This window comes from Streptomyces sp. DF42 (genome assembly GCF_058267695.1).
In genome coordinates this window covers 3,481,360-3,592,611 of sequence record NZ_CM177859.1, presented here as the reverse complement: position 1 = coordinate 3,592,611, position 111,252 = coordinate 3,481,360, and the positions used below count along the sequence as shown (strand labels likewise).

Genomic DNA, 111,252 nt, shown 5'->3' with positions numbered 1-111,252 from the left:
CGGACTGGATCGCGTACCCGACCTTGCGGCGCAGCTTCACCGGGTCCATGTCGGTGACGTCCTCGCCGCCGATGCGGATGCGGCCGCCGGTCGGTTCGATCAGCCGGTTGATCATCTTGAGCGTCGTGGACTTCCCGCAGCCGGACGGGCCGACGAAGATGACGAGCTCGCCCGCCTTGATCTCCATGCTGACGTTGCCGACGGCGGGGGTGGGGCTGCCGGGATAGAGCTTGGAGAGGTTGTCCAGTTCGATGGCCGCGCCGGTGGTCGCGCCGGTCGTCGTCGCGGTGATGGAAGCCTCAGGCACGGATCCCCCTCGGAATGGTCAGCCGTCCGATCAGGACGTACGCGGCGTCGAACAGCAGCGCCAGCACGATGATCCCCAGCGTGCCCGCGAGGACCTGGTTGAGAGCGTTCTTGCTGCCCAGCGAGCCGATGCCGCGGAAGATCTCGTTGCCGAGGCCGGGCCCGGAGGCGTAGGCGGCGATCGCGGCGATGCCCATCAGCATCTGGGTCGAGACGCGGATCCCGGTCAGGATCGGTGGCCAGGCCAGCGGCAGTTCGATCCGTACCAGCCGCATCAGCCGGGACATGCCGATACCCGTCGCCGCGTCGATGAGCGAGGGGTCGACCCCGCGCAGCCCGACGATCGAGTTCCGCACGATCGGCAGCAGCCCGTACAGCGTCAGCGCGATCACCGTGGGCGGCACGCCCAGGCCCACGATCGGGATGAGCAGACCGATCATGGCGAGCGAGGGCACGGTCAGGATGGTCGAGGTGGTCGTCGTCGCGAGGCTTCCGGCCCACTCGCTGCCGTAGGCGATGACCCCGATCACCACGCCGATCACGGTCGCCACGACCATGCACTGGAAGACGACGCTCGCGTGCTGGTAGGCGTCCGTGAGCAGCTGCTGGTGGCGGCTGCTCAGGTAGTCCCAGAAGTTCACCCGTGCTCACCCCCGGGGCCGGCCGCCCTCCTGCGCGGTGCGGCCGCACGCATCAGGCTCCGCTCACCCACGCTCATGAGGCACCGTCACTCTCCTCCGGGCCGATCCGCCCAACTGGCCCTGGCCGCCTGCTCCACCAGCGGGATGATCCGCAGCGGAACGGGGTTCTCCATCACGATCGCGGTGGCGGCCCGGACGATGCCATCAAAACCGACAACCCGGTCGATGACCCGCTGGAGATCGGCGTTGGAGCGGGCCACCAGCCGGCACAGCATGTCTCCGCTGCCGGTGGTGGTGTGCAGCTCCAGCACCTCCGGGACGGTCGCCAAGTGCGCCCGTACGTCGGCTCCTTGGCCCTGCCGGATCTGGAGGGTGGCGAAGGCGGTGACGGGGTATCCGAGGGCGGCCGGGTCCACCTGCGGGCCGAATCCCCGGATGACGCCATTCGACTGAAGCCGGTCCAGCCGCGCCTGCACCGTCCCGCGGGCCACCCCGAGCCGCCGCGACATCTCCAGCACCCCGATCCGCGGCTCCCGTGCCAGCAGCACGATGATCCCGCCGTCCAGCTGGTCGATCGCCACATCAGCCTCCTCAGTAAGGTGGTCATCCTGTACAGAAAGCCCGTATGTGCGGCCTTATGACTGCACATATTGCACAGCGGAAATCCAAACTATTGCGCACCTTGCGGTGCGGGACCAGGCTGGCCGCCATGACGCAGACCACACACCACACTCCCGACACCGCCCGGCAGGCCGACCCCTTCCCGGTCAAGGGAATGGACGCGGTCGTCTTCGCCGTGGGCAACGCCAAGCAGGCGGCGCACTACTACTCCACGGCCTTCGGCATGCAGCTGGTCGCCTATTCCGGGCCGGAGAACGGCAGCCGCGAGACCGCCAGCTACGTCCTGGAGAACGGCTCGGCCCGCTTCGTCCTGACCTCCGTCATCAAGCCCGCCACCACCTGGGGCCACTTCCTGGCCCAGCACGTGGCCGAGCACGGCGACGGCGTCGTCGACCTCGCCATCGAGGTCCCGGACGCCCGTGCCGCGTACGCCTACGCGATCGAGCACGGCGCCCGCTCGGTCGCCGAGCCGTACGAGCTGAAGGACGAGCACGGCACGGTCGTCCTCGCCGCGATCGCCACCTACGGCGAGACACGCCACACCCTCGTCGACCGCTCCGGCTACGACGGCCCCTACCTGCCCGGCTTCGCCGCCGCCGAGCCGATCGTCGAGCCGCCCGCCCACCGCACCTTCCAGGCCGTCGACCACTGCGTCGGCAACGTGGAACTCGGCCGGATGAACGAGTGGGTCGGCTTCTACAACAAGGTCATGGGCTTCACGAACATGAAGGAGTTCGTGGGCGACGACATCGCGACCGAGTACAGCGCGCTGATGTCGAAGGTCGTGGCCGACGGCACGCTCAAGGTCAAGTTCCCGATCAACGAGCCCGCCATCGCCAAGAAGAAGTCCCAGATCGACGAGTACCTGGAGTTCTACGGCGGAGCGGGCGTCCAGCACATCGCGCTCAACACGGGCGACATCGTCGAGACGGTACGGACGATGCGCGCGGCCGGCGTGCAGTTCCTGAACACCCCGGACTCGTACTACGACACTCTCGGCGAGTGGGTCGGCGACACCCGCGTGCCGGTGGACACCCTGCGCGAACTGAAGATCCTCGCCGACCGCGACGAGGACGGCTACCTCCTGCAGATCTTCACCAAGCCGGTCCAGGACCGCCCGACCGTCTTCTTCGAGATCATCGAGCGGCACGGCTCGATGGGCTTCGGAAAGGGCAACTTCAAGGCCCTGTTCGAGGCGATCGAGCGGGAGCAGGAGAAGCGCGGAAACCTGTGAGGCCTGTGCGACGCCTGTGAATTCGTAGAACGTGCAACCAAAGAACGGCAGTTGACGCTCTCATGTCCTGTGGGTGCCACGAGGGCATCCACAGGACTCGGGGGAGAGCGTGACCACTCCGATTGACCTTGCCCTACCGTCCGAGCGCTGGCTGTGGCAGAAGGCCACGCTCAGGGAGCCGACGGTGCTGCAGTCGTTCGCCTTCGACGAGCCGAACAAGCACCTGTACGTCCTTCAGGTCACCGCCACCGGTCACGCGGCCGGCGATCTGTGCCTCAACAGGCTGGACTACCAGGGCAAGTTGCTGGGCCACATGTATCTGAAGGGCTTCGGCCACGGCGTCAGCATGGGCATCCAGCGCGACGCCAAGGACGGCAGCACCTGGATCTGGACCGAGGCCGCCGCCGAGAACGGCTACGGACAGGGCGTCACCCGTTTCCACTTCGCGAACGGCGCCGTGCGCACCGGCGCACAGGTCAGGATCCGCCGTCCCATCGCGGACTCCACCAACAACCAGCCGTCGGTGTGCATGGCCTCGGGGCGCATCGCCGTCCGCTACCGCGACAAGGCCGACAAACCCCGCTACCGCGTCTGGGGCCTGGACGCCTTCGTGGCCCGCGACTACGACAACCCGATCGCGGACGTCGCCCAGGCCGGCGCCCACCCCGACCCGAAGATCCCCTTCCAGGGATACGCCCTGCACGGCGACGTCATCTACCAGCTCGCGGGCACGGCCTACGACACGAAGACCAACCCGCCGGCGGGGCGGGGCAACGCCTACGTCTCCAGCCTCGCCATCACCACAGGCAAGCTGCTCCGGCGGCAGCGCACCGAGGCCGGCTACTCGCTCAGCCACCGCGAGCCGGAGGGCGTCGCCGTGCGCGAGGGCCCGGATCCGAAGGTGTACCTCGGCTTCGCCTCGGGAGAGCTGGGCGCACGCCGCTTCTCGATCTTCGTCAAGGAGGCGGGGAAGTCGTAGAACGGCGTCGAGGAGTCGCCGGAGTTCCGCGAACCCCGGGCCGTGCTGGCCGAGTTCGGCCTCGAACTGCCCGACTCGACGGAGATCACCGTGTGGGACTCCAGCGCGGAGACGCGCTACATGGTGCTGCCGCGCCGCCCGGAGGGCACGGACGGCCTGGGGGAGGAACAGCCGGCCGCACTCGTCACCCGTAACGCGCTGATCGGAACCGCGGCGGTGTGACCCGGCGCGCGTTCTGACCGGCCTTGTTGTCCTCGTCGTCCGTGGACACCGGGGCCGGCGTGGGCACCGGCTCGTCCGGCGGCTCACCCAGCGCCGCGAGCGCCTGCTTCGCGAGCGGCACCGCGAGCGGCGAGAAGTACGGATTGATCCGCATCGCCTCCTGCAGATGCCGGCGCGCGGGCCCGGCCAGCCCCGACTCCTGCTCGATCATGCCCCGGTGATACGCGTACAGGGCACTGCGGACACCGCCCCCGTGCGCCTGGTCCGTCGCCGCCGCCGCGAACTTCAGCGCCTCCTTGTCGTCCCCGGCCCGGTGCAGCGCCCAGCCCAGCGCGTCGGCCACCGGGATGCCGGGCTGCCGCTGCCACTCGGCGCGCAGCCGGCGTACGGCCGCCTGCGGATCCCCGTGGTCCGCCTCGAAGACACCGAGCACCAGGTCGTCGTCCACACCGCCCGCAGTCTCGTCCGTCACCCGGGTCCGCAGCAGGTCGTACTCCACCCGGGCGGCCTGCCCCAGCCCCAGTGACTCGTACAACTCGCCCAGTTCCAGGGCGTATTGAGGGCACGGCTGCTTGTCGAGTGCCACCCGGTAGGCGTTCAGGGCCTCCGTCGTGCGGCCCAGCGCCGCCAGCGTGCGCCCCTGCCCGGCCTGCGCGGCCCGCTGGTCGGGATCGAGCCGCACCGCCTCCTGGAAGCGACGCAGAGCCTCCTCCAGGTCCCCGCGCTCCCAGGCCAGCTGCCCGGCCCGCTCCAGATACGCCGCCTGCTCGGCAGGCCGGCCCGCGCCCGCCGCCGCGTCGGTCAGGGCGGCCGCCGCGTCCTCGCGCCGGCCCCGGTCGCGGTAGACGCCCGCGGCCCGCGCCCGCACGGCCGCCCCGGAACGCAACTTCAGCAGTCGGTCCAGGGTCCGCTTGGTCGCCTTGTAGTCGCCGAGCCCGGTGTAGGCGTCGATCAGCAGCGGATACGTGGTCCACCGCTTCGGTTCGAGCTTCAGCGCCGCCTCGCCCCAGGTCCGCGCCGCCCGGAAGTCCCGGCGGGCGTTCGCCAGCGCCGCCATGCCGTCCAGCGCCGCGGTGTTTTTCTTCGGCCGCACCGTCATGGACGTACGCAGCGCCGTGTCGGCCCGCGGATAGTTCGTCGCGTCGGCCGTGCGCCGCCCCTGCTCGACGTAGGCCGTGCCGAGCACCGCCCACGTCAGCGCGTCCTTGGGGTGCGTCCGCAGCCGGGCCTCACGTTCGTCGATCAGCATCGCCAGGTCGGGCAGCGCGGCCGGCACCCCCGAGGTGACCGCCGTCAGCGCCTGCGCTCCCGCGGCCGCCACCGGCGCCGGCGGCCGCGGCGCGGTCCGCTCCCAGGGCCACAGCGCCACCGCCCCGCCGAGCACGGCACACCCCGCGACGGCGGCGACCAGCACCCGCCGTCCGCCGAGGCCTGCCCCCGTGCCCCCGCGCGCCCGCCCGCCGCCCTCCGCTTGCTTCTCCATGGCGATCACTGTGCGTCAATACGACGAGCACATCCCGGCATACGTCCAGTGCCGTGGACGGGGTTCACACCGATGGCCCCGGGTGCGACGCTGTGATCATGAGCCGTATCGAAGCGCGTCGCGAGGAGGACACCGCAGTGACCAGTAACCTCGTCGACCGTCTGCTGGGCGGTCTGCCCGCCGAGGCCGTCCTGACCGACCCGGACGTCACGGCCTCGTACGCCAACGACATGGCGAGCTTCTGCCCGGCCGGTGCCCCGGCGGTGGTCGTGCTGCCGCGCACGGTCGAGGAAGTCCGGCACGTCATGCGCATCGCCACCGAGCTGCGCGTCCCGGTCGTCCCGCAGGGCGCCCGCACCGGCCTGTCCGGCGGCGCCAACACGTCGGAGGGCTGCATCGCGCTCTCCCTCACGAAGATGGACCGGATCCTCGAGATCAACCCTGTCGACCGCATCGCCGTGGTCGAACCCGGCGTCATCAACGCGACCCTCTCCCGCGCGGTCGGCGAGCACGGCCTGTACTACCCGCCGGACCCCTCCAGCTGGGAGATGTGCACGATCGGCGGCAACATCGGGACGGCCTCGGGCGGCCTGTGCTGCGTGAAGTACGGGGTCACCGCCGAGTACGTGCTCGGACTGGAGGTGGTGCTGGCCGACGGCCGGCTCATGTCCACCGGCCGCCGTACGGCCAAGGGCGTCGCCGGGTACGACCTCACGCGCCTGTTCGTCGGCTCCGAGGGCTCGCTCGGCATCGTCGTACGGGCGATCCTGGCCCTGAGGCCGCAGCCGCCGCAGCAGCTCGTGCTGGCGGCCGAGTTCGCCTCCGGCGCCGCCGCCTGCGACGCGGTGTGCCGGATCATGGCGGGCGGCCATGTGCCCTCGCTCCTGGAGCTGATGGACCGCACGACGGTGAAAGCGGTCAACGACCTGGCGCACATGGGGCTCCCGGAGACCACGGAGGCCCTGCTCCTGGCGGCCTTCGACACCCCGGACCCCGCCTCGGACCTCGCCGCCCTCGGCGCGCTGTGCGAGGCGGCGGGCGCCACCCAGGTCGTTCCCGCCGACGACTTCGCCGAGTCCGAACTCCTGCTCCAGGCACGGCGGTTGTCACTCACCGCACTCGAAGCCGTCAGCGGCACCACGATGATCGACGACGTGTGCGTGCCCCGCTCCAGGCTCGGCGAGATGCTCGAAGGCACCGAGCGGATCGCCGAGAAGTACCAGCTCACCATCGGGGTCGTCGCACACGCCGGCGACGGCAACACCCATCCGACGGTCTGCTTCGACGCCGCCGACCCCGACGAGTCCCGGCGCGCCCGCGAGTCCTTCGACGAGATCATGGCCCTCGGCCTGGAGCTCGGCGGCACGATCACCGGCGAGCACGGCGTCGGGGTCCTGAAGAAGGAGTGGCTGGCGCGCGAGATCGGCCCGGTGGGGGTGGAGATGCAGCGGGCCGTCAAGCAGGTCTTCGACCCGCTGGGCATCCTGAACCCGGGCAAGCTGTTCTGATCCGGCCCCGGTGGGGTCACTGGGCGAGCAGCTGGTGGAGCGCGTCGTCGATCCCCAGCTGGTCGCCCTCGGCCCCCGGGGGCACCACCCGCAGCGTCCGCTCCAGCCAGGCGGACACCTGGGCGGCCGGTGCCTCCAGCAGGGCGTCACCGCCGGGTGAACTCAGCGCCATCAGGACGACGCTGCGCCCCTCCGACTTCGAGGGCCACACCCGTACGTCCCCGGTCCCGCACGGCCGGAACACCCCCTCCACCAGCAGATCGCGGGAGAACGTCCAGTACACGGGGTTCTCGGAGTTGGTGTGGAAGGTGACGTGCACGGCGTACGGGTCGTCGGTGTGGTAGCTCAGCCGGGCCGGGACCGGGACGCTGCGTTCCGGCGACAGGATCAGCCTGAGTTCCAGTTCTCGTTCCACCACGGTGTAGTGCATGGCGTGCGGTTCCTCTCTCGGGCAGGTGTACGGGGCCCAGCGGCGGGTCCGTACGAGTGGAGAGAGCGGGGGGTGCCCGATCATTACGCGGGTTGGGAGAACTTTTTTTCCGAAGGTGTGAAGCCGGTGCGCGAGGTTGCCCGGAAAGGGGCGGGTAGTAAGGGACTGGCGGTGGGGGTTGCGCCGGTCTGATAGATGTGGAGCCCCCTCTATTGACCCCCGAGCAGATACGGGACGACGGACATGAGCGCCCCAACCCCGGCCCCCGGTGACCACAGGCCCCGCGAAGGGTATTACCCGGACCCGTCCATTCCTGGATATGTCCGGTACTGGAACGGCGCGTCCTGGGTCCCCGGCACCAGCCGCCCGGCGCCTACGGACGGTGTGCCGCTCGCCCCGCCGTCCGGCTCCGCCCCGGCTCCGGTCGAGGAGACGGGACCGCACTTCTTCGACGAGGACCCCGAGCCCCGGCCGTCTCCGTCCGACGCCCAGCACGGCAGCCGCCCCGAACCCGCGTCCGCCTGGAGCGCCGACCGCTCCCGGCAGTCCGGCTTCGGCGGCGACCAGGACCGCCGTGTGTCCTGGGGTTCCCCGCCGGCCGTGGACCCGCGTCTCCCCGCCGACCCGCCGTCCCAGCCGGCCGGCCAGGCGTCCCGCACGGACGGCACGGCGACGATCCCGCCCGACCACACGGGCGCGGACGACGTGGTCTCCGGCGGCACCTTCGTGTTCCGCAGGCCGACGAACCCCGCGGGAGCGGACGCGGCGGGTGCAGCCGGCTCCTCGGGCACGGGCACGGGCACAGGCGCCGGCACTCCCGGCATCCCCGGCCCCGGTGGTCCCGTGGGTGACGAGGGGACCATGATGTTCCGCGCGCTCTCCCCGCGCACGGGCGGGCAGGGCGGGGCGCACACGGGGGACACGGACAGGCCCGGCTTCGGCGCGGGCAAGGCGGCCGCCGATCGTGCCGCCGCGACGCAGGCACCGCCCCCCGCCGCCGCTCCCGCGCCGACCCCGCTCTCGGGCCCCCAGCAGGCCTCTGGGACGGTCCCTCCGCAGACCGGCGGCGCCCGGCCCGCCGCGGTCGGCCAGAGCCCCGTAGGCCGGTCTCCCGGCGGGCAGCCACCCGTCTCCGCCCCCGCCCCCATGGCCAGCGGCGCCGGCGGCGGTCAGCCCTCCTGGGCGCAGCAGGTGCACCGGCTCGCGGGCGCCGACGAGGACCAGCCCGTCGTCCCCTGGAAGCCGCCCGTCGAGGACGTCTTCCAGGCGGCCGCACGGCGTCAGTCCGAGGCGCGCCCCGCGGGTCTCGGCAGGCGACTGGCCGCCCGGCTGCTGGACACGGTCGTCCTCACGGGCGTCACCGCGGTGGCCGCCGTACCGCTCGGCACCAAGGCGCTCGACCACGTCAACGAGAAGATCGACGCGGCCAGGCTCTCCGGCGAGACCGTGACGGTCTGGCTGCTGGACGGCACCACGGCGGTGTACCTGGGCGTCATCCTGGCCGTACTGCTCGTCTTCGGCGTCCTCTACGAGGCGCTGCCCACCGCGAGGTGGGGCCGCACCCTGGGCAAGAAGCTGATGGGTCTGGAGGTGCGGGACATCCAGGCACACGAACCTCCGTCCTTCGGCGGAGCCCTGCGCCGCTGGCTCGTGTACAGCGTGCCCGGTCTGCTCGTCGTAGGTGTCGTCGGGGTCGCGTGGTGCCTGTTCGACCGCCCGTGGCGCCAGTGCTGGCACGACAAGGCCGCGGGTACGTTCGTGGCGGGCTGACCGCATACGTCGTACGCACCGGCTGATTCGGTACTCCGGACGGCCGTCCGCCGGATGCGGCGCCGTCAGGAAAGCGGTCCACTCGGGCCATGAGCACCGAACCGCCCCCCGGTTCCGGCCGGCCGCCGGAAGACGACCCGTTCAGGAAGCAGCCGCCGCCTGGCCAGGGGTCGGGCTCACCGTACGACGCCCCCGGAGGCGGTCAGCAGCCTCCTGGCGGTCAGCAGCCGCCGCCCTACGGCGGCGCTCCCCACGGCGGCGGTGACCCCTATGGCGGCGCTCCCCACGGCGGCGGCTCGTACCCCACCGACCCGCTCGCCGGGATGCCTCCGCTCGCGATGAGCGGCAGGCGCACACTGGCCCGGATCATCGACATGATCCTCGTGGGCATCGTCGTCTGGCTGATCACCTGGCCGCTCGATGTGCACGAGTACAGCGTGAACGGCAACCACATCGAGTACGGCAAGTCGTTCGCGCAGTCGCTCGTCGCCGCCGTGCTCTACATCGGCTACGACACGATCATGATGAGCAAGTCGGGACAGACGCTCGGCAAGAAGTGGCTGAACATGCGCGTGGCCAATCTCGACAACGGCTCCACCCCCTCCGTGCAGACCAACCTGGCCCGCGCGGCGGTGCTGTGGATCCCGTTCGCGTTCTGCTGCGCGTGCATCTGGACCGCGATCGCGGGCGGCTGGAGCTACTTCGACCGGCCCTACAAGCAGGGCCTGCACGACAAGGCCGCCAAGACGGTGGTCGTCAGCACCCGTTGACGCGAGCGCGCGTCAGCGACAACGACCGAGGTGGCTCAGGAAGCCGCCCGCTCATGCACCGGCTCGGACGCCACCGCGGCGACCGTGGCCGGTACGGGCGTTTCCTGTTCCGCCGGCTGCTGCACGGCGGCGATCCTGGGCCTGGGCTGCGGGGCCGTCATGGCGACCAGGAGTCCGAGGGCGAGTGCAGCGAAGGCGATGACCGCGATCCCCACGCCCGAACTCGTCTGTGACAGCAGCAACATGGCGAGCGTCGAGAAGATCACGGTGCAGGAACCGTAGACGAGCTGGGCGGGCGTCGGACGAGGCATGGCAATCGTGTCCTCGGAAGTGGGGGTCCACTGGGGGCGTCGGCCTGGCTTTCCGCCGATCTCGGGGCAGTCCGCCAATCGACTCTAATCGCGTGCATGCCCGACTGGAACGAACAGTAAGCGTGACCTAACCAACAGTGCCGGTGCACAGGGGGCGCACGGAGTCATGGCGTCCAACACGTGGACGCGTGAACGCGCCGGTGAGGGGTGTCCGCAAACCGGATCCCGCTTCCGCATAGTGCACTTGTTCTGCACAAGTCAAGGTCTGTTTTTTCTTACTGCCCTCTAGTCAAATTGCGTCACTTGACATGTCACCTTGACCAAGAGGATCTCAAGTGACCTTTAGACCTTGGACGTTCAGAGCGACCGCGGTCGGTGTCGCCCTCGCGGCGGCCACCGCCACGTTCTCGACGTTCGCCGTGGCCCAGGCCGCAGACCCGGCCAAGTCCGCCACCATCGACCGCCACGACCCGGCGGCGATCGAGAGCACGCAGAAGCACGACCTCGACGGTCCGCTCTCCAAGACCCAGGAGGCCCAGCGCCAGGAGGCCCTGAACCAGGTCATATCCGGCAAGGCCCAGGTCAAGGACCGTCACGGTTCGCGGGTCGTCCAGCTCAAGAGCAAAAAGGGCGACAGCAAGTACGTGGAGCTGGGCCGGGAGAAGACCGACAAGATCTTCACGATCCTGGTCGAGTTCGGCGACAAGACGGACCCCGCCTACGGCGGCACGGCCGGCCCCGCGCACAACCAGATAGCCAAGCCCGACCGCAAGAAGGACAACTCGACGGCCTGGCAGGCGGACTACAACCAGAAGCACTTCCAGGACCTCTACTTCGGCACCGGCAAGAACACCGAGTCGATGAAGAAGTTCTACGAGAAGCAGTCCTCGGGCCGCTACTCGGTGGACGGCGCGGTCGCCGACTGGGTCAAGGTCCCCTACAACGAGGCCCGTTACGGCAACAACGCCTGCGGCTCCACCAACTGCCCGAGCGTGTGGAACGTCGTCAGCGACGGCGTCACCGCCTGGGTCGCCGGGCAGAAGGCGGCCGGCAGGTCCGACGCCGACATCAAGACGGAGCTGGCGAAGTTCGACCAGTGGGACCGCTACGACTACGACGGCGACGGCAACTTCAACGAGCCCGACGGTTACATCGACCACTTCCAGATCGTGCACGCAGGTGAGGACGAGTCCGCGGGCGGCGGCGCCCAGGGCAAGGACGCGATCTGGGCGCACCGCTGGTACGCGTTCGGCACCGACGCGGGTGCCACCGGCCCGACGGGCAACAAGCTGGGCGGCGCGCAGATCGGCGACACCGGCATCTGGGTCGGCGACTACACCATCCAGCCGGAGAACGGCGGACTCGGCGTCTTCGCCCACGAGTACGGCCACGACCTGGGCCTGCCGGACCACTACGACACCACCGGCGGCGGCGACAACTCCACCGGTTTCTGGACGCTGATGTCCTCCGGCTCGTGGCTCGGCCGGGGCAAGGACGCCATCGGCGATCTGCCCGGCGGCTTCAGCGCCTGGGACAAGCTGCAGCTGGGCTGGCTGAACTACGGCACGGCGAAGGCCGGGACGAAGTCGAAGCACACGCTGGGCGTCTCCGCCTACAACACCAAGAACAAGCAGGCCCTGGTGGTTTCGCTGCCCGACAAGGCGGTCTCCACCGAGGTCGTCACCCCGGCGCAGGGCTCGACCCAGTGGTGGAGCGGCAGCGGCAACGACCTGAAGAACACCCTGACCCGGTCGGTCGACCTCACCGGTAAGTCGTCGGCGACGCTGACCCTCGACGGCTACTACGACATCGAGGCGAACTACGACTACCTCTACGCCGAGGTGTCGACCGACGGCGGCGCCAACTGGACCGCGCTCGACGGCACGGTGGACGGCCAGGCCATCCCGCGCGACGGCAGCGACAAGCCCGCGCTGACGGGCACGGTCGACGGCTACAAGAAGCTGTCGTACTCGCTCGACGCCTACGCCGGCAAGAAGATCGGCCTGCGCTTCCGCTACCAGACCGACAGCGGTGTGGCCCAGAAGGGCTTCGCGGCCGACGAGATCACGGTGACCGCGGACGGCACGGCGCTCTTCTCCGACAACGCCGAGGCCGCCGACGCCGCGTGGACCGCCACCGGCTTCTCCCGCATCGGCGCGTCCTTCACCAAGGACTACAAGCAGTACTACCTCGCCGAGAACCGCCAGTACGTGTCGTACGACCACACCCTCAAGGTCGGCCCGTACAACTTCGGCTTCTCGACGACCCGTCCGGGCTGGGTGGAGCACTACCCGTACCAGAACGGCCTGTTGATCTGGAAGTGGGACACCTCGCAGCAGGACAACAACACCAGCCAGCACCACGGTGCCGGCCTGGTCCTGCCGATCGACTCCCACCCGGCCGCGCTGAAGTGGTCCGACGGCACGCTGATGCGCGGCCGCATCCAGTCGTACGACTCGCCGTTCAGCCTGTACGGCACGGACGGCATCACGCTGCACAACGCGGACGTCGCGACCCGGATCAAGTCGTCGAAGGGTGTGCCGGTCTTCAACGACCACACGAGCACCTACTACGACGAGTCGGACCCGCTGGCAGGCGTCCGCGTCACTGACACCAACACCAAGATCAAGATCGTCCGCGAGGCCAAGGACGGCTCGACGATCAAGGTCGAGGTGGGCCCCGCAGTGAAGTAGTCGGCATTTCTGCAGGTCAGAAGCGTATCGGCGGTGACCCCCTGGCGGGTCGCCGCCGATCGTGTTTAGGTGCGTCCTGTGCTTTTCTTATTGACACCGACTCGCACGGGGGTGTGACTGCATGGCCGCAGGAGGTTTCTGCAAGCTGCCGACCGGCAGCGTGGTGGTGGCGCTGAACCTGCCGAGCCCGACCGCCGACGGCACGGGCTGCGTGCGCGTTCTCGTCCACGCCCGCAACCGGGCGCGCGCTTTGACCAGGCTGCGCAACGTCGGCATGCGGGCCGTGTATCTGCGCGGCAACGGCGCCCCGCCGACTCCGGACGAGATCACCGCGGTCCTGCACCATCCCGACGGCCTCATATGGCGTACGGCACCTGACATCGGTGTCGTCCCCGGCCCGGAGCTGCCCCAGGAGCTGTGGCACCCCATCAGGGCCCTGCTGAGGCGCCCCACGGCTCCGGCATGACCGGACGCGCACGGCCGCGCCCCTGAAGGGGCGCGGACCCGCGCGACGGGCCACGACGAACCCGTGGACGCCCGACAGCTCATCGCGGCCCCCCGGAGCGCGCAGGCTCAGGCGACCACGGGCTTTCCGGACAGCTCCACGCCTGCCGAGCGCAGCTCCTCCAGCGCCCGCTCCGTGGTCTCCGCCGCCACCCCGGCCGTCAGGTCCAGCAGAACCTGGGTCCGAAAGCCTTCCCGCGCGGCATCCACGGCAGTGGCCCGCACGCAGTGGTCGGTGGCGATCCCCACGACGTCCACCTCGCCGACCTCCCTGGCGCGCAGCCAGTCGGCCAGTTTCACGCCGTTCTCGTCGGCGCCCTCGAAGCCGCTGTACGCCGCCGCGTACGCCCCCTTGTCGAAGACGGCGTCGATCGCCCCGGAGGCGACGACGGGCGCGAAGTTCGGGTGGAAGCCGACGCCCTCCGTGCCCGCGACACAGTGCGCGGGCCAGGAGCGGACGAAGTCGGGGTTGTCGGCGAAGTGGCCGCCGGGTGCGATGTGGTGGTCGCGGGTGGCCACCACGTGCTGGTAGCCGGAGCCGCCCGCCTGTCCGATCAGCTCGGTGATGGCGGCGGCGACGTCGGCCGCGCCGGACACCGCGAGACTGCCCCCCTCACAGAAGTCGTTCTGCACGTCGACGACGATCAAGGCGCGGCGCATGGTGGGTGTCCTTCGACTAAGAGTGAACTTACGAGCCTAGAGACTTCGGGGGCCGTGCGGGAGGGGGCGTCGGGGGGTGTCCGGCCGGGCAGTCGCCTCAGCTGCCCGTGCGCCCCACGGCGTACTCCGTCGGAATGACCGGTTCCCCTCGCGAGAGCTGGGTCGCCGACAGCGGCAGGTTGGCGCGTGCGGCCGCGTGCCTCTCGCGTACGACGTCCAGCGGTTCGCGCGCGACCACGGTGCCGCTCTTGACCAGCTCGACCAGCAGCTGCCGGTCCGCCAGCTCGCCCGGCACGGCTCCCGTGCCGACGACCTCGGCCTCCGCGACCCCGTCCGCGTCCAGCCGCCGCGCGGCCCACTTGCGGCCACCGACGGACGTCTTGCCGCCGCTGGACTTCTTCGCCACCGGCACCAGCGGCGCCTTCGGGTCGGCGGACTCGGCGCGGGCGACCAGCTTGTACACCATCGAGCAGGTCGGGTGCCCCGAGCCGGTCACCAGCTGCGTCCCGACGCCGTACGCGTCCACGGGCGCCGCCGCCAGCGAGGCGATGGCGTACTCGTCGAGGTCCGAGGTCACGATGATCTTCGTGTCGGTGGCGCCCAGCTCGTCCAGCTGCTGCCGCACCCGGTGCGCGACCAGCAGCAGGTCGCCGGAGTCGATGCGCACGGCGCCCAGCTCGGGCCCGGCGACCTCCACGGCCATCCGGACGGCCTCGGTGACGTCGTACGTGTCGACGAGCAGGGTGGTGCCCCGGCCCAGCGAGTTCACCTGCGCCTGGAAGGCGTCCCGCTCCCGGTCGTGGAGCAGGGTGAAGGCGTGGGCGGAGGTGCCGACGGTGGGGATGTTGTAGCGGAAGCCCGCCGCGAGGTCGGAGGTGGAGGCGAAACCGCCGAGGTAGGCGGCCCGGGATGCGGCGACCGCGGCGAGTTCGTGCGTGCGCCGGGCGCCCATCTCGATCAGCGGGCGGGTGCCCGCGGCCGAGGACATCCGGGAGGCCGCCGCCGCGATCGCGGAGTCGTGGTTGAGGATGGACAGGATCACGGTCTCCAGCAGCACGCACTCGGCGAACGACCCCTCGACCCGCATGATCGGCGAGCCCGGGAAGTACACCTCGCCCTCCGGATAGCCCCACACGTCACCGCTGAAGCGGTAGGAGGCGAGCCACTGCAGGGTCGCCTCGTCCACGATGCCGCGCTCCCGCAGGAAGGTCAGGACGTCCGCGTCGAAACGGAAGTTCTCGACGGCGTCCAGGACTCGCCCGGTGCCCGCCACGACGCCGTAGCGCCGCCCGTCCGGCAGCCGCCGGGTGAAGACCTCGAAGACGCTCCGCCGCTCGGCGGTACCGGCCTTGAGGGCGGCCTGCAGCATCGTGAACTCGTACTGATCAGTGAAGAGCGCCGTCGACGGAACATCCACCGGCAGCCCAAGGTCCGCTACGTCCACCACAGCTCTCCTAGCCATGACTCTTCGGGTGCCCCCAGGTCGGCCGGGGGTTCGGGGGTTGTCCCCCGATGTGTGCAGCATGGCAGGTGATGCTACACCCCTTCGCGTCAGTGTGACGATTTGTGTGGGGCATGGCAGCATGGCTGTGTGACGTCACCCGCTCCCCTTGAGATCGAACGAACCGAGTCGGCGGAGGAGGTCTTCGCCGTACCCGAGCCGGACGTCCCCTGGGTCACGATCGTGCACAACGACCCGGTCAACCTCATGAGCTACGTGACCTACGTCTTCCAGGCGTACTTCGGCTACAGCAAGGACAAGGCCACCAAGCTCATGCTCGATGTCCACCACAAGGGCCGGGCGGTCGTCTCCAGCGGGACTCGCGAGGAGATGGAGCGCGACGTGCAGGCGATGCACGGCTACGGTCTGTGGGCCACCCTCCAGCAGGACCGGAAGTAGCGAACCGAATTCATGCCAGGACACTTCGAACCGCTCCCCGGCGGCGGCGCGGCCGTCGCGCTCGACGACGTCGAGATCTCCATCATCCGGTCGCTGGCCGTCCAGCTCCTGGAGCTCGTCGGACCAGGCCCCGGCGAGGACGCCCCGGACGACCCGCTGGCCGAACTCTTCGCCGAGGGCCCCAGTGAGCCCCCCAACGACCCCGTCCTCAGGCGGCTCTTCCCCGACGCCTACAGCGACCCGGAGGGCACTCCCGGCCCCGCCGAGGCCGAGGAGCAGCAGGCGCACTCCGCCGAGTTCCGCCGCTTCACCGAGAACGACCTGCGCGCCGGCAAGCGCGAGAGCGCGCTCGCGGTGGTCCGCTCCCTCGACGCGCTGGCACCCGCCGTCGACGGCGGGGCGGTCCTCAAGCTGTCGGCCGAGGAGTCCCGTCAGTGGCTGGGCGCCCTCAACGACCTGCGCCTGGCGATCGGCTCCCGGCTGGAGATCACCGACGAGGACGACACCGATCTCCTCTACCGGCTCCCCGACGAGGACCCGCGCAAGCCGATGGTGATGGCGTACCTGTGGCTGGGCGGTCTCCAGGAGACGCTCGTCTCGACCCTTATGCCCTGATCCGCGACGGTTCTTCGTTCGCTCAGAGGACGCTCAAATCCGGATAACGATCCCGTCACCGCGGCGGCCTTCTATGCATCCCTGAGCGCCCTTTTGTCTGCTTCTTCCTGTGATCTGCGCCACATGTCCCGCCGTTCATCCACGTTGCGGCCGTGATAAATCTTCACGACCGCCCGGCGAACACCACCCATGTTCGGCCGGGTGCGCCACCAGCCGGCGGATCGCCGGTCAGGCACGGGCGAGTCCGCAAAACCCGCCCAGCTCCATCCATCCGGGGGGATCGAGAACGATCCGAGGCCGACGAAAGGCCCGGTTCGGCCATGGAGAAAGGCGCACACCACATATGACCTCCGCTCAGGTCGACACGTCGGAGCAGGGTTCCGAAGAGGGGTACGAGCGCGGGCTCGGCAGCCGCCAGGTCCAGATGATCGCGATCGGCGGCGCCATCGGCGTCGGCCTCTTCCTGGGCGCCGGGGCGAACATCGCCAAGGCCGGCCCCAGCCTCATCTTCATGTACGCCCTCGCAGGCGTGATCATCTTCTTCATCATGCGGGCGCTCGGCGAACTGCTCCTGTACCGCCCGGTCTCGGGCTCCTTCGCGGAGTACTCCCGCGAGTTCCTCGGCCCGTTCTTCGGCTACTTCACCGCCTGGACGTACTGGCTGATGTGGGTCGTCACGGGCATGGCCGAACTCACGGCCGCCGCGATCTACGTCAACTACTGGTTCCCGTCGGTCCCGCGATGGGTCACGGCCCTGGTCTTCCTGGTGATCCTCTTCGGGGTCAACCTGATCTCCGTGAAGCTCTTCGGTGAGCTGGAGTTCTGGTTCTCGATGGTCAAGGTCACCGCCCTGATCGGCATGATCGTGATCGGCCTGGGCGTCCTCACCTTCGGCTTCAGCGCCGCCGGTGACACCGCCTCCGTCGCCAACCTCTGGCAGTTCGACGGCTTCTTCCCCAACGGCGTCGGCTCGTCCCTGATGACCCTCCAGGGCGTCATGTTCGCCTACCTCGCCGTCGAGCTGGTCGGCGTCACGGCCGGCGAGTCCGAGGACCCGGAGAAGACCCTGCCGAAGGCGATCAACACCCTGCCCTGGCGCATCGCGCTGTTCTACGTCGGCGCGCTCACCGTCATCCTCTGCGTGGTCAAGTGGACCCAGTTCGCGGAGGGCGTCAGCCCCTTCGTGAAGGCGTTCGGGCTGATCGGCATCCCGGCCGCCGCGGGCATCGTCAACTTCGTCGTCCTGACCGCGGCCCTGTCCTCCTGCAACTCGGGCATGTACTCCACGGGCCGCATGCTGCGCAACCTGGCCGACAACGGCGAGGCCCCCAAGGCCTTCAGCAGGCTGTCCGCCACCAAGACGCCGGCCCTCGGCATCACCGTCTCCGTGCTCTTCATGGGCATCGGCGTGATCCTGAACTACGTCGTCCCGGAGAAGGCCTTCGGCTACGTCACCTCGGTGGCCACCGCGGCCGGCATCTGGACCTGGCTGATGATCCTGATCAGCCACGTCCTCTACCGCCGCGCGGTCGTCGCGGGCCGCCTGCCCGCCTCGTCCTTCCCGGCGCCGGGCGGCGCGGTGTGCTCGTACATCGCCATCGCGTTCCTGCTCTTCGTCACCGGCCTGATCGCCTACGACGCCGACTCCCGCGTCTGCCTGTACGTGATGGCGGCCTGGGCGGTCGCCCTCGGTATCGGCTGGGCAATCCTCAAGGCCCGCAACCCGGAGGTCACCCAGCGCCGCGAGCCGACGCTGGAGAAGATCGGCTGACCGGGCACGTCCGGCATCCGGGCCGTCCCGTACCACCCCTCGGTACGGGACGGCCCACCCGTCGCCCACCACCGCCCTACCTGACGCGCTGTGTGCGGCCCCTTTTGACTCCCTGCTTATCCTGACGAGCATGCTGACCATCACCCAGGCACTCGTCGACCAGATCGTCGCGCACGCGCGCAAGGACCACCCCGACGAGGCGTGCGGCGTCGTCGCGGGCCAGGCCGGTTCGGACCGCCCCGAGCGCTTCATCCCGATGCTGAACGCGGCCATGTCGCCCACGTTCTACGAGTTCGACTCCGGTGATCTGCTCAAGCTCTACCGCGAGATGGACGACCGCGACGAGGAGCCGGTGGTCATCTACCACTCGCACACGGCGACCGAGGCCTACCCCTCCCGCACCGACATCTCGTACGCCAACGAACCGGGCGCCCACTACGTCCTGGTGTCGACGGCGGACACCGACGGCCTCGGCGACTTCCAGTTCCGCTCGTACCGCATCGTGGAGGGCGAGGTCACGGAGGAGGAGGTCACGGTCGTAGAGGCGTACTGATCTCGCAATCCGGTCAGAATTCATCCAGCATGCGAGATCACACTCCGGGACCGGGACCGGGAATCGATACGATGAGCCCATGGTTGTGGACGACGTGAGCGACAAGGCGCCGAGCGTGCTGCTCGTGGCGCGGCTGCACGTCGACCTGTGCAGGCTGAACAGCGCCATCTGTTGACGTTCCCTGCCGCCGTACGGCCGTGAGCCGCGGCGCGCGTCGTCGTGCGCCCACCGACCAGAACACTTCCCGACAGGAGCCCGCCACCATGGCCATCGAGGTCCGCATCCCCACCATCCTCCGCACCTACACCGACGGCCAGAAGGCGGTGGAGGGCAACGGGGACACCCTCGCAGAGCTCTTCGCCGACCTCGAGACCCGGCACGCGGGCATCCAGGCCCGCATCGTGGACGCCGGCGAGCTGCGCCGCTTCGTCAACGTCTACCTGAACGACGAGGACGTCCGCTTCCTGGAGGGCATCAACACCAAGCTCGCCGACGGCGACAACGTGACGATCCTGCCGGCCGTGGCCGGCGGCATGGCCTGATCCCGGATGCGTTACGACTCCCCGCTGGCCGCGGTGGGCAACACCCCTCTGGTGCGCCTGCCGCGGCTCTCGCCGTCCGCCGACGTGCGGATCTGGGCCAAGCTCGAGGACCGCAACCCGACGGGCTCGGTCAAGGACCGGCCCGCCCTGCACATGATCGAACAGGCGGAGAAGGACGGCCGCCTGACCCCGGGCTGCACGATCCTGGAGCCCACCTCGGGCAACACCGGCATCTCCCTGGCCATGGCGGCGAAGCTCAAGGGCTACCGGATGGTGTGCGTGATGCCCGAGAACACCTCGCAGGAGCGTCGTGACCTGCTGGGCATGTGGGGCGCGGAGATCATCTCGTCCCCGGCCGCGGGCGGCTCCAACACGGCGGTGCGGGTGGCCAAGGAGATCTCGGCCGAGCACCCGGACTGGGTGATGCTCTACCAGTACGGCAACCCGGACAACGCGGGCGCCCACTACGCGACGACGGGCCCGGAGATCCTCGCCGACCTCCCCTCGGTCACCCACTTCGTCGCGGGCCTGGGGACGACGGGCACGCTGATGGGCGTCGGCCGCTACCTGCGCGAGAACAAGCCGGACGTCCGGATCGTCGCCGCGGAACCGCGCTACGACGACCTGGTGTACGGCCTGCGGAACCTCGACGAGGGCTTCGTACCCGAGCTCTACGACGCCTCCGTCCTCACCACCCGCTTCTCCGTCGGCTCGGCGGACGCGGTCACCCGCACCCGCGAACTGCTCCAGCAGGAGGGCATCTTCGCGGGCGTCTCCACCGGCGCCGCACTGCACGCCGCGATCGGCGTCGGCCACAAGGCCGTCAAGGCGGGCGAGAGCGCGGACATCGTGTTCGTAGTGGCCGACGGCGGCTGGAAGTACCTCTCGACGGGCGTCTACACCGCGGCGACGACAGAGGAAGCGATCGAGACGCTGCAGGGCCAGCTCTGGGCGTGACGGGGATTTCCCGGCAGGAGATTTCCTGACGGGGATCTCCTGACGGGAACTCCGTGCCCGGGACCTACGTCGCCAGGTGACGGACCTGGTCCCACAGGACCGGGTCCACCACACCCACCCGCCGGCGGAAGTCCCACACCGGCACCTCGCGCAGCTCGTCCGTCTCCAGGAAGCTCGCGCGCCCCCGCGCGTCACCCACGGCACCGGGAGGCAGCGGGATCACCCCCCGCCGCGCGTCGTGGTACTTGCTGGTGATCTTCGCGACGACCGCGCGCTCCCCGTGCACCACCAGCACCAGGCAGGGCCGGTCCTTGACGCCGGGCCCGTCCTCGTAGGGCACGTTCGCCCACCAGATCTCCGCCGGACGCGGCCGCGTCGACTTCCGTCCCTCCGGCCTCCCCGGCGGACGCGTCCGCCGCCCCGCGGGCCGCCGCCCCCGCCCCCAGCCGTCGACGAGCGTGGCGACCAGCGCGAGCAGGACCACCGCCGCCAGCGCGAGCCACCATGACCTGTCCATACGGTGACCGTACCGGCGCGCAATCGGCGACGCGCGCTCTCTTTCAAACCCGTGCACCCCAAGCGCGCCTCACCCGCCCCGCATCCAGCCGAACCGGTGACACCACAGGTGAGTTCGCCCACAACAGCCCTTGCTGGAGGAGCGACCAAGGGTTTTGCGCCTTACGCTCGACGGACCGCACGACCCCCGTCTCCTTCCCAGAAAAGTTCCCGCCAGCGGAGGTTTCTGCTTTATGAAGCTCACCGTCGTCGGCTGCTCGGGGTCGTTCCCGTCCGCGGAATCGGCCTGCTCGAGCTACCTCGTAGAGGCCGACGGCTTCCGGCTGCTCCTCGACATGGGCAACGGCGCCCTTGGCGAGCTGCAGCGCCACTGCGGTCTCTACGACCTCGACGCGATCTTCCTCAGCCATCTGCACGCCGACCACTGCATCGACATGTGTGCGTACTTCGTCGCGCGCTACTACCGCCACGACGGCGGCCGCTGCGACCCCCTCCCGGTCTACGGCCCCGAAGGCACCGAGCACCGCCTCACCACGGCCTACGCCGACACCCCCACCGCCTCGTCGATGAGCGAGGTCTTCGACTTCCACACGGTCAAGCCGTCCACCTTCGAGATCGGCCCGTTCACGGTGCACACGGAACGCGTGGCCCATCCCGTCGAGGCGTACGGCATCCGCGTCGAGCACGGCGGAACGTCCCTGACGTACTCCGGCGACACGGGCATCAGCCCCGCCCTGGACGAACTCGCCCGCGACACGGACCTGTTCCTGTGCGAGGCCGCTTTCACCCACGGCAAGGAAGACATCCCCGACCTCCACCTCAACGGCCGCGAGGCGGGAGAAACGGCAGCCAGGGCAGGCGCCCGCCGCCTGGTCCTCACCCACATCCCCCCGTGGACCGACCCCCAGACCAACCTGGCCGACGCCCGCTCGGTGTTCGCCGGACCGGTGGACCTGGCGGCGCCGAGGCGGTCGTACGAGATCTGACGCGTGTGCGGTTCGACCAGTACGCGCGCGAAGGCCCCGGAACCGTCCCGGTTCCGGGGCCTTCGTCATGCCGTGGCGGCAGGTCTCACGCCGCTGTGAGGTCCTCGGCCTCGTCGGGCTCACGGCCCGGGGTCGGCAGATTGAACCTGGTGATCGCGAAGCGGAAGACGACGTAGTAGATCGCGCCGAAGGCGAGCCCGACCGGGATCAGCAGCCAGGGCTTGGTGGAGATGCCCCAGTTGATCATCACGTCGGTCAGACCGGCCGAGAAGCTGAAGCCCATGTGCATGCCCAGCGCCCACGTCACGGCCATCGACAGTGCGGTGAGCACCGCGTGGATCGCGTACAGCACCGGGGCGATGAACATGAACGAGAACTCGATCGGCTCGGTGACACCCGTGACGAACGACGTCAGCGCCAGCGACACCATCATGCCCATCACGGCCTTGCGGCGCTCGGGGCGAGCCGAGTGCGCGATGGCCAGCGCGGCGGCCGGCAGGCCGAACATCATGATCGGGAAGAACCCGGTCATGAACATACCCGCGTGCGGGTCACCCGCGAAGAAGCGCGGCAGGTCGCCGTGGAAGACCGTGCCGGCGGAGTTGGTGTAGTCACCGATCTGGAACCAGGCCACCGAGTTCACGAACTGGTGCATACCGATCGGGATCAGTGCACGGTTGATGAGGCCGAAGAGGGCCGCACCGAAGGAACCGAGCCCGGTCATCCACTCACCGAAGCTGGTGAGGACGTCACCGATGGGCTGCCAGCCGAGGACGACCAGGACACCGAGAGCGGCTCCGACGACGGCCATGATGATCGGCACCAGCCTGCGGCCGTTGAAGAAGCCGAGCCAGTCCACGAGCTTCTTGCGGTGGTAGCGCTGCCACAGAACGGCGGTCAGCAGACCGATGATGATGCCTCCGAGCACGCCCGGGTTCTGGAAGGTCGCGGCCGTGGCGGCCTCGTGGCCCTTCTGCCAGAAGCCGCCGAAGGGAGCGACCGGCATGTAGGTGGCGCCCTCGTGCCCGTCCTTGATCGGGAACTGGTGGATCACCGCGTAGTAGGTGAGGAAGCTGACCACGGCCGCGAGTGCCGTCGAGCCGTCGGCCTTCTTCGCGAAGCCGATGGCCACGCCTATGCAGAACAGCAGCGGAAGCCCGAAGGAGCTGTCGAACAGGACGCCGCCGGCTCCGGCGAAGACCTTCGCGACGTCAGTCGGGAGGTGCAGCTTTTCCTTGACGTCGGGCTGACCCAGGCGCATCAGGAGGCCCGCCGCCGGCAGCACGGCGATCGGAAGCTGCAGGCTGCGGCCTACCTTCTGCAGGCCCTGGATCAGGCCGGATCCCCACTTCTTCGGTGGGGCCGCCGTGGGCGCGGTGGCGGTGCTCATAGACTTCCTCCATCGGGTGGTGGTCTACACCACTCAGTGGTGTAGACCTGTTGTAGCAGATGAAGTCCGCATAAAGGAACCCGCGAATCCTGCAACCGGAGCGCTACGCACCGTACAGCTCCAACGATCTTCCCTCGGCCCCCGAACAACATGGCGACGACCCCCGGACCGGCGATCCGAGGGCCCAACTTCCTTCTGACATACGGCCCTTGTCAGGCCTTCGTGACGTCCTCCCGCACCTCCTCCGGCTCCCGCCCAGGAGTCCTCAGATCGAACCTCGTGATCGCGAAACGGAAGATCACGTAGTACACGGCGGCGAAGCACAGGCCGATCGGGATGATCCCCCACGGTTTCGTCGCCAGGTTCCAGTTGATGACGTAGTCGATGAGGCCGGCCGAGAAGCTGAAGCCGTCGTGCACACCGAGCCCCCACGTCACCGCCATCGACAGAACAGCAACGGCAGCCCCGGCTGACCGTCGAGCAGCGCGCCGCCCGCGCCGGCCATCACCTTCGAGACGTTCGTCCACCCGAGCCCGTCGGCCCCGAACACGTCCGGCTGACCGAGCCGGTTCAGGATGCCGGCGGCCGGCAGCACCGCGATGGGAAGCTGGAGGCTGCGCCCCATCTTCTGCAGCCCCTGGAACAAGGCGTCCCAGCGCCGGCGCGCAGGCGTGAGCCCGGCACCGGCGCTCATGGACTCGCTCATGGGTTGGCGACCGCCTGTCAGGTGGTGTAGACCAGCTACGGGCGATACGGCTGCTGTGACGTCATCCTTCGGTACGCACGACGCAATCGCTCGCGAAGTTGAGCCAACCGTGCGTGAGGAGACAGAAATGGCCACCAAGGCTGAGAAGATCGTTGCCGGGCTCGGCGGCATCGACAACATCGAAGAGGTCGAGGGCTGCATCACCCGCCTGCGCACCGAGGTCGTCGACGCCGGCAAGGTCGACGAAGCAGCCCTGAAAGCCGCCGGCGCACACGGCGTCGTCAAGATGGGCACCGCGATCCAGGTCGTCATCGGCACCGACGCCGACCCCATCGCAGCGGAGATCGAAGACATGATGTGAACCCCCGGCTCGTAAACCCGGGTTCGTGAACCCCCGGTTCACTTGAAAGGGCCCCTTCCCGCCGCGGGAGGGGCCCTTTCCGCTACTGCGACTAGGCTCGGCGCATGTCTCGAATCGACGGTCGCACCCCCGAACAACTCCGCCCGATCACCATCGAACGCGGCTGGAGCAAGCACGCCGAAGGCTCCGTCCTCGTCTCCTTCGGCGACACCAAGGTCTTCTGCACCGCCTCCGTCACCGAAGGCGTCCCCCGCTGGCGCAAGGGCAGCGGCGAGGGCTGGGTCACCGCCGAGTACTCCATGCTTCCCCGCGCCACCAACACCCGCGGCGACCGCGAGTCCGTACGCGGCAAGATCGGCGGCCGCACCCACGAGATCAGCCGCCTCATCGGCCGCTCCCTGCGCGCCGTCATCGACTACAAGGCGCTCGGCGAGAACACCATCGTCCTCGACTGCGACGTCCTCCAGGCCGACGGCGGCACCCGCACCGCGGCCATCACCGGCGCCTACGTGGCCCTGGCCGACGCCGTCGCCTGGGCCCAGGGCAGGAAACTGATCAAGGCCGGCCGCCAGCCGCTCACCGGCACGGTCTCGGCGGTCTCGGTCGGCATCGTCGGCGGCGTCCCCCTCCTGGACCTCTGCTACGTGGAAGACGTGAAGGCCGACACCGACATGAACGTCGTCTGCACCGGCGACGGCCGCTTCGTCGAGGTCCAGGGCACCGCCGAGGCCGAACCCTTCGCCCGCGAGGAGCTCAACTCCCTTCTCGACCTGGCCGTTTCGGGCTGCGAAGAACTCGCTGTCCTTCAGCGCAAGGCACTTGATACGGTCCTCGAAAAGTAAAGGACGCACCAAGAAAAGGGCGGCCGCCCGGGCAACCCCCGACGCCCGCCCCCGCGTCTGTACGGATGCGGGCGCACGGCACACCACCGTGCGCCCGACCAGCACGGGGGGCCTACGGGCCTGGACACGGGAGGACCACAGTCATGGCCGCGAGCCGAGGCCGCCGCAGTCGCCGCATCACCACCACCGTCGCAGCGCTGGCAGCCATCGGGCTGACCCTGGGCCTCACAACCGGCTGCGACGCCGTCAACAAGGCCCTGGACTGCGTCCAGACCGCCGACACCATCGCCGACAGCGTCACCGACCTCCAACAGGCCGTCGAGAACGCCTCGAACGACCCCGGCCAGCTCGACGAATCCCTCGCCTCCATCGACAAGAACCTCGACAAGATAGGCGACAAGACCGACAACGCCGACGTCAACAAGGCGGTCGACGACCTGAACAGAGCCGTCGGCAACGTCCGTACGGCCGTCAAGAACGGCGACAGCACCCCGGACATCAGCCCGGTCACCGACGCCGCAGGCGAACTCACCAAGGTATGCACCTCGTAGCAGCCCACCCCACGGGACAGGAACCGGGACCGCGACCCCGCCCCGGACCCCGGACCGGGACCTGGACCGGATCCGGGACCGGAATACTGGACCCCATGACGCGCTTGATCCTCGCCACCCGCAACGCCGGAAAGATCACCGAACTCAGGGCCATCCTCGCCGACGCGGGCCTGCCCCACGAACTGGTCGGCGCCGACGCCTACCCCGACATCCCCGACGTCAAGGAAACGGGCGTCACGTTCGCCGAGAACGCCCTGCTCAAGGCCCACGCCCTGGCCCAGGCCACCGGCCTGCCCGCCGTCGCCGACGACTCCGGCCTCTGCGTCGACGTCCTGAACGGCGCCCCCGGCATCTTCTCCGCACGCTGGGCGGGCAAGCACGGCGACGACCGCGCGAACCTGGACCTCCTCCTGGCCCAGCTCGGCGACATCGCCGACGCGCACAGGGGCGCGCACTTCACATGCGCGGCGGCACTTGCCTTGCCGGACGGCACGGAGCGGGTGGTCGAGGGCCGGCTGCGGGGTGTGCTGCGGCATGCTCCGGTGGGCACGAACGGCTTCGGCTACGACCCGATCCTGCAGCCGGAGGGGGAGACGCGGACGTGCGCCGAGCTGAGCGCGGAGGAGAAGAACGCGATCAGTCATCGGGGGGAGGCGTTCAGGGCGCTGGTGCCGGTGGTGCGGGAGTTGTTGGGCTGAGGCCAGGCAGAAGAGCGAGGGTCCGACTTGCAGGGTCGCAAGTCGGACCTTCGATTCCACGCCCTGTGCGGCCTGAGGGATTCGAACCCTCACGGGATTTCTCCCATCGCGACCTAAACGCGAGGCGTCTACCGTTCCGCCAAGGCCGCCTTCCGCCAATCACTCTCCTGAGCGGCGGCCTTCAGTGTACGGGGCCGTCGGCTCACCCGGCGAGGGGGACTCTGCCCTTCTGGCGACACCACGTCTCTGTGAGGGCATGGCAGTTGGGGCACAGATATCGCAGGTTTTCCCTGCGGTTGTCCCGCCAGTTTCCGTTGACGTGGTCGATCTGCAAGGTGATGGAGTGTCCCCGCCACTCGCCGGTGTTGCCGCACTCCGAACAGGCGTATGGCACCCCGATTTCGGCCAGGGCCTGGTGAAGTCGGGTCCTGTTCGTCCGCCCGGCTTGATCTGGCACGACCACCAGCACCCGATGCTCCGTCGGTGGGGGTGCGGGGCGCTCCGGCCGACTCCAGGACCGCCGCTTGAAGTGGCTGGTGTCGAGATTGAGGCGCGCGGCTGCGCGCCGGACACGCCGGTGATTGGTGTCATTGACGTCCATGCCGAGCTCGCGCATGACGTCGGCGTAACTGGTCGAAGTCCGCACTAGGCTCCGCAACTTGTCCTCGGGGATTGTTACTCGCCGGCGAGAGAAGTGGCTCGTGTCGATGTGCTGGGCTGCAAGCATGCGGCTCAGCGTCGCCCTGGACCGACTGTCATCGGGCACACCCAGAGCCTGGGCCACACTCCGCACACTCGTGGCTGAGACTGCAGCCGCCCGGAGTTCTTCCGGAGTGAAGGGAAGGTCCAATTCGGGGCGATCGATGCCGGGGAAGTGGCTGATGTCGATGCCTGCCGCGTCGATGCGGCGCCGGATGTGGGACAGAGTTCCAGTGGCTGGGGTCGCGCCCAGCCTCAGCGCTAATTCGCGCAGCGAGGACGACGAGACCGCGGCCTCAGCGATGGCCGCGTCGGGGTACTTGCGCCACGGGCTGCGCTTGACGAAGTGGCTCGTGTCCAGCCCGTGCCCTGCGACCTTCTCCTGCAGGACACGTCGCTGACCGCCGCTCCTCCTGAGCCCGAGTCGTCGCATCAGGTCGGCCCAATTGCGGGCGTCGGCCACCGCTTGTGTGAGCCGTCTCTTGTCGTACGGATCCGATGTGTGCGCCATGCTCTTCACCCCTCCGTCCCGGCCACGCGTTCGTGGCCCGTACGGAGCAACGAACCGTTTATCGGACAGTCACGCCCCAAACGTAAAGCGGCCCGCACCAGGTCACCCCAGTGCGAGCCGCTCATCCGGCGGAAAGCAGGTCCTCAGATGCCCAGGTCCTTGATGATCTTCGCTACGTGGCCCGTCGCGCGGACGTTGTACAGGGCCCGTTCGACCTTGCCCTCCTCGTCCACGACGATCGTGGAGCGGATGATGCCCATGTAGGTCTTGCCGTAGTTCTTCTTCTCGCCGTAGGCGCCGTAGGTCTCCGTGACGGTCTTCTCCGGGTCGGCCAGGAGCGTGACCTTCAGGGACTCCTTCTCGCGGAACTTCGCCAGCTTCTCCGGCTTGTCGGGGGAGATGCCGAGGACGTCGTAGCCGGCGCCCGTCAGGAGTTCCAGGTTGTCCGTGAAGTCGCAGGCCTGCTTGGTGCAGCCCGGCGTCAGGGCCGCGGGGTAGAAGTAGACGATGACCTTGCGGCCCTTGTGGGACGACAGGGACACCTCGTTGCCGTCGGCGTCAGGCAGGGTGAAGTCGGGGGCCACGTCCCCGGGCTGGAGTCGCTCGCTCATCGGGCCAGCCTAACCGGGGGTCCTGACGGTGCGGGCGCCCCAGGAGCTGACAGACTGTCCGGAACACCCTCACCAGACTTCGGAGGCGTTACGGTGGCGGACACGTCGGACACCAGAACCCCGGCGCAGATCGAGGCGGACATCAAGCGCCGCCGCAATGTGCTGGCCGAGACCCTCGACGAGATCGGGGTGCGGGTGCATCCGAAGACGATCGTCGGGGATGCCAAGGCCAAGGTCGTGTCGAACATCGATCACACGCTGGGGCGGGCCTATGTCGGGGTCAACAAGGTCGTGAGCGATGTGAAGGCGCAGCTCGTCGACGAGGAGGGGGCGCCCCGGCTGGAGCGGGTGGTGCCCGTCGCGCTCGTCGCCGTGGGGCTCGTGGGGCTGCTCGCCCTCGGTACCCGGCGGCGCAGGAGCTGAGTGAGAGCTGTAGGTTCAAGGGCGTGAGCGCCAACAGAAACGAGCACGGCCCCCGGCACGACAAGCTGCCCATCCGGATGCTGCACGACCGGGTCCTCGTACGGCAGGAGACCGGGGACGGTGAGCGTCGGTCAGGCGGGGGCATCCTGATTCCCGCCACCGCCGCGGTCGGGCGGCGACTGGCCTGGGCCGAGGTCGTGGCCGTCGGCCAGAACGTGCGCACCGTGGAGCCGGGAGACCGGGTTCTGTACGACCCCGAGGACCGTGCCGAGGTCGAGGTGCGGGGCGTGGCGTACGTGCTGATGCGTGAGCGGGATCTGCATGCCGTGGCCGCCGACCGGTTCGAGGGGTCGGAGGACACGACGGGCCTGTACCTGTAGGGCAGGGGCTGAAGCAGAGGCTGGAGCAGCGGCTCTGGCAGCGGTCGAAAAGGGTCGGTGACCATGGTCACCGGCCCTTTTGTGGTCTCCGAGCCAGTGTCGCTGACGCGGCACTGGCTCGGAGGGGCCCGACGGGACGCGCCGTACCGGGAACGAGAAGAAGGCGACGAGGGCGACGAGGGCGACGAAGGCGACCTCCGGTCGCTGAGAGGCCGCCGCCCCGGCCGTGACTGGCCCCGGCCGTCACTGGGTCCGACCGCCAGGGGCCCCGGCTGTCACCGGCTGTGGCGGGTCACTGTCTGCGGCTGTTCGACTGCGGGCCTGCCGGGCCGCCCGTGGTCGTTCCTCCGGTGTCGGTGCCTGTCGTGCCGCCGTCCGTGCCTCCGGCGTCGGTGCCGCCCGTCGCCCCGCCGTCCGTCGGGTCTCCGGTCGTGCCGCCGTCGGACGTGGTTCCGCCGTCGGACGTGGTTCCGCCCGTCGTCGGGTCGCCCGTCGTGCCGCCGTTCGTCGTGCCGCCGTTCGTGTTCGTGCCGCCGTCGGTGGTGCCGCCGTTGTCCTGGCCCTGGGCGCCCTGGCCGCCGGTGGTCGTCGTGCCGCCGTTGTCCTGGCCGCCCGTGCCCGGCTGCTGCGGGGTCCCGGTGGCGGGGGGCGGCTGGATCACCTCGGCGCCGGGCTGCAGTTGGAGGTCGAAGTCCGTGGCCGGCTTCCCCTTCAGCGCGGCCTTGGTGTACTGCGCCCAGATCTCGGCGGGCGGGCCGCCGCCGTTGACGCGCTGCAGGCCCATTGCGCCGTACAGCGACTTGTGCTTGGCCGTCACCGGGTCCTGGCCCATGACGGAGACGACGGTCGCGAGGTCGGGCGTGTAGCCGGCGAACCAGGCGGCCCTGTCCTCCTCCGCGGTGCCGGTCTTGCCGGCGGCGGGGCGGTCGGCGGCCTGGGCGGCGGTCGCGGTGCCGTTGTCGACGACGCTCTGCAGGATCGACGTGGTGGTGTCGGCGGCCTCGCGGCTGATGGCCTGGGAGTTCGTGTCCTTCGGCAGCTCGACGACGTCCTTGCCGTCCTTGGTGATCGAGTCGATCATCGTGTACGCGCCGTGCTTGCCGTGGTTGGCGAGCGTCGCGTAGGCCTCCGCCATGTCGAGGACGCTGGCGGTGTTCACGCCGAGGGCGATCGAGGGGGTCCCGGTCAGGTCGGGGGTGCTGGACGGGATGCCGAGGCTGATCGCGGTCTGCTTGACCTTGTCGGGGCCGACGTCCACGGCCATCTGCGCGTACACCGCGTTGATCGACTTGTCGGTGGCGGTGCGCACGGTGACGTTGCCGTACGAGGTCTGGTCCTCGTTCTCCGGTGCGTAGGTGCCGCCCGACCAGCCCTGTACGGGGCGCTTGTTGGTGCCGTCGTAGTAGGTGTTCGGGGTGATGATCTGGCGGTCCTGTGTCTCGGAGTGGTTCTGGACGGCCGAGGCGAACACGAAGGGCTTGAAGGTGGAGCCGACCTGGAAGTCGCCGCGGGTCGCGCCGTTCGTGTACTGCTTGACGTAGTCGATGCCGCCGTACATCGCGACGACCTTGCCGGTCTTCGGGTCGACGGAGGCGCCGCCCGCGCGGACGTAGTTGTCGACCTTGTTGTTCTTCTTGTCGAGCTTGGCCATCACCTTGTCGTTCACGGCCTTCACGAAGGCGTCCTGCTTGCTCTTCTGCAGGGTGGTGGTGATGCGGTAGCCGCCGGCCTCCAGCTCGTCCGCGGTGACGATCTTGTTCTTGGTGAGGTAGTCCTTGATCGCGGTGACGATGTAGCCGCGCTGCCCGGACATGCCGGTGGAGACGGTCTGTTCCTTGGGCATCGGGAACTTCAGGCCGGTCCGCTTGGCCTCGGTCAGCCAGCCCTTCTTGACCATGCCGTCCAGGACGTAGTTCCAGCGGGCGAGCGCCGGGGCCTTGTTCTCGGGGTGCGCGACGACGTCGTACTCGCTGGGGGCGTTGACGAGGGCGGCGAGGTAGGCGGCGTGGGCCGGGTCGAGGTCGGTGGCGTCCTGGCCGTAGTAGGCCTGGGCGGCGGCCTGGATGCCGTAGGCGTTGCGGCCGAAGTAGCTGGTGTTGAGGTAGCCCTCGAGGATCTGGTCCTTGGACTGCGTGCGGTCCAGCTTGATCGAGATGAAGAACTCCTTCACCTTGCGGGTGACGGTCTGCTCCTGCGCGAGGTAGTAGTTCTTCACGTACTGCTGGGTGATCGTCGAGCCGGACTGCTTGCCCTTGCCGGTGGCGGTGTTCCAGCCGGCGCGCAGCATGGCCTTGGGGTCGATCGCGGACTCGGTGTAGTAGTCGCGGTCCTCGGCGGCCAGTACGGCGTGTTGGGCGTCCTTGGAGACCTGGGCGAGTGACACGTTCTCCCGGTTGATCTCGCCGTCGCGGGCGAGCTGGGAGCCGTCGGAGTACAGGTAGACGTTGGACTGCTTGGTGGCGAGGGCGTTGGCCGGCGGGATGTTGACCATCGAGTAGCCGAGGTAGAACAGGCCGATCAGCAGCAGTACGCCGATCACGAAGGTGCCGAGCACCATGCGCCAGGTCGGGATCAGCCGGCGCCAGCCCGTGCGCCTGGGCCGCTTCGGCTTTTTCCCTCCGGGCTCGGGAACGCCGGGCCCGGTACCGCCGGGCCCAGGACTTGCGGGCTGAGGAGCGGCCGGCTCGGCAGCACCTTGCGGCTCTCTCGGTGCCCAGCCCTGGTTCGGCTGCTGCGGCTGCGGCTGGTCGCTCATCTCGTGCACGGACTCCTGTTTCGCGTCGTACGTTCCCGTACGCCCTCGTACGCCATATGCGCCCCCTCTTGAAGACTCTCGCACCATGCGTTCCGTTCCCGGATCGCGGCACGCGTCCCGCCTGGAAAATGCGTGGCGTACGTCACCACCCGCGGACTAGGCTCCTGCGCTTCGGTGTCGGGCGGTTCGGGAGGTTGACTGACGTGGGCGCGGGACGGTTGTACGGGGCCGTCGCGGCGGGTGGTTTCAGACGTTACGCGACGTATCGGGCGGCCACTGCCGCCGGAGTGTTCACCAACACCGTTTTCGGCCTGATCCTCGTCTACACGTATCTGGCGCTGTGGGACGAGAAACCCCACCTCGGGGGCTACGACCAGGCGCAGGCCGTCACCTATGTGTGGCTGGGGCAGGCGCTGCTGTCGACGCTCGCGATCGGCGGCAGCGGTGTCGAGGTCGAGCTGATGGAGCGGATCAGGACCGGGGACATCGCGATCGATCTCTACCGGCCGGCGGATCTGCAACTGTGGTGGCTGGCGGCTGACTTGGGGCGTGCGCTGTTCCAGCTGCTGGGGCGGGGGGTGATCCCGTTCCTGTTCGGCGCGCTGGTCTTCGAGGTGGCGCTGCCGAGGGACGCGGCGAGATGGGCGGCGTTCGTGGTGGCCGTGCTGCTGGGGATGGCGGTCAGTTTCGGCATCCGGTATCTGGTAGCGCTGCTCACGTTCTGGCTGATGGACGGCACGGGTGTCACGCACATGACCATGCTGGCGGGGTTCTTCTGCTCGGGGATGGTGCTGCCGTTGAACGTGTTCCCGGGCACGCTCGGCGATGTAGTACGGGATCTGCCGTGGTCGGCGCTGTTGCAGAAGCCGGCGGACGTGCTGCTGGGGGAAGCCGATCCGTGGGGCACGTTCGCCTTCCAGGGGACGTGGGCGGTGGCGCTGCTGGCGGCCGGGCGGCTGGTGCAGTCGGTGGCGACGCGGAGGGTGGTCGTACAGGGTGGCTGAGGTGAGCCGGCTGGCGGACGGGTTGCGCGCGTACCGTCTGATCGGGGCGATGTGGATGCGCTCCACGATGGCGTACCGCGCGTCCTTCGCGATGACGACGTTCGCGAACTTCGCGGTGACCGGGCTGGACTTCGTGGCGATCCTGCTGATGTTCTCGCGGATCGACGTGCTCGGCGGGTGGCCGCTGCCCGAAGTGGCCTTCCTGTACGGGTTGTCGTGCGTGGCGTTCGGTCTCGCGGATCTGGCGATCGGCTCGATGGAGCGGCTGGGGCAGCGGGTGCGCGACGGCACGCTGGACACGCTGCTGGTGCGTCCGGCGCCGGTGCTTGCGCAGGTGGCGGCCGACCGGTTCGCGCTGCGCCGGCTCGGCCGGATCACGCAGGGGTCGCTGGTGCTCGGGTATGCGCTGGCCACCGTCGACATCGACTGGACGCCGTTGAAGGTGCTGTTGATGCCGGTGATCGTGGTGAGCGGCGCGGCGATCTTCAGTGCGGTGTTCGTGGCCGGTGCGGCGTTCCAGTTCGTGGCGCAGGACGCGTCCGAGGTGCAGAACGCGTTCACGTACGGCGGGACGACGATGTTGCAGTACCCGCCGACGGTGTTCGGCAAGGAGCTGGTGCGCGGGGTGACGTTCCTGCTGCCGCTCGCCTTCGTCAACTGGCTGCCCGCGGCCTATGTGCTGGACCGGCCGCTTCCGCTGGACCTGCCGCGGTGGGTGGCGTTCGCCTCGCCGCTGGTGGCGGTGGGGTGTTGTGCGCTGGCGGGGCTGGCCTGGCGGGCAGGGCTGCGGACTTATCGGAGTACAGGGAGCTAGCGGCAGTGGACAGCGACTACTTCATCGAACTCGACCGTGTCGAGAAGGTCTTCGACGTGCGCAGGAAGACCGGCTTCCTGAGGCGTGAGCGGCGGCAGGTGCGGGCCGTGGACTCCCTCTCCTTCACCGTGGCGCGCGGCGAGATGGTCGGCTACATCGGTCCGAACGGCGCCGGGAAGTCGACGACGATCAAGATGCTCACCGGCATCCTGACCCCGAGCGGTGGGCGGCTGCGGGTGGCGGGCATCGATCCGGCGCGCGAGCGGACGCGGCTCGCGCACCGCATCGGGGTGGTGTTCGGGCAGCGTACGACGCTGTGGTGGGACCTGCCGCTGATCGACTCGTACAAGCTGATGCACCGCATGTACCGGATCCCGGACGCCCGTTACCGCGAGAACCTCGACCGCTGTGTCGAACTCCTGGAGCTGGCCGACCTGTTGGACGTCCCGGTGCGGCAGCTGTCGCTCGGGCAGCGGATGCGCGGGGACATCGCGGCGGCGCTGCTGCACGATCCGGAGGTGCTGTACCTCGACGAGCCGACGATCGGCCTGGACGTCATCTCGAAGGCCAAGGTGCGGCAGTTCCTGCGGGAGTTGAACGCCGAGCGCGGCACGACGGTGCTGCTGACCACCCATGACCTGCAGGACATCGAGCAGTTGTGCTCGCGGGTGATGGTCATCGACCACGGGCGGCTCATGTACGACGGTGCGCTCGCCGGTCTGCACGAGGTGGGCGAGAGCGAACGCACCCTGGTGGTGGACCTGGAGCGGGAGACGGCGCCGATCGAGGTGGCCCCGGCCCGGGTGGTGAAGGTGGAGGGGCCGCGGCAGTGGCTGGCGTTCCCGGCGGGGCACTCGGCGGCGGCGCTGGTGGCGCGCATCGCGGCGGAGTATCCGCTGGCGGACCTCTCGGTGCGGGAGCCGGACATCGAGGCCGTGATCGCCAAGATGTACGCGGGTGAGGCCGCCGGTGAGGCCGAGAAAGCGGTCTCGTAGACGTCTCGTAGCCTCCCGCCGGGGGAACTCGTAGGCTGCTGTCCATGACGGACGACGCCGCAGTCCCGGAGCTTCGCGCATCCGATGCCGATCGTGAACGAGTCGCCGAGGTCCTGCGGGACGCCCTCGCGGAGGGCCGTCTCGACATGGAGGAGTTCGAGGAACGCCTCGAAGCCACCTACAAGGCACGGACGTACGGCGAGCTGACGCCGATCACCCGCGATCTGCCGGTCGCCGGGATCACTGCGCCCCCTGCCGTCTCGCTCGTCAAGGAGCCTGAGCAGAGCGGGAGTTGGGCGGGGCGGGTCGTCGGCGGCGAGGGGACCTCGTCGGTGGGGATCGCCGTGATGTCAGGGTTCGACCGCAAGGGCCGCTGGACCGTGCCCAGGCGCTTCAACGCCTTCGCCTTGATGGGCGGTGTCGACCTCGACCTGCGCGAGGCGAACTTCGCCGACCGTGAGGTCGAGATCAACTGCGTCGCGATCATGGGTGGTGTGAGCGTCATCGTGCCGCCGGGGGTCGAGGTCGTGATGCGGGGGATCGGCATCATGGGCGGGTTCGACTTCATGGGCGACGACGTGTCGGGGGAACCTGGCGCGCCTCGGGTGATCGTGAGCGGGGTCGCCTTCATGGGTGGCGTCGAGGTGGTGCGCAAGCAGACCAGGGACGAGCGGCGCCGTATGAAGGAGGAGCGCCGCCAGGAGAGGCTGGACCGCAGGTCCGGGCACTCGCTGGGCGAGGGGTTCGCCGATCATCACCGGATGCTCGAGGATCACCGCGAGTGGCGGCGCGACCTGCACGAGGAGCGCCGGCAGCGGCACGAGGAGCGGCGCGAGCGGCACCGGGAGCGCCGGGACGCGCGGGACAGGCGCCGCCGCGACGACTACTGACCCGAACCGCCTCCGCGGCCCCTGCGGTTCGGCCCTGCGGTGGGTCCCTACAGTTCGGCGGGCGCCGAGCCCTTCAGGCCCTTGAGGTCGAAGATCCGCGCCATCGTCGCGTACCCCTTGTCGCTGGGGTGGAGATGGTCGCCGGAGTCGTAGTCGGAGCGGAGTCTGCGCGGGTCGTACGGGTCCCTGAGCGCCCGGTCGAAGTCGACCACGGCGTCGTAGACCCGTCCGGAGCGGATCTCCGCGTTGATCTCCTGTCGTACCGCCTCGCGGGCCGGGGTGTAGCCGCGGTGGCCCTGGAAGGGCATCAGGGTCGCGCCGATGACCTTGATGCCGCGGGAGTGGGCCTGGCCGACCATGGCGCGCAGGCCGCCGAGGATCCTGTCCGGGTCGGCGAGCCGGGGGTTGCGCAGGATGTCGTTGACGCCGAGGTCGATGACGACGACCTTGACGTTCGTAGGGGCGAGGGCGTCACGGGAGAAGCGCAGCAGGCCGCTCTGGTTGTCGGCGGGGCGGCCGAGGCCTCCCGCGAGGATCTGGTTGCCGCTGATGCCCTGGTTGACGATGCTGTAGCGCGGCAGGTCCTGGCCGGACTCGATCGCGGTGCGCAGCCGCTGCGAAAGGATGTCCGTCCAGCGGTGGTTGGCGTTCTGGGTGGACGTTATGCCGTCGGTGAGGGAGTCGCCGAAGGCGACGACGGTGCCGTCCGACTCGTTGCTCAGCACGTCCAGCGCGGTCAGGTAGCGCCAGTACGGAGTCTGCTCGGTGTACCCGGCGCCGCTCACGTCCTCGGTGAGGTCGCCCTCGGCGACGTAGGAGGTCTGGCGGGCGTGCTGGTGGTAGGTTACCGGGCCGGACCGGCTGGGCGAGTACGTGGTGACCAGTACGTCGCTGCCCTGCGGGATGACGATGCGGACGGCGTCGCTCAGCGCCTGCTGCCCGGCCGGGATGACGATCGCGGTGCTGCCGCCGAAGGTCAGCCGCCGCATGGTGTCGGCGCTCGCCGCCGCGGTGTCGGAGGCGACGGCGACGGCGAGGGAGGCGTGCGTGACGGTCAGCGCCGACTGGCCGTAGAGATTGGACAGCGTGATACGGGCACTCGTACCGCCCACGCTCGCGTGCACGACGTTGCGCACCGAGCGCCCCGCCATGCCGCTCGTCTCGGTGCCGGGCTCGGCGCCCGCCGGGGACGCGGACCAGGAACCGACCCAGATGCCGGCGGAGGCGGGGGCCGCGGAGTTGTGCTGGGCGCGGCCCTTGTCGAGGGCGTTGGTGCCGGTGTTGCCGTCGCCGGCCGCGACGCCGACGTATATGGCAGCGGAAAGGCCGACGATCACGGCGATGATCGCGGAAAGCAGGGCATAACCATGACGCTTGGTCATGCGGTGCGGGTCTCCTCGGACGAATGGGAGCCCGAGGCTCCGATGTGATCACCCCATGATGCGTCATGGGATGAGGGGTAGTTGAACAGGACCCCCCTGTGGGCCGCCGGAGTTCAGGCTGAGCTCCCCCTTCCGACAGACGCCGGGAACTCTTGTTCCGTTCCAGGAGTCGGTCAGGAAGGGACAATGTGTGCAGGGGATCACGAACGGGTGGAGCGGATGGAACGCACGAATCCGGATGAAGCGGGTGGCGGCGACGTGGTTCAGCATTCCCGGCCGGGCGGATCGGGTAACCGCACCGCCCCCGCGGCGGCCGCACGCACGATGACGACGTTCAGCGCCGCCGACGAGGAGAAGCAGCGCGGAGTGCGCCGCATGAAGCTCACGGCGACCGGGCTGCTGGTGTTCGTGGCGCTGGTGTACGTCCTCGCCAAGTGGGCGGACAACTCCGGTGCCGGAGCCTGGGCGTCCTATGTCGCGGCCGCCGCCGAGGCCGGCATGGTCGGCGCGCTCGCCGACTGGTTCGCCGTCACGGCACTCTTCCGCCGTCCCATGGGCCTGCCGATCCCGCACACCGCGATCATCCCGACCAAGAAGGACCAGCTGGGGGTGTCGCTGGGCGAGTTCGTCGGCGAGAACTTCCTCTCGGAGGACGTCGTACGACAGCGGCTGCGCGCCGTCGGCATCGGCAGTCGGCTCGGGGCATGGCTGGCGGATCCCGAGCACGCGGACCGGGTGACGGCCGAGCTGTCGGCCGCGCTGCGGGGCGCCCTCACCGTGCTGCGCGACTCCGACGTGCAGGCGGTCGTCGGCGAGGCCATCACCCGTCGCGCCGACGCCCAGGAGATCGCGCCCGGCATCGGGAAGATGCTGGACAAGATCGTCGCGGACGGCGGCCACAGACGGGTCGTCGACCTGATCGTCACGCGGGCGCACGACTGGCTCGTGTGGCACGACGCGGAGATCATGGACGCGGTGCAGGGCGGCGCCCCCGGCTGGACCCCGCGGTTCGTCGACAAGAAGGTCGGCGAGCGCGTCTACAAGGAACTCCTGCGCTTCGTCACCGAGATGCGCGACATGCCCTCCCACCCGGCCCGCGGCGCCCTCGACCGCTTCCTCACCGACTTCGCCTCCGACCTGCAGTCCGACACGGACACCCGGGCGCGGGTGGAGCGCCTCAAGGGCGAGGTACTGGGCCGCGGCGAGGTCCAGGACCTGATCGCCTCCGCCTGGACCGCCGTACGATCCATGATCGTCTCGGCGGCGGAGGACGAACGCAGCGAGCTGCGGCTGCGTGTGCGGGCCTCGCTGCTGTCGCTGGGGGCGCGGATGGCGGTCGAACCCAAGCTGCAGGCGAAGGTCGACGGCTGGGTGGAGGGCGCGGCGGTGTACGTGGTCACCACCTACCGCAAGGAGATCACCTCCCTGATCACGGACACGGTGGCCGGCTGGGACGCCGAACACACCACCCGCAAGATCGAGGCCCACATCGGCCGCGACCTGCAGTTCATCCGGATCAACGGCACGGTGGTGGGCTCGCTGGCGGGGTTGTTGATCTATACGGTGACGCGGGTGCTGGGGGCGTAGCGGGCGGGGGCTTTGGGGTGCACCTTTCGGCCCCGGCCGCCCATTCCAGCCCGTCCGGCGTTTGAGGACGAGGCCCCTCAGGGCCGAAGCGGGGGTCTGGGGGCGGCAGCCCCCAGCAAGGCCCACACCAACCCCGGCCGCCCTGGACCCGCGCGTAAAGCGGCAGCGCCAGGGCACCCGCCCCGGGTTCACTCGACGAGGAGGGAGCCCATGTCCAGCGCCACACCCGGTGCCAAGCCCACTGCTGAGCCCAGCGGCAGCGCCACCGCCGCCACCGGCCGCACCATCACCTCCCGCATCCCCGCCCGCCTGGACCGCCTCCCGTGGTCGCGCTGGCACTGGACCATCGTGATCGGCCTCGGCACGGTGTGGATCCTCGACGGCCTGGAGGTCACGGTCGTCGGCAACATCGCGGGCCGCCTGTCCGAGCCCGGCAGCGGACTGCCGATCACCTCAGGTCAGATCACCGGCCTCGCGGCCGCGCTCTACGTGGCCGGCGCCTGTGTCGGCGCCCTCTTCTGGGGCCGCCTGACCGACCGCTTCGGCCGGAAGAAACTCTTCATGATCACGCTGGTCGTCTACCTGGCGGCCACCGCGCTGACCGCCGTCTCCTTCTCGACCTGGTGGTTCTTCGCCTTCCGCTTCCTGACCGGCTTCGGCATCGGCGGCGAGTACGCGGCCATCAACTCCGCGATCGACGAGCTGATCCCGGCGAAGTACCGCGGCCGCGTCGACCTCGCCATCAACGGCAGCTTCTGGGTGGGCGCGGTCTTCGGCTCACTGCTGTCGATCGTCGCGCTCAACGAGGCGATCCTGCCCAAGAACGTGGGCTGGCGACTGACGTTCGCCCTCGGCGCCGTACTCGCCCTGGTGATCCTTCTCGTACGACGCCACGTCCCGGAGAGCCCACGCTGGCTGCTGATCCACGGCAGGGAGCAGGAGGCGGAACGGATCGTCTCCTCCATCGAGCAGAAGGTCGAGTCGGAGTCGGGGGAACGGCTCGGCAGGCCCGAGTCCGAGATCACCATCCACCAGCGCAAGAGCATCGGCTTCCTGGAGATCGCCCGTACGGTCTTCTCGACCTACCGCAAGCGGTCGATCCTCGGCTTCTCCCTCTTCATCGGACAGGCCTTCCTCTACAACGCGATCACCTTCGGCTTCGGCGCGATCCTGACCACGTTCTTCGACGTCCCGACGGGCAACACGGGTTACTACTTCGCGGTCGTCGCGGTGGGCAACTTCTGCGGCCCGCTCCTGCTGGGCAAGCTCTTCGACACGGTGGGCCGCCGGGTGATGATCTCGTCGACGTACCTGCTGTCGGGGCTGCTCCTGTTCGGTACGGCCTGGCTGTTCGACCGCGGCTCGCTGAACGCGACGACGATGACGGCCTGTTGGTGCGCGGTCCTGTTCTTCGCGTCCGCGGGCGCGTCCAGCGCCTACCTGACGGTCTCCGAGGTCTTCCCGATGGAGACGCGCGCCATGTCCATCGCCTTCTTCTACGCTCTCGGCACCGCGGCCGGCGGCATCAGCGGCCCGCTGCTGTTCGCCGACCTCACCGGAACCGGCAAGGTCGGCGACACGGTCCTCGCCTTCCAGATCGGCGCGGGCCTGATGTGCGCGGCCGGCCTGGTGGCGGCATTCCTGGCGGTACGGGCGGAACGACGCTCCCTGGAGGACATCGCGAAGCCGCTCACGGCAGCGGCCTCGGCGGTGGGCGAGAAGGCGCGGTCGGCGAAGGAGGGCCGGGAGCGGTCGCGGCCGGCTACGGCGTAGACGTGGCCTGCGGGGCCCCTGCCTGCTGCCGGCCTGTGGGGCCCCTGCCCGCTGTTACCGCCGCTCCTACTGGGCGCCGTCGCGCCGGACCTGGTCGCGGCGCCGCAAGAAGAGCAGCCCACCGGCGACGGCGGTGACTCCAGCGGCGGCGGTCCACCCGATGGCGTCCCCGGAGCCGGTCGCGGCGAGGTCGCCCCCGGCGGGGGAGGCGGAGGCCGAGGCGGTGGCCGCCGTCTGGGGCCGCGGGTCGGAGGCGGCGCCCGGGGCCGGGGCCGAAGCTGCGGGCTTCGGCGCGGCCTTGGTGTCCGCCGCCTTGTCCCGCGTGAACGCCAGCGTCCCGAAGCCGAGCTGGTCGAACCCGCCGCTGTTGGGCCCGTAGTCCCCGCCGCCGCCCTCGGGCGCGGCCTTGGCGGCGATCTGCGTGAGGTAGGTGGCGGACAGCCCGCGCCGCTTGGTGTAGTGGTTGGCGACCATGGCCCAGACCGGCCGCATCTGCGCCGGGTCGGCGGGGGCGACGGCGGTGGGGTGCTGGATCCCCGGCCGCTGGTCCGAGAGGGCGTAGGGCGTGTACTGCATGCGTCCGCCCAGGCTCCACTTGGCCACGTACTGAGCGGCCTTGAGGAAACGGTTGTCGTCGTAGCCGTACAGGTCGATGCCCTGGTTCCAGGCCATCTCGCAGACGGTGCTCATCAGGCCGATGCCCATCAGGGAGTGCCCCTGGTCGCGCCCGGCCTCCATCCATTCGGCGAGCCCGTCGTCGTGCACGACCGGGATGGCGTGCTTGATCGAGCCCATTCCGTCGCCGTGCTTGAAGTACTCGACGGCCTGCTCGACCTTGGCCTGGTCGTCGCAGAAGATGCCGGTGGCCAGCGCGCAGGCCATGTTGCACAGGTCCCAGTTGGGCCAGTAGTGGGGGGCGGGGGTGCCGTTGTGCCTGACGAGGAAGTCCTCGCTCGCCGAGTAGAAGACGTCGACCAGCATCTTCTGGAATCTCTCGAGTTGGAAGTCCTTGTGGTCGCGGACGAGTTCGGCCGCGTTGGCGGCCTGGTACCCGTAAATCCCGGCGGCCAGCCACCGGTCGGCGCTGCCGAAGACCTTCGTCAGCTTCGCCGACCAGGCGTTGAGGATCGCGACGGCGGTGTCGGCGTGGGCGCTGTCGCCACTGACGTGGTAGCGCAGGGCGTTCTGGTACGCGGCGTGGATGTCGTTGTAGAGGGCCGCGTAGTTCTGCTGCCACGTGCTGGGTGGGCGCAGTTCCGTGCCCCGGTACACGATGGCCTGCGGATTGGGCGTCCAGTCGCTCTGCGAATGCCGGTTGGCGGTCAGCTTCGCGTACCCGGCGGTGTAGGGGGAGGCGCCGGCCTTCACCTTGGCGGCCATCCGGGCCAGGTCGGCGCTGGTGTGGAGAAGCCCGGGATGTGCGTAGGACGTACCGGCGGCTGCTGCGGGGGCTGAGCCGACGGCCGCCCCGATCCCGACGGCTCCGGCGGCGGCACCGGTGGCCTTGAGCATGGTGCGGCGGCTGATCTGTCGTGTCACATGCATGCCACGGAGACGGTCTGGGGTGGGTCCGATAACGAAAACTGGACGGGCCCGTGGTGAACTCCGGTGCAGTACCGCGCCCCGAAAGGGGCGCGGGGCCGTGCCGAAGTGCGGCTCCGCCGCGTGCGCGCGACCAGCCGCGACCGGCCTCGACCAGTCACGACGGCGCCCTGACACCGCAGCCGACAGACGGACCATCGCGGCACAACCGGCGGAGCCTACGCGTGCCGGTCGGCGACCGCCCAGGAAGCCAGCGCCACCGCTCCGGCCACCCCGAACACGGCGGGCCAGGCACCCACCTTCTTGGCCAGCGGATGCGACGCCCCGAAGGCGGCGACATACGCGGCCGTCAGCGCCCCGGCCGCCTTCCCGCCGGCCCGCTGCCGCCACTGCGTCGCCGCCGTGGCCCCCGCGACGGCCAGCACGACCCCGCCCAGCTGCCGCTTCTTCGTCCAGCGGGCCACGCCGTACCCACCGACGAGCCCGCCCGCGGCGACCACCGCACTGGGAACCTTGGCCATGCCTGCCTCCTACCGCTTTGACTGATGTGCCCCGAGGCTAACGCTCACGGCGACGGTCGCCCCGAACCTGAGCCGAGGAGTGTCAAGTCTGGTGGGCCAGGTGGGCCAGGTGAGCCACGTGGGCGAATGGGGCGATCTGCCCGCCCCAACGCATCCTGGCCGACGGACCGTGTGGTGTCGTTCGACGCCCGGGATCACGGCGAGAGTTCATTCCCGCCACGCGACGTGCCGACGGCCTCACGGGTAGCGCCACTGCTTCTCGGCTCAGGCCAGCGGAATCTCCTGCACTCCGGCACTGCCGGGGCGGTAGTCGCTGTGGCGCCCCCAGTCCGGCCGTACCCGGACGTAGACGATGTCCGGCCACACGGCCCGTTCCGGCCCGGTCGGGATCTGGTCGTAGTACGCGGCCACGGCCGGGTCGTCCCTGGGGATCTCGGCTGCGGTGCCTTCGAGTTGGACGGTCTGCTCGTCATCCCAGTCGACCCCGACGACCAGGGCGACGCGCGGCTGCCGACTGAGGTTGGCGAACTTACGGGAGCCCCGTGTCGTATCGAAGACGAGGTCGCCCGCGTCGGTGGCCGCGACCCCGACCACCGCGGCCTGCGGATGCCCCTCGGCGGAGAGGGTGGCCAGGACGGCGAGCCGGCGGGCGCGGACGTACTGGATAAGGGCATTTCGGTCCATTAGTCCAAAGTAACGGCACCGGGCGGCCCGCTAACGGACGCGGTCGCCTTCTCCTACGTGTTGCTCCAGTACGCCAGGGCCTTGTTGACCAGCTCCTTGGCGGCGTCGCCGTAGTGGGCTACCTCGCTGATGGCGTCGAATGCCCGGTGATGAAGAGCGAGTTCGGCAGGGTCGGTGATGTCCACGCTGGAGGAGACGAGCTCGTAGTGGGCTCGGCCTCCGTCGTACAGGCTGAAGCCGGGTTTCGGAACCATGCTCATTTCGGCGGTGGCGGGCACGATTCCCAGGCGAAGGGAGGGAAGGTCGATATCGCGCAGCAGTCGTTCCAACTGCTCGCTCATCACCTTCGGTCCCCCGACGTTTGCGTACATGGCTTGTTCGCCGAGGATCACGTCGTAGTGGTGCTCGCCGTCGTACAGGACCTGTTGGCGTTCCATCCGCTTCGCCACCCCCGCGGGTACGTCGTCCGGGACGCCGAGAAACGCGACGACTCGACTGAGGATCACGGTCGCGTACGCCTCGGTCTGAAGCGTGCCCCAGATCATGTCGGGGACGTACGACTTGCCGTAACGGGTCTGTTGGTACCAGCGGATGACCTCGTCCTGAATGTCTTCCGTACCGGTGGACAGCCGCTGTTGCCACGGGATCGAGCTCGTCATTGAGTTCCTCTGCTGGTTGTCCGGTCGTCTGGTCCTCGGCGGACCCTTGGAGCTCCAGTTACCGTACTGGGCAGGGCAGTTCGGGCTTCGAGCGATTTGGAGAGCAGGTCACCACCGCGAGCGACAGATACGAGGGTCGTTCGAGGTAGTAACCGAGTGAAACGTCAGCTCCTGAATGCAGCCTCGCTGCAGCGGAGTTGACCAGCGAGGCCAGACGGGCGACGTCACCGTCCGCCGCTGCCGCGAAACGGAACGCGTACTCGGCCAAGGCCTCGGCGAGCCAGGCCGCAGCTTCTTTGGCCTCGTGCCATGTACCGCGAACCAGAGCACGCGGTTTGACGAGCCAGTACGCCGTTTCCAGCGGTGGAAGGTCCGCGGTGGGGAACCCTGCCTCCACTTCGCGATAGCGCTGGACCGCTTCCGGCTTGCCCCCGGCCGGGGGAGGTTCAGGGTGTGGAGGGCGCCGCAGCGCTTCATTGTCGAAGCGTTCTTTCGGACCTGCCCATAGATATCCGTGATGGTGCACCAGTCGTCCCCATCTGGTGTCGAAGATCGAGGGGAAACCGGTCCCGGTTCCTTCTGGGAAACGGGACCGGTTGGGAAGGGGAGGGTTGGTCAGACAGGCAGACCGAACCTCGCCGGGTCAATGCCGGCCGAGTCCAACTCCTCCGTGGTGAACCGGAGCGGCTCCACGTCCGGTCGCTTGCTGTCGCCCAAAGCCCAGGCATCGTCGCCGATACGGGCCAGGGTCACGCACCCTTCCGTGCAGGGCCCCCCACATGGCTTCACGAAGGAGGTTCCATCGATGTCCAGCCCGTACAGATCGCTTCCGTCCAGCATTTACGGCACCTTTCTGTTCAACTGTCGCGGCCAGTGCCGACCGCCGCCGCCCCGTGCAGGGCGGGAGTCCATGGGGGTGGTGAAGCCAGCTCCTCTGTGACTGAAGGGCACCTGGCGTTACGTACAGCGCGGGCACTTGCACGGAGGCCACTCCGTGGTGACCAGGGGAGCCAGATCATCCGTAGTGAAGATGGCCCGCTCAGGTCCCCAGCTCCGCCCGGCATCACGAGAGACGCGCAAGGTCATCAACGGACGCTCGGCAAAGAGGTGGGGTTCCTTTCCCCTGCTCACGACGAGTGAACCTCTGCCTGGTGTCGACGCAGATCCACATTCGCGTCGGATACAGCGCTGTAGTCGCCTCCGGAGCGCGCATTTCTGCGTCGGACACAAATGCCGAGACAGGTGCTACAAGCGGGCACTGCTCTTGGCTCCACTGGACGTTCCGTGAGGCCGTATTCCTGAGGCTTCTGCGGGCTCGTCATTAATCCTCCCCGGCTTCATTGTGAATCTATGATCCACCGGAGATGCGCAGGGGTCGAGCAATATTCCTGTTACGGACTAAAGATCACCTACAGGCATTTGCCCACTGGAGCAGCAAAGTTCTTGCCTCATCGCCGAAGCAAGCCTGCTGCTCGAAAGAAGAGAACACGGCAAGATACTCCGAGACATCGCGAGAATCCCCAAAGACCATACGGCCAGTGAAGTTCTCGACGGTAGCCAGCCGATTGTCGTAAACCGTGAACGTGTTCATCGGTCCGCGTGGTATTACCACTCCCATTGGAATGACGCCGATGCATAGATTTGGCAGATGGGACAGTGACACCAGGCGATCGATCTGCAAGGACATGGCTGGCGTCGGAACGATCGGCCACCGCACCGCCTGTTCCGTTAGGACGAAGGTGAAGGTCTTTGACATGTCGTAAAGAACAGCCTGGCGCTCCAGCTTGCGTGCCACCGTCTTTGACGAGTCGCCCGGTGTGTGAGCCAGGCTGGCCCGAACATAGTCAGGCGTGGCCAGCAAACCCGTAATCATGGCAGGGAGAAAATACCTCAGCTCTGTTGCTTCGCTCTCCAGAGAGGCAAGTTCTGTCTGCCGTTTCTCCATACCGCGGCGCCAGGATGAGCGTTTGTCCTGCCACTCGGTATTCGCGACGCGCGCGAGAGCAGTAACTTCCGCCGCTATGCCGGCTGGAGCGTTGACCGCTCGAAGGATGCGTTCGACATCCACGAGCTTCGGAGTCTTCTTGCCTGTCTCAAACTTACTGATCTGACTCTGCGACATGTTGCAACGCCCGGCGAGCCGGTCCCCTGTGAGGCCGGCTCGCCTTCGCAACTCGCGGAGCGTTTGTGCGAGGTCAGTTCTCGACTGCCCCAGCTGCTCAGGTTCGAACGTCACCGAATTCTCTCACGTACTCGGAGAACGGCACCGAGCGAGCTATTGCAATACGTTTCCACTCCGAGTACGGGGCAATATCGCCCGTGAACATCTCTCGATTGATCTGCGTCCCGTCCGGTCGATAGTTCAGTTGCACAACGCGCATCTCATCGAAGATCCACCAGTCGGTTTCCGACAAAGGAAGTCCGTAGTCCTCCTGCGTGACATCCAGGATCCGGATATCCTCGCCAGCCGCAATGTTTGCGGGGATTCCCCATGCGAACTGGTATCGCTGGTAGTCCGTCAATGGCTGCCGCACGGCCCGCACGCGCCCGATCGTGCGACCCGACGCCACGTATCCGCGTACCCGCTCATGCCAGCGTGCATTGTGGTGATCGGGCTTCGGCTCACCGTGAAGAAAGCGGGCGACGTTCTCAGCTTCTCTGGGCATGGTGTACGTGGGCTGGGTTTCGAATCGCCACGCGTCACGTTCGTACGCGTCAAACGTCCTCCGCCACTCGTCACCATCCAAGAGCACGTACGGCCTCCTTGAGTACCGACTCAGGGATCTCCACCAGGGCCTCACCCTCCGGAGTCCGGAAGGCGCTCGTCACGTTCCCCTGGACCACGATGGAGCCGGTTGCCGTGCGGTAGACGTTCGGGCAATCGTCGTCATCGCAGTTGGGCCCGTTGACAGTCCCAGTGAGTCGAGTCAGATCCTCGCGCGCCATGGCGCCCCCTTCTGAACCGCCTCGTCTGGACGGTCTTGCGATGACGCTACGGAGAGCATCGTTCCTCGTCCACGCGGAATCCGAAATATTCCCGAGCTGGCATAAATGATCTCGCGAACTGCCGCCAGGGCGCGAGACTAGCTCCGTTGGCACGGGCTGGAACCCAGCTGTGCCGGATCACGGTGGAGCGTGTGGACCGAGGCGATGGGCCAGTGGGCGGGTGCGCAACGAGTCGCGTTCGAGGCCGTGTTGAAGGCCATCGTTTGCTCGGCAGGGTCGGTCATACGGTTGCTTGGCGTGCGTGTGTACGGCTGGCAGAGCGTCGAGGCGTGCAGGGACCCGCGCTTTATGGGCCCTTCGGGGCTCATGGAGGCTTCGTTGAAGTCGTCGATCCCGACCGGGGAGTGGGGAAGCCGGTAGCGGCCGTGCGCGCCTTGCTGTACCTGGGGAACTCGAGTTCTCCAGGCACGGGCGTCGATTGGTCCAGATTTGACACTGCCAGAGACGAGATGGTGCAGGCGCAGGCCATCTTCCTCCAGCGAGCTGGTGAGATCGTTCGTGATCCGCGTCAGCCGGTCAGCTTGCGGCCTGCTGCCGGCATAGGGGCAGCGTCGCTATAAAATCCTTCCATGCAGCAGTGCTCAACATGAGTTCCGGCCCCGATGTGACTTTGGAGTCTCGTACCGTGACTGCCCCGGCGAGCGCGGCTACTTCCAGGCACTCGCCCCCCATGCCGTTGCTATAGCTGCTCTTGTGCCACTGGACGCTGGATGACGGCATCATCGGGAGTGCTCCTCCAGGAGTCTCGAGATCAGCAAGGTCGAGCGCTGAGGGCTCAGTGCCAAGGCCCTGAGGTGGTCGAATGCCTTTGTGTAGAGGGCTACGTCCTTGGGCTCTTCGAGGTACACCGAATCGGTAAGCCCCTCTCGGTAGACCAAGTCTGGGTCCTCCTGCTCTGGGAAGCCGAGGATCGTGTACGACCCTGTGGTGGGATAGGCGCCCGCATCGAACGGCAGGACCTGAACGGTTACGTTCTTCAACTTGCCGATTTCCAGCATACGTTCGAGTTGACGGATCAGGACCTGACGGCTGCCGACCGCATGCTGCAGCGCACTCTGGTGGACAACGGCCCACAGGTCGGGTGCGCTCTCGCAGGTGAGTAGCTCCTGGCGACGCATTCGGACGTCGACCATGCGCTGAATGTCCTCGGGGGTGTGGTCGACCCATGCGCGGCACTGCTCGGCTGCGTATTCATCCGTTTGAAGCAAGCCTGGGATGAACTCCGCTTGGTAGCTACGCAAGTTGGAAGCCGCCTGCTCAAGGCCGACATACACAGAGAACCAGGTGGGGATGGCATCGCCGTGGGCGTGCCACCACCCCTTCGTCTTGGATTCCTTGGCCAGCGACTTCAGGAGATCACGTAGCTCTTGGGGTGTCCCGTAGAAGCGGCATAGGGCGTCGATGTCTGAGGGTTGGACGCGCCCCTGCCCCGTCTCCATGCGGTTGACCTTGGAACTGCTCCAGTCCAGCTCCTTGCCCACGTGGCTACAGGTGAGGCCGCTCTCTTCACGTAGTCGCTTGAGCTCGATGGCCAGTCGGCGGCGCCGAGCTGTAGGGGATCCGGCCATGTCAACTCCTCATTGATTAGCGGAAGTTCCATCCCATCGGAAGGGATGCAAAAGGCCAATCACCCTAACGAGGGAATCTCTTTGTGCACGTTGCATGAAGGGATAGTCACTGCAACTCTGTCACTGGGAGTCATCGCAGCATGCACAGTGCGCAACGATGCGCGTGAAAGGTGGTCGAAGATGATCTATGTAAGTGGTTGCGTCGGACGCGAGCCCTGGCTGCACACGTTCCTTGCCCATCCGAATGAAGTCACTCAGTTGAGGCGTATGTTGAGGCTTCGGCTCATCCTGTTGGGCGTGCCCGATCACGTGGACGCAGCGCAGATCTGCGTATCAGAGCTGGTGACCAACGTCATTCGACATGTCGGTGAGGGCACACCCGCGACGCTGCGCATGGCGCTTCGTAAGTCGTATCTACGCTTGGAAGTTGAGGATCCTGATACTCGGGCGCTGCCTACCTTGCTTGCTGCCAGCACTGCTCAGGAGTCGGGGCGGGGGATGGCGCTCGTCGATGCGGTGACGGACCACCGGTGGGGCGTGATTCTTCGCGGCGACTCCAAGGTCGTGTGGTGTGAACTCGCTGTTGATACCCCAGCCGCCAGCAGGCAGAGAAACGTCCCCCGCGTCACGCGAGCGGAGGCGATCCTTGATCTGTATGGATCCCGGTCACTCCCGCACGTCAGGGCCATTGACGGGGGCGGCAGTCTGCTGAGCACGGTAGCGGCAGAAGAGGCTGCCATCGGGGTCATGGCCGACGTCCTGCATTGGCTGCTTGCTCACGGCTATGACCCCGATGACGTACTCGACCGAGCCCAGACTCGGTTTGAGGCTGAGATGGGTGAGGTCGTGTGAAGGCCTTCAGGTTTGCTATCCCGCGACGATGGCCGCGTACGACCACACGTCGGCAGGCAGCTCATGATGCAGCTGCCAGATGATGGCCATGGGCTTGCTGCCTTCGTGCCGGACATAGGTTGCAGGCCCAAGTAGCATCCACGGTTGGGCTTTTCCGATGTCGGTGTCCTTGTAGCGACGCATGAACAGCAGCACATGGCTGCCGCGTTGGGCGTGCTGTTGATAGCGCAGACCGGTGGGCGAAGTATCTGCGGTCGTGCTCTGTGACTCCCAGTGGAAGAGAGAAGGGCTCAACGCATAGTCCTTGTACCGGACAGTGGGGGAGAAGTCTTTCTCGTTCTTCTCAAGAGTGATCAGCAGTGCGTCCGTCTGGTTCGGCTCGTCCCACAGGACGCCCTGCGCGAACGAGCCAGGCATCTGCCCGCCGAGGCGAGCGACGCCAAGTGCGGCCAGGATCTCCGAGCGGTTGTACGCGCTGTGGACCTTCAATGGGAGGTGCGCGTGCGGGCCATCCAGGGAAACAGGGAAGTGGTCAGCCTGGCCCATTACGTGGTCGAGTACCTGCCGCAGTTCGCTACGGAAGGCTCGCTGGTCGCGGAGTGATTCAAGACCTTGCGAGTAGGAGCCAAAACCACCTGCCTTGTCCCAGAGATTGAAGAAGAGCATGCGCGCATACGTTTTGTCTCTCGGGCTCAGAGCCTCGTACTCAGGTGCGTCGTCGCTCAGTAGGCGGGTGTAGGCCTTAGCGCGCTCAAGGTCGTCGACGTGCAAGAACGCGTGCGCGCGTTTCAGCAGCTCCTCCTCACCTGCCTGCTCAGGTTGGACGCTCAGGCCAGCGCGTCGCAGGACGGACGTCCATGAGTTGCTCGACTTGTACAACTCCTTGATCTCGCGGCGGCTCTCCATGAGGTAGTCGGCGAGAGCCGAGGTATTGAAGACCCTGACTTCCTTGGCGAGGGACTGGACGGTTGCCTTGATCTGTGTGCGGATGTTGTCCAGCACGAGGTCCTTGGACTTGCCCTCCAGGATGATCTGGCACCCGGAGGGCAACTGGGGAAAGTCTCGCTCGATGCTGTGGACCAGGCGGTTGCGCGAGAGATTGGTCAGGGACCGGAACTGCTCCTCGAACCGGAACTCTGCCCGGTGTTGGCCGATGAAGTCGAGCACCGTCAGCACCGGCTTGTTTGGTGTGCGCCGCAGCCCGCGTCCCAGCTGTTGGAGGAAGACGGTGGCGCTGTTCGTAGGTCGTAGAAGCAACAGGGTGTCGACGTCCGGGATGTCCAAGCCCTCGTTGAACAGGTCGACAGAGAAGATCACTTGGATCCGGCCGGCCTTGAGATCGTCAAGTGTGCGCTCGCGCACCTCGGGCGACGAATCGCTGTCCAGAGCCGCGGTCTGGAGGCCCGCCTCACGGAAGCACTCGGCCATGAAGTGTGCGTGCGCCTTGGTGACGCAGAAGCCAAGCGCGCGCATGGCGGCGGGGTCGGAGATCTTGTCCTTGACTTGCTTGATCACGATGCGAGCCCGCGCGTGGTCGGCGGTGAGCAGATTGCCGAGCTGGTCGCGGTCGTAGCTGCCCGATCGCCAATTGAGGTTGGTCAGGTCGGTTCCGTCCGGGATCCCGAAGTAGTGGAAGGGAGACAGCAGGTCGTTCTCCAGGGCCTCCCAGAGCCGGAGTTCGGCGGCGATCCGGCCCTCGAAGAACTCGTCTTGCACATTGATGCCGTCCATCCGCTCCGGGGTTGCGGTGAGACCGAGCAGCTCCTTCGGCTTGAAGTGCGCTATGACCCGCTGATACGTGTTCGCCTTCGCGTGGTGGAACTCGTCGATGACGATGATGTCGAAGTGCTTGGGGTCGAGCTGTTCTAGCCGTTGGAGGTTGAGGGACTGGACGCTGGCGAAGACGTGCGTCCAGTCACGGGGCTCCTGGCCACTGTGGAGCAGCTCGCCGAAGGAGGCGTCGTCGAGTACTTCGCGGTACGTGCGCAGAGACTGCTTGAGGATCTCCTTGCGGTGTGCCACGAAAAGCAATGGCGGCAGACCTCCGCCATGCTTGTCGCGCAGGTTCCGGTAGTCCAGCGCGGCCATCACGGTCTTGCCGGTCCCGGTCGCCGAGACCAGGAGATTCTGGTGGCGGTCACGCATCTCACGCTCGACCTGCAGCCGCTCCAGCATGTCCTTCTGAAAAGGAAGCGGGTGAACTTCGAGGCCGGAGAGACTGATCTTCAGCTCGCCGCCTGCTCCTGTGCCGCCCGCCCGGGCCAGAGCCTCGGCCAGTCGCTCGCCGTCGCGGTCGGGATCGTACGACTCGAACGCCGCGTCGGCCCAGTAGGCGTCGAACGTCGCCTCGAACTTGTCGAGCACCCTGGGGGTGGCGACCGACGACAGCCGCACGTTCCACTCCAGGCCGTCCAGCAGGGCGGCCTTCGAGAGGTTTGAGCTGCCCACGTACGCCGTGTCGAAGCCCGTGTTGCGCCGGAAGAGCCACGCTTTGGCATGGAGCCGCGTGGATCGGAGTTCGTAGTTGACCTTCACTTCGGCGCCAAACTCGCGGACCAGGCGGTCCAGAGCTCGCCGGTCTGTCGCACCGATGTAGGTGGTCGTGATGACTCGGATGGGGACGCCCCGCTCCTTCGCGGCCCGGAGCGAGTCTTCGAGGACCCGTATGCCGTACCACTTCACAAACGCGCACAGCAGGTCGATGCGGTCCGCCGTGGCAAGCTCCGCCCTCAACTCCGCGCCCAGGCTCGGGTCGTCAGGGGCGTTGGTGATCAGCGCGGCTTCGGAGAAGGGAGTGAGGGGGCGAATCGCGTAGACGCCGGGAGCCTCCTGCTCAGCGAGCGCCAGGAGTTGCCGGGGGCCATCGGCGATGGCGCCTACGACCTCATCCAAGTCCGGGTCCGGTGCATGAGTGGCCAGTGACTCCAGGATCTGGTTGGCAACGGTCACCTGCTGGTTCTGCGGCAGTTGACTGAGCCTGCGCCCCACCGCCTCTCCGATGTGGCGTGCCAGCACGTGGGGCGCGGACTCTTCGCTGACTGCCTCGTCGATTGCCTTCCAGCCCGAGGCTTGGAGCCGCTCCATCCGATCGTGCAGGGTCCGCGTGATCAGTTGCTCGTAAACACCCGCCACCGGCTGCGCCCGGTCCCCCGATTCCGCCACGGCCGCTCCCTGATCCCTCGCGATTGATCTCTCACGTCGATATGGATCTGTTCTAACAGCAGTCACTGACAATCGAAGCTCTTCTGCTGAAAGGTGATCGTTTTCGGACAGGCAGGTTTGAGAGAGCTGGCCTGAGCTGCCGCGAGAGCCTTCAGCGCCCTGTGTGGCCCGGGAAAAGGGGGGACCTGGTTGGTGGTGAGGACGATAGCTGAGTTACTGGCCGAGGGAAGCGCGCATCAAGGCCTCGCGTGCACGCCCGGTCGGCTGTGCGGCTCGCTCAGTGGGGACCCTTCGCCTGGTGGCTCCGACTGGTGAGAAGTAGGCCCACGGCGCCGTTACGCGCCGTGGCACTCCCCATACCCCCGCCCCGACCCACACCAGCAAACAGCCCCCCGCTGCGGCGGCCACTCCACCGCCCGCCCCCGCGCCGCCAGCGTCGTCGCATACTGCGGCAGCAGGTCCGCCTCCCCGGGGGAAGTCATCTCCGAGGCGGCGAAGGCCTCGTAAGAAGGCACCGTTCCCGTGACGATTCCAAGGTTCGGCGTCCCGCTCGCCGCCAGCTCCCGCAGGGAGTTCTCTATCGTCGCGAGGTGGTCGTCGTGGGACGGGTATTCGGTGGCCAGGGTTGGGTAGCCCGCGACCAGTTCTGTCAGTTCGTCCTGCGGCCAGTGCAGGACCGCCACCGGGAACGGGCGGGACAGCGCCTCTCGGTACGTGCCCAACTCCGCGCGGAGTCGTGAGATCTCCGCCGCGAGTTCCGCCGGGTTGTCCGAGCCCAGGGACCACACGCGCTTCGGGTCGTGGAGTTCGTCCAGGGAGACCGGGGACGAGTGCAGGAGGTCCGCCACCGTGTCCCACTCGTCGTGGGCGAGCCCCAGCATCCGCCTCACCCGATGCCGGCCGAACAACAGCGGATGCGTCGAGTACGGGGGCTCGTCCACGTCCGTGAGGAGGACGCGGGCTCCCTCGGTGAACGTCTCCTGGGCCGCCTCCAGCTCGTCGTGCGACTCCAGTGACTCCGCCACGATCACCCAGGGAGCCGGGTCCCGTGGGGCCGCGGCGCGGACGCCGTCGATGATCGCGCGGGCCTCGGCCTCGTGGCCGTACTCCCACAGGTTCGAGGCCTTGAGGGCTCGTACCAGATAGGGGTCCTCCAGGTCGGTCCGGGAGGAGAGCAGGTGGTCGTAGAGCGCGGTCGCGGCGGGGCGGTCGCCGGACAGTTCCAGGTGGGCCGCGGCCTGCAGGAGCAGGGCTTCGGCGTCCTCGGGATACCGGTCGGCGGTCCGTTCCAGGCGTGCCGCTTCGGCGGTGTGGTCGACGTTCTCGGCGGGCGTGTCGGGGCGCATGGACGACACCGTACTGCCGATGGCTGACTGAGGCGGAGACAAGGGGTGAGATATGCGCAGGTCCGACGGTCCCGTCACCGTGGCGTCGCCCGGTCTTGGGGCGTCGGTCGGGCGGAGCTGTGTGCTGAGTGCGTCGTGGCTGTCAGGCGCGTCAGGGCGATTCACTGTGGCGTCGCCCGGTCTTGGGGGGTGGGTCGCGCGGAGCCGCGTGCCGCGCAGGTCATCACTGTCAGGCCCGTCAGGACTATTCACCGCGGCGTCGCCCGGTCCCCCGGCGTCGGTCGGGCGGAACCGCGTGCCGCGTACGCCATCACCGCCAGGCCCGTCAGGACGATGCCAGCGCCGACGTAGAGGGGAGAGGTGTAGCCGAGCCCGGTGCTGATCGCGAGGCCGCCCAGCCAGGCTCCGAGCGCGTTGCCGATGTTGGAGGCGGAGACGTTGGCGCTTGCGGCGAGGGGGACTCCGCCGGCCTCGTCCGTCACGCGGGTGATCATGCCCGGGACGGCGGCGAAGCCGAACAGGCCGAGGAGGAGGATCAGGATCACGGAGGCGGCGGCGCTGTCCGCGAGTAGGCCGAAGAGCGTGAGTGTGGCGGCCAGGCCCGTCAGGGAGACGACCAGGGTGAGGTCGCGGTTGCGGTCGGCTCCGCGTCCGCCCGCCAGGTTGCCGGCGACCAGACCCGTGCCGTAGACGACGAGCAGCCAGGCCACATCGGTGTCGGAGAAGCCCGTGACCCGGGTGAGGGTGTAGGCGATGTAGCTGAACGCGCCGAACATTCCGCCGTAGCCGAGGGCGGTCGCCGTGAGTGTCAGCCACACCTGGGCGGAGCGGAAGGCGTGCAGTTGGGCGCGGAGGTCGCTCCTGGACGCCGCCGGGGTCGTGCCCGCCCAGGACGGCACCAGTACGGCGATGGCGATCAGCGCGGCCAGCCCGATCGCCGTGATCGCCCAGAACGTGGCGCGCCAGCCCCAGCGTTCGCCGACGAGGGCGCCGAAGGGAACGCCCAGCACGTTCGCCACGGTCAGGCCGGCGAACATCATCGCGACCGCCCGCGAGGCCCGTTCCGGAGGTACCAGGCGGCGGGCCACCAGCGAGCCGATGCCGAAGAAGGAGCCGTGGCACAGGGCGGCCACGATCCGGCCGAGGAGCATCACCTCGTAGCCGGGAGCGACGGCGGACAGCAGGTTGCCCGCGACGAACAGGGCCACCAGGCCGAGGAGGACGGCCTTGCGGTGCAGGCCGGCGGTGGCGGCGGTGAGCGCGATCGCGCCGACCGCCACCGCCAGCGCGTACCCGGAGATCAGGCGGCCCGCCGCGGCCTCGGACACGTGCAGACCGCGGCCCACCTGGGGAAGGAGCCCGGCGATCACGAACTCGGTCAGCCCGATTCCGAAACCGCCGAGCGCGAGCGCACCCAGGGCGAGTCCGGGACCGGGGCCGGCTCCGGGGGCCGAGAGGTGTCCGGGCCTCGGGCCGCGGGCGGCTCCCGGGCCGGTCACGGTCGGCGGCTCCAGCTAGATCACCACCCCGTCGATCTGCAGTGTCTGCACCGCCTTCGCCGCGAAGGGGACGGCGACGGTCTTCCCGCTCAGGTGCGTGTCCGAGTACGACCTGTACCTGTCGCCGCCCGTCGTCACCGTGTTCCAGCGGGGCACGAGGCCGCCCGAACCGCCGCTCACCGTAGTGAAGTTGGAGAGGTTGAAGGTCAGGGTCTGGGCCGACGAGGACGTGTTCGCGGCCACGATCACCAGGCGCCTGGCGCTCGCGTCGTAGGCCGCCACCGCGTTGTCCGCGCCCGTGTCGAGGATCTTCATGCCCGGCCGGATGTGGCGGCTGAACTGTGCCATCACGTAGTACTTCGTCTGGACCGCGCCCGCCTGGAGGGTGTTGGCGTCGTACGCGATCATCGCCCAGTTCGAGGACGGGTCCATCACCTGCCAGTAGACCCAGGCGGTGGGGTGGAGCCAGCGGAAGTCGGAGAGCAGGTTGCTCGCCAGTGTGAGGCCCGTGCCGTCGTTGTCGCCCGTCTCCGAGTTCCACAGGGCCTTGCCGGCCGTCGTCACCACGTCCGTGTAGAGGAGGTCCCGGCGGCCGCCCGAGCCCTGGTAGCCATGGACGTTGACCCGGTTCACGTACCCCTTCGTCGTCGACGAGAAGGAGTTCCACGTCGTACGGGCCAGGTCGTAGTTCGTCTCGTCCGAGGCCGAGATCCTGGTTCCCGTCAGGCCCCGCTTGTCCAACTCGCTGCGGACGAACGGCAGTACGGCGGACTGGACCGTCGCGTCGATGTGGCAGCCCTCCTGGGTGCCGGTCGCCGTCCACCAGCTGGAGCTGGGCTCGTTGAAGGCCTCGACCGTCGCGAAGTTCACGCCCCAGTTGTTCTTGGCGCGGAGGGCGACCGCGGCGAGGTGGGAGGCATGCTGGCGGTAGTTCCAGGACTGGAGGTTGTTGCCGCCGCCGGAGGCGCCGGAGGGGTTGTGGTTCTGGCACATCCACCACATGGGGGAGTTGGCGAACAACTCGGTGATGGCGCCGCGGTTCGCCGCCTTCACCAGCATCGCGCGCTGCGTCGCGTCCGCCGTCCAGTCCCAGGCCGAGGACGTCGGATCCTCGTTGTTCCAGTCCTGCCAGTAGCCCTCGATCTGCTTGAAGGCGGGGATGTTGGGGGAGGCGACCATCTTCTCGCCGGACACGGTGTTCGAGCTGCACGCGCCCAGGTTGTAGCGGGCGATGTTCAGGCCCAGACCGGGCAGCGAGGTGCCGTTGTACGTCGTCGACTGGGTGGTGAAGAAGATGTCGGCGAAGTCGTCGCGCGCGCCGAACACATTCGCCCACCAGGCCAGGGAGGTGCCCCAGCCCTCCCAAGTGCCGTACGACGTACCGGGGCTGACGCTGATCGTGGCGTCCGCGCGTGCGGTGCCGGTCGCCAGCGCGCTGCCGAGGAGGGTGCCGCCCGCCGCGGTCAGCAGGGTTCTGCGTCGGATCATGGCTTCTCCGCCTTCGATGCGTCGTGGCCCGGCCCGTGCGGCCTCAGGAACGAAGCATCGGGTGTGGCGGGTGGGGTTGTCGAGGGTTGCGTCAGCCCTTTCCCAGCCCTTTCGAAAACCTATGCACGAAGTACCGAACAGCGCTTACGGCTGGTTACTTGCACAGGTGCGACCTATCGTGCGGGCGGTCCGGTGAAGGAGGCGTGGGGATGCGCGTTCCCGTCGTGCAGCACAGCAGCCGGCGCCGGTCGGCCCGTCGGCGGCGAGCGCTGTGGACCGGCGGTGAACTGCTGGTCACCGTAGGCCTCGTACTTCTGCTGCTCGTCGTGCAGCAGTTGTGGTGGACGAACCGCGAGGCGCGGCGTGGGGCCACGCGGAAGGTGGAGGCGCTGGAAAGGGAGTGGGGTGACGAGGCGGCCGGCGAGGGCGGTGGCGACTCCGCTGCGTCCGCCTCCGCCGCGAGCCCGCGACCGCACGACAGCCCCGGCGGCCCTACCGGTACCCGCCAACAGGCCCCCACCGCCCGGCAGTCACACCCCACCTGGTCCCAGGCCTACGGCGTCCTCAGCATCCCCCGCCTCGGCCTCCGGGTCCCCGTCGCCGAAGGCGTCAGCAAGCAGAACGTCCTCAACAAGGGGTACGTCGGCCACTACCGCGGCACCGGGCAGCCCGGCCAGGCGGGCAACTTCGCCCTCGCGGGGCACCGGAACACCCACGGCGAGCCCTTCCGGTACCTCAACCGGCTGCGCGCGAAGGACGTCGTGGAGGTGGAGACCAGGAGCGCGACGTACCTGTACGCCGTCGACAGGACCCTGCCGCAGACCTCGGCTCGCGACTCCGGTGTCGTACGGCCGATTCCGCGCTCCGTCGTCAAGCCGCGCTACGGGTACAGCGAGCCCGGCTACTACATCACGCTGACGACCTGCACTCCCGAGTACACGTCCAGATATCGGCTGGTGGTGTGGGGGAAGCTGGTGTCGATGCGGCCTCGTTGAGACGCGCCTCGTTGGGACGCGCCTCGTTGGGACGCGCCCCGTCGGTCACGCCCGCTCCCGCAGTGCCAGCACCGCCACCGCCGCCAGTGCCGCCAGGCCCGCCGACACCGCCAGTGCGATGTTCGCGCCGTGGCCCGGACCGCTGCCCGAGGACGTGACGATGGCGATCGTCAGGGCGACTCCGGCGCAGGAGCCGATGTAGCGGAAGGTCTGCTGGGCGCCCGAGCCCATGGCCGCGCGGGCCGCGGGTACCGACTCCACCGACAGCAGGGGCAGGGCGGCGTTCAGGAGGCCGCTGCCGATGCCACCCAGGATCAGGCCCGGCAGGAGGCGGTGCCAGGAGCCGGAGTCGATCGCGCCGAGCATCGTCAGGACGGCGGCCGCGTGCAGGGCGAAGCCCACGGCCAGTTGGTGGCGGGGCGGGACGCGGCCCGCCAGCCGCTTGGCCTGGAGGGCGACCGCGAAGGACAGGCCCGACCAGAGCAGGAAAAGCCAGGCGGTGTCCATCGGCGAGAGGCCGAGCCCCTGCTGGAACAGGACCGGCAGGAAGCTGAAGAGGCCGATCACCGCGAGGCCCGTGAACAGGCCTCCGGCGGACGAGGCCAGGAAGCCGGGGCGGCGCAGCAGGCCCAGGTCGATCATGGGAGTCGCCGTTCGGCGTTCCACCAGGACGAACACGCCGACGAGCAGCACGGCCGCCAGGAACAGCAGGCCCACCTCGCCGCGCAGCCAGCCGTCCCGGCCCAGGGTCAGCGCGGCGACCAGGGAGACCAGCGCCAGGCCGAAGGCCAGCGCGCCCAGGATGTCGGGGCGTCCGCCTCTCGGTGAACGGGACTCCGACAACGCCCGCGTCGACAGGGCCGCGACCAGCAGCGCGGCCGCGCCCAGAACGCCGTACGCCATCCGCCAGTTCGGCATCGCGCCCGCCACCAGCGGCCCGGCTGCGATTCCGCCGCTCACGAAGGCGCCCCACACGCCGGTCGCGTGCAGCCGGCCGCGCGGGGTCGGGAACGCGTGCACGATCAGGCCCAGGCTGCTCGCCAGGATCGCCGCGCTCGCCGCGCCCTGCGCGACACGGGCCAGGGTGAACAGCAGGGTCGACGAGGCCAGCGCGCCCAGGGCCGTGGTGATGCCGAGGGTCAGGGTGCCGAGGAGGAAGATCCGGCGGCGGCCGAAGTCGTCGGCCAGGCTGCCGGCGACCAGGAGGACGGCGGCCAGGCCCAGCGGAGTGCCGTTGATGAGCCAGGCCTGCGCGGAGAGCGGGGTGTGCAGGGCCAGGGCGGTGTCGCGCAGGGTGACGACCGGCGCGGTGTACGTCATGAGCGTCACGGCGGTGGCCGCGCTGGTCAGGGCGAGGGTGGCGCGTGGGTGCGGGGGCGCCTGCGCGCGGGATGCCGGCCCGGTGTGCGGCGCGGCGGGCGCGGCCACTTCGGCGTCGGCCTTCGCGACGGCGATGGTGCCGGCCTTGGGATCGGCTTCGGCGTCGACCTCGGGGAGGGTTCGTTCATTGAACCTAGTCATGCCCCGCACCGTAACACGGTCGGTTCGTTCATTGAACCTGTGCCAGGAAAATGGTTACAGTGGGGGCATGGCACTGGGCAAGGACTACGCGACACAGGAGTGCTCCATCGCCCGCGCGCTGGAGATCGTCGGCGAGCGCTGGACGCTGCTCGTCGTGCGCGACGCGCTCTACGGCGTGCGGCGCTACAACGACTTCCTCGTCCATCTCGGCATCCCGCGCGCGGTCCTGGCCGCCCGCCTCCAGACGCTCACCGCGGAGGGGATCCTCGAGAAGCGGCGCTACCAGGAGTCGCCGCCGCGCGACGAGTACGTCATCACCGAGCGCGGCATCGCCCTGTGGCCGACGCTGCGCTCGCTCGGGGTGTGGGGCCGGGAGCACTTCTCCGAGACGCAGCTGCGCTACTTCCGGCACGTCGACTGCGGCACCGAACTCGGGCCGTACGGCGAATGCCCTGCCTGCCGTGCCGTCGTACCCGTCGAGGACGTCCTCGTGGAGCCGGGGCCGGGAGCCGATCCGGACCCGACGAATCCGGTCAGTCGGGCACTGCTCAGGCCCAAGCGACTGCTGGAGCCCATCGAACAGCCGACGGCCGGGCCGGATGCCGTACAGCCGGTGCAGCCGGATGTCGTACAGCCGGATCCTGTATAACCGACAGCAGGGCCAGCATGGTTGAGGACCGGCATGTGCGAGGAGGGGGGAGCAGCAGTCATGATCCGTAACCGGACGTCCCTGCGCCCCGCCGCCGTACTGCTGCTCCTGATCCTTCAGGCCGTGCTGCTCGTCGACAACGGCAGCCTCACCGCCGCCGTCGCGCTCGCCGCGACCGCGGCCGCCGGCTCCGCGCTCGCCCTCTGCTCGGTCATCACCGCGCGCTGCGCACCCGCCGTGCCGCCCACCCGGGTGCGCACGGCCATCCGCGACCGGGCCCGCCGTACGGCCTTCCTGCCGCAACGCGACCCCGACGCCAAGGGGCGCACCCGGCCCCGAGCCCCCGGATCCGCCCTCCCGGCGACCGTCGCGTAGGGCTCACCCGCACACACCTCGGTGACCCCACGCGGGTCGTCATGCCGCCATGTCCCGTACCGGCACGACGAGACCCCCGGAGGGCTCACCCATGTCCGTCTTCTCCGTGTTCGCCGATCTGGTCGAGCACCTTGCCGACCTGCTCCAGCCGTTGTTCGGCGCCACCGCGGCCGCCGCCGCGATCGTGCTGTTCACCGCCTTCGTACGACTGCTCGTCCATCCCCTGTCCCGGGCGTCCGCGCGCGGACAGAAGGCCCGCACCGCCCTGCAGCCGAGGATCACCGAGCTGCGGAAGAAGCACGCGAAGGAACCCGAGAAGCTGCAGAAGGCGGTGCTGGAGCTGCACGCCGAGGAGAAGGTCTCGCCGGTGTCCGGGTGTCTGCCCGGACTGCTGCAGCTGCCCGCCTTCTTCCTCCTCTACCACCTGTTCTCGAACACGACGATCGGCGGCCGGAGCAACGGTCTGCTCGCCCACCAGCTGTTCGCCGCCCCGCTCGCCGGACGGTGGGCCGACGCACTGGGCACCGGCGGGGCCTTCGGGGCGGCGGGGCTGGTCTATCTCGCGCTGTTCGCCCTGGTCGCCGCGGTCGCGACCTTCAACTACCTGCGTACGAAGCGGATGACGGCCACGAACGGTCCGCTTCCCGTGGGCGACGGCGAGCAGCAGGTGCCGGGGCTCGGAGCGGTGAGCAAGGTGATGCCGTTCATGTCCTTCTTCACGCTGTTCACGGTGGCGGTCGTGCCACTGGCCGCCGCGCTGTACGTGGTGACCAGCACGACGTGGAGCGCGGTGGAACGGGCGGTGCTCTACCGCTAGGCACCGAGGCACCGAGGCCCCGGTCGCTTGGCGCCCAAGGTCACGAGGTCGCGAGGTCGCGAGGTTACGGTCCAGTCCGTGAACCGGGTATTGCGGACTGGACTGCGACCTTGGAGGATCGACCAGTCCTCCGATGGCTGCACCCATCGGGCGGGCGCCCGCGATCGAGTGGAGAGTGTGATCATGAAGCTGCTGCGAGTCGGTACGGCGGGAGCGGAGAAGCCTGCGCTGCTGGACGCCGAGGGGGTGCTGCGGGACCTCTCCGGTGTCGTCCCGGACATCGACGGAGCGCTGCTCGCCGACGACGAGGCGCTGGGACGGATCCGGTCCGCGGCCGATGCCGGTGAGCTGCCCGCGCTGGACGCGGCCGGGCTGCGGGTGGGGCCGCCTCTCGCGCGGATCGGCAAGATCGTGTGCATCGGGCTGAACTACCACGACCACGCCCGCGAGACCGGGGCCGAGCCGCCCGCCGAGCCGGTGATCTTCTTCAAGGCCGCGGACACGGTCGTCGGGCCCCACGACACGGTGCTGGTCCCTCGCGGGTCGGTGAAGACCGACTGGGAGGTCGAGCTGGCGGTCGTGATCGGGCGTACGGCCCGGTATGTGGAGTCGGCGCAGGACGCGCTCGGTCACGTCGCCGGGTACGCGGTGGCGCACGACGTGTCCGAGCGCGAGTTCCAGATCGAGCGGGGCGGGACCTGGGACAAGGGGAAGAACTGCGAGACGTTCAACCCGCTGGGGCCGTGGCTCGTGACCGCGGACGAGGTCGCCGACCCGCAGGACCTGGCGCTGAAGCTGTGGGTCAACGGGGAGTTGAAGCAGGACGGGACGACGGCCGAGCAGATCTTCCCGGTGGCCGAAGTGGTGCGGTACGTCAGCCAGTTCATGACCCTGTACCCGGGCGATGTCATCAACACCGGTACGCCGGCGGGGGTCGCGCTGGGAGAGCCCGAGCCGAAGCCGTTCCTGCGGGCCGGGGATGTCGTGGAGCTGGAGATCGAGGGGCTCGGGCGGCAGCGGCAGGAGTTCAAGGACGCGTAGGCGCACCGCTGGGAGAGCCGGGGGACTGCGGTCGTTTGTCGGCTGCGGGCCGTCTGTGGCTTGTCGCGCAGTTCCCCGCGCCCCTGAAACGTGCGCCCCTGAAAGGTGCGCCCCTGAAAGGTGCGCCCGTGAAAGGTGCGCCCGTGAAAGGTGCGCGGTTCCCTGCGCCTTTGAGAGGTGCGCCCGTCAGGGGTGGGCGGTACCCCGCGCCCCTGACGGGTGCGTCCCTGGGGAAGGGGCGTTTTCCTCAGGCCAGTAGGGAAGCCAGCCTGCGCCAGGCCTCCCTCGGAAGGGAATCGCGGTCGGCGCCGTCCACCACCTGGAGGGCCACGTGGTCTGCGCCTGCCTCGAAGAACGTGTCGACGTGGGCGCGGATCCGGGAGTCGTCTCCCCACGCGAACACCGCGTCCACCAGGCGGTCGCTGCCTCCCTCCGCCAGGTCCTCCTCGGTGAAGCCGTGGCGGAGGAAGTTGTTGGTGTAGTTGGGGAGGGCCAGGTACATGGCCAGACAGTCGCGGGCCAGGGTGCGGGCCCGGGTCGGGTCCGTTTCCAGGACGACCTTCAACTCCGGGGCCAGGAGCGGGGTCTCGCCCAGGATCTCGCGGGCGTGGGCCGTGTGTTCGGGGGTGACCAGGTACGGGACCGAGCCGGCCGCGCGGTCGCGGGCCAGCTCCAGGGTCTTCGGGCCGAGGGCGGCGAGGACGCGGCGGTCGGCGGGGACACCGGCCCCGTCCAGGGCGTCGAGATAGACGGCCAAGGCCGAGTACGGGCGCCGGTACTGATCCGCGAACTTGGCGTGGCTGACGCCCAGGCCCAGGACGAAACGGCCGGGGTGGGCCGCCTCCAGCTCGGCGAAGGCCGCCGCGCTCTCGGTGGCCTCGTACTGCCAGATGGACTGGATGCTGGTGCCGACGGTGAGCTGCGAGGTCGCCGCGACGAGCGGTGCGGCGTGGTGGGCGGCGCTGCTGCCACCCAGCCAGGCCGTGCCGTACCCGAGTTGCTCCAACTCCGCTGCGGCGTCGGCCAGTTCGGAGCGCCGGGACGGGTCCTCCGAGCGCAGACCCACACTCCAGACGCCGTACCGGCCGACGGTTGCCTTCAAGGTGTCACTCACGGGTTCGGTCCCTCCGGTCGGTGCGCTGGACATCGGTGCCAACCGGAGGGCGCCTCGCGATAATCCCGGTGATCCCTGTAATCCCCGTAGTCCCGATCTCCGTAGTCCCGTGATCCCGCTCAGCGCTTCAGGAACTCCTCCAGCGCCTCCACCACGAGCCGGTGGTCCGCCAGTTGGGGCAGGCCGGACACGGTGACCGCGCCGATCACGCCCACGCCGAGGACGTTGATCGGGAAGGAGCCGCCGTGGGCCGCGTACACGTCCGGGTCCAGGCGGGAGGAGTCCTCGAACGTGCTGCCCTTGGCGCGGAAGCGTGCGCCGACCAGGTAGGAGGCGGAGCCGTAACGCTCGACCACGCGACGCTTGCGGGCGATCCAGGCGTCGTTGTCGGGAGTGGAGCCGGGGAGCGCGGCGTGGAAGAGCTGCTGGCCCGAGCGGTGGATGTCGACGGCGACGGGTGCCTGGCGTTCCCGGGCCAGCTCCACGAGGAGCGAACCCAGGGCCCAGGCGTCGTCGTGGGTGAACTGGCTGAAGACCAGGCGCCGTTCCTGAGCCTCCAGTTCCTCCAGGGGCGGGGTGAGTTCCGGGTGGAACTTCGGGGTGATCTCCTGGTTGCGCGTCACAGCGTCACCGCCACTTGGTCGCGGGCCGAACGGCGGGCCGCCTCCAGTACGTCGAGGGCGGCGGCCGCCTCGATAGCGGTCACCGGGTTGGGGCCGCCGTCGGTGAGAGCCCTGGTCACGGCCGCATAGTACGCCGGGTAGTCGCCCGGGAGGGTGGGCTCGGGGCGACCACCGCCGGTCAGCGGGGACTCGCCGGCACCGACACGGCCCCACAGGGACTCCGCTTCCGTGCCCCAGTCGGCTGCCGTGCCCGGGCGCCTGCCCTCGCGCAGCGCCGCCTCCTGAGGGTCGAGGCCGTACTTCACGTAACCCGCCTGCGAACCCAGCACCCGGAAACGCGGGCCGAGTTGGGCGGCCGTCGCGGAGACATACAGGTGGGATCGCACACCGCTCGTGTGCGTGATCGCGATGAACGTGTCGTCGTCGGCCTCCGCGCCCGGGCGGCGGATGTCCGACTCCGCGTACACCTGCGCGGCCGGGCCGAAGAGGACCAGCGCCTGGTCGACGACATGGCTGCCGAGGTCGTAGAGCAGACCTCCGATCTCTGCGGGGTCGCCGGACTCGCGCCAGCCTCCCTTGGTCTGCGGGCGCCACCGCTCGAAGCGGGACTCGAAACGCCATACGTCGCCCAACTCGCCCTCGGCGAGCAGCTTGCGGAGGGTCAGGAAGTCGTTGTCCCAGCGGCGGTTCTGGAAGACGGAGAGGAGGAGACCGCGCTCCTCGGCGAGGGCGGCCAGCTCGCGCGCCTCGGCCGCCGTGCCGGCCACGGGCTTGTCCACGACCACCGGCAGGCCGGCCTTCAGGGCGGCCGTCGCCAGCGAGACGTGCGTCCTGTTCGGGGACGCGATGACGATCAGGTCCAGCTCGGCGGCGCGGTCGAGCAGCTCGTCGGGGGTCGCCGCCACGCGCACGTCCGGGAACTCGGTGCGGGCCTGCTTCTGCCGCTCCGGGTTCGAGGTGACCACCGTGTCAAGGGCGAGGCCCTCGGTGGCGGCGATCAGCGGGGCGTGGAAGACGGAGCCCGCGAGGCCGTAGCCGATGAGGCCCACACGGAGAGGAGTACGAGTCATGCCTCCACTTTCGCAACGCTGTTGCCAAAGTGCAAGCGCGGGGGACAATAGCGGCGTGGACAGGATGAGCGGGGCGGCAGGGGTAGGGGCAGGGGCGGCAAGTCCGGTGGGAGCGACCGAGGTGACTGAGGTGACCCGAGTGACCGAGGTGACTGGGGTGACCGGCGTGACCGGCGGGGTGGTCGGTGTGTCCTGGCCTGTCGGCGCGAATCTGCCGGCGCTGCGCAGTCACAACATGGCGCTCGTGCTCGACCTGCTGCGCACAGCCGGTGCGGAGGGGATCAGCCGGCTCGAACTCGCCGAGCGGACCGGGCTGACCCCGCAGGCCGTCAGCAAGATCACCGCCCGGCTGCGGGCCGACGGGCTCGCTGCGGAGGCGGGCCGCCGTGCCTCGACCGGGGGCAAGCCCCGTACGGTGCTGCGGCTGGTGCCCGAGGCGGGGCACGCGGTCGGGCTGCATCTGGACCGGGACGAACTACGGGCGGTGCTGGTCGATCTCACGGGCGCCGTGGTGGGGGAGCGGCGTACCTCGCTGGACCTGGGGGCGGGGCCGGAGGCCGTGGTGGCGGCGGTCGCGGGAGAGACGGGCGCGCTGGTGGGCGCGGTACCGGGAGGTCTGGGCGCCGGTTCCCTCCTCGGCGCCGGTGTGGCCCTGCCCGGTCCGCTCGACCACGCCCGCGGTGTTCTGCACCGGGTGACGGGATTCCCCGAGTGGGACGGCTTCCCGCTGCGGGACGCGCTCGCGCGGCGGCTCGGGGTGCCGGTCGTCGTGGACAAGGACACCAACGCGGCCGCGCTCCGGCTGGCCGTCGAAGGCGAGGGCGGGTCATTCGCCTATCTGTATCTCGGTACGGGGCTCGGTGCCGGACTCGTCCTCGGTGGGACCGTGCACCGGGGCGCCCGTACCGGGGCCGGTGAGTTCGGGCACCAGGTCGTCCAGCTGGACGGACCGCTGTGCGGCTGCGGCAACCGCGGCTGCGTCGAGGCCCTGTGTCTGGCAGCGGTGGCGCGCGGCCAGGTCGACGAGGCGGCACGGGTGCTCGGCACCGCGGCCGGCAACCTGGTCGCCCTGCTCGACATCGACCTCGTCCTCCTCGGCGGTCGCACCATCACCGCCGCCCCGGACGTCTTCGTACGGGGGGTGGGCACCGTCCTCGACGAGCGTGCCCGGCGGGTGGGCGAGCCGGCGGTGTCGGTGCGGGTTGCCACGGGTGGGGTTGCCGAGGGGGCGGCACAGCTCGTGCTGGCACCACTGTTCGGGCGGGCCGATGGCTGAGGCGCCGAGCGGACGGGCGGGCGGGCGGATTGCCCAGGCGGGCCGATGGCTGATGCGGTGGGCGCAGGCTGGCTGACGGCTGACGGCTGACGGCTGACGGCTGACGGCCGAGGTGGCGGGGCGGCGGGGCGGCAGATGGCTGGCGCGGGCGGGCCGACGGCGGGCGGGCGTGGGTGCGCTGATCGAGGGGTCTTGGGGGGTCGTGCGGAGCGGCGCCGTATCGCGGCCGTCCCCACCCGGCACAGTCACATGTTCATGCGACTCTGCACGCCCGTCTCCCTCTGCCTGGCAGTAGCCGCCCTTCTCTCCGTGGCGACCCCGGCGCACGCGGCCCCCGGCCCCGCCTGCGCCGCTCCGGACGACCGCCGCTTCCCCCTCACCAGCCGTATCCACGGTGGCCCGGACGCGTACGAGGCGGGCGGCGGTTATGGCACCTGGTACCTGGATGTCACCAACACCACCCGCCGGACCTGCGCAGACATCCACCCGGTCGTCGTGCTCGTCGACGACAAGCGCGCACTGAAGCCCTCCCAGCCCCGCCTGGAGTTCTACGACGACGGCGGGCACCCGCACCCCGTCCGATTCGAGACCACCGACGAGGAGGAGCTCGTCGGCGCCTTCGACGACGGGTCCCCCGGCCTCACCGTGGGCCCCGGAAAGACCGTCACGGTGAAGGTCCGGCTCGCGCTGGCCTCGGACGCCGTGCCCAACAAGGTCACCGTCAACGCCGCCGTCGTCCAGCGGCACAAGGACGACGGCGACTGGGTCGGGCAGTCCAACGACTACCCCTTCCGCATCCAGAACGACCCCACCGAGGCCCCGTCCGAGAGCCCCGCCACCGGCACCTCCAGTACCTCCGACGCCTCCAGTGCCTCTCCCGCCACCTCCGGTACCGCCACCCCGTCACCCGACCGCGACCCGGGCCTCCCCTTCGCCGACGAGCTCGCCAGTACCGGCCTCGGCACCGCGGGCGGAGTCCTCGCCGCCACCGCCGTCCTCCTCGTCACCGGCGGCGCCGTACTCCTGGCCCGCAGGCCACGAGCGCGGCGGCGGCGCTGACGGCCAGGGGCCGAGGCCGTACCCGGCGTCACGTCGCGCGGCGTCTGCGACGATCCCTCCCGTCGTCGCGGGCCCCAAGCTCGAACAGCCCCTCTCCCTCGCCGACTTCAACCGAGGGCGTACGGCGGCGGGCGGCGGCAGGGTCACACCCCCGACCGCAGCCTCGTCGCCCTCGACCGCTTCCCCCGCCCGGACGCGCTCGCCGCCGAGACCGGCCTCGAACGCGGCGAACCCGTCTGGCACCTGGAGCGCGGGCTGCGCGCGGACGACGAGCGGGTCGGCCTGGAGAGCACCTGCGTCGCCGTGGCCCGGGACCCCCGCATCGACACCGACTTCGCGCCCGACTTCTCCTTCTACGGCTACCTCCTCGACCGCGGCATCGCCTTCGGGGACGCCGACGAGCGGATCGAGACGGTGCTGGCCACGCCCCGCGAGGCCCTGCTCGTGGGGACCCCGCCGACCCTTCCGATGCTGCTCATCCACCGGATCTCGCGGGACACCGAGGGGCAGCCGCCGGAGCGGGCGCGGACGCTGTACCGCGGGGACCGGTTCTCGTGGGGCGCATGACGCCGACACGCTGGCGGGCGGCCGGGGCGACCCATGTGCTCGGCTCCGTCGGCCGGTTGCCGGGACTGCTCGCGCCCTGACCAGACTGCTGGACGGCGTGTCACTCCTCGAACCGCACTGGACCGAGATCGCCCGAAACAGTCAGAGTTACGTTGAGAACCGGAAGTCTGCGACCGGCAGCTGATCGTTAGGCTGGGGCCACGCAGTACCGCGTACGGCAGGAGATCCCGCACATGGCAGACCGCAGGCCCATCGAGTCGTGGCTCACCGACATGGACGGTGTGCTCATCCACGAGGGCGTTCCGATCCCCGGCGCCGACGCCTTCCTGAAGAAGCTCCGCGAGTCCGGCAAGCCCTTCCTGGTCCTCACCAACAACTCGATCTACACCCCGCGCGACCTGCACGCCCGGCTGCGGCGCATGGGCCTGGACGTGCCGGTCGAGTCCATCTGGACCTCGGCGCTCGCCACCGCCCAGTTCCTGGACGACCAGCGGCCGGGCGGATCGGCGTACGTGATCGGCGAGGCGGGGCTCACCACCGCACTGCACGACATCGGGTACATCCTCACCGACCACGAACCCGACTACGTCGTCCTCGGCGAGACGCGGACGTATTCCTTCGAGGCCATGACCAAGGCGGTACGGCTGATCGACGCCGGTGCCCGTTTCATCTGCACCAACCCCGACGAGACCGGCCCCTCCGCCGAGGGCGCGCTGCCCGCGACCGGCGCGGTGGCCGCGCTGATCACCAAGGCGACCGGCAAGCAGCCGTACTTCGCCGGCAAGCCCAACCCGCTGATGATGCGCACCGGGCTCAACGCGATCGGCGCCCACTCCGAGACCAGCGCGATGATCGGCGACCGCATGGACACCGACGTGCTGGCCGGCATGGAGGCCGGGATGCAGACCTTCCTGGTGCTCACCGGGCTGACCCGGCCCGAGCAGGTCGAGGACTTCCCGTACCGGCCGTCCAAGATCGTCGACTCGATCGCGGATCTGGTCGACCGGATCTGACCTGGTCAGGGCCGTTCCGAAACCCTTCGTAACCCGTTTGGCGCAGTGCGGCGCCGCTGGGGATGCGGGGCCCGGGCCCGAGGGGGAGCCTCCAGGTATCTGGAGGTTCACGATGGGCTCACTACGTCTCACTCTCTGCACAGGACTCCTGGCCGCCTGCGCCCTCACGCCGACGGCGCACGCGGCGGACGGAGCGGACGGGGGTGGAGCGGGCCTCTCGGTGACCCCGTCGGCCCCAGCCCCCGGCGCCGACCTCACGCTCCGGGTGACCGGCTGCGCCGCAAGGACGGCCACCGCCCACTCCACGGCGTTCGTCGCGGACGCCCGGCTCGTGGGCACCGAGGGCACCCTCGCCGGGGACACCCGGGTCCGCGCGTCGGCCGAGCCCGGCCCGTACGACGTGAAGATCACGTGCGGCAGCTTCCTGGTCAAGGGCAGGATCACCGTCGTATCGCAGTCGGAGCCCGAGTCCCAGGGGCAGGCGCAGTCGCAGCCCGAGTCCCAGGGGCAGCCGCAGGCGCAGTCGGAGCCTGAGTCCCAAGGGCAGCCGCAGGCGCAGTCGGAGCCTGAGTCCCAGGGGCCGTCGCGGCTGAAGCCCGGATCGCAGCCGGAGTCCGAGTCGCTGTCCGACGACTCTTCCGCCGTCCCGGCAGCGCCCCTCGCCCCGGTTTCGCCCGCCGCCCCGGCGTCCCCGGTCGCCCCCGTCCACGCGGGCGGTGGCGGCACCGCGCACTTCGCCACCGTGGACGTCAGTGCGGCCGGACCCGGCACCGGGCAGACCGTCACCGGGCTCGTCCTCGTGGGCGTCGCCGCGGCCGCCGTGGCGCTTCTGAGCGCGCGCCGGAGCCGCGGGACGGATTGAGCCGATGTCCCAGCGCGCCGACCACGAGCGCTCCTCCGGCTCTGCCCGCCTGCTGATGGGCACGGCCTGGGCGGTGCTGCTGCTCGGGCTGTGGCTGTGGGGGCGGCAGGTGACCGACATGCCGCAGGGCGCGGCCACCACGACCGGCGCCGGCGACCTGGCCTCGGTGGGGCGGCCACCGGATGCGCCGGGTGCGGAACTTCCGCCCGCGGCCCGCCCGTTGGGGGACGCACTGCCGCAGCGCATCGACATTCCCGACCTGGGCGTCCAGGCGCCCGTGGTGGCCCGTGGCCTGGACCGGCAGGGGGCGATCGACCCGCCGCCCTACGACCAGGCGGGGGTCGTCGGCTGGTACGCGGCCGGGGCCAGACCCGGGGCCGCCGGGGCCGCGCTGATGGTGGGGCACGTCGACACCGAGACCCGGCCCGCCGTCTTCTACAAGCTGAGCACCATACGGCCCGGCGAGAACGTCCGCGTCGTCCGCGACGACGGCAAGGTCGCCGAGTTCACCGTCGACGACGTACAGGTACAGGACCGCGACCGCTTCGACGCCCGACAGGCCTACGGGCAACGCCGGTCGGGGCGCGCCGAACTGCGGCTGATCACCTGCGGCGGCACCTTCGACCGGGTCAGCCGCAGCTACACGGCGAACGTGATCGTCTCGGCCTACCTCACCGGAACCAGCCTGTGACCCGTCGCCGACCGGCCCCCGTACCGGGCCCGGTCGGCGGCCTGCTCCCCCCGAAGCCGCCGACCGGGCTGGTCCTCAACCGCGGGCGCACGGGCTGCGGGAGTAACCCGGCGACCGGCGCGGGAGGTTCAGGGGGCCACAGAGGCAAGAAGCGGCCGGGGACTCGGGCCGTCTGAGAAGACTTTAGAACGGATGAGCGCCAGAGCCTAGGGGCTGAATGACGTCGCGGCCCGGTCCGGTGGCTCTCCGTCATACGCACTGGTGACTCAGGGCTCTACGACGCCCTTCGAGCAGTCCCGATGCCTCCCGGCATCACCGGCGCGCTCCGCAACCAGTTCGCCTCCTTGCCTCCGGGTGCTTCATGGCGCGGCTCGGCGCCGTCCGCCCCCCGCTCGATCACCAAGGGCTGTAACAGCTCGCCGACAAGGTTCGGGCGATCTCGTGGCGCCACGAGGCGTATGTCAGGATTGAGCCTCGGACCAGTGCACCCAAGGGGGAGTTGGATGTACGGCATGAGGGGGGCCGGGACGAGGGTTTTCGCGGCGGTGCTGGGGGCGGCACTTCTCGTCGCGGGATGTTCTTCCGGGGGCGACGGCGACAAGAACAACGACGCCGGCGCGAAGATCACCCAGCAGCCCAAGGAGAGCGACCCGTTCTGGGTCAACCCGGACGGCAACGCGGCACGTCAGGTCGCCGGCTACGACAAGTCCGGAGAGGGCGACGACGCCGAGCAGATCCGCAAGATCGCCGAGCAGCCGACCGGTGAGTGGATCGGCCCGGAGAACCCCGAGCAGGAGGCGAAGGGCTTCACCGAGGCAGCCGACAAGGCGGGCCGCACCGCCCTGATCGTCCTCTACAACATCCCGCACCGCGACTGCGGCCAGTACTCGCAGGGCGGCGCGGCCGACGGCGACGCGTACCGCACCTGGATCGACGGCGTCGCGGCGGGCATCGGGGACCGCGCGGCCACGGTGATCCTCGAACCGGACGCCATCCTGCACCTGGTGGACGGCTGCACCCAGGACGAGTTCCACGAGGAGCGCTACGACCTCCTCAAGGGCGCCGTCACCAAGCTCAAGTCCCTGAAGAACACCAAGGTCTACCTGGACGCGGGCAACGCCGGCTGGGGCCACCCCGACCAGATCTTCCAGCCCCTCCAATGGGCGGGCATCGACCGGGCGGACGGCTTCGCGGTCAACGTCTCCAACTTCTACTCGACCAAGGACTCCATCGCGTACGGCAAGCAACTGTCCGCGAAGGTCGGCAACAAGCACTTCGTCATCGACACCAGCCGCAACGGCAACGGCCCCTACACGGGCGGCGACGAGGGCGAACGCTGGTGCAACCCGCCCGGCCGGGCCCTGGGGGAGAGCCCGACGACGAAGACGGCCGACCCCGTGGTGGACGCGTACCTCTGGGTCAAGCGCCCGGGAGAGTCGGACGGCACATGCAAGGGCGGCCCCAAGGCGGGCGACTGGTGGCCGGCCTACGCATTGAAACTCGCCAGGGCGTCAACGCCCTGAGAGACGAGGGGCCGTGCCAGTGCACGGCTCCGCCGCGGGCGCGACCAGGGGCGCGGGTCTGTGTCCATGTGCGGCTCGGCCGCGTGGGCGCGACGGCTACAACTCGGCCGCGCCTGACATCTTGAGGGGCGCGGGTCTGTGTCCATGTGCGGCTCCGCCGCGTGGGCGCGACGGCTACAACTCGGCCGCGCCTGACATCTTGAGGGGCGCGGGTCTGTGTCCATGTGCGGCTCCGCCGCGTGGGCGCGACAGCCACAACTCGCCCGCACCCGGCACCCTGAGGGGCGCGGGGAACTGCGCGACCAGCCACAACTCACCCGCACCCGCACCCGACCACGCACCCGCACCCTGAGGGGCGCGGGGAACTGCGCGACCAGCCACAACTCACCCGCACCCGACCACGCACCCGCACCCGCAAGCCGCAGCCGCACCCACGCACCCGCAAGCGCAGCCGCACCGACGCACCCTTCCACGCAAGCCGCGCAGCGCTACGGCACCTTCACCCACTGTGCCTTGCTGGGCGTCCCCTGATCGTCGTCCGCGAACAGCATGTACCACCCCGACTGCACCAGGTTCTTGTTCTTCGGCACCGTCACGGTGATCTTGCTTCCGGACGTCTTGAAGTCCAGTGCGATCGACCTCTGATCCACATCCGTGACGTGGGTCGACGCACTGGGCCGGATCAGCCGCACCTTCTTGATCGCGGAGGCCTGCGGTGACGTGAACGTCCCCGACCCGCCCCGCGCGATCGTCTGCGGGCCGCCCGAGAGCGACGGCCGCGAATCCCGGTACAGATAGGGCGGCGTGTAGATCTCGATCCGCTGCTCGAACTTCCCCGGCTTGGTGTTCGCCTTGTCGCCGTACAGGGAGTCGGATCCGAAGAACATCACCCGGCCGTCCGGCAGCAGGATCGACCCCGAGTGGTAGTTGCGCCCCACTTCGGGATCGGCGACCTTCTCGAACGAGTTGGTGTCCGGGTTGTACAGCCGCGCCTGGAGGATGTTGGAGTCACCGCGCCCGCGATAGTCCTCGGAGCCGCCGGACACCAGTACGGAATCGTCCGGCAGGATCGACGACTGCGGATAGCGCGTCCCCTTCTCCAGCGTCGGCCCGTCCGTGAACTTCGGATTCTTGTCCTTCAGGTCGATCAACCGCGTCTTGTTGCTGGACGCCGCGGATTCACCGACCCCGCCACCGCCGATCACCATGAACTTCTCGTTCTGCGCGGGCGGCAGCAGCACCGTCCCCGACGTCTCCATCTCGTTGGCGTCGCCGAGCCCCGGCAGCTTGCTGAACTTGTTGGTGTCGACGTCCCAAATACCCGGAATGCGGCCGACGTTGTCCGGCCCGTAGCCCGCGTTCGAACCCGAGTAGAAGATCTTCCCGTTCTGCATCAGGAACAGCGCCGGGTACGTCGGGAACTGGCGGATCGTCGACGTGTACGTCCACTTCTTGGTCTTCGGGTCGAAGACCTCGTTCTTGCCCGGCACCAACTGCCCGATGTCGTCGAGGCCGGAGACGCTGAGGATCTTGCCGTCGCTCAGGGTGGTGAGCGTCGGATACCAGCGGGCCTCGTTCATCGGGTCGACCTTGATGTACTTCTCGGCGACCGGATCGAACTCGAAGGCGTCCCGGATTCCCTGGAAGTCCTTCTTGTCGAGGGCGAGCTTCTGCGCGATGCCGTACGTGTTGCGCGCGTCGGTGCCGGTCAGGCCCTGGATGCGGTAGTTGTCCTGGGTCCCCGTCTCGTACCTGGTGCCGCTCTTCTTCGCCTCGACGTAGATACGGCCGAGCCCCGGGTCGTTGCGCAGGAACTTCCCCGTCGCCTGGTCGAAGACCTTCTTCGCGCGCGGGACGAGAACCGGGTCCTTCGACACGAACGTCTTGCCGTTCTCCTTGCCCGTGAACTTCGTCCCCGCGGGCAGGGTGATCGGCTTGTCCGGGTTCTCGTTGTGGACCACCATCAGGCCGCCGGCCTTCGAGACGTCACCCTTCAGCTTCTCGTACCGCTTGGTGCCGCCCGCGATCAGCAGATTGCCGTTGGCGAGCTGCGTGTGGCCGGTGCAGAACAGGTCCTTCGGGGTCGGGACCTTCTTGATCGTGCCCTTCACCGGGTCCCAGATCCGGGTGTCGAACTTCTTCGCGTCGAAGTTGTCCTGGTTGTTGCCCGAACCGGCGATCAGCAGCACCTTGCCGGTGCGCAGAAGTGCCGCGTGAATGGTGTCCTGGCGGTACTCCTCCGGGAACTCGACGATGTCCCAGTGCCCGTTGTCCGCTTTGTACTCGGGTTTGTTGATCTGGTACTCGTGGTATTTCTCTGTCCCGACCCGGTAGAGCCAAGGCCCGTTCATCCCGGCCAGCGCGAGTACCACCGCCGTACCGATCGCGAGTCGACGGGCGCGGCGGTGGCCTGCACGGTCGTTCATTCCTTACGTCCCCCAAATCCACCCAGGGCGATCTGCATCGTCTGGTCATTACCTGCGCTCGGGTCCCCGCCCTGTCCCGTGCCCGAGCCCCCGCTCGCCGAGGCCCAGCTGGGCTTGTGCCCCGAGCCGTGCGGTGAGTGCGGCGCGGCCTGTGCCGGCAGCGGCTGCGGCTGGTACGCCGTCCCGGACGCCGCCGGGTTCTGCGGCTCCGGCGCGGGTGGCCTCTTCTTCGCCTGCCGCAGCGAGTACCGCCAGGCGAAGATCGGCGACGCGGTGATCAGCAGGGCGAACGTGGCCCAGATGAGCATCGCCGGGTGCGAGTGCCCGAGTGTGATGCCGGCGGCGATCGAGCCGGCGAAGACCAGGATGAAGAACAGGTGGATGCGGAAGGTCCCGAACAGCGTGTCCGGGCTGGCCGAGTCGCCCTTGGGCGTCACCACGAACTTGCTCTTGCGGCGCAGCACGGTGTCCATCAGCGAGCGCGCGTAGATCGGCGCCGACAGGGCGGACATCACCATGCCCGCCACGCCGCCCGAACCCTCCGGCTCGTGCGGCGAGACGTTGTGCCGTCGGTTCCAGATGTACAGGCCGATCTGCAGTGCGGACGCGTTGCCGTACAGCATCAGCCAGACCGTCGGGTCGATGTTCACACCCGAGGCGCCCAGACCCAGGAACAGCGCACAACTCAGCGCCGCCAGGATCCAGTTGAGGGCCGACATCGGGTAGAAGATGATCATCATCGTGTAGTTGAAGAGCTTGCCCGGAGGCAGCGAGAACCAGCCCTTCCAGTACTGCTTCAGGATCGTCTCGTACGTCCCTCGCGACCAGCGCAGCTGCTGGGTGAAGAAGTCCGTCCAGGCGCCCGGACCCTCACCGACGGCCAGCACGTCCGGCGTGTACACCGAGCGCCACTTCTTCCCCGTCGCCGGGTTCCGGTGCCGGTGGATCTCGAAACCGGTGGCCATGTCCTCGGTGATCGAGTCGTACAGGCCGCCGATCTGCTTCAGCGCGCTGATCCGTACGGCATTCGACGTACCGACGAACATCGGGGAGCCGTAGCGGTTGCCCGCACGCTGGATGAGTGCGTGGAAGAGGAACTGCTGAGACTCGGCGGCCTTGGTGATCGGGTTGTCGTAGTTGCCGTAGACCTGCGGGCCGATGACGAAGCCGACGTCCGGGTCACGGAAGAAGCCGAGCATCCGCTCCAGGTAGTTGGGCAGCGGTACGTGGTCGGTGTCGACGGAGGCGAAGAAGTCGTAGTCGTCGCCGTGCGCCTCCAGCCAGGCGTTGTAGTTGCCGTGCTTGGTCTTGGCGCGGTGCGGGCCCTTGGGCCGGTTCCACTTCTCGACGCCCTTGCGGGAGAAGTGGTGCACGCCCAGGCGCGCGCAGACCGCCTTCACCTCCGCGTCGTCGCCCTCGTCGAGCAGCCAGATGTGCAACAGCCCCCGGTGGCGCAGCCGCACGGCCGCTTCCAGGGTCTTCGTCACCATCTCCAGGGGTTCCTTGCCGGGCACGTACGTCGTGATGAACGCGACTTTCGTGCCGGTCTCGGGCACCACCGGGATCGGGTCGCGGGCGACCAGCGTGGCGTGCGCGTTCGACAGCACGTTCATGCAGCGGAAGAACTCGATCAGACCGATCGAGACGAGCATGACGACGTCCAGCGCCGGCAGGAAGTCGAAGGCGGGGTAGTCGCGTTCGGTCCAGTGCTCGGGCTGCAGCAGCCACCCGAGCAGGACCAGCGACAGCAGCGGCGCGGCGCCCAGCATCAGGGCGGCGCGCAGGCGGTGCGGCTCCTGCGAGAGCAGCGAGCGGTACTGCACCTTGTACGGCTTGCTCGGGTCGGGCTGGGTGAGGGGACCGGCCAGCCGACTGTAGTGCTCGTAGTCGTATCTCGGCAGGTTCTTCTTGATCCGGCGGAACTGGCCCGTCTGGCTGTTCCGGTGGGACGGCACTCTGAGCTGGGTCGTTTCTGACGAGTCGAAGTTGTGCCGGGCGCCCGTCGGCGTCGACGTCATGAGTCATTCCCCCCACACGCGAGGTCACCCGCGTGTTCTGTCGGTTCCTTCCGCCCGTGTCGAGCCCCCCTCGACTCTTCACAGACGTATCACTGGTGGGCCGCAGTCACCACAGATTGCACACGCATAGACATGGAACCGCGACCTTCCGGTTGCATGATGCCCCCCTCGGCATCGTCCCGTGAACGGGGCCCCCTATCCCCACAGAACCGGCAACCGCTTACTTGACCCCCAACTGCCGCGTATCCGCAGCATCTTGGAAAACAGGGTTCTACGGCGTTCATCATGATCGCAAGATGCGAAACGCGGTGTTTACCGGTCATACGCGTTCATTGTGGCGCATGTGGGGGTCCTGTGGATGCGTTGTGGACAGCCGTACGCGAAGGTTGCCGAAGTGCTCCCTTATGGCCACCTCCGCCCTGGCCGAGTCGCCCGACCGCACCGCGTCGAGGATGTCCCGGTGCTGCCGGCAGGTGACCTGGTGGTCGGGCGGCGCGCCTCCCAGGTCCGTCCGGACACGGTGGAATGCCTCCCAGAACGCCTCCAGGACCTCGCCGAGCAGCACGTTGCCCAGCCCCCGGTACAGGGTGGCGTGAAAGGCGCGGTCGGTGTCCGCGAGACCGGCGCCTCCTTGCGCGGCCTGGTGTTCCATACGGTTCACGAGCGCGTCGAGTTCAACGAGGTCCGCATCCGGGAGCCGCCCCGCGAGCCGGGAGACGAGACCCGTCTCCACCGCCTCGCGCAGCTCCAGCAGCTGCAGGAGGGAGTCCTCTCCCCGGTAGTGCCCGGCGACCGTGCGGAAGGCGAGGCCCTCGATCATCGGGGCCAGCGACATCGGACCGACGTACGTCCCGAAGCCGTGCCGGATCTCCACGATGCCCATCGCCTGCAGCGCCTTCAGCGCCTCGCGCACCGAGTTCCGGCTCGCGCCCAGGAACTCCATCAGCTCGGGCTCGGTCGGCAGCGGGGCCCCGGAGGGCAGCCTGCGGTCGATGATGAGCTTCTTGATCCGCTCCTGGAGGTCGCGCGCTGCCATGGCCAGAGGGTATCCGGCCAAACAGGGGGAAGGGCCTCGCTTGCACGAGAGGCCCCGCCGGCCGGCGCCGTCGCGCTGCGCCTTCGGAAACGACGATGGCGAGGTGGTTCGCATCTCTGCGAACCCGCCTCGCCATCACCATCGTGCGCCGCCAGGGACTCGAACCCCGGACCCGCTGATTAAGAGTCAGCTGCTCTAACCAACTGAGCTAGCGGCGCGCGCTGACGTCGTAACCCTACCGGACGCCCAGGGGTGCCTTCGACCACACGGTGCCCGGTGGCAGGCACCGGTCCCGGGCGGCCCTTGTACATCATTCGGACCGTCAACATGCGCGTCGGGACGACGGTTGGGAAACTGATCAACGTGGACAGGCGCGGTCTTTTTCATCGGGAGCGTGAGGGGAATCGCATGGCGACTCCGGTATTCGAGGAATTCGATCCGGCGGGCGACTGCGACTGCCCCGGGTGCGCGCACTGGCGCCGCGTCCTGCCGTATTCGGGCACCGGTCGCCATCCGGCCGCCCGCACCCACTCCCGGCTTCGGCCGGGCGGGGGGACCCCGATGGCCGTGATCGTGGCGGCGGCCACGTCCGCGGCTCTTGGCGCGGGTGGTGCGACACCGGCGTTCGCGGCCCCGCACGCACCGCCCGGTCCGGGCGTCCCCGCTGGTGAGGGGCCGGGCACCCCGCAGGGCCACAAGGCCCCGCTGCACGGCGGGAGGGGTGGGCCGACCAAGTTCGCGGGTGCGCTCAGGGTGCCCGCGACCACCCGCGCGGAGATCATCAACCGGGCCAGGAAATGGGTCGACGCAGAGGTGCCGTACAGCATGAGCCAGTACTGGTCCGACGGTTACCGGCAGGACTGCTCGGGCTATGTCTCGATGGCCTGGGGCCTGCCCGGGAACGAATGGACGGGCAGCCTCGGCCAGTACGCGCAGCAGATCACCAAGGAGGAACTGGAGCCCGGCGACATTCTGCTGTTCCACAATCCCGAGAACCCGGAGAAAGGCTCGCACGTCGTCATTTTCGGCGGCTGGACGGACTACACGCACGCCTCGTACATCGCCTATGAGCAGACGCCCCCGCACGCCCGCCGGCAGGCCACCCCGTACGCCTACTGGAGCTATTCGGACCGGTATCTCCCGTACCGGTACAAGGGGCTCGCGGCGGATACGCCGGGGGCGGCTCAGCCGAGCACGCCCGCCGATCCGAAACCCGCGACGCCCTACCCGGGAGCGGCGTACTTCGGCCCCGGCGCGAACAACGGTTACGTCACCCAGCTCGGGCAGCTGCTCATCGAGCGGGGCGCCCGGCGCTTCTACCCGTCGGGCCCCGGACCGCGGTGGTCGGAGGCGGACCGGCTGGCCACCCAGGCCTTCCAGCAGGCCCAGGGCTGGAAGGGCCAGGACGCGGACGGGCTGCCGGGGCCGCGGACCTGGGAGCTGCTGGTCTCCGGCAAGGGCAAGTCCGTCCCGGCGGACGGGGCGGCCGGTCCGCCCGCGCCCGCGTCCCACGGGGTGCAGGGCTATCCGGGCAGGGCGCTGTTCAGGCCCGGTGCCAACAACGAGTACGTCACCCGGCTGGGCAGGCAGCTGGTGAAGAAGGGGTTCGGCCGGCACTACACGGCCGGGCCGGGTCCCCACTGGGGCGAGGCGGACCGGCGCAACGTCGAGGCCTTCCAGCGCTCCCAGGGGTGGCGCGGCGGAGCGGCGGACGGCTGTCCGGGGCCGGAGACCTGGAGGCGCCTCTTCTCCTGAGCGGGTCCGCCCGACCCAACTGTTGTGACTCGACCCACCTGTTGTGACGCATCTGGCGCGGAGGCTGGAGGCACGCATGAGTACGACGACCACTTCACAGACGCCCGAGTCCGAGGGACCGGGCAGACCGGCTCGCCTCATCCAGAACGAGGCGACCACCGAGATCCCCGTCCATCTGCTGTTCCGCGACGACCCGGACCCGGTGTCCGTGCCGCTCAGACCGACCGTCGTCGGCCGCCGGCAGGGGACGGGTGAACAGCCGCGCTTCCGGCGGCCGACCCCGGCGAAACCGAGGTCCGCACCGCAGGTCGACCCCGATCTGGCCGAGCGGCCCGCCCGGGTGCTGCCCGGGGCGGCGGGCGTGCTCGCCGGTGCCTGCGGGGCGGCCGGGTGTGTGGCCACCTCGTGGTGGGCGGGAGTCCTGCCCCGGCTCGCGGCGGCGGCGCTGCGGCTGCCGGCGTACGCGGGGGCCGGGCTCGGCCCCGCGCAGTGGGCGGCCTACGCGGGTGCCGGCGCGCTCGGGATGTTCGGGTTCGGCGGTCTCGCCCGGGGCCGGACCGGACGGGCCTGGGTGCTCGGACTGTTCGGCCGCTACCGGGGGACCGTCCGGCGCACCGGTCTGATGTGGGTCAACCCCCTGCTGCTGCGCCGCCGGGTCGACGTACGGCTGCGGCACTGGCGCAGCGAGCCGATGCCCGCGGCCGACAGCAACGGTGTCGCGCTGCGCGTGGTGGTGCTGGTGGTGTGGCGGGTGCGGGACACCGCGCGGGCGCTGCTGGGCATCGAGGACCACGAGACCTATCTGCGTGAGTGCGTGGAGGCGGCCCTGGCCCGGGTCTCGGTGGAGACGCCCGGCGGGGGACGGGGTCCGGTGGAGGCAGCCGACTCCAGGGCCGCGGCACTGACCCGGTTGACGGCGGCGGACGTGGCGCCGGTCGGGATCGAGGTGTTCTCGGTGCAGCCGGTCCGGGTGGAGTACGCCCCCGAGGTCGCCGCCGCGATGCACCGCCGCCGGATCGCCGCGCTGGACGCCCAGCAACGGGCGAGTGTACTCACGTCGGTCGTGGACTCGGTGGAGGACACGGTGACGCGGCTGACCGTGCGCGGGCTCGTGGAGCTGGACGACTACGAACGCAAGGCGCTGGTGAAGGACTTGACGGTGGCGTTCTGCGCGGGGCGGGGAGATCAGGGGCCGTAATCGATCTCCGACGGCGATGGACCGGTCATGGACTGGCTGAGGACCCAGCTTTTGATATGGACACCGCCAAGCAACGGCAATATTCTGACACTTGGTCTAGACCTGCACGCCTCATGGAACTTCCCCCACGTTCTTCAGGAGCGGCAGCATGCGCAAAAAGACCACGTGGTACGCCGCGGTGCTCGGACTCACCACGGCGGGAGCCTTCGTGCTCTCCGCCGGCGGTGCGAGCGGCCACGGCTACACCGACCTCCCCATCAGCCGGCAGAAGCTCTGCCAGAACGGCACCGTGACCAACTGCGGCGACATCCAGTGGGAGCCGCAGAGCGTCGAGGGCCCCAAGGGCTTCCCCGCGGCCGGACCGGCCGACGGCTCGTTGTGCTCCGGCGGCAACTCCCGCTTCTCCCAGCTCGACAGCGCGAGGACACCGTCCGGCGGCGCCTGGCCCACCACGAAGGTGACGGGCGGTCAGAGCTACACGTTCCGCTGGCAGTTCACCGCCATGCACGCCACCACCGACTTCAAGTACTACGTCACCCGGCAGGGCTGGAACCAGAACCACAACCTGGCCCGCTCCGACCTCAGCACGACACCGTTCCTGACGGTGCCGTACAACGGACAGCGCCCCCCGGCCACCCTCTCCCACAGCGGCACACTGCCGTCCGGGCTGAGCGGCCACCACGTCATCCTCGCGGCATGGACGATCGCCGACACGGGCAACGCGTTCTACGCCTGCTCGGACGTCACGTTCTGACCCCCGCCGGACAGGGTGCGTGCGCCGGGAGGCTCGGTCCCGGCGCACGCACCCGAACTCTGAGCCTTACTTGAGCGAACCGGGCCCCGCCCGCGGGTACCTTCCTGTCACCGCCTACCGATGGGTAGGGCGGTGACCTGAGATCCGGGGGACCCCATGGACGTGCTGTTCTACCTTGCGCCCTGTCTGATCATGGCCTTGGTCCTCTTCATGGCGTACCGCGTGCTGCGCCGTTCGCTGCAGATCCGCAGCGCCTGGAACAGCGGGCTGACGGCCGAGGCGCGCTGTCTGCGGATGTTCACGACGACGCACGGCGGCAGCAATGACACGTCGGTGAGCACCACGCTGCACCACGTCTACGAGTTCACCGCGCGCGACGGCCGCCTCGTCCGCTTCGAGGAGGAGAACGGCCCGGCGACGATCCTGGAGGGGGACTTCGTCACCGTCTACTACACCGAGGGCCGCGAGGTGGCCGCCACCGCCCGGACGCCGCGCCGCGCGAAGCTGGCGGCGTCCACCATCGCCATCCTGGCGTTCCTCGGGGTGCTCGTGGTGTTCTGCGTCGGCTTCATGGTCACGTACCACCAGATGTCCGACGGCTTCGGCTTCGGCTCCGGCACCGACGACAGCACCGACGTCGTCGTCGTCGACGGGGTCACGATGACCCCGTGACCATTGACCGTGACCCGACTCTCCACATCTGACGATCCATCAACTACCGTGCCCCGCCATGAAGTCCGACAGGAGCACGGTCGCTGAACTCGTGGCCCGGCGGTGGGGCGACCACCGTCCGGGCCTGTGGTGCGAGGACCTGGTCCTCACCCATCACGAGGTGGCCGCCGGCGCCGCGGCCAGAGCGGCCCTGCTGACCGACCTGCTGCCGCCCGGCGCCGAGCCGCACGTGGGCGTCCTGCTCGACAACACCCCTGAATACCCCCTGTGGTTGGGGGCCGCGGCGCTGGCGGGAGCGGCGGTCGCCGGCATCAACCCCACCCGCCGGGGCGCGGAACTGGCCCGCGACATCCTGCACACCGGGTGCCGGACCGTCGTCACCGAGCGCGCCCACGTCCCCCTCCTCACCGGCCTCGAACTCCCCGGCGTACGCCTCCTGGTCACCGACACCGAGGAGTACGCCGGGCTCCTGGCGCCGTATACGACGGCCGAGCCGGACGCCTCCCGCGCCACGCCCGACGACCGCCTGCTGCTGTACTTCACCTCCGGTTCGACCGGCGCCCCGAAGGCCGCGATCTGCACCCAGGGCCGGCTGGCGGCCGCCGGGGCGTCCCTGGTCGGCCAGTTCGGGGTGTGCCGCGACGACGTGCACTACATCTGCATGCCGATGTTCCACGGCAACGCCGTGATCGCCGACTGGGCACCCGCGCTGGCGGCCGGGGCGGGCGTGGCGCTGCGCCGGCGCTTCTCGGCGTCGGGGTTCCTGGCGGACGTACGGAAACACGGGGCGACGTACTTCACGTACGTGGGGCGGGCCGTGCAGTACATCCTGGCCACCGAGGCGCGCGACGACGACCGGGACAACCCGCTGCGGCTCGGTTTCGGCACGGAGGCGGGGGCGGTGGACGCGGCGGCCTTCGAGCGGCGGTTCGGGGTGCGGCTGGTGGAGGGGTACGGGTCCTCGGAGGGCGGGGCCGCCGTGCAGTGGTCGCCGGGGACGCCGCGCGGGGCGGTGGGAAAGGCGGCGCCCGGTCTCGTCGTACTCGATCCGGACACGGGTCAGGAGCGCCGGCCGGCCCGCTTCGACGCGGCGGGGCGGCTGCTGAACGGGGACGAGGCGATAGGCGAGCTGGCCAACCGGGGCCCGAACCCCTTCGAGGGGTACTGGCGCAACCCCGAGGCGGAGGCCGAACGGCGAAGGGGCGGCGCCTACTGGACCGGCGACCTGTTCTACCGGGACGCCGACGGCTATCTCTACTTCGCCGGCCGCACCGACGACCGTATCCGGGTCGACAGCGAGAACCTGGCCGCCGCGATGATCGAGAACATCCTCGCCCGGTACGAGGGCGCCGACGCGGTCGCCGTGTACGCGGTGCCGGATCCGGTGACCGGGGACCAGGTGATGGCGACGATCGCGGGGAGGTTCGACCCGGTGGACTTCGGCACGTTTCTGGCCGCCCAGCCGGACCTGGGCACCAAGATGGCGCCGCGGTTCGTGCGGGTGGTGCGGCGGATGCCGGTGACGGCGACGAACAAGATCCACCGGGCGCTGCTCGGACGGGAGGGGATCCGGTGCGCGGATCCGCTGTGGTGGCGCCCGCCGGGCGAGCAGGGGTACGCGTACCGGAGGCTGACCCGGGAGGACGCCGAGGGGGCGCTCGCTTCGACGCGAGGCTCGTCCTGAGGGGTGTGGGTGGCGGGCCCCGCAACGCTCGGCGAAACCGCGCAAAAAACAGCGATGGCGAGACCCGTTCGCGCCTCCGCGAACACGCCTCGCCATCGACATCGTGCGCCGCCAGGGACTCGAACCCCGGACCCGCTGATTAAGAGTCAGCTGCTCTAACCAACTGAGCTAGCGGCGCATGACTCTCGCCGACCGCTTGATCTGTGTCTCGCGGGCGGCGACAAAGAAAATACTACCTGGTCTCCAGGAGTGCTCCGGACCAACGGCCGGTGCCGTTCGGAGCACCCCTGGATCGCCTGGATCGACTAGATGGCCAGGGACAGCAGCACCGGCGCCGCGCTCCGGTTCAGTGTGTCCGCGGCCTGGCGGAGACGGTGGGCGTGCTCGACCGGGAGGGACAGTGCGAGGCAGCCGACCGCGGAGCCGGCGCTGATCGGGACGGCCGCACAGACCGTGCCGACCGCGTACTCCTGGAGGTCGAGATGGGGCACGGTGGGCGGCTGGGTCTCCAGGCGGGACAGCAGAAGCTTGTCGCTGGTGATGGTGCGCGAGGTGAGGCGGGCCAACTTGTGGCGGGAGAGGTGGTCGCGCCTGCTGTTGTGGTCGAGCTGGCCCAGCAGGCTCTTGCCGATCGCGGTCGCGTGCGCCGAGAAGCGGAAGTCGACCCACTCGTTGACCACCGGGGTGGTGGGCCCGTCGGCGTACTGGGAGATCCTGACCTCGCCGTCGACGTACCGGCTGAGGTACACGGCGGCGCCCACCGAGTCGCGCAGCCGGTCCAGGGTGCGTTGGAGCTTCTCGCGCAGGGCCTGCTCGCGGCCCTGCGCGGAGCCGAGTCGGGTGAGGGCGTCGCCTGTGATGTACGCCCCGTCGGTGATCTGCTCGACGTAGCCCTCGCGGCGCAGCATCCTCAGGAGGGTGGTCAGCCGCTCCGGGGTGAGGCCGGTGAGCCGGGCGAGCTCGGTGTCGGTGACTCCGGTCGTGTGCCGTGCCACGGTCTCCAGGACGCGCAGGGCGTCCTGGGCCGAGTGGTACGGCGCGGTCGGCTCGTGCTTCAGCGCCACGGTGTCCCCCTGCGCTCGCTCGGTCGCACTGCTGCTGGCACTACTACTGGGCCGTAATCCGGACAGCGAATCCCTTCCACGATAACGGTCAAGAGGCTTGTTGTGAGCGGCTGTTGACGAGATTCCGACCCCCGCCCACCGCTCTCAACAGGGGGGCAGGCACTCTGGCATATGCCAGAGTCCTGACCCGGCGCCCGGACCTCGAAGGTTGAACCGCGTTCAACTCCTGAGGTCAGAGCACCGCGCTGAGAAATTCTCGCGTCCGGTCGTTCTCCGGCTCGCTGAAGATCTTCTCCGGCGGCCCCGACTCGATGACCCGGCCGGAGTCGAACATCAGGACCTGGTCCGAGATGTCCCGGGCGAAGTTCATCTCGTGGGTCACGCAGAGCATCGTGATGTCGGTGGTGCGGGCGATGTCGCGCAGCACGTCGAGGACGCCGGCGACCAGCTCCGGGTCGAGCGCGGAGGTCACCTCGTCCAGGAGCAGCACCTGCGGCCGCATCGCCAGCGCCCGGGCGATCGCCACCCGCTGCTGCTGGCCGCCGGAGAGCTGGGTCGGGCGGGCATCGCACTTGTCGGCGAGGCCCACCAGGTCCAGCAGCCCGCGCGCCCGTTCCTCCGCCTCGTCCCTGGACAGGCCGAGCACGGTCACCGGGGCCTCGGTGATGTTCCGCAGGACGGTCATGTTCGGGAACAGGTTGAACTGCTGGAACACCATCCCGATGTTCTTGCGGACCTCGCGGATCTGCTTCTCGGGGGCCGGGAAGAGCTGCTGCCCGTCGACGGTGATCGTGCCCTCCTCGGGCTTGGTCAGCGTCATCAGCAGCCGCAGGATCGTCGTCTTGCCGGAGCCGGACGGGCCGATCAGGGTGACGTGCTTGCCGGAGTTCACGGAGAAGTCGAGGTGGTCGAGGACCGTGTTCGACCCGAATCGCTTGGTGACCTGGTCGAACCGGATCAGCTCGCTGCCGTCCACCGGCCGGTTCACGCTCGCGTCGGGCTCTTTCGTCAAAGGGGTGTCAGCGGACAAGGCGTCGCTCCAGGGCTCGTACGAGAAGGGAGGCCGGATAGGCGATGACGATGAAGGCCACACCGATCACCGTCAGGGGCTCGGTGAACTGGAAGTGCTCCTGGGAGAACAGCCGCGCCTCGCCGAGCATCTCCATGACGGTGATCGTCATCAGGATCGGGGTGTCCTTGAGCATCGCGATGACGTAGTTGCCGAGGGCCGGGACGACCCGGCGGATCGCCTGCGGCAGGATCACCGCGGTCCAGGTGTGCCGCACCGGCAGATTCAGCGCGGTCGCCGCCTCCCACTGGCCGGCGGGGACCGCCTCGATGCCGGCGCGGTAGACCTGCATCGTGTACGTCGAGTAGTGCAGTCCGATCGCACAGATGCCCGTGGTCAGCGCCGACCAGGTCAGGCCCCACTCGGGCAGCACGTAGAAGAAGAAGAAAAGCTGCACCAGCAGCGGGGTGTCGCGGATGAACTCCGTGACCACACCGACCGGCCAGCGCACCCAGCGCGACGGCGTGCGCATCAGCAGCGCCCACACCAGCCCGAGCACGAACGAGATCAGCGAGCCGATGGCAAGGATCTGCAGGGTGACCAGCAGGCCTTCCCAGAACTTCGGCATGAAGTCGGCGACAGCGCTCCAGTCCCATTTCATCCGAGAGCACCTCCCGCGCCCACGCCGGTCGTCTCAGGACGACGCAGCTCCTGCTCGGGCGTGCGCCCGACCGACTTGCCCAGGCCCGCCTTGAGCTTGCGCTCCAGTCCGCGCATTCCCCGCGTGAGCAGGAAGGCGATGACGAAGTAGATCAGCAGGACATACGTGTAGATCTCCGCGCTCTGCTGCAGTGCGAGGCGCACCAGGTTGGCGCTGAAGGCCAGGTCGCCCATGCCCATGACGGACACCAGCGCGGTGCCCTTGAGCAGCTCGATCAGCAGGTTGGAGAACGGCGGGATCATCTCCGGCACCGCCTGCGGCAGCAGGATCAGCCGCATCCGCTGCCAGGGTGTGAAGCTGAGGGCGACGCCGCCCTCGCGCTGCGCCGGGTCGACCGAGTTCAGCGCGCCCCGCACGATCTCGGCGCCGTACGCACCGTAGGTCAGCCCGAGCGCGAGCGTGCCCGCCCACAGGGGCACCAGCTGCCAGCCGAACGCGATCGGCAGCACGAAGAACACCCAGAAGATCATGATCAGGGCGGAGGTCCCGCGGAAGACCTCGGTGTAGAAGCCCGCGAGGAAGCGGACGATCCACAACCGGTGGGTGCGGGCCATACCGACTCCGAAGCCGACCGCCGCGGCCACCAGTCCGCTGAGGACGAGGAGTTGGACGGTGGTCCAGATCCCTTTGAGTACGAGTTCCCAGAGTCCTGAGGTCATCCGCCGCAGAGCTCCTTCGCGGTCAGATCGGTCATCTCGGCCTTGGTGAAGCCGAACGGCCGCAGAACGCGGAACAGTTCGCCGCTCTTCTTGAGCTTGTGCAGCTCGACGTTGAAGGCGTCGCGCAGCTTCGTCTCGGTCGGCCGGAAGGCGAAGGCGCCCCCGTCGACATGGGGCTTGCCCTTGACGAGCGGCGCGAAGGCCCTGGTGGCCTCGGCCTTGGAGGACTTCTTGACGACTTCCCGGGTGGTGAGCGCCGTACCGGCGAAGACGTCGACGCGTCCGGCCTCGACGGCGTTCAGTCCGGCGACCTGGTCCGGCACGACCAGGATGTCGCTCTCCTTGTACCCCGCCTCGACGGCGTACTGGAGCTCCGCGTAGCCGGTCCCCGTGGCGAACTTGGCCTTCTTCGCGACGATGTCCTTGTAGTCGTGCAGGCCCTTCGGATTGCCCTTGCGCACGATGAAGGAATCGAGCATCTGGTAGTCCGGGTCGGCGAAGATGACCTGCGCGCAACGCTCGGGATTGACGTACATCCCGGCTGCCACGACGTCGAACTGCTGCGAGTTCAGGCCCGGTATCAGCGAGCCGAACTCCGTGGGCACGGGCTGCACCCGGTCCACGCCGAGCCGTTTGAAGACGACCTTGGCCAACTCCGGTGCCTCGCCGGTCAGATCGCCGTTCTTGTCGATGTAGCCGAACGGGATCTCACCCGCGATGCCCAGCCGTACGACGCCTGACGCCCTGAGCCGGTCGAGGAGATCACCGCCTTTCGTCGTCGACGCGGTGGCCACCCGACTGCATCCCGCGGTGCCCAGCGCACCGAGCGCCGCCACCCCCGCGAGCAGCGATCGGCGGCTGGGCCCGGGTGACCCGGGTGTGTGTCTGTCGTTCCCAAAAGGTGGAGCCATGGCGGCGCGGCTACCCGAGAGCATGCGATGTATGCACCATGGGATGCATGGCTGACCGCTACATCGAAGTCTCGCTGGTCAAGCGTGGAATCACCTGCACGGCAAAACTGCTGGACGACCGCGCCCCGCTCACCTGCGCGGCCGTGTGGGACGCTCTTCCGCTGGGCAGCGACGTCTATCACGCGAAATACGCCCGAAACGAGATCTATGCCCTTTTCTCTCCTTTCGCGACATCAGAGCCACCCCTGGAAAATCCGACAGTCACCCCTATTCCCGGAGATCTCTGCTATTTCTCCTTCGCGGGATCGGAACTCGGCACCAAGGCATACGGCTACGACCGCGAGGTCCGCGCCGGCACGACGCTCGTCGACCTCGCCCTCTTCTACGAGCGCAACAACCTCCTCCTGAACGCCGACGTGGGCTGGGTGCCCGGCATCGTCTGGGGCCAGATCGTCGAAGGACTGGAGGAGATGGCCGAGGGATGCAACGACCTGTGGCGGTCGGGGGCGGCAGGGGAGACGCTCAGCTTCCGCCGGAAGTGACAGGGGAGGCGATCCCCGCCTCGTAGAGCGCGTGCGCCGCCCGAAGCACCAGGCCGTCCCGGTGCCGGGCGGCCACGAGCTGCAGACCGATCGGCAGACCGTCCCCGTCGCGTCCGACCGGGACGGTCCCCGCCGGCTGCTGGGTCATGTTGAACGGGTACGTGAACGGGGTCCACCCCGTCCAGCGCCGGTGCCCGGAGCCCTTCGGCACCTCCGCGCCCGCCTCGAACGCCGTGATCGGCAGCGTCGGCGTGACGAGGAGGTCGTAGGACTCGTGGAAGTGGCCCATGCGGCGGCCGAGTTCCATGCGGACGTCGACCGCGGCGAGATAGTCCAGCGCGCCCAGGCGCGCGCCGGCCGCGCAGATCTCCCGCAGTCCGGGGTCGAGCAACTTCCGCTGTTCCGGCCCGAGTTGCTGGGTCACCCGGGCCGCCCCGGAGAACCACAGGGCGTGGAAGGCGTCCACCGGGTCGGTGAGGTCCGGGTCGGTCTCGGTGACGTACGCGCCGAGTTCGGCAAGCCGCTCCACCGCCTGGCGCACCGCGGCGGCGACCGCGGGCTGCACCGCCACCTGTCCGCCGAGGGAGGGCGAATAGGCGACCCGCAGGCCCCGCACCCCGCCCGACAGCCCGGCGACGAAGGAACCGGGCGCGGCCGGCAGCGCCGACCAGTCGCGGTCGTCCGGCGCCCCGATCACATCGAGGAGCAGCGCCGCGTCCGCCGCGTCCCGGGTCATCGGGCCCACATGCGCCAGCGTGCCGAAGGCGCTCGCCGGATAGAGCGGCACGCGCCCGTACGTCGGCTTCAGCGCGAAGATCCCGCAGAAGGCCGCCGGGATGCGGACGCTGCCGCCGCCGTCCGTGCCCAGGGCGAGCGGGCCCGCGCCGAGCGCCACGGCCGCCGCCGCGCCGCCGCTGGAGCCGCCCGCGGTGCGGCTGAGGTCGTGCGGGTTGCGGGTCACACCGGAGCGCGGCGAGTCCGTCACGCCCTTCCAGCCGAACTCCGGCGTCGTGGTCTTGCCGAGGAACACGGCGCCGTGCTCACGCAGCCGGGCGACCGAGGGGGCGTCCTCGTCCCAGCGGCCGCTCTCCGGGATCGTCCTGGAGCCCTTGAGCGTGGGCGCGCCGCGCAGCAGCAGGATGTCCTTGACCGTCGTCGGGACCCCGTCCACGAGCCCCTTCGGCTCGCCGCGCCGCCAGCGCTCCGTCGACTCACGGGCCTGCGCGAGGGCCTCGTCGGCCGGCAGGCGCACGAACGCGTTCACCTCCGGCTGGATCCGCTCGGCCCTCTCCAGCGCGGCCCGCGTGACCTCCTCCGGACTGAACTCGCCCTTGCGGTAGCCCTCGACGAGTCGTGCGGCGGTCAGCTCGGTCAGGCCGGGGTCCGTCATCTGCCCTCCATCGCTTGAGCGGTTCAGCGTCCTGGTACGTACCCACGCTTCTTGTCGACCACGTTCAGAAGCGGTCTGCCCGCTGCCCAGCGCTCGTACAACTCCACGAACTGGGTACCGAGTTGATCGCGCCAGCCGATCGTGTCCCCGCTCATGTGCGGGGACACGATCAGGCCCGGCACCTCCCACAACGGGCTGTCCTGGGCGAGGGGTTCGTGCTCGAAGACGTCCAGGGCGGCACCCGCGATCCACCGCTTGGCCAGCGCCTGGGCGAGCGCGTCCTCGACGACCAGCCCACCGCGCCCGATGTTGATGAAGCGGGCCGACGGCTGCATCACGCCGAAGCGGCGCTCGTCGAACATGCCGTACGTCTGCTCGGTCAGCGGGGCCGCGGCGATCACCCAGTCGGCGCGGGCGATCAGACGGTCGAGGTCGTCGGGGCCGTGGATGCCGGTGTGCGGAGCGCGTCCGACGAGTGCCGTCGTCACGTCGAGCGCCTTGAGCGTGCGGGCGATCGTCCGGCCGATGGGTCCGGATCCGACGACACACGCGCGTGTGCCCGCGACCCGCTGTGTCTCGCGGTGCCGCCACGTCCGCTCGCGCTGCAGCTCCCAGGTTCCGGGCAGGTCCTTGGCCATGGTGAGGACGAGGGCGGCGACGTACTCGGCGATGGGCTGATCGAAGACACCGCGCGCGTTGGTCACGACCGTGTCGGACGCGGCGAGTTCGGGGCACATCAGATGGTCCACGCCCGCGCTCGCCGTATGCACCCAGCGCGGCCGCGGACCCTCGCCAGGCCAGGCGGAACGCACGGCCCGGGAGGCGAAGTCCCAGACCAGGAGCACGTCCGCGTGCGGCAGACGCTCGGCGAGGCTCGCCTCGTCGGTGTGCTCGATCAGGGCGCGGCCGGTGAGCCGGCCGAGACGGGGCGGGGGGTCGGCATCCAGGACGAGAAGGGTGGGGGCGGGGTCGCTCATACGGATTTTTTCTCCGGGGCCGGCTGTCCTACGAGGGCGCCGCACCGTCCGTGACGTGGGCGGACGCGGGCGTTGATGCGGGCGGAACACGGATGTGACACATGCGTCGACATGCACGGATTGACCACGCTCGCACCAGAACCTACCTTCGTCAACACGGGCGTGCTGACAGTCCGTTGCCCAACCCTTTCTCGCTGTGAGGACGGTGCCTGTATGGAGGTGTCGTTTCTGGGTGGACCCCGCCCGCAACGCGGTGTCGGTGTCGTCGCCCCTTTTGATTTCGCCCTGGACCGCGAGCTGTGGCGCTGGGTCCCGGACGAGGTCTCACTGCATCTGACGCGCACGCCGTTCGTGCCGGTCGAGGTGAGTCTCGACCTCGCCCGTCTGGTGAGCGAGCACGAGACGCTCGACAACGCGGTCCGCACCCTGACCGCGATCACCCCGGAAGTCGTCGCGTACGCCTGCACGTCCGGCAGCTTCGTCGGCGGAATCGTCGGTGAGCGGGCGATGTGCGCGGCGATGACACGCGCCGGCGAGGTCCCGTCGGTCACCACCTCGGGCGCACTCCTTGAGGCGCTGGCGGCGCTCGACGCGCGGCGCGTGGCGCTGGTGACCCCGTACACCGTCTCGGTGACACGCGCACTGGAGGAGTACGTCGCCGAGGCGGGCGTCACGGTCACCGGATGCGCGTACATGGGCCTGACCAGGCACATCTGGAAGGTGCCGTACCGCGATGTGGTCGACATGGCCCACCAGGCGGTACGGGGTGACGCCGACGTGCTGTTCATCAGCTGCACCAACCTTCCGACGTACGACGTCATCCCCCAGCTGGAGGCCGAACTGCGCATCCCGGTGATCTCGGCCAACCAGGTGACGATGTGGGCCGCGCTGTCCCGGCTGGGTACCCGGGCCGTGGGGCCGTATCAGGCGCTGATCGATCCGGCGGCGCGCTCCGGCCCCGTACTGCCGGAACTCCCGGACGGTGAACAGCAGCAGGAAGGCAGGCCATGACCGCACTCGGATTCCTCTACCCGGGCCACTCCGCGGAGGACGACTACCCGCGCATCGAGCAGTTGCTGGGCAGCGACATCCGGCTGGACGTCGTGCACACCGACATCGGCGAGGACGCGCACCGGGTGGACGCCCTGCTGCAGATGGGCTCGGCCGAGCGGCTCGCGGCGGGAGTCGCGGAACTGCGCATGGCGGGCGCCGAGTCGGTGGTGTGGGCCTGCACCAGCGGAAGCTTCGTCTACGGCTGGGACGGCGCCCACGAGCAGGTGCGCTCCCTCGCCCGTACGGCGGGGCTGCCGGCGTCCTCGACGTCCTTCGCCTTCGCTCACGCGCTGCAGGAGCTGGGCGTGCGGCGGGTGGCGGTCGGAGCGACCTACCCAGACGACGTGGCCGGGCTGTTCGCGGAGTTCCTGCGGGCGGGCGGCGCGGAGGTGACCTCCGTCCGGGGTGCCGGGATCATCACGGCGGCGGAGGTCGGCACCTGGGGCGAGGCGGAGGTGTTCCTGCTGGCGCGGGACGCCGACCGCCCCGACGCGGACGCCCTCCTCCTGCCGGACACGGCCCTGCACACGGCGGCGCACATCCCGGCCCTGGAGAAGGAACTGGGCAAGCCGGTCCTCACGGCCAACCAGGTCACGGTGTGGGAGGCGCTGCGGCTCGTGGACCGGAGGGTGAACGCGCCGGTGCTGGGCTCGTTGTTCACACGGGAACCCCTCGTGCAGGTCTGAGGCCGGTCCCGTCTCCGCCCGGGGGGAATAAAGCGGAGAGTGCCTCCTGTTAGTCGGTGACGGACAGCGCACGGCCGAAAACAGGAGGCACCGACGGTGACGGCAGACGAGAACGCGGCGGCGGACGGGATCCGGGCGACCGCACAGGGCACCGCGCCCGTACCCCTGTCCGTACTGGACCTGGTGACCGTCGGCGCGGGCCGCACGGCCACCGATGCCCTCCGCACCAGCGTCACCCTGTCCCGCCTCGCGGAGAGCCGTGGCTTCCACCGGTACTGGGTCGCCGAGCACCACTCCATGCCGGGGGTCGCCTCCTCGTCCCCCGCCGTGATCCTCGCCCACCTCGCCGCCCACACCGACCGCATCCGGCTCGGCTCCGGCGGCGTCATGCTCCCCAACCACGCGCCCCTCGTCATCGCCGAGCAGTTCGGCACGCTGGAGGCCATGGCGCCCGGCCGCATCGACCTCGGCCTCGGCCGCGCCCCCGGCACGGACGGCGCCACCGCGGCGGCCCTGCGCCGCACCGACCGGCTGAACGAGGGCGCCGACGACTTCCCCGAGCAGCTCGCCGAGCTCACTCGCTTCCTGGACGACGACTTCCCCGACGGGCACCCCTACCGCCGCATCCACGCGGTACCCGGCCCGATCCAGGCGACCTCCCCCGGCGGCGTCCAGTCCCCGCACCGCCCGCCGGTCTGGCTGCTCGGCTCCTCCGGCTTCAGCGCACGCCTGGCAGGCGTCCTCGGCCTGCCCTTCGCCTTCGCGCACCACTTCTCGGCGCAGAACACGGTTCCGGCCCTTGACCTCTACCGGGAGTCCTTCCAGCCCTCCGCCGTCCTGGACGCCCCCTACGCCCTCATCGGCGTCTCCGCGCTCGCCGCCGACGAAGAGCAGGAGGCCCGCCGCCAGGTCCTGGCCGCCGCGCTCAACATGGTCCGGCTGCGCACCGGACGGCCCGGTCTCGTCCCCACCCCCGAGGAGGCCGAAGCATACGAATTCAGCCCGATGGAGCGGGAGTTCATCGCCTCCTGGAACTCCAACGTCATCCACGGCACCGCCGACGAGGTCCGCGCGGGCCTGGACGACCTGCAAAAGCGCACCGGCGCCGACGAGTTGATGATCACCGCCAACGCCCACAGCGCGGAGGTGCGACTGCGCTCGTACGAACTCGTCGCGGACGCCTACGGGTTGCCGACCACCCGATCCCCGGCGCGCGGGCTCTGAGCCCCATCGGTCCCTGGGCTGAGCAGCTCGGAGATACGATCCGGCGACACCGGCCGTGAGTACAGCCAGCCCTGGCCGGTGTCGCAGCCGATCCGCCGCAGCCGGGAGGCCTGAGCGGAGGTCTCCACGCACTCCGCGGTGACGGTCAGGCCGAGCCGGTGGGCGAGCTGGATCATCGCCTCGACCACCACCTCGTCGGCCGGGTTCGGCGCAACGGCCCCTTCCTTGTCGCTCTCGTACTGGAAGCCGCGCACGAAGGAGCCGTCCAGCTTCAGCACCGACACCGGAAGCCGGCTGAGATACGCCAGGTTCGAGTAGCCCGTGCCGAAGTCGTCGATCGCGATGCCGACACCCATCTCGCTGAGGGCCTGCAAAACCTGGAGCGGGCGGCCCGACGACCCCATCACCGCCGACTCCGTGAGCTCCAGCTGCAGCAGATGGGGGGCGAGACCCGTCTCGGCGAGGGCCTCGGCCACGTCCGCGACGAGATCCGAGTCCCAGACCTGACGCACCGCCACGTTGACGCTCACGAACAGCGGCGGCTCGTCCGGGTGCTCCAACTGCCAGCGGCGCGCCTGACGGCAGGCCGTGATGAGGACCCAGCGGCCCAGCGGGACGATCGAACCGTCCTCCTCCGCCAATCCGATGAACCGATTCGGCGTCAGGACACCGAACTGCGGGTGGTTCCAGCGCACCAGCGCCTCGACACCCCGCAGCCGGCCGTTGTCCATGCCCACCAACGGCTGGTACTCGAGGACGAATTCGCCGCGTTCGATGGCCGGGCGGAGGGTGGACGCGAGGGCCTGACGGGTCATGCGGTGGGCGTTGCGCTCCGGATCGAACAGCGTCCAGCGGGCCTTTCCGTCGGCCTTCGCCCAGTAGAGGGTGGTGTCGGCCGCCTGCATCAGGGCGGTGGGGGAGGTGCCGGCCGCCTGCCGCTCCACGACGCCGATGGAGGCCGACACCGACACCCGCTGTCCGGCCAGGTCGAAGGGTGCCTGAACCGCCTCCAGCACCGACTCGGCCAGATCGGCCAGTTGGTCCGTGCCCGTGGAGTCCTCCACCAGCAGGGCGAACTCGTCGCCACCCAGCCTCGCCACCAGCGGGGCGCTGGCTCTGGCGTAACCCGCCTCGTCGGCGCAGCGCGTGAGACGTTCGGCCACGGCGGCCAGCAGCCGGTCGCCGACCCGGTGGCCGAGGGTGTCGTTGACGGCCTTGAAGCCGTCCAGGTCGAGGTAGCACAGGCCGATCCGGCCGGTGCCGTTCTCCTCGTACGACTCCGCCTCCAGCGCGGCCGTCAGGCGCTCGAAGAAGAGGGTGCGGTTGGGTAGCCGGGTCACCGGGTCGTGCATCTGCAAGTGCCGCAGCCGGCCCTGGAGTTCGCGATGGGCGCTGATGTCCGTGACGGACATCAGGAGCCCCTCGTCGTGGGTCGTCAGGGGCGAGACGGTGACCTGGACCCAGGCCGACTGGCCGTCGGGGTGCTTCAGACGGCGTGTGCACCGCAGTCTGGCCTCGCGGCCGCGCAGCATCTCGCGGTACGCGTGCCAGGTGCGGGCGTCGGACGCCAGGTCCATCAGGTCGGCGGCGATCCGGCCGACCAGGGTGTCCGGGGGGCTGCCGAGCAGGGCCCCGAACCCGTCGTTGGCGCTGACCACCAGGCCCTCGCGGTCGACGACCGCCATGGCCAGGGGGGCAGCTGTGAAGACCGAGTGGTACACCGGCGGCTCTGTACGAGTCGCCGACGGCTCGGTACGAGGAGACGCGCAGGCGTCACTCTCTGTTACGGCGCCCCGGTCGAGGTCTGCCGTGGGCGCCGGCCCTTCGGACGTTCCGCTCACCGCTCGCTCCCGCAGTGCACTCGATCTCTGTCCGTGCAGGAAAGTGTGCCGATCATAGAGGCAGACCCAAGGGCCTTCCAGCCACTGTCCAGTGTCCCGGATCGAGCGGCACTTCCGACAGATCGTTTCTGCCCGCAGCTGGACGGGTTCTTGGGGCTGCCGATCACTTGTGACGTTCCGTGAGCGTTTCGGGGGTGTCGGCTCTGGCGGTCCTTCGCCTGCCTCACTCGTCTGGGGCAGGCAAACAGGACGTAGTACTACAAATGCACACAGGCTGGGTGCGGTGTCCCGTGTACCGCTCCCGGAGGTCCCTGTGCTGCAACCGTCTCCCCTCAAGGGATTCAGGGGTCCCCGACTGCGCAGTACCGCCGCCGTGTTCACCACTTTGTCGGCCGTCGCCGCGACCTCGCTGGTGACCGGGCCCTCGGTGGCCGAACCGTTCTCGGCGGTGCCGTGCGCGCTGCAGCGCACGGGAGTCCATCACTCGGAAGGCCTCGACACCTGGAACGCCGCCTACCCGCGGCCGACCCGCTCGCTGAACGCGGTGATGGTCTTTCTGTCCTTCCCGGACGCGGTCCCGCGGACCACGCCCGCCCAGCTGGCCGCCGACCACTTCCCGGCCACCAGCCGCTTCTTCGAACAGGCCTCCTACGGCAAGTTCACCCTCGACGCGCATCCGCTGCGGCACTGGATCCGGATGCCGAAGGCGTCGACGGCGTACGCCATACAGCGGGACTGGAGCGCCGACCACCGTGCCACGTACCTGCACGACGCGCTGGCCGTCGCCGACCCCCAGGTCGACTTCTCCCGCTACGACGTCGTGTACTTCGTCGCCGACCCGGACGCGCCCGGCGTGGACTCGGACGCGACGAAGGTCGTCAACCTGGACACTCCGTTGCGCGCCGACGGTACGGACCTCCGTCGGGTCGTCACCGTGTTCGAGAAGCACCCGCCGGACCGGCTCGTGCTGGCCCACGAGACCGGGCACGTCTTCGACCTGCCGGATCTGTACCACCGGCCCGACGACGGCAAGGGCGACTGGGACACGTACGTCGGGGACTGGGACCTGATGGGCAGCCAGTTCGGGCTGGCCCCCGATCTGTTCGGCTGGCACAAGTGGAAGCTGGGGTGGCTGGCGCCGCGGCAGGTGGTGTGCGTGCGCGAGTCGGGCGTCACGCGGTTGACGCTGGAGCCGCTGGGTGCCGGGCCGGGGGTTTCGGAGACGGGCGTGGCGGGGCCGCCGGCCCTCGGGATCGGGCAGGGCGTGAAGCTCGGCGTGGTGCGCACCGGCAGGGACAGCGTGATCGCCTTCGAGGCGCGCGGACCGGTCGGCAACGACACGGGGTCCTGCCGGGCCGGGATTCTCGTCTACCGGGTGAACGGCGGCGCACAGTCGGGCGACGGCCCGATCGAGGTGCTGGACGCCCACCCGCACACCGAGGCCTGCTGGGAGAACTCCGTCTACCCGCCCCTGGCCGACGCCCCGATCGGTCTGGGTGAGACCTTCACGGTCCCGGGCGAGAACCTCCGGGTGCAGGCGGAGGCCCGAACGAGCACGGGCGCCTGGAGAGTCAAGATCACCGCAGACAGCCAGTAGCCCACCGCGAGACGTGACTCTTCGGCCGGCGGCCAAGGCGGCCAAGGCGGCCAAGGCGGCCAAGGTGGCCAAGGTGGCCAAGGTGGCCAAGGTGGCCAAGGTGGCCAAGGTGGCCAAGGTGGCCAAGGCGGTCAGGGCGGTCACGGCGGCCAAGGTGGCCAAGGCGGTCAGGGCGGTCACGGCGGCCAAGGTGGCCAAGGCGGTCAGGGCGGTCACGGCGGCCAAGGTGGCCAAGGTGGTCAGGGCGGTCAAGGTGGTCAGGGCGGCCAAGGTGGTCAGGGCGGTCACGGCGGCCAAGGCGGCCAAGGTGGTCAGGGCGGTCACGGCGGCCAAGGTGGCCAAGGTGGTCAGGGCGGTCAGGGCGGCCAAGGTGGTCAGGGCGGCCAAGGTGGCCAAGACGGGTCGACATCCACGGCAGGCGGGAGCCCGCGTCCACGGTGAGCGCGGGCGGGTCACGATGGGTCCGCGTCGATGGTGTGCGTGGGTTGGTGGCCGGGATGGGTCCGCGTCGACGGTGTGCGTGGGTTGGTGGCCGGGATGGGTCCGCGTCGATGGTGTGCGTGGGCCGGCGGCCACGATGGATCCGCGTCCACGGTGAGCGTGGGCCGGAGGCCACGATAGGTCCGCATCTGGGGCGAGCGTCGGCCTGCGGCAGCATGATGGGCGGGCCTCCTCCACAGTGAGCACGAGCCCCCGGCCATGACTGGCCTGGCCCCGCGCCCCAGTGATCCTCGGCCCACCCACCAAGGGGCCCCGCCCCAGAGCCCCCGCGCCGACGCCCACGTCGACCGACGGGGTTGGGGGTGTGGGTGGCAAAGCCCCCGCAACGCGCGGCGAAGCCGCGCAAAAACAACGATGGCGAGGCCGGTTCGCGCTTTCCGCGAACATGCCTCGCCATCGCCAACGTGCGCCGCCAGGGACTCGAACCCCGGACCCGCTGATTAAGAGTCAGCTGCTCTAACCAACTGAGCTAGCGGCGCCTGCTGACGTCGTAGACCTTAGCATCCTGATCGGCCGGGGGAAAAATCGATATCCGCACGGCGGCGCGGGCCGCCCGGACGGCTGCCCAGAGGAGGATTTCGGCGCCCGGCAGCCAGGGGTGACGGGTGTCGGGGGCGACGAGCCAGCGGGAGTCGCATGAGGTCGGCCGGTCGGCGGAGAGGAGGGCCGGGACGGTCACCGCGTCGCCGTTGCCGTGGCACAGCAGGGGTGGGACCGCCGCCGTACGGCCGACTTCCTCCCAGCGCAGCAGGGAGGGCAGCCGCTGGGCCGTGCCGGGCGCGGCGAACAGCAGCATGCGCCCCCGGAAGGTCGCCACCGGGCCCGAACCGGGCCCCTCGTCCCACAGCCGGTCCACTATCCGGCGGCCGAAGACCGCAGGTGTGCTGACGACGTCGAAGGCGGTGCCGCAGGGGAGCACGACGGGTGCGTCCGGGCGCTCCTTCCAGAGGGTCAGCGTGCTTCGCGGATACGTTCCTGCCGAGGCGAGCCAGGCGGCTCCGTCCGCGGTGACTCCCGAGACGTCGAAGCGGTCGGAGAACGGATCGATGCGTTCGCTGCTCATGGCATCTATATCTACCGGCTGTGAACGCACCGCTCCCGAGGGTTGCCGGAAATCGGGACAGGCAGGAGGGGGAGGGAGTATCTTGCCCGACTGGCATATGCCAAAGCGAAGTGGCCCGTTTCAGACCGGGTCCGCGGAGCCCCGGCCTTCGGCCCCGCTCATCAGGTCGCGTCCGAACTCCACCATCTTCTTGGCATAGTCCTCGGTCCACTCGGCCCGTTCTGCGATGTCCGCCGGCGTCAGCCGGTCGAAGCGCCTGGGATCCGCCAGCTGGGCGGCCGCCATCGCCTGGAACTCCACCGCACGGTCGGCCGCCGCGCGGAACGCGTGCGCCAGCTCCGTCGCACGGGCCAGCAGCGCCCGTGGATCGTCGATCGACTCCAGGTCGAAGAAGTGCTCCGGGTCGGAGGCCGCCTCCGCGGGCTCGAACAGCAGGGGCGCGGGGCGTAGCCGCGGTTCGTTCCGACGCGGCGTGGGCTCCGCCATGTCTTCTCCTCCTCGTACGTCGCGTCCGGCCCGTCCAAGAGCGGACCACCGTCCATTGTCCCGCGCCCGCGCAAGTGGGCCGCGGAGCATGAAGGCCTCGGCCTCCGCATGCTCAAGGCGTCCACACCACGCGATGTTCCCCGAGCCGTGCCAGCACCGCGTGGTTCGCCTCCCATCCGTCAGGGAACTTCACGAGCGTTCCCAGCTGGACCGGCTCCGTCGACGGGTAGTCGTCCAGCAGCTCGCTCACGCCCGCCCGGCAGACCACGATGCATGCGTGCCGGTGCCGGGAGGCGAGGACGCAGAGGCGGCCCGTCTCCAGGTGGAAGGCGGTGGCGTCGGGGCGGCCGGAGAGGGGGTGGAGGACGACCGTCACGTCGTACTCGCGGCCCTGGAGGCGGTTCGCGGTGTCGACGGTGACGTCCGTGACGCCCAGTTCCGCCAGTGCCGCGCGGACGGCCGCCGCCTGGTCGCGGTGGGCCGTGCCGACGGCGATCCGGTCGGGGGTGAGCGGCAGGGGCTCCTCGGGTGCGCGCTCCGACGTCGCCGCGCCGCCCCGGTCCAGCAGCCGCCGTACGACCACGGCCACCGCCCGCACCGCCTCCGGATCCGTCCGGGGGGTTGTGCGTGCGGGCAGCTCCAGCAAGCCCCAGCCGGACTCCGCGGCCTCGTCGATCACCCGGTCGGGACCGGAGCCGTCGGACGGAACGGCGAAGGAGAGGCGGCGGTCGCCGTGGTCCGTGCCGCTGCGGAAGGGGGTGTACGGGTAGAAGGCGTCCGAGACCAGGGGCGCGGCGGAGGCCGGGAGGCGCCAGGACACCGGGAGGCGGTGTTGCGGCAGCTCGGGGTTGTGGGCCAGAAGAGTGGTCACGGCGGAGGCGGAGGGGTCGTACGACAGGCCCGCCCACTGCTCGCTGCCCACGATCGCGAACGGATCCAGCTGGCCCGGGTCACCCACGAACAGCGCCCGCTCGAACAGCCCCGCCACGGCGAGCAGCGAGTCCGAGCGCATCTGGTACGCCTCGTCGACGATCGCGTGCCGCCACGGCTCGTCGACCTTCACATGCGCCCACTTCGCGGACGTGGAGACGACGACCGAGAGGCCGCTCAGCTCTCCGGCCTTCGCCGACTTGCGTACGTTGGGCAGGTCGTCGAGCGCCTTGTCGTACGGGTCGGCCTCGCTGCTGTGCAGGCGGCCCACGGGGAGCTGCGGGCTCTTCTCCGCGAGCCTCAGTACGAGGTCGTCGACCTGTGCGTTCGTCTGGGCCACGATCATCAACGGGCGGCCCGCGTCGGCCAGTTCCAGGGCCGCGCGGACGACGAGCGTGGACTTGCCGGCGCCGGGCGGCGAGTCCACGACCACGCCGCGATGGGTGCCGTGCAGGGTGTCGCGCAGGATGGCGCCGGTGGCCTCGCCGGCCAGGGCACCGGGATCGAAGGCGGCGGTCACAGGACGTCCTCGGCGGTCGGGGGATCGGCGGTCTCGTGAACGGCTTCGCCCGGCGGCCCGCCGTGGGTCCACGGTGTCTCCTCCGGGTCGGGCAGTTTCGGCCCGCCGCGCTGCTCGTGCTCGAAGGTCGTGAAGCAGAGCAGGTCGCCCTTCTCGGGCACCGAGCCGGACTCGGGCACCTTGCCGCGGCCCATCTTGTCGACGATGCGCAGGACGAGCAGATCGTCCCCCTCCCGCCCGACGAACTCCGCAGACTGCGGCTTGCCGCCCAGCGAGCGGTACACCCTGGCCCGCTCGCCCAGGTGCGGAAGGTCCTCGGTCCGTACGGTGACCAGCGGGCGTGGGCTGGGCCGCTTGCCCTCGCTGTACGCCATCACGACGTCCGTCACCTCCCCGGTGAACGCCTCCCCGGACAGCCGCCGCCCCGCCATCACCAGCGGGTCGTCGAGGGCCTCCTGGGCCTCCAGCCGCGCCTGCTCGCGCTCGCGTGCGGCCAGCTTGCCCGCCGCGGTGACCGCGTCGTCGCGGCGCGGCTGCGGGGGCTCGCCCGCGACGATCCGGTCGCGCTGGCCGGTGAAGGACCAGCGGTCGCGCGTCCACCGCTCCTTGACGTGCGCCCCGTCGGGCAGCGCACGCAGCAGGTCGAGGCCCTGCCAGACCCTCTCCCAGGTCGGCAGGGTGCGGCTGAGCACCAGGGCGCGGATGTCCCGCTCGGCGGTGGTGAGTTCACCGAGCCGGTCGTCCGCCTCCAGCCCGTCCTCGGCGGCGGCCAGGGCGGTACGCGCGCGGTCGTGGCGCTCGATGGCGGGGGCGAGCAGCTTGTTGTCGAACGCCGGGTCGGTGGCCGGTCCGGCGGGCGGGCAGAGCAGCTGGCCCCGGGCGTCGCGGGCTAGTTCGGCCGCGAGCGCCGCATCGGCGCCCGTCGACCCCTCCGGCGGGGCGATCCAGGCGAGCAGCGCGCCCAGGTGCTGGTCCTCCAGAGTGGACTGGCCGGTCGCCCAGTGCCGGGCCAGGACGTCCGTCATCGCCAGCAGGAGGGAGGAGCCGGGGACGCGGGCGCGCTCCCCGAAGTGCGTCAGCCAGCGGCCCAGCAGGGGCACGCGCGGGGGCGCGGGATACGGGGTCTCCGGGTCCTGTTCCGCCGTACGCCTGAAGCGCATGGAGCGGCCGAGGAGTCGTACGAAGTCGACGCCCGCGCGACTCGGGACGATCAACTGCGGGGCGTCCGCGCACAGTTCGACCTCGACCTTGACGCGCTTGCCGGTCTCCGGGTCGGTCTCGCTCCGCTCGGCGGCCTCCACGGCGCCCGTGTACGCGTCGAGATACGGCAGGACGATGTCGGCCAGCTCCGCCAGGAAAGCGAACCTGAGGTCGCGGTCGCGCGGCTGGGACACGGCCAGCAGACGCGGGGTGTCCCGGTCGGTGCCCACCAGCGCGCCGAGCGGGGCACCGGCCTCGCCCGCGGTGGTGAGCGGCACGAAGACCAGGGGCCGCTCGGACAGATGCCGGTGCCGGACGGTGGCGGCGGGCTGGGCGTGCCCGGTGCGCACCGCCTCCAGCCGGCCGAGGGTGGAGATCAGCGACATGGGGTGACCTCCTGGCCGAGGGCCTGCGCACGGAGTCGCGCCGCTCTGCGCAGCGCCGCCACCGCGGGGTCCTCGGGGTCACCGCTCTCGCCGCGGGCCGCGGCGAGGACGTCCTCGACCGTCGACAGGCTGCCGAGTTCGGCGCGGACCGAGCGGCCCAGCGTGGTCACCGCGCCGGCCGCGCGGGAGCGGTCACGGCAGTGGAAGGCCAGCTCGCAGGCGGACAGGCACTCGGGCGCGTACGTCGCCGGGACCGACTCCACGGCGGACGTCAGCTCGGCGGCGGGCAGCTCCGGAGAGAAACAGGTGCCCTCGGGGAGCGCGTCGGCGATGTCCTCGATGCGGGTGAGGCGGGCCAGCTGGCGGCCGGTGACCGCGCGCTGCTTGCGCACGTCGACGGCCGAGGCGGTGGGCAGGTTGGAGAAGTCCTTGGGGCAGACGAGCAGGATCCGGTGCCGCACCCGGGGGGCCGGGTCGAGTCGGGCGGCGACCTCCTCCAGGGCCAGCACGTACACCGCCGCCTGACGTGCGGCCGCGCCCACCTTCGCCGGGTCCGCGGCACCGTCCAGCATCGGGAAGGACTTGATCTCGACGACCGTCCAGCTGCCGTCGGGGTGCACGACCACGGCGTCCGGCTCCAGGAACGCGGGGGAGCCCGCGACGTCGAGCGCGAGCATCGGATGGTCGAGCAGGGTCCAGGTGCCGGGGGCCGCGGTGGCCTCGCGCAGCGCCAGTGCCGTACGCGCCGCGCGGCCCTCGGGGCCGGTGGCCAAGAGGTCGGGCACCCGCGCCTCGGCGGGCGGCTCGGCGCGCCGGTCCAGCTTCTCGTGCACCAGCCTGAGCAGCTCCGCGCCGCCGTCCCCCTTGACCTTCGCCTCGAAGGCGTTGCCCCGTGTGAACGCGAACTGCGACTGCCCGAAGGCCGACGGGGAGCCCAACGCGCTCGCCAGCGTGGCCTTGTTCACCCCGGCGCCGTCCAGGATCGCGCGCCTCTGGCAACCCGGGTTGGCGGCGAGCGCCGCGAGGGCGCGCGCGTCCAGCGCCTTGGCCGGTACGTCGGGACCGCGCAGCTCAGCGAGCCGCTGCCGGAGCGCCTTCCCCCGCGTCCGTGGGAGAGGCACCCGGTTCGGCTCCGGATCCGGTCCGGGACTCGCGCTGCCGTGGAATTCGCTCACCCGCGGAAGTCTGGCATCCGGCACTGACAATTGAGGAACCTGCGACCTGGGAGCGCCCTGAGGCGAACGAGATCCGCGCCCGGACCCGGTCCGCGCCGCGTATCACGTACGGCGTCAGGACCAGCCCGACCCCCATCACGGCCGCACCCGCGACCGCGTCGAGGAAGTAGTGGTTCGCGGTGCCCATGACCACGATCGTGGTCAGCAGCGGGTAGGCGACGGCGGCGACCTTCATCGCGGGCGTCCTGCCGTACCGCCACAGCATGACCCCGCACCACAGCGCCCAGCCCACATGCAGGCTCGGCATGGCCGCGTACTGGTTCGTCATGCCCCCGAGGCCGCGCGGGGCGCTGGCGTCGCCGCCCCACCAGCCGTACGAGCTGTACTGGGCCATCGTGTCGACGAACCCGTGGCCCGCCGACAGCAGGCGCGGTGGGCAGGTCGGCAGCAGGGTGAAGCCGATCAGGCCCATGAAGGTGGACGTCATCAGCCAGGTGCGGGCGGCGCGGTAGTGCACGGCGCGGGAGCGGAACATCCAGATGAGGATGGCGGGCGTGACCAGGTAGTGCAGTGACGCGTACCAGAAGTCGGCCGGGACGCCGAGCCACGCCTCGTGCGTGAAGAGCCGGTTGAGCGGGTGCTCGGCGTTGATGTGCAGGACCTTCTCGATCCGCAGGATCGACAGGCCGTGGTCGACGGCGCCGTCGGTGTCGCCGCGGACGAGGAGCCGGCCGGCCGAGTAGCAGGCGTACACCAGGAGTATCAGTGGCAACTCGGTCCACCAGCGCAGGCGCGTCCGCGGGGTTGCTGCCTCGATGCCCGGTGTCGCCTCGGTCTTCGGCATCCGATCGCTCCCCCTTCATTCTCGCGCGGTGCCCGCGGGCCCGGGCGTGCCACTTTACGGCGTACATGCGCGCCCGTTCCGGGCGCCCCGGCTCTCAAAGACGCTGAGATCGCCCCCCGGGTTGCCCCCGCGCGGGGTGCGCGATGATGGAAGGGTTCCGCCTGCGATCTCTCCCGGAAGGGTTCTCTCTCCCATGGCACCGCGCATCCTGCTGGCCCGGCACGGACAGACCGAGTGGTCGCTGTCCGGCAAGCACACCGGCAGGACCGACGTGCCGTTGCTGGAGGAGGGCCGGCGTGGCGCCAAGCTGCTCGGCGAGCGGCTGCACCGGGCGCCCTTCGAGGGGCTCCCGGACGTCGAGGTGCGCACCAGCCCGCTGGCACGCGCGCGTGAGACGTGCGAACTGGCCGGGTTCGGGGAGCGGGCGGCCGCCTGGGACACGCTGATGGAGTGGGACTACGGGGCGTACGAGGGCATGACGCCCGAGGACATCCAGGCCGTCAGGCCCGGCTGGCTGATCTGGCGGGACGGTGTCCCTCAGGGCGAGTCCCTCGCCGACGTGAGCGCCCGGGCCGACGAGGTGGTGGCGTGGGCGCGCGAGGCGGAGCGCGACGTGCTCGTGTTCGCGCACGGGCACATCCTGCGGTCCATCGGGGCGCGGTGGCTGGGTCTGCCGCTGGACTTCGCGGCCCGGATCCGGCTCAACCCGACGTCCCTGTCGGTGCTGGGATGGGCCTACGGTGAGCCGGCCGTCGAGAGCTGGAACGACCTGGGGCACCTCGCGGGCTGACCCCGCCGCCGCGGACCGCTCACGCAGTACGCGGCACGGAGGCGTGCCGCTCCAGGAACCCCGACACCCCGGACGCGCGCCGGTGCGGCAGCAGTACGCGTGCCGTCCCCGCCAGCATGGTCTGGATCCGTGACGACTGGACCTGGTCCAGCAGATCCAGCACGCGCATGCCGGCCGCCGCCGCCTCGTCGGGGCGGCCGCCTCTCGCCAGGTCGTCGGCCAGTTCGGCCGTGTACAGGGCGATGTTGCGGGTGAAGTGCGGGTTCTGGAGCTGCGCCGCACGGCGGGCGTGGCGGGCGGCGCGCGGCCAGTCGCCCAGCGTCGACCAGCACTGCGCCTCAAGACCCTCCAGTTCGGCCTCTCCGTAGAAGCTCATCCACTCGGGATCGGCCTCCGTGGGGCCCCGTTCATAGAGGGTCTGGGCGCGGACGAGGGCCTGTTCGCAGCCGGTGCGGTCGGCGAGCCCCGCCCAGCCGCCCGCCTCACGCAGCGCGAGCAGCGACATCAGACGGGGAGAGCCGAGGGGGTGCGCGACGCGTTGCGCGGCCTGCGCGGCCCGGACCGCCTCGCGCGGTCGCCCGGTGTCGCGCGCGAGGAACGCCGTGTTGCAGAAGGCATGCGCCTCCAGGGCGTCGTCCCCGGTCATCCGGGCGGTCGCGAGCGCTTCCGCGTAGTGCGAGCGCGCGTCGTCGAAGCGCCCCGAGTCATGCGCCAGCCAGCCCACGGAGATGGCGAGTTCACCGGCGCCGGAGTGGAGACGCTCGGCGGTCGCCTGACGGGTCGCGCCCGCGTCCAGCAGCGCGTACGCGGCGCGCAACGGGGCCGACGCGCGCCGGTAGAGCCCGTCCGCGCCGTGCCGGTCGTCGAGCAGCCGGATTCTGCGGACGGCCTCTTCGAGCGCGTACGCGTCGTTCGTACCGGGGCGGCGGAGGGGACGCCCCGCTGCCGCGGCGTCGAAGGCGAGCCCGATCGGGCCCAGTGAGGCGGCGGCCACCGTGGCGCCCCCGCCGGTCATGAATGCGCGACGCAGCACGTCGCTCTCCTCGTGGTTCTCGTGAAACGCATGGCTCTCGTGATGCTCATGCGGGTCGTACGGGTCCTGAGGTTCCTGCCGGTTCTGGGTCTCATACGGCTCGTACGCCCCGCGCGTCTCACCGGAGGCGTGCGCCCGGCGTCCGCGTACGGACGCGCGGGACGCGAAGCCCAGGTCGGTGAGCGTGCGGCCGGGGAACATATGCAGGAACACCCGTTCGTATGCGTAGTTGGGACAGCGGATCTCGCCCGCCTCGACCCGGCCGACGTAGCGCGCGTCGCAGCTGACCCGCTCCCCGATCTCGCGCGCGGCCCGTCGGACCGCCGCGGCGAACTCGGCCGGCGAGCGCTGTCCGCGCAACCGCCGGAAGACGAGGTTCGGCCGCGATGGCCGTGCGGGCGTGGGCTGAGACGAGGTCGGCTTGGACGACGTCATGGCCGGGTCCTCTCGTGCGAACCGTCGAACCATGCCGGATTCGGGGTGAGTTGTCCGTATAGCGCCCCGCTTCCGGCGGAGCAAGAACGTACCGGCTGTGCACGACCCGCCACGCAGGGTTTGGCTACAAACCGGATATCTCATACGGGATCTGCCATGAACTGCCATCCTTTGCGGCTGACTTCCGCCGTAGCCGTTGACGTGGCGACGCGTTGAACCCGGCGGACCGGGAGCCGCCCGAACTCCCGACCCGCTTCGTTCAAGGAGGGGTTCCGTAGTGGAGGCCGCGATGGAGACCAGCCAGAGCGTCGTTCCTCGTACGCCGTCGACGACGATGGCGCATGCCCCGACCGCGGAGCGCAGCGAGCCGCCCCGCACCGGCGGCGCGTGCGATCTCGTCACCGTGCCCACGCGGCAGGGCCTTGAGGCGGTCGACATCCTGCGGCGCGGGACGGGCGACGCGGTCGGTCCCGTCCTGCACGACGACGGCTGCACCACCCTGGGCTTCCTGGTCCCGCCCGGCACGGCCGCCGCCTGGGACGTCCCGGGCAGCACCTGTACCGAGACCGACGGCCGCGGTCTGCGCCTGAATCCCGAGCCGCCCGTGGAGGGCTCGGACTGGCTGCTCCCGCCCGGCGAGGCCGACCTCGCCACCGATCCGGCGATCCTGCGTGCCGCGCTCGGCGAGGCGGCACGGATCATCAAGGCCGCGGACAGCTGCCGCTGACCCGAGGCCGTGCCGACCCCCGCGCGGGCGGGCCCGTCACGGGCCGCCGATAATGGCGCAGTGGGAAAGACCAGGAAGTCCCGGCGCGGTGGTGGCGGTGCCGAAGCGGTCGTCGAGGCCGTGGACGGCGGCCTCGCCGAGCTCGTGCCCGACCCGGAGCGGGCGCGGGCCTGGACGCTGCTGATCGACGGGGCACCGCAGTCGCACGTCGACCTCGACGACCCCTCCCACCTCTCCTTCGAGTACCAGCGCCGGCTCGGGCACGTCATCGACCTCGTCGCGCCGGCCGGGAAGCCCGTGCACGCCGTGCACCTCGGCGGGGGAGCCCTCACCCTCGCCCGCTACGTCGCCGCCACCCGCCCCCGCTCCACCCAGCAGGTCGTCGAGCGGGACGCGGCGCTCGTCCAACTGGTCCGCCGTGAGCTGCCGTTGGACCCGAACGCCCGCATCCGGGTGCGCTCCGTGGACGCCCGCGAAGGGCTCGCCAAGGTGCTCGACGGTTGGGCCGACCTCGTCGTCGCCGATGTGTTCAGCGGGGCCCGCACCCCCGCGCACCTCACCTCGGCCGAGTTCCTCGACGAGGTCCGCCGGGCCCTGAAACCGGGTGGCGTGTACGCCGCCAACATCGCCGACGGGCCGCCGCTCGCCCATCTCCGCGGCCAGATCGCCACGGCGGCCGCCCGCTTTTCCGAACTCGCGCTGCTCGCCGACCCGACCGTGCTGCGCGGCAAGCGCTTCGGCAACGCGGTCCTCGTCGCCTCCGACGCCCCGCTGCCGATCGCCGAACTGACCCGCAGCGCCGCCTCCGACCCGCACCCCGGCCGGGTCGAACACGGGCGCGCGCTCGTCGACTTCACCGGCGGGGCGGCGCCCGTGACGGACGCGGCGGCGGTCGCCTCCCCGGCGCCGCCGCCCTCGGTGTTCCGCTAGGCCCTGTCGGACCCGCGCCGTCAGTAGTTCCCTATCTCCACATGCGGCGGCCCGTCGTGCCAGGTGCAGAACACCGACACCCGGTCCGCACCCGAGCTGAACTCCACCCGGATCCATGTCTCCGTCTTCCAGACCTGCATCGACCAGCCCGCCCCCGGCGTCGCCGACACCAGCGTCGCGTCCGTCCTGCCCAGGTCGAACACCGCGCGGCCGCCGTCGGTGTCGTAGGCCTTGACCCGGCCGGACGAGGTGGGGGTCGGGGTGGGGCCGGCCGTCGGTGTCGTCGACCTCGTGGCGGTCGGGGCCGGGGAGGGCCTGTGCGACGCGCTCTTCGACGCTGACGGGGAGGGCCGCTTCGTCGACGACGCCAGCGGCTTCGACTCCTGCGTGGTCGCGTCCGCCGCCGTGATCGGCAGGGCGCGCGGCGGGTCGTACGCCGTGCCCGCCATGACCGTATGGACGCCCCACCACGACAGCGTGACCGCCGCGCCCGTGGCGAGCGACCAAGCCAGTACGTGTACGAGGGCTCTGCGCATCGCGGGCCATACTGCCTCACGCGCCCCACCGGTGTCCCGCCCGGCGTCCACATGGGCGGAGTTGTCCACAGGCCCCGATGCGGCTCCTGCGCATGGCGTACGGTGCCGCGCATGGCAAGTGTGCTTGTGGTCGAGGACGACCAGTTCGTACGCTCGGCGCTGATCCGGCACCTGACGGACGCCGCGCACATCGTGCGCAGTGTCGGCACGGCGCTGGAGGCGCTGCGCGAGGTCGCCCATTTCACCTTCGACGTGGTCATCCTGGACCTCGGACTGCCCGACCTGGACGGGTCCGAGGCCCTGAAGATGCTGCGCGGCATCACCGACGTGCCGGTGATCATCGCCACCGCGCGGGACGACGAGACGGAGATCGTCCGGCTGCTGAACGCGGGCGCGGACGACTACCTGACCAAGCCCTTCTCCGTCGAGCATCTCTCCGCACGGATGGCCGCGGTCCTACGGCGATCCCGGTCCGCCCCCGCGGACGCCCCGCCCTCCACCGTCCTGCGCGTGGGCGGCCTCACCGTCGACCCGCTGCGCCGCCAGGCCGAACTGGACGGTGTCCGGCTCGACCTCACCCGCCGCGAGTTCGACCTGCTCGCCTTCCTGGCCGGCCGGCCGGGCGTCGTCGTCCCGCGCAGGGAACTGCTCGCCGAGGTGTGGCAGCAGTCGTACGGCGACGACCAGACCATCGACGTCCATCTGTCCTGGCTGCGGCGGAAGCTGGGCGAGACCGCGGCACAGCCGCGCTATCTCCACACACTGCGGGGCGTCGGCGTGAAGCTGGAGCCGCCCGCCTCCGAGGGATCGGGGCCGCCGCGATGAGATGGGCACTGGTCAGGGTCTGTCTGGCGGTCACCGCCATGGTCGTGGTCGCCTTCGCGGTGCCGCTCGGGCTCGTCATCAAGGAGATGGCCCGGGACCGTGCGTTCTCCAACGCCGAGCGGGAGGCGGCCGCGGTCGCCCCGGCACTGTCCATCACCACCGAACGCGACCAGCTGGAGCGGGTCGTGGCATCGGCGGGCTCGGACTCCGGGATGGCGGTGCACATACCGGCGGCCGGTACACAGGCGGCCGTCGACATCGGCCGGCAGCGCGCCGCCGACGAGGACATCGCGACCGTGCGCAGGCTGGGCCGCGCATCCACCACCAAGGTCGCCGGGGGCGCGACCCTGCTGCAGCCGGTCGCCCTCAGCTCAGGCTCGATCGCCGTCGTCGAGGTGTACGTCCCCGAGTCCGAGGTCAGCAACGGCGTCGGCACGGCCTGGGCGGTGCTCGCCGGGGTCGGCGTCGCTCTGATCGTCGGCTCGGTCGCGGTCGCCGACCGGCTGGGCGTACGGATGGTGCGGCCCGCGCAGAAGCTGGTCGAGGGTGCGCACGAGCTGGGGGAGGGCAAGCTGGGCGGGAGGGTGCCGGAGGAAGGGCCGACCGAACTGCGGCTGGCCGCCGTCGCGTTCAACTCCATGGCCGACCAGGTCGTACAACTCCTCGCGAACGAACGTGAGTTGGCGGCCGACCTGTCCCACCGGCTGCGTACGCCCCTGACCGTGCTGCGGCTGAACGCGGCCTCGCTGGGCGAGGGGCCGGCCGCCGACCAGACCCGGGCCGCAGTCGCCCAGCTGGAGCGCGAGGTCGACACCATCATCCGCACGGCCCGGGACGCCAAACCGCAGACCGCGGCGGCCGGCCCGGGTGCCGGATGCGACGCGGCCGAGGTGGTCCGCGAGCGGATGGCGTTCTGGTCGGCACTCGCGGAGGACGAGGGCCGCAAGTGGCGGGTGGCGGGCGCCGACCGGCCGGTGCGAATACCGGTGGCCAGGGCGGACCTCGTGGCCGCACTGGACGGCCTGCTGGGCAATGTGTTCCGGCACACCGCCGAGGGCACGGCCTTCGCGGTCGACCTGCACAACGGCGAGGACGCCGTGATCGTGCTGGTGTCGGACGCCGGCCCGGGCATACCCGACCCGGAGCGGGCCATGGCGCGCGGCCGGGGCTCCGGCAGCGACGGCTCGACCGGCCTCGGACTGGACATCGTGCGCCGGCTCGCGGAGTCGACCGGCGGGGATGTGCGCATCGGGTCGTCGGTCCTCGGCGGGACCGAGGTGCGGATCTGGATCCAGCTGGACGGGCGGGAGCGGACGCCCGGCGGGCGAGGGCACCGGTCGGTACGGCGCCGCAGGAAGGCCTTCGCCAGGTGACCGTGGCCGTCGGATCCGGTGGCCGTGCAGGCGAAATTGGTCTCTACCTTTAACCGGCCCCGATCCCTTCCTTAAGCGCACCCTAAGATCCTCAACCCCCGTCCGGATCAGGCGCTTTGCCCGATTCCGGATCGCTAGCGTGCTGCCGCACCCCACCTCGGGAAGCCCCCGTGGATCCCCGTGAACAGCGAAGGCAGGCACGCGCATGAGCACGCACCGGCACAAGGTCAGTGGCAGGAACAAGGCGATCGGCGGCGTTGTCGTGGCGGCCGTGATCGGTGGCGGCGCCATCCTGCTCACCGGCACCGCGCAGGCGGCCGGCGTGGGCGCCGCCTACACCAAGACCAGCGACTGGTCGACCGGTTACACCGCGCAGTACGTCGTCACGAACAACAGCGGCCAGACGGAGAAGGC

At 69.9% G+C, this 111,252-nt stretch carries 109 protein-coding genes, 4 tRNA genes and 3 pseudogenes (2 of these 116 cut by a window edge); 58 read left to right on the top strand and 58 right to left on the bottom strand.

Features of this window, described 5'->3' with window-relative positions; all coding sequences use genetic code 11:
* The 3 genes from ACYUED_RS16345 to ACYUED_RS16335 all read right to left on the bottom strand — a co-directional run.
* Positions 1-307: the 5' end (the start) of a betaine/proline/choline family ABC transporter ATP-binding protein gene (locus ACYUED_RS16345; protein WP_491293018.1), read on the bottom strand. It extends 956 nt beyond the left edge of the window; only the first 307 of its 1,263 coding nucleotides appear in the window; the start codon lies at positions 305-307; the stop codon falls past the left edge of the window.
* Positions 300-947 (bottom strand): ABC transporter permease, encoded by a 648-nt coding sequence (locus tag ACYUED_RS16340; RefSeq protein WP_491293017.1) that lies wholly within the window; start codon positions 945-947, stop codon positions 300-302. Before ACYUED_RS16340 ends, ACYUED_RS16345 begins: the two co-directional genes overlap by 8 nt.
* Before the next feature lie 86 nt (positions 948-1,033).
* On the bottom strand, positions 1,034-1,528 hold the full coding sequence (locus ACYUED_RS16335) for an Lrp/AsnC family transcriptional regulator (RefSeq protein ID WP_491293016.1): 495 nt from the start codon (positions 1,526-1,528) through the stop codon (positions 1,034-1,036).
* Positions 1,529-1,656: 128 nt separating this feature from the next.
* Between ACYUED_RS16335 and hppD the strand changes: the two genes are divergently transcribed.
* The 3 genes from hppD (at position 1,657) to ACYUED_RS16320 (ending at position 4,003) form a co-directional block, all read left to right on the top strand.
* Positions 1,657-2,802, top strand: coding sequence for a 4-hydroxyphenylpyruvate dioxygenase (gene hppD / locus ACYUED_RS16330; protein WP_491293015.1), 1,146 nt, complete (start codon positions 1,657-1,659; stop codon positions 2,800-2,802).
* 109 nt (positions 2,803-2,911) lie between these two features.
* Complete coding sequence (locus tag ACYUED_RS16325) at positions 2,912-3,781, top strand: phage baseplate protein (RefSeq protein WP_491293014.1); 870 nt, start codon at positions 2,912-2,914, stop codon at positions 3,779-3,781.
* A gap of 42 nt (positions 3,782-3,823) precedes the next feature.
* On the top strand, positions 3,824-4,003 hold the full coding sequence (locus tag ACYUED_RS16320) for a nitrile hydratase subunit alpha (protein ID WP_491293013.1): 180 nt from the start codon (positions 3,824-3,826) through the stop codon (positions 4,001-4,003).
* On the opposite strand, the gene ACYUED_RS16315 is transcribed toward ACYUED_RS16320, so the two are convergent.
* A complete protein-coding gene (locus ACYUED_RS16315) occupies positions 3,966-5,486 on the bottom strand; it encodes a tetratricopeptide repeat protein (RefSeq protein ID WP_491293012.1) in 1,521 nt (506 codons plus the stop codon). The genes ACYUED_RS16320 and ACYUED_RS16315 overlap by 38 nt on opposite strands.
* A 92-nt stretch (positions 5,487-5,578) precedes the next feature.
* Between ACYUED_RS16315 and ACYUED_RS16310 the strand changes: the two genes are divergently transcribed.
* On the top strand, positions 5,579-6,994 hold the full coding sequence (locus ACYUED_RS16310; protein WP_491293011.1) for an FAD-binding oxidoreductase: 1,416 nt from the start codon (positions 5,579-5,581) through the stop codon (positions 6,992-6,994).
* Between the two features lie 16 nt (positions 6,995-7,010).
* Here ACYUED_RS16310 and ACYUED_RS16305 read toward each other — a convergent pair whose 3' ends face one another.
* The gene (locus tag ACYUED_RS16305) at positions 7,011-7,424 is read right to left on the bottom strand and encodes an SsgA family sporulation/cell division regulator (protein ID WP_491293010.1); all 414 of its coding nucleotides are present in this window, start codon (positions 7,422-7,424) and stop codon (positions 7,011-7,013) included.
* Between the two features lie 243 nt (positions 7,425-7,667).
* On the opposite strand from ACYUED_RS16305, the gene ACYUED_RS16300 reads away from it, so the two are divergent.
* Together ACYUED_RS16300 and ACYUED_RS16295 are read left to right on the top strand one after the other, a co-directional pair.
* Positions 7,668-9,194 (top strand): RDD family protein, encoded by a 1,527-nt coding sequence (locus ACYUED_RS16300; protein ID WP_491293009.1) that lies wholly within the window; start codon positions 7,668-7,670, stop codon positions 9,192-9,194.
* 89 nt (positions 9,195-9,283) lie between these two features.
* Complete coding sequence (locus tag ACYUED_RS16295) at positions 9,284-9,964, top strand: RDD family protein (protein WP_491293008.1); 681 nt, start codon at positions 9,284-9,286, stop codon at positions 9,962-9,964.
* 35 nt (positions 9,965-9,999) lie between these two features.
* Here ACYUED_RS16295 and ACYUED_RS16290 read toward each other — a convergent pair whose 3' ends face one another.
* On the bottom strand, positions 10,000-10,275 hold the full coding sequence (locus tag ACYUED_RS16290) for a hypothetical protein (RefSeq protein WP_491293007.1): 276 nt from the start codon (positions 10,273-10,275) through the stop codon (positions 10,000-10,002).
* 335 nt (positions 10,276-10,610) lie between these two features.
* Here ACYUED_RS16290 and ACYUED_RS16285 point away from each other — a divergent pair, with 335 nt between their 5' ends.
* Together ACYUED_RS16285 and ACYUED_RS16280 are read left to right on the top strand one after the other, a co-directional pair.
* Positions 10,611-12,968, top strand: coding sequence for an immune inhibitor A domain-containing protein (locus ACYUED_RS16285; protein WP_491293006.1), 2,358 nt, complete (start codon positions 10,611-10,613; stop codon positions 12,966-12,968).
* Between the two features lie 121 nt (positions 12,969-13,089).
* Entirely contained in the window at positions 13,090-13,434 is a 345-nt protein-coding gene (locus ACYUED_RS16280; RefSeq protein ID WP_266515216.1) for a hypothetical protein, read from the top strand.
* Between the two features lie 107 nt (positions 13,435-13,541).
* On the opposite strand, the gene ACYUED_RS16275 is transcribed toward ACYUED_RS16280, so the two are convergent.
* The gene (locus ACYUED_RS16275) at positions 13,542-14,132 is read right to left on the bottom strand and encodes a nicotinamidase (protein ID WP_491293005.1); all 591 of its coding nucleotides are present in this window, start codon (positions 14,130-14,132) and stop codon (positions 13,542-13,544) included.
* Positions 14,133-14,229: 97 nt separating this feature from the next.
* Positions 14,230-15,576 (bottom strand): nicotinate phosphoribosyltransferase, encoded by a 1,347-nt coding sequence (locus tag ACYUED_RS16270; RefSeq protein WP_491293004.1) that lies wholly within the window; start codon positions 15,574-15,576, stop codon positions 14,230-14,232.
* Positions 15,577-15,723: 147 nt separating this feature from the next.
* Between ACYUED_RS16270 and clpS the strand changes: the two genes are divergently transcribed.
* The 7 genes from clpS to ACYUED_RS16235 all read left to right on the top strand — a co-directional run bounded on the left by clpS (position 15,724) and on the right by ACYUED_RS16235 (position 20,470).
* Positions 15,724-16,032, top strand: a complete 309-nt coding sequence (clpS, locus tag ACYUED_RS16265) for an ATP-dependent Clp protease adapter ClpS (protein WP_266515201.1) — start codon at positions 15,724-15,726, stop codon at positions 16,030-16,032.
* A gap of 12 nt (positions 16,033-16,044) precedes the next feature.
* Positions 16,045-16,647, top strand: a complete 603-nt coding sequence (locus ACYUED_RS16260) for a DUF2017 domain-containing protein (RefSeq protein WP_491293003.1) — start codon at positions 16,045-16,047, stop codon at positions 16,645-16,647.
* Between the two features lie 343 nt (positions 16,648-16,990).
* Positions 16,991-18,418, top strand: a complete 1,428-nt coding sequence (locus ACYUED_RS16255) for an amino acid permease (RefSeq protein WP_491293002.1) — start codon at positions 16,991-16,993, stop codon at positions 18,416-18,418.
* A 130-nt stretch (positions 18,419-18,548) separates the two neighbouring features.
* Entirely contained in the window at positions 18,549-18,971 is a 423-nt protein-coding gene (locus tag ACYUED_RS16250; RefSeq protein WP_491293001.1) for a M67 family metallopeptidase, read from the top strand.
* Positions 18,972-19,050: 79 nt separating this feature from the next.
* Positions 19,051-19,146: a putative leader peptide gene (locus tag ACYUED_RS16245; RefSeq protein ID WP_323178087.1), complete on the top strand. Its 96-nt coding sequence runs from the start codon at positions 19,051-19,053 to the stop codon at positions 19,144-19,146.
* 88 nt (positions 19,147-19,234) lie between these two features.
* Positions 19,235-19,513: a MoaD/ThiS family protein gene (locus tag ACYUED_RS16240; protein ID WP_266515190.1), complete on the top strand. Its 279-nt coding sequence runs from the start codon at positions 19,235-19,237 to the stop codon at positions 19,511-19,513.
* 6 nt (positions 19,514-19,519) lie between these two features.
* Complete coding sequence (locus ACYUED_RS16235) at positions 19,520-20,470, top strand: PLP-dependent cysteine synthase family protein (protein ID WP_491293000.1); 951 nt, start codon at positions 19,520-19,522, stop codon at positions 20,468-20,470.
* A gap of 64 nt (positions 20,471-20,534) precedes the next feature.
* Here the strand turns inward: ACYUED_RS16235 and ACYUED_RS16230 are convergent, their stop codons facing one another.
* Positions 20,535-20,987, bottom strand: a complete 453-nt coding sequence (locus ACYUED_RS16230) for a type II toxin-antitoxin system PemK/MazF family toxin (RefSeq protein WP_491292998.1) — start codon at positions 20,985-20,987, stop codon at positions 20,535-20,537.
* Positions 20,988-21,219: 232 nt separating this feature from the next.
* Here ACYUED_RS16230 and ACYUED_RS16225 point away from each other — a divergent pair, with 232 nt between their 5' ends.
* On the top strand, positions 21,220-21,972 hold the full coding sequence (locus ACYUED_RS16225) for an MBL fold metallo-hydrolase (RefSeq protein WP_491292997.1): 753 nt from the start codon (positions 21,220-21,222) through the stop codon (positions 21,970-21,972).
* 85 nt (positions 21,973-22,057) lie between these two features.
* Here ACYUED_RS16225 and ACYUED_RS16220 read toward each other — a convergent pair whose 3' ends face one another.
* Both ACYUED_RS16220 and ACYUED_RS16215 read right to left on the bottom strand, forming a co-directional pair.
* On the bottom strand, positions 22,058-23,362 hold the full coding sequence (locus tag ACYUED_RS16220; RefSeq protein WP_491292996.1) for a PTS transporter subunit EIIC: 1,305 nt from the start codon (positions 23,360-23,362) through the stop codon (positions 22,058-22,060).
* Positions 23,363-23,574: 212 nt separating this feature from the next.
* Positions 23,575-23,811: pseudogene (locus tag ACYUED_RS16215) on the bottom strand (PTS transporter subunit EIIC); the annotation flags it as partial.
* Positions 23,812-23,937: 126 nt separating this feature from the next.
* Between ACYUED_RS16215 and ACYUED_RS16210 the strand changes: the two are divergent.
* From ACYUED_RS16210 to rdgB, 4 genes are all read left to right on the top strand, one after another.
* A complete protein-coding gene (locus ACYUED_RS16210) occupies positions 23,938-24,429 on the top strand; it encodes a PTS sugar transporter subunit IIB (RefSeq protein ID WP_491292995.1) in 492 nt (163 codons plus the stop codon).
* A 104-nt stretch (positions 24,430-24,533) separates the two neighbouring features.
* On the top strand, positions 24,534-25,271 hold the full coding sequence (rph, locus tag ACYUED_RS16205) for a ribonuclease PH (protein WP_266515167.1): 738 nt from the start codon (positions 24,534-24,536) through the stop codon (positions 25,269-25,271).
* 143 nt (positions 25,272-25,414) lie between these two features.
* The gene (locus ACYUED_RS16200; protein ID WP_491292994.1) at positions 25,415-25,822 is read left to right on the top strand and encodes a hypothetical protein; all 408 of its coding nucleotides are present in this window, start codon (positions 25,415-25,417) and stop codon (positions 25,820-25,822) included.
* A gap of 95 nt (positions 25,823-25,917) precedes the next feature.
* Positions 25,918-26,520 (top strand): RdgB/HAM1 family non-canonical purine NTP pyrophosphatase, encoded by a 603-nt coding sequence (rdgB, locus tag ACYUED_RS16195; protein WP_491292993.1) that lies wholly within the window; start codon positions 25,918-25,920, stop codon positions 26,518-26,520.
* A gap of 66 nt (positions 26,521-26,586) precedes the next feature.
* On the opposite strand, the gene ACYUED_RS16190 is transcribed toward rdgB, so the two are convergent.
* The 3 genes from ACYUED_RS16190 to bcp all read right to left on the bottom strand — a co-directional run bounded on the left by ACYUED_RS16190 (position 26,587) and on the right by bcp (position 28,341).
* Positions 26,587-26,669 (bottom strand) — tRNA-Leu (locus ACYUED_RS16190).
* A gap of 53 nt (positions 26,670-26,722) precedes the next feature.
* A complete protein-coding gene (locus ACYUED_RS16185) occupies positions 26,723-27,730 on the bottom strand; it encodes an HNH endonuclease family protein (RefSeq protein WP_491292992.1) in 1,008 nt (335 codons plus the stop codon).
* A 143-nt stretch (positions 27,731-27,873) separates the two neighbouring features.
* Positions 27,874-28,341 (bottom strand): thioredoxin-dependent thiol peroxidase, encoded by a 468-nt coding sequence (gene bcp, locus ACYUED_RS16180; RefSeq protein ID WP_491292991.1) that lies wholly within the window; start codon positions 28,339-28,341, stop codon positions 27,874-27,876.
* Positions 28,342-28,434: 93 nt separating this feature from the next.
* Between bcp and ACYUED_RS16175 the strand changes: the two genes are divergently transcribed.
* Together ACYUED_RS16175 and ACYUED_RS16170 are read left to right on the top strand one after the other, a co-directional pair.
* Entirely contained in the window at positions 28,435-28,764 is a 330-nt protein-coding gene (locus ACYUED_RS16175) for a DUF3618 domain-containing protein (protein WP_491292990.1), read from the top strand.
* Between the two features lie 23 nt (positions 28,765-28,787).
* On the top strand, positions 28,788-29,144 hold the full coding sequence (locus tag ACYUED_RS16170; RefSeq protein ID WP_491292989.1) for a GroES family chaperonin: 357 nt from the start codon (positions 28,788-28,790) through the stop codon (positions 29,142-29,144).
* A 292-nt stretch (positions 29,145-29,436) separates the two neighbouring features.
* Here ACYUED_RS16170 and ACYUED_RS16165 read toward each other — a convergent pair whose 3' ends face one another.
* The gene (locus ACYUED_RS16165; RefSeq protein WP_491292988.1) at positions 29,437-31,899 is read right to left on the bottom strand and encodes a transglycosylase domain-containing protein; all 2,463 of its coding nucleotides are present in this window, start codon (positions 31,897-31,899) and stop codon (positions 29,437-29,439) included.
* Positions 31,900-32,102: 203 nt separating this feature from the next.
* On the opposite strand from ACYUED_RS16165, the gene ACYUED_RS16160 reads away from it, so the two are divergent.
* Genes ACYUED_RS16160 through ACYUED_RS16145 form a run of 4 tightly spaced genes read left to right on the top strand, consistent with a single transcriptional unit; the run spans position 32,103 to position 35,602 of the window.
* Positions 32,103-32,903, top strand: coding sequence for an ABC transporter permease (locus ACYUED_RS16160; protein ID WP_491292987.1), 801 nt, complete (start codon positions 32,103-32,105; stop codon positions 32,901-32,903).
* Positions 32,896-33,717 carry an ABC transporter permease gene (locus ACYUED_RS16155; protein ID WP_491292985.1) on the top strand — a complete coding sequence of 274 codons (822 nt, stop codon included), beginning with the start codon at positions 32,896-32,898 and terminating at the stop codon, positions 33,715-33,717. The genes ACYUED_RS16160 and ACYUED_RS16155 overlap by 8 nt, the downstream gene beginning before the upstream one ends.
* Before the next feature lie 5 nt (positions 33,718-33,722).
* Positions 33,723-34,712 carry an ABC transporter ATP-binding protein gene (locus ACYUED_RS16150; RefSeq protein WP_491292984.1) on the top strand — a complete coding sequence of 330 codons (990 nt, stop codon included), beginning with the start codon at positions 33,723-33,725 and terminating at the stop codon, positions 34,710-34,712.
* Positions 34,713-34,756: 44 nt separating this feature from the next.
* Positions 34,757-35,602 (top strand): DUF1707 SHOCT-like domain-containing protein, encoded by an 846-nt coding sequence (locus ACYUED_RS16145; protein ID WP_491292983.1) that lies wholly within the window; start codon positions 34,757-34,759, stop codon positions 35,600-35,602.
* 47 nt (positions 35,603-35,649) lie between these two features.
* Here ACYUED_RS16145 and ACYUED_RS16140 read toward each other — a convergent pair whose 3' ends face one another.
* Complete coding sequence (locus ACYUED_RS16140; protein WP_491292982.1) at positions 35,650-36,984, bottom strand: SGNH/GDSL hydrolase family protein; 1,335 nt, start codon at positions 36,982-36,984, stop codon at positions 35,650-35,652.
* Positions 36,985-37,170: 186 nt separating this feature from the next.
* Between ACYUED_RS16140 and ACYUED_RS16135 the strand changes: the two genes are divergently transcribed.
* Together ACYUED_RS16135 and ACYUED_RS16130 are read left to right on the top strand one after the other, a co-directional pair.
* Positions 37,171-38,571 carry a DUF445 domain-containing protein gene (locus ACYUED_RS16135; protein WP_491292981.1) on the top strand — a complete coding sequence of 467 codons (1,401 nt, stop codon included), beginning with the start codon at positions 37,171-37,173 and terminating at the stop codon, positions 38,569-38,571.
* A gap of 210 nt (positions 38,572-38,781) precedes the next feature.
* Positions 38,782-40,344, top strand: a complete 1,563-nt coding sequence (locus ACYUED_RS16130; protein ID WP_491292980.1) for an MFS transporter — start codon at positions 38,782-38,784, stop codon at positions 40,342-40,344.
* Between the two features lie 66 nt (positions 40,345-40,410).
* Here the strand turns inward: ACYUED_RS16130 and ACYUED_RS16125 are convergent, their stop codons facing one another.
* From ACYUED_RS16125 to ACYUED_RS16075, 11 genes are all read right to left on the bottom strand, one after another.
* The gene (locus tag ACYUED_RS16125; protein ID WP_491292978.1) at positions 40,411-41,889 is read right to left on the bottom strand and encodes an alginate lyase family protein; all 1,479 of its coding nucleotides are present in this window, start codon (positions 41,887-41,889) and stop codon (positions 40,411-40,413) included.
* 215 nt (positions 41,890-42,104) lie between these two features.
* Positions 42,105-42,407, bottom strand: a complete 303-nt coding sequence (locus ACYUED_RS16120; protein WP_491292977.1) for a hypothetical protein — start codon at positions 42,405-42,407, stop codon at positions 42,105-42,107.
* 264 nt (positions 42,408-42,671) lie between these two features.
* Positions 42,672-43,091 carry a pyridoxamine 5'-phosphate oxidase family protein gene (locus ACYUED_RS16115; RefSeq protein ID WP_491292976.1) on the bottom strand — a complete coding sequence of 140 codons (420 nt, stop codon included), beginning with the start codon at positions 43,089-43,091 and terminating at the stop codon, positions 42,672-42,674.
* A gap of 53 nt (positions 43,092-43,144) precedes the next feature.
* Positions 43,145-43,750 (bottom strand): DUF5753 domain-containing protein, encoded by a 606-nt coding sequence (locus tag ACYUED_RS16110; protein ID WP_491292975.1) that lies wholly within the window; start codon positions 43,748-43,750, stop codon positions 43,145-43,147.
* A gap of 58 nt (positions 43,751-43,808) precedes the next feature.
* On the bottom strand, positions 43,809-44,276 hold the full coding sequence (locus ACYUED_RS16105) for a hypothetical protein (RefSeq protein WP_491292974.1): 468 nt from the start codon (positions 44,274-44,276) through the stop codon (positions 43,809-43,811).
* 89 nt (positions 44,277-44,365) lie between these two features.
* Positions 44,366-44,590, bottom strand: coding sequence for a DUF397 domain-containing protein (locus ACYUED_RS16100; RefSeq protein ID WP_491292973.1), 225 nt, complete (start codon positions 44,588-44,590; stop codon positions 44,366-44,368).
* A 565-nt stretch (positions 44,591-45,155) separates the two neighbouring features.
* On the bottom strand, positions 45,156-45,986 hold the full coding sequence (locus tag ACYUED_RS16095; protein WP_491292972.1) for a helix-turn-helix domain-containing protein: 831 nt from the start codon (positions 45,984-45,986) through the stop codon (positions 45,156-45,158).
* Positions 45,970-46,503 (bottom strand): DUF6879 family protein, encoded by a 534-nt coding sequence (locus tag ACYUED_RS16090; RefSeq protein ID WP_491292971.1) that lies wholly within the window; start codon positions 46,501-46,503, stop codon positions 45,970-45,972. Before ACYUED_RS16090 ends, ACYUED_RS16095 begins: the two co-directional genes overlap by 17 nt.
* On the bottom strand, positions 46,487-46,696 hold the full coding sequence (locus ACYUED_RS16085) for a hypothetical protein (RefSeq protein ID WP_491292970.1): 210 nt from the start codon (positions 46,694-46,696) through the stop codon (positions 46,487-46,489). Before ACYUED_RS16085 ends, ACYUED_RS16090 begins: the two co-directional genes overlap by 17 nt.
* A gap of 576 nt (positions 46,697-47,272) precedes the next feature.
* Entirely contained in the window at positions 47,273-47,476 is a 204-nt protein-coding gene (locus ACYUED_RS16080) for a DUF397 domain-containing protein (protein ID WP_491294282.1), read from the bottom strand.
* Positions 47,476-48,324, bottom strand: a complete 849-nt coding sequence (locus tag ACYUED_RS16075; protein ID WP_491292969.1) for a helix-turn-helix domain-containing protein — start codon at positions 48,322-48,324, stop codon at positions 47,476-47,478. The genes ACYUED_RS16080 and ACYUED_RS16075 overlap by 1 nt, the downstream gene beginning before the upstream one ends.
* 180 nt (positions 48,325-48,504) lie before the next feature.
* On the opposite strand from ACYUED_RS16075, the gene ACYUED_RS16070 reads away from it, so the two are divergent.
* On the top strand, positions 48,505-49,176 hold the full coding sequence (locus tag ACYUED_RS16070; protein WP_491292968.1) for an ATP-binding protein: 672 nt from the start codon (positions 48,505-48,507) through the stop codon (positions 49,174-49,176).
* Between the two features lie 15 nt (positions 49,177-49,191).
* On the opposite strand, the gene ACYUED_RS16065 is transcribed toward ACYUED_RS16070, so the two are convergent.
* The 4 genes from ACYUED_RS16065 to ACYUED_RS16050 all read right to left on the bottom strand — a co-directional run bounded on the left by ACYUED_RS16065 (position 49,192) and on the right by ACYUED_RS16050 (position 56,671).
* Positions 49,192-52,260, bottom strand: coding sequence for a DEAD/DEAH box helicase (locus tag ACYUED_RS16065; protein WP_491294281.1), 3,069 nt, complete (start codon positions 52,258-52,260; stop codon positions 49,192-49,194).
* 413 nt (positions 52,261-52,673) lie between these two features.
* Complete coding sequence (locus tag ACYUED_RS16060; RefSeq protein WP_491292967.1) at positions 52,674-53,684, bottom strand: SEC-C metal-binding domain-containing protein; 1,011 nt, start codon at positions 53,682-53,684, stop codon at positions 52,674-52,676.
* Between the two features lie 248 nt (positions 53,685-53,932).
* Positions 53,933-55,102 carry an MFS transporter gene (locus ACYUED_RS16055; RefSeq protein WP_491294279.1) on the bottom strand — a complete coding sequence of 390 codons (1,170 nt, stop codon included), beginning with the start codon at positions 55,100-55,102 and terminating at the stop codon, positions 53,933-53,935.
* A gap of 96 nt (positions 55,103-55,198) precedes the next feature.
* Positions 55,199-56,671: a glycoside hydrolase gene (locus tag ACYUED_RS16050; RefSeq protein WP_491292966.1), complete on the bottom strand. Its 1,473-nt coding sequence runs from the start codon at positions 56,669-56,671 to the stop codon at positions 55,199-55,201.
* Positions 56,672-56,880: 209 nt separating this feature from the next.
* On the opposite strand from ACYUED_RS16050, the gene ACYUED_RS16045 reads away from it, so the two are divergent.
* The gene (locus ACYUED_RS16045; RefSeq protein WP_491292965.1) at positions 56,881-57,666 is read left to right on the top strand and encodes a class E sortase; all 786 of its coding nucleotides are present in this window, start codon (positions 56,881-56,883) and stop codon (positions 57,664-57,666) included.
* Positions 57,667-57,711: 45 nt separating this feature from the next.
* On the opposite strand, the gene ACYUED_RS16040 is transcribed toward ACYUED_RS16045, so the two are convergent.
* Positions 57,712-59,187, bottom strand: a complete 1,476-nt coding sequence (locus ACYUED_RS16040; RefSeq protein ID WP_491292964.1) for an MFS transporter — start codon at positions 59,185-59,187, stop codon at positions 57,712-57,714.
* Between the two features lie 67 nt (positions 59,188-59,254).
* On the opposite strand from ACYUED_RS16040, the gene ACYUED_RS16035 reads away from it, so the two are divergent.
* The 4 genes from ACYUED_RS16035 (at position 59,255) to ACYUED_RS16020 (ending at position 62,069) form a co-directional block, all read left to right on the top strand.
* Positions 59,255-59,836, top strand: a complete 582-nt coding sequence (locus tag ACYUED_RS16035; protein WP_491292963.1) for a winged helix-turn-helix transcriptional regulator — start codon at positions 59,255-59,257, stop codon at positions 59,834-59,836.
* Positions 59,837-59,896: 60 nt separating this feature from the next.
* Complete coding sequence (locus ACYUED_RS16030; RefSeq protein ID WP_491292962.1) at positions 59,897-60,211, top strand: DUF6412 domain-containing protein; 315 nt, start codon at positions 59,897-59,899, stop codon at positions 60,209-60,211.
* A gap of 91 nt (positions 60,212-60,302) precedes the next feature.
* Positions 60,303-61,028 (top strand): YidC/Oxa1 family membrane protein insertase, encoded by a 726-nt coding sequence (locus tag ACYUED_RS16025; RefSeq protein WP_491292961.1) that lies wholly within the window; start codon positions 60,303-60,305, stop codon positions 61,026-61,028.
* 183 nt (positions 61,029-61,211) lie between these two features.
* Positions 61,212-62,069, top strand: coding sequence for a fumarylacetoacetate hydrolase family protein (locus tag ACYUED_RS16020; RefSeq protein ID WP_491292960.1), 858 nt, complete (start codon positions 61,212-61,214; stop codon positions 62,067-62,069).
* A 90-nt stretch (positions 62,070-62,159) separates the two neighbouring features.
* On the opposite strand, the pseudogene ACYUED_RS16015 reads toward ACYUED_RS16020, so the two are convergent.
* The 4 genes and pseudogenes from ACYUED_RS16015 to ACYUED_RS16000 all read right to left on the bottom strand — a co-directional run.
* Positions 62,160-62,213, bottom strand: a pseudogene (locus tag ACYUED_RS16015) (pentapeptide repeat-containing protein); the annotation flags it as partial.
* A gap of 103 nt (positions 62,214-62,316) precedes the next feature.
* Entirely contained in the window at positions 62,317-63,216 is a 900-nt protein-coding gene (locus tag ACYUED_RS16010; RefSeq protein WP_491292959.1) for an LLM class F420-dependent oxidoreductase, read from the bottom strand.
* 86 nt (positions 63,217-63,302) lie between these two features.
* The gene (locus tag ACYUED_RS16005) at positions 63,303-63,806 is read right to left on the bottom strand and encodes a heme-degrading domain-containing protein (protein WP_266515077.1); all 504 of its coding nucleotides are present in this window, start codon (positions 63,804-63,806) and stop codon (positions 63,303-63,305) included.
* Complete coding sequence (locus ACYUED_RS16000) at positions 63,803-64,876, bottom strand: Gfo/Idh/MocA family oxidoreductase (protein ID WP_491292958.1); 1,074 nt, start codon at positions 64,874-64,876, stop codon at positions 63,803-63,805. Before ACYUED_RS16000 ends, ACYUED_RS16005 begins: the two co-directional genes overlap by 4 nt.
* Positions 64,877-64,940: 64 nt before the next feature.
* Here ACYUED_RS16000 and ACYUED_RS15995 point away from each other — a divergent pair, with 64 nt between their 5' ends.
* The 7 genes and pseudogenes from ACYUED_RS15995 to ACYUED_RS15965 all read left to right on the top strand — a co-directional run bounded on the left by ACYUED_RS15995 (position 64,941) and on the right by ACYUED_RS15965 (position 71,867).
* A complete protein-coding gene (locus ACYUED_RS15995) occupies positions 64,941-66,152 on the top strand; it encodes an ROK family transcriptional regulator (RefSeq protein ID WP_491294278.1) in 1,212 nt (403 codons plus the stop codon).
* Between the two features lie 249 nt (positions 66,153-66,401).
* On the top strand, positions 66,402-67,211 hold the full coding sequence (locus ACYUED_RS15990; RefSeq protein ID WP_491294276.1) for a hypothetical protein: 810 nt from the start codon (positions 66,402-66,404) through the stop codon (positions 67,209-67,211).
* A gap of 61 nt (positions 67,212-67,272) precedes the next feature.
* Positions 67,273-67,778, top strand: a pseudogene (locus ACYUED_RS15985) (GntR family transcriptional regulator); the annotation flags it as partial.
* A 233-nt stretch (positions 67,779-68,011) separates the two neighbouring features.
* Complete coding sequence (locus ACYUED_RS15980; protein ID WP_266680751.1) at positions 68,012-68,791, top strand: HAD-IIA family hydrolase; 780 nt, start codon at positions 68,012-68,014, stop codon at positions 68,789-68,791.
* A gap of 112 nt (positions 68,792-68,903) precedes the next feature.
* A complete protein-coding gene (locus ACYUED_RS15975) occupies positions 68,904-69,653 on the top strand; it encodes a hypothetical protein (RefSeq protein WP_491292957.1) in 750 nt (249 codons plus the stop codon).
* A gap of 4 nt (positions 69,654-69,657) precedes the next feature.
* Positions 69,658-70,344 carry a class F sortase gene (locus ACYUED_RS15970; protein ID WP_491292956.1) on the top strand — a complete coding sequence of 229 codons (687 nt, stop codon included), beginning with the start codon at positions 69,658-69,660 and terminating at the stop codon, positions 70,342-70,344.
* 503 nt (positions 70,345-70,847) lie between these two features.
* Positions 70,848-71,867, top strand: coding sequence for a glycoside hydrolase family 6 protein (locus tag ACYUED_RS15965; RefSeq protein WP_491292955.1), 1,020 nt, complete (start codon positions 70,848-70,850; stop codon positions 71,865-71,867).
* A 488-nt stretch (positions 71,868-72,355) separates the two neighbouring features.
* Here ACYUED_RS15965 and glxA read toward each other — a convergent pair whose 3' ends face one another.
* The 4 genes from glxA to ACYUED_RS15945 form a co-directional block, all read right to left on the bottom strand.
* The gene (gene glxA, locus ACYUED_RS15960) at positions 72,356-74,293 is read right to left on the bottom strand and encodes a radical copper oxidase GlxA (RefSeq protein ID WP_491292954.1); all 1,938 of its coding nucleotides are present in this window, start codon (positions 74,291-74,293) and stop codon (positions 72,356-72,358) included.
* Positions 74,290-76,311: a glycosyltransferase family 2 protein gene (locus tag ACYUED_RS15955; RefSeq protein WP_491292953.1), complete on the bottom strand. Its 2,022-nt coding sequence runs from the start codon at positions 76,309-76,311 to the stop codon at positions 74,290-74,292. Before ACYUED_RS15955 ends, glxA begins: the two co-directional genes overlap by 4 nt.
* 319 nt (positions 76,312-76,630) lie before the next feature.
* Positions 76,631-77,347: a FadR/GntR family transcriptional regulator gene (locus ACYUED_RS15950; protein ID WP_491292952.1), complete on the bottom strand. Its 717-nt coding sequence runs from the start codon at positions 77,345-77,347 to the stop codon at positions 76,631-76,633.
* A gap of 144 nt (positions 77,348-77,491) precedes the next feature.
* Positions 77,492-77,565: transfer RNA gene (locus ACYUED_RS15945), tRNA-Lys, on the bottom strand.
* Positions 77,566-77,755: 190 nt separating this feature from the next.
* Here ACYUED_RS15945 and ACYUED_RS15940 point away from each other — a divergent pair.
* From ACYUED_RS15940 to ACYUED_RS15920, 5 genes are all read left to right on the top strand, one after another.
* Complete coding sequence (locus tag ACYUED_RS15940) at positions 77,756-79,102, top strand: peptidoglycan-binding protein (protein ID WP_491292951.1); 1,347 nt, start codon at positions 77,756-77,758, stop codon at positions 79,100-79,102.
* 76 nt (positions 79,103-79,178) lie between these two features.
* Complete coding sequence (locus ACYUED_RS15935; protein WP_491292949.1) at positions 79,179-80,300, top strand: SPFH domain-containing protein; 1,122 nt, start codon at positions 79,179-79,181, stop codon at positions 80,298-80,300.
* 148 nt (positions 80,301-80,448) lie between these two features.
* Positions 80,449-81,054: a lytic polysaccharide monooxygenase auxiliary activity family 9 protein gene (locus tag ACYUED_RS15930; protein WP_491292948.1), complete on the top strand. Its 606-nt coding sequence runs from the start codon at positions 80,449-80,451 to the stop codon at positions 81,052-81,054.
* A gap of 156 nt (positions 81,055-81,210) precedes the next feature.
* Positions 81,211-81,726, top strand: coding sequence for a hypothetical protein (locus tag ACYUED_RS15925; protein WP_491292947.1), 516 nt, complete (start codon positions 81,211-81,213; stop codon positions 81,724-81,726).
* Positions 81,727-81,784: 58 nt separating this feature from the next.
* On the top strand, positions 81,785-83,410 hold the full coding sequence (locus ACYUED_RS15920; protein WP_491292946.1) for an AMP-binding protein: 1,626 nt from the start codon (positions 81,785-81,787) through the stop codon (positions 83,408-83,410).
* A gap of 104 nt (positions 83,411-83,514) precedes the next feature.
* On the opposite strand, the gene ACYUED_RS15915 is transcribed toward ACYUED_RS15920, so the two are convergent.
* The 6 genes from ACYUED_RS15915 to ehuB form a co-directional block, all read right to left on the bottom strand.
* A tRNA-Lys gene (locus ACYUED_RS15915) sits at positions 83,515-83,588 on the bottom strand.
* Between the two features lie 127 nt (positions 83,589-83,715).
* On the bottom strand, positions 83,716-84,474 hold the full coding sequence (locus ACYUED_RS15910; RefSeq protein ID WP_491292945.1) for an IclR family transcriptional regulator: 759 nt from the start codon (positions 84,472-84,474) through the stop codon (positions 83,716-83,718).
* A gap of 232 nt (positions 84,475-84,706) precedes the next feature.
* Positions 84,707-85,486: an ectoine/hydroxyectoine ABC transporter ATP-binding protein EhuA gene (ehuA, locus tag ACYUED_RS15905; protein ID WP_491294274.1), complete on the bottom strand. Its 780-nt coding sequence runs from the start codon at positions 85,484-85,486 to the stop codon at positions 84,707-84,709.
* A 7-nt stretch (positions 85,487-85,493) separates the two neighbouring features.
* On the bottom strand, positions 85,494-86,144 hold the full coding sequence (gene ehuD, locus ACYUED_RS15900) for an ectoine/hydroxyectoine ABC transporter permease subunit EhuD (RefSeq protein WP_491292944.1): 651 nt from the start codon (positions 86,142-86,144) through the stop codon (positions 85,494-85,496).
* Entirely contained in the window at positions 86,141-86,863 is a 723-nt protein-coding gene (gene ehuC, locus ACYUED_RS15895) for an ectoine/hydroxyectoine ABC transporter permease subunit EhuC (protein WP_491292943.1), read from the bottom strand. The genes ehuD and ehuC overlap by 4 nt, the downstream gene beginning before the upstream one ends.
* Positions 86,860-87,774: an ectoine/hydroxyectoine ABC transporter substrate-binding protein EhuB gene (gene ehuB / locus ACYUED_RS15890; RefSeq protein WP_491292942.1), complete on the bottom strand. Its 915-nt coding sequence runs from the start codon at positions 87,772-87,774 to the stop codon at positions 86,860-86,862. The genes ehuC and ehuB overlap by 4 nt, the downstream gene beginning before the upstream one ends.
* Before the next feature lie 47 nt (positions 87,775-87,821).
* Here ehuB and ACYUED_RS15885 point away from each other — a divergent pair, with 47 nt between their 5' ends.
* Positions 87,822-88,316 carry a DUF3830 family protein gene (locus ACYUED_RS15885; RefSeq protein ID WP_266584298.1) on the top strand — a complete coding sequence of 165 codons (495 nt, stop codon included), beginning with the start codon at positions 87,822-87,824 and terminating at the stop codon, positions 88,314-88,316.
* Here the strand turns inward: ACYUED_RS15885 and ACYUED_RS15880 are convergent.
* Together ACYUED_RS15880 and ACYUED_RS15875 are read right to left on the bottom strand one after the other, a co-directional pair.
* Positions 88,297-89,706, bottom strand: a complete 1,410-nt coding sequence (locus ACYUED_RS15880) for an amidase (protein ID WP_491292941.1) — start codon at positions 89,704-89,706, stop codon at positions 88,297-88,299. The two genes, ACYUED_RS15885 and ACYUED_RS15880, sit on opposite strands and share 20 nt — an antisense overlap.
* Before the next feature lie 23 nt (positions 89,707-89,729).
* Positions 89,730-90,683 carry a D-2-hydroxyacid dehydrogenase gene (locus ACYUED_RS15875; RefSeq protein WP_491292940.1) on the bottom strand — a complete coding sequence of 318 codons (954 nt, stop codon included), beginning with the start codon at positions 90,681-90,683 and terminating at the stop codon, positions 89,730-89,732.
* Positions 90,684-90,896: 213 nt separating this feature from the next.
* Here ACYUED_RS15875 and ACYUED_RS15870 point away from each other — a divergent pair, with 213 nt between their 5' ends.
* From ACYUED_RS15870 to ACYUED_RS15860, 3 genes are all read left to right on the top strand, one after another.
* Positions 90,897-91,694: a maleate cis-trans isomerase family protein gene (locus tag ACYUED_RS15870; RefSeq protein WP_491292939.1), complete on the top strand. Its 798-nt coding sequence runs from the start codon at positions 90,897-90,899 to the stop codon at positions 91,692-91,694.
* On the top strand, positions 91,691-92,422 hold the full coding sequence (locus ACYUED_RS15865) for a maleate cis-trans isomerase family protein (protein ID WP_491292938.1): 732 nt from the start codon (positions 91,691-91,693) through the stop codon (positions 92,420-92,422). Before ACYUED_RS15870 ends, ACYUED_RS15865 begins: the two co-directional genes overlap by 4 nt.
* A 96-nt stretch (positions 92,423-92,518) precedes the next feature.
* Complete coding sequence (locus ACYUED_RS15860; RefSeq protein ID WP_491292937.1) at positions 92,519-93,646, top strand: LLM class flavin-dependent oxidoreductase; 1,128 nt, start codon at positions 92,519-92,521, stop codon at positions 93,644-93,646.
* Here ACYUED_RS15860 and ACYUED_RS15855 read toward each other — a convergent pair.
* Positions 93,604-95,487 carry a putative bifunctional diguanylate cyclase/phosphodiesterase gene (locus ACYUED_RS15855; protein ID WP_491292936.1) on the bottom strand — a complete coding sequence of 628 codons (1,884 nt, stop codon included), beginning with the start codon at positions 95,485-95,487 and terminating at the stop codon, positions 93,604-93,606. The genes ACYUED_RS15860 and ACYUED_RS15855 overlap by 43 nt on opposite strands.
* A gap of 283 nt (positions 95,488-95,770) precedes the next feature.
* Between ACYUED_RS15855 and ACYUED_RS15850 the strand changes: the two genes are divergently transcribed.
* Together ACYUED_RS15850 and ACYUED_RS15845 are read left to right on the top strand one after the other, a co-directional pair.
* Entirely contained in the window at positions 95,771-97,084 is a 1,314-nt protein-coding gene (locus ACYUED_RS15850; protein WP_491292935.1) for a M6 family metalloprotease domain-containing protein, read from the top strand.
* Positions 97,085-97,097: 13 nt separating this feature from the next.
* The gene (locus tag ACYUED_RS15845; RefSeq protein ID WP_491292934.1) at positions 97,098-97,682 is read left to right on the top strand and encodes a hypothetical protein; all 585 of its coding nucleotides are present in this window, start codon (positions 97,098-97,100) and stop codon (positions 97,680-97,682) included.
* A 308-nt stretch (positions 97,683-97,990) separates the two neighbouring features.
* On the opposite strand, the gene ACYUED_RS15840 is transcribed toward ACYUED_RS15845, so the two are convergent.
* From ACYUED_RS15840 to ACYUED_RS15810, 7 genes are all read right to left on the bottom strand, one after another.
* Positions 97,991-98,064 (bottom strand) — tRNA-Lys (locus ACYUED_RS15840).
* Positions 98,055-98,648, bottom strand: coding sequence for a bifunctional DNA primase/polymerase (locus ACYUED_RS15835; protein WP_491292933.1), 594 nt, complete (start codon positions 98,646-98,648; stop codon positions 98,055-98,057). Before ACYUED_RS15835 ends, ACYUED_RS15840 begins: the two co-directional genes overlap by 10 nt.
* A gap of 120 nt (positions 98,649-98,768) precedes the next feature.
* On the bottom strand, positions 98,769-99,134 hold the full coding sequence (locus ACYUED_RS15830; protein WP_491292932.1) for a DUF8844 domain-containing protein: 366 nt from the start codon (positions 99,132-99,134) through the stop codon (positions 98,769-98,771).
* A gap of 112 nt (positions 99,135-99,246) precedes the next feature.
* Positions 99,247-100,584 carry an AAA domain-containing protein gene (locus ACYUED_RS15825; protein WP_491292931.1) on the bottom strand — a complete coding sequence of 446 codons (1,338 nt, stop codon included), beginning with the start codon at positions 100,582-100,584 and terminating at the stop codon, positions 99,247-99,249.
* Entirely contained in the window at positions 100,581-102,170 is a 1,590-nt protein-coding gene (locus tag ACYUED_RS15820; protein WP_491292930.1) for a hypothetical protein, read from the bottom strand. The genes ACYUED_RS15825 and ACYUED_RS15820 overlap by 4 nt, the downstream gene beginning before the upstream one ends.
* Positions 102,161-103,291: a hypothetical protein gene (locus tag ACYUED_RS15815; protein WP_491292929.1), complete on the bottom strand. Its 1,131-nt coding sequence runs from the start codon at positions 103,289-103,291 to the stop codon at positions 102,161-102,163. Before ACYUED_RS15815 ends, ACYUED_RS15820 begins: the two co-directional genes overlap by 10 nt.
* Positions 103,242-104,189, bottom strand: a complete 948-nt coding sequence (locus ACYUED_RS15810) for a phosphatase PAP2 family protein (RefSeq protein ID WP_491292928.1) — start codon at positions 104,187-104,189, stop codon at positions 103,242-103,244. Before ACYUED_RS15810 ends, ACYUED_RS15815 begins: the two co-directional genes overlap by 50 nt.
* Before the next feature lie 193 nt (positions 104,190-104,382).
* On the opposite strand from ACYUED_RS15810, the gene ACYUED_RS15805 reads away from it, so the two are divergent.
* Entirely contained in the window at positions 104,383-104,979 is a 597-nt protein-coding gene (locus tag ACYUED_RS15805; protein ID WP_491292927.1) for a histidine phosphatase family protein, read from the top strand.
* Positions 104,980-104,998: 19 nt separating this feature from the next.
* Here ACYUED_RS15805 and ACYUED_RS15800 read toward each other — a convergent pair whose 3' ends face one another.
* Positions 104,999-106,447, bottom strand: coding sequence for an NsdA family TPR-like regulatory protein (locus ACYUED_RS15800; protein ID WP_491292926.1), 1,449 nt, complete (start codon positions 106,445-106,447; stop codon positions 104,999-105,001).
* A gap of 289 nt (positions 106,448-106,736) precedes the next feature.
* Between ACYUED_RS15800 and ACYUED_RS15795 the strand changes: the two genes are divergently transcribed.
* A complete protein-coding gene (locus ACYUED_RS15795) occupies positions 106,737-107,174 on the top strand; it encodes a hypothetical protein (RefSeq protein ID WP_491292925.1) in 438 nt (145 codons plus the stop codon).
* 60 nt (positions 107,175-107,234) lie between these two features.
* Positions 107,235-108,104 carry a spermidine synthase gene (locus tag ACYUED_RS15790; protein WP_491292924.1) on the top strand — a complete coding sequence of 290 codons (870 nt, stop codon included), beginning with the start codon at positions 107,235-107,237 and terminating at the stop codon, positions 108,102-108,104.
* A 20-nt stretch (positions 108,105-108,124) separates the two neighbouring features.
* Here the strand turns inward: ACYUED_RS15790 and ACYUED_RS15785 are convergent, their stop codons facing one another.
* Positions 108,125-108,640, bottom strand: a complete 516-nt coding sequence (locus ACYUED_RS15785) for a hypothetical protein (RefSeq protein WP_491294273.1) — start codon at positions 108,638-108,640, stop codon at positions 108,125-108,127.
* 111 nt (positions 108,641-108,751) lie between these two features.
* Between ACYUED_RS15785 and ACYUED_RS15780 the strand changes: the two genes are divergently transcribed.
* The 3 genes from ACYUED_RS15780 to ACYUED_RS15770 form a co-directional block, all read left to right on the top strand.
* The gene (locus ACYUED_RS15780; RefSeq protein WP_491292923.1) at positions 108,752-109,465 is read left to right on the top strand and encodes a response regulator transcription factor; all 714 of its coding nucleotides are present in this window, start codon (positions 108,752-108,754) and stop codon (positions 109,463-109,465) included.
* Complete coding sequence (locus ACYUED_RS15775; RefSeq protein WP_491292922.1) at positions 109,462-110,838, top strand: sensor histidine kinase; 1,377 nt, start codon at positions 109,462-109,464, stop codon at positions 110,836-110,838. Before ACYUED_RS15780 ends, ACYUED_RS15775 begins: the two co-directional genes overlap by 4 nt.
* 205 nt (positions 110,839-111,043) lie before the next feature.
* Positions 111,044-111,252: the 5' end (the start) of a glycoside hydrolase family 18 protein gene (locus ACYUED_RS15770; protein WP_491292921.1), read on the top strand. 1,258 nt of this gene lie beyond the right edge of the window; only the first 209 of its 1,467 coding nucleotides appear in the window; it begins with the start codon at positions 111,044-111,046; its stop codon lies off the right edge, out of view.

Bases quoted from the DNA above. Each gene is read 5' to 3' on its own strand.
- ACYUED_RS16230 (WP_491292998.1), bottom strand. From the start codon at position 20,987: ATGGACAGGTCATGGTGGCTCGCGCTGGCGGCGGTGGTCCTGCTCGCG.
- ACYUED_RS16035 (WP_491292963.1), top strand. From the start codon at position 59,255: ATGGCACTGGGCAAGGACTACGCGACACAGGAGTGCTCCATCGCCCGC.
- ACYUED_RS16075 (WP_491292969.1), bottom strand. From the start codon at position 48,324: ATGGCCGGATCCCCTACAGCTCGGCGCCGCCGACTGGCCATCGAGCTC.
- ACYUED_RS15810 (WP_491292928.1), bottom strand. From the start codon at position 104,189: ATGCCGAAGACCGAGGCGACACCGGGCATCGAGGCAGCAACCCCGCGG.
- ACYUED_RS16280 (WP_266515216.1), top strand. From the start codon at position 13,090: ATGGCCGCAGGAGGTTTCTGCAAGCTGCCGACCGGCAGCGTGGTGGTG.
- ACYUED_RS16260 (WP_491293003.1), top strand. From the start codon at position 16,045: ATGCCAGGACACTTCGAACCGCTCCCCGGCGGCGGCGCGGCCGTCGCG.
- ACYUED_RS16000 (WP_491292958.1), bottom strand. From the start codon at position 64,876: ATGACTCGTACTCCTCTCCGTGTGGGCCTCATCGGCTACGGCCTCGCG.
- ACYUED_RS16235 (WP_491293000.1), top strand. From the start codon at position 19,520: ATGCGTTACGACTCCCCGCTGGCCGCGGTGGGCAACACCCCTCTGGTG.
- ACYUED_RS16275 (WP_491293005.1), bottom strand. From the start codon at position 14,132: ATGCGCCGCGCCTTGATCGTCGTCGACGTGCAGAACGACTTCTGTGAG.
- ACYUED_RS15935 (WP_491292949.1), top strand. From the start codon at position 79,179: ATGAGTACGACGACCACTTCACAGACGCCCGAGTCCGAGGGACCGGGC.
- ACYUED_RS16255 (WP_491293002.1), top strand. From the start codon at position 16,991: ATGACCTCCGCTCAGGTCGACACGTCGGAGCAGGGTTCCGAAGAGGGG.
- ACYUED_RS16185 (WP_491292992.1), bottom strand. From the start codon at position 27,730: ATGGCGCACACATCGGATCCGTACGACAAGAGACGGCTCACACAAGCG.
- ACYUED_RS15940 (WP_491292951.1), top strand. From the start codon at position 77,756: ATGGCGACTCCGGTATTCGAGGAATTCGATCCGGCGGGCGACTGCGAC.
- ACYUED_RS16010 (WP_491292959.1), bottom strand. From the start codon at position 63,216: ATGTCCAGCGCACCGACCGGAGGGACCGAACCCGTGAGTGACACCTTG.
- ehuC (WP_491292943.1), bottom strand. From the start codon at position 86,863: ATGACCTCAGGACTCTGGGAACTCGTACTCAAAGGGATCTGGACCACC.
- ACYUED_RS16225 (WP_491292997.1), top strand. From the start codon at position 21,220: ATGAAGCTCACCGTCGTCGGCTGCTCGGGGTCGTTCCCGTCCGCGGAA.
- ACYUED_RS16245 (WP_323178087.1), top strand. From the start codon at position 19,051: ATGGTTGTGGACGACGTGAGCGACAAGGCGCCGAGCGTGCTGCTCGTG.
- ACYUED_RS15950 (WP_491292952.1), bottom strand. From the start codon at position 77,347: ATGGCAGCGCGCGACCTCCAGGAGCGGATCAAGAAGCTCATCATCGAC.
- ACYUED_RS15865 (WP_491292938.1), top strand. From the start codon at position 91,691: ATGACCGCACTCGGATTCCTCTACCCGGGCCACTCCGCGGAGGACGAC.
- ACYUED_RS16070 (WP_491292968.1), top strand. From the start codon at position 48,505: ATGATCTATGTAAGTGGTTGCGTCGGACGCGAGCCCTGGCTGCACACG.
- rph (WP_266515167.1), top strand. From the start codon at position 24,534: ATGTCTCGAATCGACGGTCGCACCCCCGAACAACTCCGCCCGATCACC.
- ACYUED_RS15775 (WP_491292922.1), top strand. From the start codon at position 109,462: ATGAGATGGGCACTGGTCAGGGTCTGTCTGGCGGTCACCGCCATGGTC.
- ACYUED_RS16025 (WP_491292961.1), top strand. From the start codon at position 60,303: ATGTCCGTCTTCTCCGTGTTCGCCGATCTGGTCGAGCACCTTGCCGAC.
- ACYUED_RS15820 (WP_491292930.1), bottom strand. From the start codon at position 102,170: ATGTCGCTGATCTCCACCCTCGGCCGGCTGGAGGCGGTGCGCACCGGG.
- ACYUED_RS16210 (WP_491292995.1), top strand. From the start codon at position 23,938: ATGCCGGCGGCCGGCAGCACCGCGATGGGAAGCTGGAGGCTGCGCCCC.
- ACYUED_RS15830 (WP_491292932.1), bottom strand. From the start codon at position 99,134: ATGGCGGAGCCCACGCCGCGTCGGAACGAACCGCGGCTACGCCCCGCG.
- ACYUED_RS16030 (WP_491292962.1), top strand. From the start codon at position 59,897: ATGATCCGTAACCGGACGTCCCTGCGCCCCGCCGCCGTACTGCTGCTC.
- ACYUED_RS16040 (WP_491292964.1), bottom strand. From the start codon at position 59,187: ATGACTAGGTTCAATGAACGAACCCTCCCCGAGGTCGACGCCGAAGCC.
- bcp (WP_491292991.1), bottom strand. From the start codon at position 28,341: ATGAGCGAGCGACTCCAGCCCGGGGACGTGGCCCCCGACTTCACCCTG.
- ACYUED_RS16305 (WP_491293010.1), bottom strand. From the start codon at position 7,424: ATGCACTACACCGTGGTGGAACGAGAACTGGAACTCAGGCTGATCCTG.
- ACYUED_RS16065 (WP_491294281.1), bottom strand. From the start codon at position 52,260: ATGGAGCGGCTCCAAGCCTCGGGCTGGAAGGCAATCGACGAGGCAGTC.
- ACYUED_RS16130 (WP_491292980.1), top strand. From the start codon at position 38,782: ATGTCCAGCGCCACACCCGGTGCCAAGCCCACTGCTGAGCCCAGCGGC.
- ACYUED_RS15975 (WP_491292957.1), top strand. From the start codon at position 68,904: ATGGGCTCACTACGTCTCACTCTCTGCACAGGACTCCTGGCCGCCTGC.
- ACYUED_RS15785 (WP_491294273.1), bottom strand. From the start codon at position 108,640: ATGCGCAGAGCCCTCGTACACGTACTGGCTTGGTCGCTCGCCACGGGC.
- ACYUED_RS15930 (WP_491292948.1), top strand. From the start codon at position 80,449: ATGCGCAAAAAGACCACGTGGTACGCCGCGGTGCTCGGACTCACCACG.
- ACYUED_RS15870 (WP_491292939.1), top strand. From the start codon at position 90,897: ATGGAGGTGTCGTTTCTGGGTGGACCCCGCCCGCAACGCGGTGTCGGT.
- ACYUED_RS16115 (WP_491292976.1), bottom strand. From the start codon at position 43,091: ATGGACCGAAATGCCCTTATCCAGTACGTCCGCGCCCGCCGGCTCGCC.
- ACYUED_RS16125 (WP_491292978.1), bottom strand. From the start codon at position 41,889: ATGCATGTGACACGACAGATCAGCCGCCGCACCATGCTCAAGGCCACC.
- ACYUED_RS15925 (WP_491292947.1), top strand. From the start codon at position 81,211: ATGGACGTGCTGTTCTACCTTGCGCCCTGTCTGATCATGGCCTTGGTC.
- ACYUED_RS16300 (WP_491293009.1), top strand. From the start codon at position 7,668: ATGAGCGCCCCAACCCCGGCCCCCGGTGACCACAGGCCCCGCGAAGGG.
- ACYUED_RS15995 (WP_491294278.1), top strand. From the start codon at position 64,941: ATGAGCGGGGCGGCAGGGGTAGGGGCAGGGGCGGCAAGTCCGGTGGGA.
- ACYUED_RS15920 (WP_491292946.1), top strand. From the start codon at position 81,785: ATGAAGTCCGACAGGAGCACGGTCGCTGAACTCGTGGCCCGGCGGTGG.
- ACYUED_RS16290 (WP_491293007.1), bottom strand. From the start codon at position 10,275: ATGCCTCGTCCGACGCCCGCCCAGCTCGTCTACGGTTCCTGCACCGTG.
- ACYUED_RS15795 (WP_491292925.1), top strand. From the start codon at position 106,737: ATGGAGACCAGCCAGAGCGTCGTTCCTCGTACGCCGTCGACGACGATG.
- ACYUED_RS16250 (WP_491293001.1), top strand. From the start codon at position 18,549: ATGCTGACCATCACCCAGGCACTCGTCGACCAGATCGTCGCGCACGCG.
- ACYUED_RS16295 (WP_491293008.1), top strand. From the start codon at position 9,284: ATGAGCACCGAACCGCCCCCCGGTTCCGGCCGGCCGCCGGAAGACGAC.
- ACYUED_RS16315 (WP_491293012.1), bottom strand. From the start codon at position 5,486: ATGGAGAAGCAAGCGGAGGGCGGCGGGCGGGCGCGCGGGGGCACGGGG.
- ACYUED_RS16240 (WP_266515190.1), top strand. From the start codon at position 19,235: ATGGCCATCGAGGTCCGCATCCCCACCATCCTCCGCACCTACACCGAC.
- ACYUED_RS15965 (WP_491292955.1), top strand. From the start codon at position 70,848: ATGTACGGCATGAGGGGGGCCGGGACGAGGGTTTTCGCGGCGGTGCTG.
- ACYUED_RS16145 (WP_491292983.1), top strand. From the start codon at position 34,757: ATGACGGACGACGCCGCAGTCCCGGAGCTTCGCGCATCCGATGCCGAT.
- ACYUED_RS16050 (WP_491292966.1), bottom strand. From the start codon at position 56,671: ATGATCCGACGCAGAACCCTGCTGACCGCGGCGGGCGGCACCCTCCTC.
- ACYUED_RS16200 (WP_491292994.1), top strand. From the start codon at position 25,415: ATGGCCGCGAGCCGAGGCCGCCGCAGTCGCCGCATCACCACCACCGTC.
- ACYUED_RS16080 (WP_491294282.1), bottom strand. From the start codon at position 47,476: ATGCCGTCATCCAGCGTCCAGTGGCACAAGAGCAGCTATAGCAACGGC.
- ACYUED_RS15780 (WP_491292923.1), top strand. From the start codon at position 108,752: ATGGCAAGTGTGCTTGTGGTCGAGGACGACCAGTTCGTACGCTCGGCG.
- ACYUED_RS15875 (WP_491292940.1), bottom strand. From the start codon at position 90,683: ATGAGCGACCCCGCCCCCACCCTTCTCGTCCTGGATGCCGACCCCCCG.
- ACYUED_RS15980 (WP_266680751.1), top strand. From the start codon at position 68,012: ATGGCAGACCGCAGGCCCATCGAGTCGTGGCTCACCGACATGGACGGT.
- ACYUED_RS16110 (WP_491292975.1), bottom strand. From the start codon at position 43,750: ATGACGAGCTCGATCCCGTGGCAACAGCGGCTGTCCACCGGTACGGAA.
- ACYUED_RS15955 (WP_491292953.1), bottom strand. From the start codon at position 76,311: ATGACGTCGACGCCGACGGGCGCCCGGCACAACTTCGACTCGTCAGAA.
- ACYUED_RS15805 (WP_491292927.1), top strand. From the start codon at position 104,383: ATGGCACCGCGCATCCTGCTGGCCCGGCACGGACAGACCGAGTGGTCG.
- ACYUED_RS16020 (WP_491292960.1), top strand. From the start codon at position 61,212: ATGAAGCTGCTGCGAGTCGGTACGGCGGGAGCGGAGAAGCCTGCGCTG.
- ACYUED_RS15880 (WP_491292941.1), bottom strand. From the start codon at position 89,706: ATGACGGACCCCGGCCTGACCGAGCTGACCGCCGCACGACTCGTCGAG.
- ACYUED_RS16045 (WP_491292965.1), top strand. From the start codon at position 56,881: ATGCGCGTTCCCGTCGTGCAGCACAGCAGCCGGCGCCGGTCGGCCCGT.
- ACYUED_RS15800 (WP_491292926.1), bottom strand. From the start codon at position 106,447: ATGACGTCGTCCAAGCCGACCTCGTCTCAGCCCACGCCCGCACGGCCA.
- ACYUED_RS16120 (WP_491292977.1), bottom strand. From the start codon at position 42,407: ATGGCCAAGGTTCCCAGTGCGGTGGTCGCCGCGGGCGGGCTCGTCGGT.
- rdgB (WP_491292993.1), top strand. From the start codon at position 25,918: ATGACGCGCTTGATCCTCGCCACCCGCAACGCCGGAAAGATCACCGAA.
- ehuB (WP_491292942.1), bottom strand. From the start codon at position 87,774: ATGGCTCCACCTTTTGGGAACGACAGACACACACCCGGGTCACCCGGG.
- hppD (WP_491293015.1), top strand. From the start codon at position 1,657: ATGACGCAGACCACACACCACACTCCCGACACCGCCCGGCAGGCCGAC.
- ACYUED_RS15835 (WP_491292933.1), bottom strand. From the start codon at position 98,648: ATGAGCAGCGAACGCATCGATCCGTTCTCCGACCGCTTCGACGTCTCG.
- ehuD (WP_491292944.1), bottom strand. From the start codon at position 86,144: ATGAAATGGGACTGGAGCGCTGTCGCCGACTTCATGCCGAAGTTCTGG.
- ACYUED_RS16165 (WP_491292988.1), bottom strand. From the start codon at position 31,899: ATGAGCGACCAGCCGCAGCCGCAGCAGCCGAACCAGGGCTGGGCACCG.
- glxA (WP_491292954.1), bottom strand. From the start codon at position 74,293: ATGAACGACCGTGCAGGCCACCGCCGCGCCCGTCGACTCGCGATCGGT.
- ACYUED_RS16100 (WP_491292973.1), bottom strand. From the start codon at position 44,590: ATGCTGGACGGAAGCGATCTGTACGGGCTGGACATCGATGGAACCTCC.
- ACYUED_RS16220 (WP_491292996.1), bottom strand. From the start codon at position 23,362: ATGAGCACCGCCACCGCGCCCACGGCGGCCCCACCGAAGAAGTGGGGA.
- ACYUED_RS16085 (WP_491292970.1), bottom strand. From the start codon at position 46,696: ATGGCGCGCGAGGATCTGACTCGACTCACTGGGACTGTCAACGGGCCC.
- ACYUED_RS16140 (WP_491292982.1), bottom strand. From the start codon at position 36,984: ATGACCAAGCGTCATGGTTATGCCCTGCTTTCCGCGATCATCGCCGTG.
- ACYUED_RS15885 (WP_266584298.1), top strand. From the start codon at position 87,822: ATGGCTGACCGCTACATCGAAGTCTCGCTGGTCAAGCGTGGAATCACC.
- ACYUED_RS15970 (WP_491292956.1), top strand. From the start codon at position 69,658: ATGTCCCAGCGCGCCGACCACGAGCGCTCCTCCGGCTCTGCCCGCCTG.
- ACYUED_RS15990 (WP_491294276.1), top strand. From the start codon at position 66,402: ATGTTCATGCGACTCTGCACGCCCGTCTCCCTCTGCCTGGCAGTAGCC.
- ACYUED_RS16060 (WP_491292967.1), bottom strand. From the start codon at position 53,684: ATGCGCCCCGACACGCCCGCCGAGAACGTCGACCACACCGCCGAAGCG.
- ACYUED_RS16135 (WP_491292981.1), top strand. From the start codon at position 37,171: ATGTGTGCAGGGGATCACGAACGGGTGGAGCGGATGGAACGCACGAAT.